Origin of the sequence: Gilliamella sp. ESL0250, assembly GCF_013345045.1 — a bacterium.
Lineage (GTDB): Bacteria > Pseudomonadota > Gammaproteobacteria > Enterobacterales > Orbaceae > Gilliamella > Gilliamella apicola_H.
This window is the reverse complement of sequence record NZ_JAAEDV010000008.1, coordinates 1-115,343: the sequence shown is the minus strand read 5'-3', so window position 1 is coordinate 115,343 and position 115,343 is coordinate 1. Positions and strand designations below refer to the sequence as shown.

General features: G+C 36.0%; 88 protein-coding genes, 1 tRNA gene, 3 pseudogenes, 1 CRISPR repeat array, 1 riboswitch and 1 other annotated feature (1 of these 95 running past the window's edge). Of the genes and pseudogenes, 51 read left to right on the top strand and 41 right to left on the bottom strand.

Features of this window, described 5'->3' with window-relative positions:
* The 8 genes in view from hisIE to hisG are tightly spaced (at most 17 nt apart) and all read right to left on the bottom strand, a layout consistent with a single transcriptional unit that may run on beyond the window.
* Positions 1–301, bottom strand: the start of a protein-coding gene (gene hisIE / locus GYY69_RS07885; RefSeq protein ID WP_174797179.1) for a bifunctional phosphoribosyl-AMP cyclohydrolase/phosphoribosyl-ATP diphosphatase HisIE. 326 nt of this gene lie to the left of the window's left edge; only the first 301 of its 627 coding nucleotides appear in the window; the start codon lies at positions 299–301; the stop codon falls past the left edge of the window.
* Positions 295–1,071, bottom strand: coding sequence for an imidazole glycerol phosphate synthase subunit HisF (hisF, locus tag GYY69_RS07880; RefSeq protein WP_174797178.1), 777 nt, complete (start codon positions 1,069–1,071; stop codon positions 295–297). Before hisF ends, hisIE begins: the two co-directional genes overlap by 7 nt.
* The gene (gene hisA, locus GYY69_RS07875; protein WP_174797195.1) at positions 1,053–1,790 is read right to left on the bottom strand and encodes a 1-(5-phosphoribosyl)-5-[(5-phosphoribosylamino)methylideneamino]imidazole-4-carboxamide isomerase; all 738 of its coding nucleotides are present in this window, start codon (positions 1,788–1,790) and stop codon (positions 1,053–1,055) included. The genes hisF and hisA overlap by 19 nt, the downstream gene beginning before the upstream one ends.
* A gap of 17 nt (positions 1,791–1,807) precedes the next feature.
* Positions 1,808–2,395, bottom strand: coding sequence for an imidazole glycerol phosphate synthase subunit HisH (gene hisH, locus GYY69_RS07870; protein ID WP_065639092.1), 588 nt, complete (start codon positions 2,393–2,395; stop codon positions 1,808–1,810).
* Entirely contained in the window at positions 2,396–3,463 is a 1,068-nt protein-coding gene (gene hisB / locus GYY69_RS07865) for a bifunctional histidinol-phosphatase/imidazoleglycerol-phosphate dehydratase HisB (RefSeq protein ID WP_174797177.1), read from the bottom strand.
* Between the two features lie 8 nt (positions 3,464–3,471).
* Complete coding sequence (hisC, locus tag GYY69_RS07860; protein WP_174797176.1) at positions 3,472–4,530, bottom strand: histidinol-phosphate transaminase; 1,059 nt, start codon at positions 4,528–4,530, stop codon at positions 3,472–3,474.
* 15 nt (positions 4,531–4,545) lie between these two features.
* Positions 4,546–5,841 (bottom strand): histidinol dehydrogenase, encoded by a 1,296-nt coding sequence (gene hisD, locus GYY69_RS07855; protein ID WP_174797175.1) that lies wholly within the window; start codon positions 5,839–5,841, stop codon positions 4,546–4,548.
* 4 nt (positions 5,842–5,845) lie between these two features.
* On the bottom strand, positions 5,846–6,745 hold the full coding sequence (gene hisG / locus GYY69_RS07850) for an ATP phosphoribosyltransferase (protein WP_174797174.1): 900 nt from the start codon (positions 6,743–6,745) through the stop codon (positions 5,846–5,848).
* A gap of 38 nt (positions 6,746–6,783) precedes the next feature.
* Positions 6,784–6,908, bottom strand: a sequence feature (His leader region).
* 383 nt (positions 6,909–7,291) lie between these two features.
* Between hisG and GYY69_RS07845 the strand changes: the two genes are divergently transcribed.
* Positions 7,292–8,364 (top strand): IS3 family transposase gene (locus tag GYY69_RS07845; protein WP_446718891.1). Its coding sequence is split into 2 segments (ribosomal slippage): positions 7,292–7,532 and positions 7,532–8,364, totalling 1,074 coding nucleotides; the frame shifts between segments, so codons are not numbered across the junction.
* Between the two features lie 1,230 nt (positions 8,365–9,594).
* Here the strand turns inward: GYY69_RS07845 and fabB are convergent.
* Positions 9,595–10,806 carry a beta-ketoacyl-ACP synthase I gene (gene fabB, locus GYY69_RS07840; RefSeq protein ID WP_174797173.1) on the bottom strand — a complete coding sequence of 404 codons (1,212 nt, stop codon included), beginning with the start codon at positions 10,804–10,806 and terminating at the stop codon, positions 9,595–9,597.
* A 281-nt stretch (positions 10,807–11,087) separates the two neighbouring features.
* On the opposite strand from fabB, the gene GYY69_RS07835 reads away from it, so the two are divergent.
* Both GYY69_RS07835 and GYY69_RS07830 read left to right on the top strand, forming a co-directional pair.
* The gene (locus GYY69_RS07835; protein WP_174797172.1) at positions 11,088–12,353 is read left to right on the top strand and encodes a putative DNA modification/repair radical SAM protein; all 1,266 of its coding nucleotides are present in this window, start codon (positions 11,088–11,090) and stop codon (positions 12,351–12,353) included.
* Between the two features lie 3 nt (positions 12,354–12,356).
* Positions 12,357–13,172 carry a TIGR03915 family putative DNA repair protein gene (locus tag GYY69_RS07830; RefSeq protein WP_174797171.1) on the top strand — a complete coding sequence of 272 codons (816 nt, stop codon included), beginning with the start codon at positions 12,357–12,359 and terminating at the stop codon, positions 13,170–13,172.
* A 119-nt stretch (positions 13,173–13,291) separates the two neighbouring features.
* On the opposite strand, the gene GYY69_RS07825 is transcribed toward GYY69_RS07830, so the two are convergent.
* Entirely contained in the window at positions 13,292–14,050 is a 759-nt protein-coding gene (locus tag GYY69_RS07825) for an MlaA family lipoprotein (protein WP_174797170.1), read from the bottom strand.
* Between the two features lie 126 nt (positions 14,051–14,176).
* On the opposite strand from GYY69_RS07825, the gene GYY69_RS07820 reads away from it, so the two are divergent.
* The 7 genes from GYY69_RS07820 to dinB all read left to right on the top strand — a co-directional run bounded on the left by GYY69_RS07820 (position 14,177) and on the right by dinB (position 20,701).
* A tRNA-Arg gene (locus tag GYY69_RS07820) sits at positions 14,177–14,248 on the top strand.
* 416 nt (positions 14,249–14,664) lie between these two features.
* Positions 14,665–15,168: a hypothetical protein gene (locus GYY69_RS07815; RefSeq protein ID WP_174797169.1), complete on the top strand. Its 504-nt coding sequence runs from the start codon at positions 14,665–14,667 to the stop codon at positions 15,166–15,168.
* Positions 15,169–15,234: 66 nt separating this feature from the next.
* A complete protein-coding gene (locus tag GYY69_RS07810; protein WP_174797168.1) occupies positions 15,235–15,441 on the top strand; it encodes a hypothetical protein in 207 nt (68 codons plus the stop codon).
* A gap of 193 nt (positions 15,442–15,634) precedes the next feature.
* A riboswitch (TPP riboswitch) is annotated at positions 15,635–15,743 on the top strand.
* Between the two features lie 39 nt (positions 15,744–15,782).
* Positions 15,783–16,778 (top strand): thiamine ABC transporter substrate binding subunit, encoded by a 996-nt coding sequence (thiB, locus tag GYY69_RS07805; protein ID WP_174797167.1) that lies wholly within the window; start codon positions 15,783–15,785, stop codon positions 16,776–16,778.
* Between the two features lie 14 nt (positions 16,779–16,792).
* Positions 16,793–18,370, top strand: a complete 1,578-nt coding sequence (thiP, locus tag GYY69_RS07800) for a thiamine/thiamine pyrophosphate ABC transporter permease (protein ID WP_174797166.1) — start codon at positions 16,793–16,795, stop codon at positions 18,368–18,370.
* On the top strand, positions 18,348–19,049 hold the full coding sequence (gene thiQ, locus GYY69_RS07795) for a thiamine ABC transporter ATP-binding protein ThiQ (protein ID WP_174797165.1): 702 nt from the start codon (positions 18,348–18,350) through the stop codon (positions 19,047–19,049). Before thiP ends, thiQ begins: the two co-directional genes overlap by 23 nt.
* Positions 19,050–19,645: 596 nt before the next feature.
* Entirely contained in the window at positions 19,646–20,701 is a 1,056-nt protein-coding gene (dinB, locus tag GYY69_RS07790; protein WP_174797164.1) for a DNA polymerase IV, read from the top strand.
* Between the two features lie 78 nt (positions 20,702–20,779).
* Here dinB and GYY69_RS07785 read toward each other — a convergent pair whose 3' ends face one another.
* Together GYY69_RS07785 and GYY69_RS07780 are read right to left on the bottom strand one after the other, a co-directional pair.
* Positions 20,780–22,219, bottom strand: a complete 1,440-nt coding sequence (locus GYY69_RS07785; protein ID WP_174797163.1) for a 6-phospho-beta-glucosidase — start codon at positions 22,217–22,219, stop codon at positions 20,780–20,782.
* A 13-nt stretch (positions 22,220–22,232) separates the two neighbouring features.
* On the bottom strand, positions 22,233–24,122 hold the full coding sequence (locus GYY69_RS07780; RefSeq protein WP_174797162.1) for a glucose PTS transporter subunit IIA: 1,890 nt from the start codon (positions 24,120–24,122) through the stop codon (positions 22,233–22,235).
* A gap of 176 nt (positions 24,123–24,298) precedes the next feature.
* Between GYY69_RS07780 and GYY69_RS07775 the strand changes: the two genes are divergently transcribed.
* Positions 24,299–25,003 carry a GntR family transcriptional regulator gene (locus tag GYY69_RS07775; RefSeq protein ID WP_174797161.1) on the top strand — a complete coding sequence of 235 codons (705 nt, stop codon included), beginning with the start codon at positions 24,299–24,301 and terminating at the stop codon, positions 25,001–25,003.
* Between the two features lie 85 nt (positions 25,004–25,088).
* Here the strand turns inward: GYY69_RS07775 and GYY69_RS07770 are convergent, their stop codons facing one another.
* The 7 genes from GYY69_RS07770 to rph form a co-directional block, all read right to left on the bottom strand.
* Positions 25,089–28,190: a type I restriction endonuclease subunit R gene (locus tag GYY69_RS07770; protein WP_174797160.1), complete on the bottom strand. Its 3,102-nt coding sequence runs from the start codon at positions 28,188–28,190 to the stop codon at positions 25,089–25,091.
* Positions 28,191–28,202: 12 nt separating this feature from the next.
* Positions 28,203–29,303 (bottom strand): anticodon nuclease, encoded by a 1,101-nt coding sequence (locus GYY69_RS07765; protein WP_174797159.1) that lies wholly within the window; start codon positions 29,301–29,303, stop codon positions 28,203–28,205.
* Between the two features lie 20 nt (positions 29,304–29,323).
* The gene (locus GYY69_RS07760) at positions 29,324–30,466 is read right to left on the bottom strand and encodes a restriction endonuclease subunit S (RefSeq protein ID WP_174797158.1); all 1,143 of its coding nucleotides are present in this window, start codon (positions 30,464–30,466) and stop codon (positions 29,324–29,326) included.
* A complete protein-coding gene (locus tag GYY69_RS07755) occupies positions 30,463–32,004 on the bottom strand; it encodes a type I restriction-modification system subunit M (protein WP_174797194.1) in 1,542 nt (513 codons plus the stop codon). The genes GYY69_RS07760 and GYY69_RS07755 overlap by 4 nt, the downstream gene beginning before the upstream one ends.
* 1,245 nt (positions 32,005–33,249) lie before the next feature.
* A complete protein-coding gene (locus GYY69_RS07750; RefSeq protein WP_174797157.1) occupies positions 33,250–34,347 on the bottom strand; it encodes a lactate oxidase in 1,098 nt (365 codons plus the stop codon).
* A gap of 312 nt (positions 34,348–34,659) precedes the next feature.
* On the bottom strand, positions 34,660–35,307 hold the full coding sequence (gene pyrE, locus GYY69_RS07745; protein ID WP_174797156.1) for an orotate phosphoribosyltransferase: 648 nt from the start codon (positions 35,305–35,307) through the stop codon (positions 34,660–34,662).
* A 13-nt stretch (positions 35,308–35,320) separates the two neighbouring features.
* A complete protein-coding gene (rph, locus tag GYY69_RS07740; RefSeq protein WP_174797155.1) occupies positions 35,321–36,037 on the bottom strand; it encodes a ribonuclease PH in 717 nt (238 codons plus the stop codon).
* 159 nt (positions 36,038–36,196) lie between these two features.
* Between rph and GYY69_RS07735 the strand changes: the two genes are divergently transcribed.
* The 5 genes from GYY69_RS07735 (at position 36,197) to GYY69_RS07710 (ending at position 39,375) form a co-directional block, all read left to right on the top strand.
* Positions 36,197–37,063 carry a YicC/YloC family endoribonuclease gene (locus GYY69_RS07735; protein WP_174797154.1) on the top strand — a complete coding sequence of 289 codons (867 nt, stop codon included), beginning with the start codon at positions 36,197–36,199 and terminating at the stop codon, positions 37,061–37,063.
* 11 nt (positions 37,064–37,074) lie between these two features.
* Positions 37,075–37,956, top strand: coding sequence for a DMT family transporter (locus GYY69_RS07730; RefSeq protein WP_174797153.1), 882 nt, complete (start codon positions 37,075–37,077; stop codon positions 37,954–37,956).
* 172 nt (positions 37,957–38,128) lie between these two features.
* Positions 38,129–38,272, top strand: a complete 144-nt coding sequence (locus tag GYY69_RS07725) for a hypothetical protein (protein WP_174797152.1) — start codon at positions 38,129–38,131, stop codon at positions 38,270–38,272.
* A complete protein-coding gene (locus tag GYY69_RS13115) occupies positions 38,269–38,490 on the top strand; it encodes a tetratricopeptide repeat protein (protein WP_446718893.1) in 222 nt (73 codons plus the stop codon). The genes GYY69_RS07725 and GYY69_RS13115 overlap by 4 nt, the downstream gene beginning before the upstream one ends.
* 192 nt (positions 38,491–38,682) lie before the next feature.
* Positions 38,683–39,375 (top strand): tetratricopeptide repeat protein, encoded by a 693-nt coding sequence (locus tag GYY69_RS07710; protein WP_174797150.1) that lies wholly within the window; start codon positions 38,683–38,685, stop codon positions 39,373–39,375.
* 110 nt (positions 39,376–39,485) lie between these two features.
* Here the strand turns inward: GYY69_RS07710 and GYY69_RS07705 are convergent, their stop codons facing one another.
* Positions 39,486–40,871 (bottom strand): MATE family efflux transporter, encoded by a 1,386-nt coding sequence (locus tag GYY69_RS07705; RefSeq protein ID WP_174797149.1) that lies wholly within the window; start codon positions 40,869–40,871, stop codon positions 39,486–39,488.
* A gap of 393 nt (positions 40,872–41,264) precedes the next feature.
* Between GYY69_RS07705 and yejK the strand changes: the two genes are divergently transcribed.
* From yejK to GYY69_RS07660, 9 genes are all read left to right on the top strand, one after another.
* Positions 41,265–42,269, top strand: coding sequence for a nucleoid-associated protein YejK (yejK, locus tag GYY69_RS07700; RefSeq protein WP_174797148.1), 1,005 nt, complete (start codon positions 41,265–41,267; stop codon positions 42,267–42,269).
* Positions 42,270–42,300: 31 nt separating this feature from the next.
* The gene (gene nfo, locus GYY69_RS07695) at positions 42,301–43,143 is read left to right on the top strand and encodes a deoxyribonuclease IV (protein ID WP_174797147.1); all 843 of its coding nucleotides are present in this window, start codon (positions 42,301–42,303) and stop codon (positions 43,141–43,143) included.
* Positions 43,144–43,275: 132 nt separating this feature from the next.
* Positions 43,276–43,656 (top strand): hypothetical protein, encoded by a 381-nt coding sequence (locus tag GYY69_RS07690; RefSeq protein WP_174797146.1) that lies wholly within the window; start codon positions 43,276–43,278, stop codon positions 43,654–43,656.
* Positions 43,653–47,357, top strand: coding sequence for a DUF4132 domain-containing protein (locus GYY69_RS07685; RefSeq protein ID WP_174797145.1), 3,705 nt, complete (start codon positions 43,653–43,655; stop codon positions 47,355–47,357). The genes GYY69_RS07690 and GYY69_RS07685 overlap by 4 nt, the downstream gene beginning before the upstream one ends.
* Positions 47,351–51,094: a DUF4132 domain-containing protein gene (locus tag GYY69_RS07680; protein WP_174797144.1), complete on the top strand. Its 3,744-nt coding sequence runs from the start codon at positions 47,351–47,353 to the stop codon at positions 51,092–51,094. Before GYY69_RS07685 ends, GYY69_RS07680 begins: the two co-directional genes overlap by 7 nt.
* Positions 51,088–52,185 carry an ATP-binding protein gene (locus GYY69_RS07675; protein ID WP_174797143.1) on the top strand — a complete coding sequence of 366 codons (1,098 nt, stop codon included), beginning with the start codon at positions 51,088–51,090 and terminating at the stop codon, positions 52,183–52,185. Before GYY69_RS07680 ends, GYY69_RS07675 begins: the two co-directional genes overlap by 7 nt.
* A 16-nt stretch (positions 52,186–52,201) precedes the next feature.
* Positions 52,202–54,757, top strand: coding sequence for a DUF5682 family protein (locus GYY69_RS07670; RefSeq protein WP_174797142.1), 2,556 nt, complete (start codon positions 52,202–52,204; stop codon positions 54,755–54,757).
* 9 nt (positions 54,758–54,766) lie between these two features.
* Positions 54,767–55,951: a VWA domain-containing protein gene (locus GYY69_RS07665; protein WP_174797141.1), complete on the top strand. Its 1,185-nt coding sequence runs from the start codon at positions 54,767–54,769 to the stop codon at positions 55,949–55,951.
* Positions 55,948–58,119, top strand: a complete 2,172-nt coding sequence (locus GYY69_RS07660; RefSeq protein WP_174797140.1) for a hypothetical protein — start codon at positions 55,948–55,950, stop codon at positions 58,117–58,119. Before GYY69_RS07665 ends, GYY69_RS07660 begins: the two co-directional genes overlap by 4 nt.
* A gap of 549 nt (positions 58,120–58,668) precedes the next feature.
* Here GYY69_RS07660 and GYY69_RS07655 read toward each other — a convergent pair.
* The 3 genes from GYY69_RS07655 to GYY69_RS07645 form a co-directional block, all read right to left on the bottom strand.
* Positions 58,669–59,874, bottom strand: coding sequence for a phospholipase D family protein (locus GYY69_RS07655; RefSeq protein WP_174797139.1), 1,206 nt, complete (start codon positions 59,872–59,874; stop codon positions 58,669–58,671).
* 186 nt (positions 59,875–60,060) lie between these two features.
* Positions 60,061–62,205, bottom strand: coding sequence for a YccS family putative transporter (yccS, locus tag GYY69_RS07650; RefSeq protein ID WP_174797138.1), 2,145 nt, complete (start codon positions 62,203–62,205; stop codon positions 60,061–60,063).
* A 401-nt stretch (positions 62,206–62,606) separates the two neighbouring features.
* A CRISPR array of direct repeats spans positions 62,607–63,114; the repeat unit is 28 nt; unit sequence CTTTAACGCCGTATAGGCGGTTTAGAAA.
* 658 nt (positions 63,115–63,772) lie between these two features.
* On the bottom strand, positions 63,773–63,967 hold the full coding sequence (locus tag GYY69_RS07645; RefSeq protein ID WP_174797137.1) for a hypothetical protein: 195 nt from the start codon (positions 63,965–63,967) through the stop codon (positions 63,773–63,775).
* A gap of 100 nt (positions 63,968–64,067) precedes the next feature.
* Here GYY69_RS07645 and GYY69_RS07640 point away from each other — a divergent pair, with 100 nt between their 5' ends.
* Complete coding sequence (locus GYY69_RS07640) at positions 64,068–64,850, top strand: hypothetical protein (protein ID WP_174797136.1); 783 nt, start codon at positions 64,068–64,070, stop codon at positions 64,848–64,850.
* Between the two features lie 501 nt (positions 64,851–65,351).
* On the opposite strand, the gene GYY69_RS07635 is transcribed toward GYY69_RS07640, so the two are convergent.
* Complete coding sequence (locus GYY69_RS07635; protein ID WP_174797135.1) at positions 65,352–65,732, bottom strand: hypothetical protein; 381 nt, start codon at positions 65,730–65,732, stop codon at positions 65,352–65,354.
* 93 nt (positions 65,733–65,825) lie between these two features.
* Positions 65,826–66,452 carry a transcriptional repressor LexA gene (lexA, locus tag GYY69_RS07630; RefSeq protein WP_174797134.1) on the bottom strand — a complete coding sequence of 209 codons (627 nt, stop codon included), beginning with the start codon at positions 66,450–66,452 and terminating at the stop codon, positions 65,826–65,828.
* A 249-nt stretch (positions 66,453–66,701) separates the two neighbouring features.
* Here lexA and coaE point away from each other — a divergent pair, with 249 nt between their 5' ends.
* From coaE to tsaD, 4 genes are read left to right on the top strand one after another with little or no spacing between them, the layout of a single operon-like run.
* Positions 66,702–67,307 carry a dephospho-CoA kinase gene (gene coaE / locus GYY69_RS07625; RefSeq protein WP_174797133.1) on the top strand — a complete coding sequence of 202 codons (606 nt, stop codon included), beginning with the start codon at positions 66,702–66,704 and terminating at the stop codon, positions 67,305–67,307.
* A gap of 4 nt (positions 67,308–67,311) precedes the next feature.
* Positions 67,312–68,049 carry a cell division protein ZapD gene (gene zapD, locus GYY69_RS07620; protein ID WP_174797132.1) on the top strand — a complete coding sequence of 246 codons (738 nt, stop codon included), beginning with the start codon at positions 67,312–67,314 and terminating at the stop codon, positions 68,047–68,049.
* Between the two features lie 37 nt (positions 68,050–68,086).
* On the top strand, positions 68,087–68,305 hold the full coding sequence (gene yacG / locus GYY69_RS07615; protein ID WP_065638697.1) for a DNA gyrase inhibitor YacG: 219 nt from the start codon (positions 68,087–68,089) through the stop codon (positions 68,303–68,305).
* Positions 68,305–69,330, top strand: a complete 1,026-nt coding sequence (tsaD, locus tag GYY69_RS07610; protein WP_174797131.1) for a tRNA (adenosine(37)-N6)-threonylcarbamoyltransferase complex transferase subunit TsaD — start codon at positions 68,305–68,307, stop codon at positions 69,328–69,330. The genes yacG and tsaD overlap by 1 nt, the downstream gene beginning before the upstream one ends.
* Positions 69,331–69,428: 98 nt before the next feature.
* Here tsaD and GYY69_RS07605 read toward each other — a convergent pair whose 3' ends face one another.
* Positions 69,429–69,785, bottom strand: coding sequence for a DUF4282 domain-containing protein (locus GYY69_RS07605; RefSeq protein ID WP_194240620.1), 357 nt, complete (start codon positions 69,783–69,785; stop codon positions 69,429–69,431).
* A gap of 127 nt (positions 69,786–69,912) precedes the next feature.
* Between GYY69_RS07605 and ycaO the strand changes: the two genes are divergently transcribed.
* Complete coding sequence (ycaO, locus tag GYY69_RS07600) at positions 69,913–71,676, top strand: 30S ribosomal protein S12 methylthiotransferase accessory factor YcaO (RefSeq protein ID WP_174797130.1); 1,764 nt, start codon at positions 69,913–69,915, stop codon at positions 71,674–71,676.
* A 53-nt stretch (positions 71,677–71,729) separates the two neighbouring features.
* On the opposite strand, the gene GYY69_RS07595 is transcribed toward ycaO, so the two are convergent.
* A complete protein-coding gene (locus tag GYY69_RS07595; RefSeq protein ID WP_174797129.1) occupies positions 71,730–72,560 on the bottom strand; it encodes a shikimate 5-dehydrogenase in 831 nt (276 codons plus the stop codon).
* Between the two features lie 71 nt (positions 72,561–72,631).
* Here GYY69_RS07595 and GYY69_RS07590 point away from each other — a divergent pair, with 71 nt between their 5' ends.
* The 3 genes from GYY69_RS07590 (at position 72,632) to mltG (ending at position 75,286) form a co-directional block, all read left to right on the top strand.
* Positions 72,632–72,961, top strand: a complete 330-nt coding sequence (locus GYY69_RS07590; RefSeq protein WP_174797128.1) for a nitrous oxide-stimulated promoter family protein — start codon at positions 72,632–72,634, stop codon at positions 72,959–72,961.
* Between the two features lie 209 nt (positions 72,962–73,170).
* A complete protein-coding gene (alr, locus tag GYY69_RS07585; RefSeq protein ID WP_174797127.1) occupies positions 73,171–74,256 on the top strand; it encodes an alanine racemase in 1,086 nt (361 codons plus the stop codon).
* A gap of 7 nt (positions 74,257–74,263) precedes the next feature.
* Positions 74,264–75,286, top strand: coding sequence for an endolytic transglycosylase MltG (gene mltG, locus GYY69_RS07580; protein ID WP_174797126.1), 1,023 nt, complete (start codon positions 74,264–74,266; stop codon positions 75,284–75,286).
* Positions 75,287–75,350: 64 nt separating this feature from the next.
* Here mltG and GYY69_RS13110 read toward each other — a convergent pair whose 3' ends face one another.
* Both GYY69_RS13110 and ampD read right to left on the bottom strand, forming a co-directional pair.
* The gene (locus tag GYY69_RS13110; protein ID WP_446718892.1) at positions 75,351–75,674 is read right to left on the bottom strand and encodes a YqcC family protein; all 324 of its coding nucleotides are present in this window, start codon (positions 75,672–75,674) and stop codon (positions 75,351–75,353) included.
* Positions 75,657–76,202, bottom strand: a pseudogene (gene ampD / locus GYY69_RS13105) (1,6-anhydro-N-acetylmuramyl-L-alanine amidase AmpD); the annotation flags it as partial. The pseudogene ampD and the gene GYY69_RS13110, both read right to left, overlap by 18 nt.
* Positions 76,203–76,403: 201 nt before the next feature.
* Here ampD and ppdD point away from each other — a divergent pair.
* The 5 genes from ppdD (at position 76,404) to GYY69_RS07550 (ending at position 81,913) form a co-directional block, all read left to right on the top strand.
* Complete coding sequence (gene ppdD / locus GYY69_RS07570; protein ID WP_065638689.1) at positions 76,404–76,835, top strand: prepilin peptidase-dependent pilin; 432 nt, start codon at positions 76,404–76,406, stop codon at positions 76,833–76,835.
* Positions 76,836–76,875: 40 nt separating this feature from the next.
* A complete protein-coding gene (locus tag GYY69_RS07565) occupies positions 76,876–77,985 on the top strand; it encodes an ATPase, T2SS/T4P/T4SS family (RefSeq protein WP_174797124.1) in 1,110 nt (369 codons plus the stop codon).
* Positions 77,982–79,157: a protein transport protein HofC gene (gene hofC / locus GYY69_RS07560; RefSeq protein ID WP_174797123.1), complete on the top strand. Its 1,176-nt coding sequence runs from the start codon at positions 77,982–77,984 to the stop codon at positions 79,155–79,157. Before GYY69_RS07565 ends, hofC begins: the two co-directional genes overlap by 4 nt.
* Positions 79,157–79,906: a prepilin peptidase gene (locus tag GYY69_RS07555; RefSeq protein WP_174797122.1), complete on the top strand. Its 750-nt coding sequence runs from the start codon at positions 79,157–79,159 to the stop codon at positions 79,904–79,906. Before hofC ends, GYY69_RS07555 begins: the two co-directional genes overlap by 1 nt.
* An 849-nt stretch (positions 79,907–80,755) precedes the next feature.
* Complete coding sequence (locus tag GYY69_RS07550) at positions 80,756–81,913, top strand: M20 aminoacylase family protein (RefSeq protein ID WP_174797121.1); 1,158 nt, start codon at positions 80,756–80,758, stop codon at positions 81,911–81,913.
* Between the two features lie 68 nt (positions 81,914–81,981).
* On the opposite strand, the gene ygfZ is transcribed toward GYY69_RS07550, so the two are convergent.
* Positions 81,982–82,857, bottom strand: coding sequence for a tRNA-modifying protein YgfZ (gene ygfZ, locus GYY69_RS07545; RefSeq protein WP_174797120.1), 876 nt, complete (start codon positions 82,855–82,857; stop codon positions 81,982–81,984).
* A 283-nt stretch (positions 82,858–83,140) separates the two neighbouring features.
* Here ygfZ and ilvI point away from each other — a divergent pair, with 283 nt between their 5' ends.
* The gene (gene ilvI, locus GYY69_RS07540; RefSeq protein ID WP_174797119.1) at positions 83,141–84,859 is read left to right on the top strand and encodes an acetolactate synthase 3 large subunit; all 1,719 of its coding nucleotides are present in this window, start codon (positions 83,141–83,143) and stop codon (positions 84,857–84,859) included.
* Positions 84,859–85,353, top strand: coding sequence for an acetolactate synthase small subunit (ilvN, locus tag GYY69_RS07535; protein WP_174797118.1), 495 nt, complete (start codon positions 84,859–84,861; stop codon positions 85,351–85,353). The genes ilvI and ilvN overlap by 1 nt, the downstream gene beginning before the upstream one ends.
* Before the next feature lie 90 nt (positions 85,354–85,443).
* Here the strand turns inward: ilvN and GYY69_RS07530 are convergent, their stop codons facing one another.
* Positions 85,444–86,205, bottom strand: a complete 762-nt coding sequence (locus tag GYY69_RS07530; protein WP_174797117.1) for an IS5 family transposase — start codon at positions 86,203–86,205, stop codon at positions 85,444–85,446.
* Between the two features lie 1,176 nt (positions 86,206–87,381).
* Here GYY69_RS07530 and deoD point away from each other — a divergent pair.
* The 7 genes and pseudogenes from deoD (at position 87,382) to GYY69_RS07495 (ending at position 96,538) form a co-directional block, all read left to right on the top strand.
* A pseudogene (gene deoD / locus GYY69_RS07525) lies at positions 87,382–88,034 on the top strand (purine-nucleoside phosphorylase).
* An 88-nt stretch (positions 88,035–88,122) separates the two neighbouring features.
* Positions 88,123–88,284 (top strand): annotated as a pseudogene (locus GYY69_RS07520) (MFS transporter TsgA); the annotation flags it as partial.
* A gap of 323 nt (positions 88,285–88,607) precedes the next feature.
* Positions 88,608–90,725 (top strand): TonB-dependent receptor, encoded by a 2,118-nt coding sequence (locus tag GYY69_RS07515; protein WP_174797116.1) that lies wholly within the window; start codon positions 88,608–88,610, stop codon positions 90,723–90,725.
* A gap of 667 nt (positions 90,726–91,392) precedes the next feature.
* Entirely contained in the window at positions 91,393–93,030 is a 1,638-nt protein-coding gene (pyrG, locus tag GYY69_RS07510) for a glutamine hydrolyzing CTP synthase (protein ID WP_174797115.1), read from the top strand.
* 47 nt (positions 93,031–93,077) lie between these two features.
* Positions 93,078–94,379: a phosphopyruvate hydratase gene (gene eno, locus GYY69_RS07505; RefSeq protein ID WP_065637674.1), complete on the top strand. Its 1,302-nt coding sequence runs from the start codon at positions 93,078–93,080 to the stop codon at positions 94,377–94,379.
* Between the two features lie 228 nt (positions 94,380–94,607).
* Positions 94,608–95,549: a VirK/YbjX family protein gene (locus GYY69_RS07500; protein ID WP_174797114.1), complete on the top strand. Its 942-nt coding sequence runs from the start codon at positions 94,608–94,610 to the stop codon at positions 95,547–95,549.
* A gap of 80 nt (positions 95,550–95,629) precedes the next feature.
* A complete protein-coding gene (locus tag GYY69_RS07495; RefSeq protein WP_174797113.1) occupies positions 95,630–96,538 on the top strand; it encodes a lysine exporter LysO family protein in 909 nt (302 codons plus the stop codon).
* A gap of 765 nt (positions 96,539–97,303) precedes the next feature.
* On the opposite strand, the gene GYY69_RS07490 is transcribed toward GYY69_RS07495, so the two are convergent.
* The 10 genes from GYY69_RS07490 to GYY69_RS07445 form a co-directional block, all read right to left on the bottom strand.
* A complete protein-coding gene (locus tag GYY69_RS07490) occupies positions 97,304–98,392 on the bottom strand; it encodes a hypothetical protein (protein WP_174797112.1) in 1,089 nt (362 codons plus the stop codon).
* Between the two features lie 324 nt (positions 98,393–98,716).
* Complete coding sequence (locus GYY69_RS07485) at positions 98,717–99,256, bottom strand: methylated-DNA--[protein]-cysteine S-methyltransferase (protein WP_174797111.1); 540 nt, start codon at positions 99,254–99,256, stop codon at positions 98,717–98,719.
* A gap of 133 nt (positions 99,257–99,389) precedes the next feature.
* Positions 99,390–100,154, bottom strand: a complete 765-nt coding sequence (locus tag GYY69_RS07480; RefSeq protein ID WP_174797110.1) for a histidine phosphatase family protein — start codon at positions 100,152–100,154, stop codon at positions 99,390–99,392.
* A gap of 14 nt (positions 100,155–100,168) precedes the next feature.
* Complete coding sequence (locus GYY69_RS07475; RefSeq protein WP_174797109.1) at positions 100,169–101,497, bottom strand: OprD family outer membrane porin; 1,329 nt, start codon at positions 101,495–101,497, stop codon at positions 100,169–100,171.
* A gap of 162 nt (positions 101,498–101,659) precedes the next feature.
* On the bottom strand, positions 101,660–102,490 hold the full coding sequence (locus tag GYY69_RS07470; RefSeq protein WP_174797108.1) for a histidine phosphatase family protein: 831 nt from the start codon (positions 102,488–102,490) through the stop codon (positions 101,660–101,662).
* A 57-nt stretch (positions 102,491–102,547) separates the two neighbouring features.
* Entirely contained in the window at positions 102,548–103,942 is a 1,395-nt protein-coding gene (locus GYY69_RS07465; protein ID WP_174797107.1) for a glycoside hydrolase family 1 protein, read from the bottom strand.
* Positions 103,943–103,945: 3 nt separating this feature from the next.
* Positions 103,946–105,841, bottom strand: coding sequence for a beta-glucoside-specific PTS transporter subunit IIABC (locus GYY69_RS07460; RefSeq protein WP_174797106.1), 1,896 nt, complete (start codon positions 105,839–105,841; stop codon positions 103,946–103,948).
* Positions 105,842–106,036: 195 nt separating this feature from the next.
* Complete coding sequence (gene licT, locus GYY69_RS07455; RefSeq protein WP_174797105.1) at positions 106,037–106,873, bottom strand: BglG family transcription antiterminator LicT; 837 nt, start codon at positions 106,871–106,873, stop codon at positions 106,037–106,039.
* A gap of 184 nt (positions 106,874–107,057) precedes the next feature.
* Entirely contained in the window at positions 107,058–108,932 is a 1,875-nt protein-coding gene (htpG, locus tag GYY69_RS07450; protein WP_174797104.1) for a molecular chaperone HtpG, read from the bottom strand.
* 307 nt (positions 108,933–109,239) lie between these two features.
* Complete coding sequence (locus tag GYY69_RS07445; RefSeq protein WP_202984970.1) at positions 109,240–110,601, bottom strand: sodium-dependent transporter; 1,362 nt, start codon at positions 110,599–110,601, stop codon at positions 109,240–109,242.
* A gap of 306 nt (positions 110,602–110,907) precedes the next feature.
* Between GYY69_RS07445 and ubiG the strand changes: the two genes are divergently transcribed.
* The 3 genes from ubiG (at position 110,908) to guaB (ending at position 114,731) form a co-directional block, all read left to right on the top strand.
* Entirely contained in the window at positions 110,908–111,612 is a 705-nt protein-coding gene (gene ubiG / locus GYY69_RS07440) for a bifunctional 2-polyprenyl-6-hydroxyphenol methylase/3-demethylubiquinol 3-O-methyltransferase UbiG (RefSeq protein WP_174797103.1), read from the top strand.
* A 100-nt stretch (positions 111,613–111,712) separates the two neighbouring features.
* Positions 111,713–113,053 carry a gluconate transporter gene (gene gntT / locus GYY69_RS07435; protein ID WP_342354070.1) on the top strand — a complete coding sequence of 447 codons (1,341 nt, stop codon included), beginning with the start codon at positions 111,713–111,715 and terminating at the stop codon, positions 113,051–113,053.
* A gap of 211 nt (positions 113,054–113,264) precedes the next feature.
* Positions 113,265–114,731, top strand: a complete 1,467-nt coding sequence (guaB, locus tag GYY69_RS07430) for an IMP dehydrogenase (RefSeq protein ID WP_174797101.1) — start codon at positions 113,265–113,267, stop codon at positions 114,729–114,731.
* The last annotated feature ends 612 nt before the right edge of the window (positions 114,732–115,343 follow it).

Genomic DNA, 115,343 nt, shown 5'->3' with positions numbered 1-115,343 from the left:
TTGGACCAACTGGATTCACTAAAATCAGTAATGTATCATTATCGCAATCAGCCGAAATACTCATGACATTTAAAACGTTACCAGAAGTTTCACCTTTGGTCCAAAGGCGCTGTTTGGTGCGTGAATAAAAAGTGACTTTACCACTACTTTGTGTTTGTATTAACGCTTCTTGATTCATATAACCAAGCATTAATACATCACCAGATACATAATGCTGAATAATGGCCGGCATTAAATTATCTACTTTTTGCCAATCAAGTTGTTGTAAATCTAATTGGGTATTGCAATTTTGAGTTAACATAATCGAATATCTACTCCATGTTGTGCCAAATATTGTTTAAGTTCACCAATATTAATGATTTGCTTATGAAAAACGGAGGCTGCCAATGCACCGTCAATTTCAGCTTGGTCAAATGCCTGTAAAAAATGCGCCATATTTCCCGCACCACCTGAAGCAATCAGCGGTACCTTGCAAATACCGCGAACCGCTTTCAGTTGCTCAAGATCATACCCATTACGAACGCCGTCTTGGTTCATCATATTTAGAACAATTTCGCCCGCACCATGTTTTTGCACCGCTTGTACCCAATCAAGCGTATTCCATTTTGTGGCAACGGTGCGTTTTTCGTCACCTGTAAATTGATAAACATGATAATTGTTTGATTCTTTGTCATACCAAGTATCAATACCAACCACAATACACTGCACACCATAACGATCTGCAAGCCTTGTAATTAAAGTGGGATCGGCAAGCGCAGGGGAATTGATCGAAATTTTATCGGCACCAAAGCTTAATATTTGCCCAGCATCTTCAACAGTTTTAATTCCGCCAGCAACACAAAAGGGGATATCAATAACTTCGGCCACTTTTGCAACCCAACTTTTATCAACCACTCTCCCATCTGACGAGGCGGTAATATCATAAAAGACCAATTCATCAGCCCCTTCTTGCGCATAGCGCTTTGCTAAAGGCACAATATCACCAATAACTTCGTGATTTCGAAATTGCACACCTTTAACCACTTGACCATCGCGAACATCTAAACAAGGAATTATTCTTTTTGCCAACATGAAATTGCCTCCTGAACAGTAAATTTACCTTCGAGTAAAGCTCGCCCTACAATTACGCCTGCAACGCGGCTATTGGCAAGTGCTTTAACATCGTCTAATTGACCTATACCGCCAGATGCTTGAAAAGCAATTTGTGGGTATTTTTGACTAATTTCTTGGTACAACTTAACATTCGAACCGCTGAGAGTGCCATCTTTCGAAATATCAGTACAAAGCACATGTTTCAATCCATAAGGTAGATAATCCTCAATCACTTGTTCTAAAGTCTGTTTTGAGTCTTCTTGCCAACCATGAATCGCCACATATTTATTGCCCTTAGTATCAATGCGCACATCCAGTGCTAATACCAATTTTTCAGCGCCGTATTTTTTAAACCACTGTTTAACTATTTCTGGTTGCTTGATGGCGGTTGACCCAATTACCACGCGAGCAGCACCAGCTGATAATAATGATTGTATGTCTTTCTCAGTGCGAATTCCGCCTCCAACTTGGATAGGAACTTGTACGCCATTAATCAACGTTTGTATTAACGAAATTTGACGAGCATTAGGATCTTTTGCGCCGGTTAAATCCACTAAGTGCAATAGTTTAGCACCTTGCTTTTCATAATCTTGTAGGCGCAAAAGTGGATGATTGCCGTAATCGCGTTTTTGCTCATAATCGCCTTGGTGCAATCGCACCACGCTACCCTCAATTAAATCAAGCGCAGGGATAATCATTGGATAAACTGCCATTGTTACATCTCCAAAAAGTTTTTGAGCAATTTTGCACCGGCTGAGCCAGAACGCTCTGGATGAAATTGCACGCCGTAGAAGTTTTCTTTTTGTACGGCAGCGGTAAAGCTTTCGCCGTAATTGGTTTCTGCTATTGTTGCTGAGCATAGTGGCATCGCGTATCCATGTACAAAGTAAAAATAAGCGTCATCAGGAATATCTCGAAAAAGATGATGGCCGGCTTTTGGGTAGACTTGATTCCACCCCATGTGTGGCAAAGGTAGACCATAATCAGGAATTTCAACAACGTTTTCAGGGATGATTCCTAAAGTATGCACATGCCCTTCATTGCTGTAATTTGCTAAAAGTTGCATACCAAGGCAGATCCCTAATACTGGTTGTGTACAAACTTTGATAAGCTCTATTAAATTGCGTTCTTTTAGTTTTTGCATAGCTGAACTTGCTGAGCCTACGCCTGGTAGAAACAGTTTGTCTGAACTTAGCACGACATCAGGATCAAGGCTAATTATTGGATCATAACCTAACCGTTGCACAGCATATTTGACCGATGAAAGATTAGCGCAGCCAGTATCAAGAATGACAATCTTCATTTATAGCACTCCTTTTGAACTTGGCAATCGATCACTTTCAATTTTGATTGCTTGCTTTAATGTACGCGCAAAGGCTTTAAACAAACTTTCAACTTTGTGATGATCATTATTGCCTTCGGTTTCAATATGTAACGTGATAGCCATAGCATAACTCAGTGAGTAGAAGAAATGCTCAACCATTTGTGTGCTCATATCGCCTACTTTTTGGTGAGTAAACTCGGCTTTAAATTTAAGATAAGGGCGCCCTGAAATATCAATTGCACACTTGGCTAAACACTCATCCATTGGAATAACAGATGCGTAACGCGTAATGCCACGTTTATCGCCGAGTGCTATTTTAAGTGCCTCGCCTAACGCCAGTCCAGTATCCTCTATGGTGTGGTGATCATCAATATGCAAATCACCCACTACTTGGATATTGAGCTTAATACCGCCGTGTGTAGCAATTTGATCGAGCATATGATCAAAAAAACCAATTCCCGTATTAATTTGACTACCACCTTGGCGATCTAGCCATACTTCGACTAATATTTTCGTTTCTTTAGTATTGCGTTCAACTTTAGCATAGCGATCAGCGGAGGTTAATCGTTGCGCAATTTCGTGCCAATTTAAATTTTCAGGATGATATCGTAACCCTTTGATTTGCATATTTTCAGCCAACTGAATATCAGTGACCCTGTCACCAATAACGTAGCTATTTTGTTTGTCCAATTTACCACTAGTAAGATAAGGTAATACTAATTGGATTTTAGGTTTACGACATTCGCAGTTATCCTCTAGAAAGTGAGGGCAAATTAGCACATCTTCAAAATTAATGCCTTGTGATTTAAAAATCTGCAGCATTAGATTATGCGGTCCATCAAAATCTGCTTGTGGATAGCGGTTAGTACCCAGCCCATCTTGGTTGGTGACCATCACTAATTTGTATCCTACTGCTTGTAGTTTAAGCAGAGCAGGGATTACGTGAGGTTCAAATGCTAATTTTTCAAACCGATCAACCTGAAAATCAATCGGCGGTTCGGTAATTAATGTGCCATCTCGATCAATGAATAAGTATTTTTGTAACATTTTTGCTCCTATTTTATTGCCTTGAGCGCAGAAATTACTGCTTCACACTCAGCTTGGGTGCCAATGGTGATTCGAATCATATTATTTTGGCCAATCGACTTGCTTTGATCGCGTAAGATAATCCCTTTATTCCATAAAGCATTAAAAACTTCCTTATTATCTTGGAACTTTACGCATAAATAGTTGGATGAACTTGGATAGACTTTTTCAACAACAGGTAATTGAGCGAGTAAGCCGGCAAATTTTTCTTTTTGTCTATTCAAATTGATCACATGCAACTTCATGGCATTAATGCCATCTTTACTCAGCGCTTGTGCCGCAATATCGGCCACGGGGGTAGCGAGTGGATAGGGGGCAATGACTTTTTGTAATGCATCAATCACCGGTTTATTCGCAATCGTAAAACCACAACGTAATCCCGCTAAAGCAAATGCCTTTGATAGTGTACGTAACACCACTAAATTAGAGTAGTTAGCAAGCCAACTCACCACCGTTGAGTTAGGGGAAAACTCAATATAAGCTTCATCAATCACCACTAAAGCACGATTGTTAGTAATATTGAGCAACGCCTTAATATCCTCAGGATCAATTAAGTTACCCGTTGGATTATTTGGTGAACAGACATAAATCAGTTTAACGCCATCAAGATGCTGCTCGATACCCTCAAGATCAAGCTGCCAATCGGCTTTGGTTGGGACTGTTTTGGTTTTTATGCCTAACGTTTCAGCACTCACTTGATACATGCCATAAGTTGGTGGGCAGTACAAAATGCTGTCTTTTTCAGGCTCGCAAAATGCACGCATTAATAATTCAATAGCTTCATCAGCGCCGCGGCTAACAATTAACTGATCGGGTTGTACACCTGCATATTGAGCATAACGCTGAATCACTTTTTCTGGTTGTGGCTCTGGGTAACGGTTTAAGGTTTGTTCGGTTAATTCAAAATGTGGGGCAACAGGGTATTCGTTGGCATTGAGCCACACATCACCATTACCACCAATCCGACGGGCGGATTGATAAGGCGTTAGTTTCTGAATATTTTTTCTGACTAATTTATTGATATCCATGTTATCCACCTATTTTTAACCCATTGAATTTAATGCCGCTAGGCGTAAAGTTACCGCGTGTTTATGGGCGGTGAGTTGTTCGGCTTCGGCCATAAGTTCGACAGCGTTTCCGATTGCTTTTAAGCCCTCTGGCGATAATTTTTGTACTGTCATTCTTTTTTGAAAATCAGCCAGCCCAAGGCTAGAATATGTTGCGGTATAGCCATATGTTGGCAGTACATGATTAGTCCCAGAAGCATAATCACCGACTGATTCAGGCGACCAATTGCCTAAAAATATTGAACCAGCACTGGTGATTTGTTCAACTAATTCATCCTCATTGGCTGTTTGAATAATTAAGTGTTCGGGACCATAACGATTGCTGATGTTAATGCACTGAGTTAAATCTTTCGTTACAATTAAGCGACTCTCTTTCAAGGCTTTTTCCGCAATCTCTTTGCGCGATAGTTGGGCAAGTTGCTTATCGACGGCGATTGATACCGCTTGCGCAATGACCTCGTCAGGGGTAAGCAGAATCACTTGCGAATCAGGGCCATGTTCGGCTTGTGATAATAGATCGGCAGCAATAAAATCAGGGTTTGCCGAACTATCAGCAATAACCAGCACCTCAGAAGGACCCGCAGGCATATCAATGGCGGCACCGTCAAGACGTTGACTTACTTGGCGTTTGGCTTCGGTAACGTAAGCATTGCCTGGACCAAAAATTTTAGCCACTTTAGGCACCGATTCAGTACCAAATGCCATAGCAGCAATCGCTTGAGCTCCACCAAGTTGATAAATCTCGGTAACGCCACAAAGTTCAGCTGCATATAATATTTCATCCGCAATCGGTGGCGGCGAACATAAAATCACTTTACGACAACCCGCAATTTTAGCTGGTATTGCCAGCATTAACACGGTTGATAATAAAGGGGCCGAACCACCCGGAATATACAGACCAACAGAATCGATTGGGCGAGTCACTTGCTGACATTTTATACCCGGCATTGTTTCAACTATAATGGCTTGTTTTACTTGTGCTTGGTGGAATTTTTCGATATTAGAAACAGCAAGTTGCATAGCTTGTTTCAATTCAGGATTAACTCGGCAAGTTGCAGCTTTAATTTGATCTTGAGTTAATTTAATTTGCGTGATCTGGACTTTATCGAACTTGTTACTAAGCGCTTTTAATGCTTCATCGCCATTTTGTTTAACTTGAGCCAAAATATCTGTTACTGATTTGCTAATCGAATCAGAGGCCGTGATAGCAGGGCGTGTTAATAGCGCTATTTGTTGTTCATTTGTACATTGTTGCCAATAAGAGAGTTTCATATTATTACTCCATCATTTTTTCAATTGGTAAGACCAGAATTGAGCTGGCGCCTAATGCTTTTAGTTTTTCCATAGTTTCCCAAAAGAGTGATTCACTGCTCACCATATGTAGCGCCACACGATTTTGTTCACCGGTTAAAGGTAAAATAGTTGGATTTTCTGCCCCTGGAAGCAGGGCAACTACATCTTCTAAAACGGCGGTTGGGGCGTGTAGCATAATATATTTGGATCCACGTGCTTGAATGACACCTTGAATTCGAGTCATGATTTTATCAATCAGCTCTTGTTTTACTGGTGGCATTTCGCCTTGGCGCTGGATTAAACAGGCTTTTGATTTATAGATAACTTCGATCTCTTTAAGACCGTTTGCTTCAAGTGTTGCGCCACTTGAAACCAAATCACAAATCACATCGGCAAGTCCTGCGCGCGGTGCAACTTCGACCGAACCATTAAGCAAACAGGTTTTAAAGGTAACATTATATTGTGCAAGATAACGGCGTAGCAGGTGAGGATAAGTGGTGGCAATACGCAAATCATTTAAACATTCTGGTCCTGTATACTCAAAATCACGAGGTGCTGCGATCGATAAACGACAACCACCAAAATCTAAACTGCGTAATTTTTTGAATTGTGGATCTTCGCCTTCGGCTTGCCGGTCTAATACTTCTTCTTCTAATACATTCTCGCCGACAATCCCAATATCGACAACGCCATCAATCACCAGACCGGGAATGTCATCATCTCGAACTCGCAAGATATCGATGGGCATATTTTCGGCAAAAGCAATTAACCGTTGTTCTTGTAGATTAATCTTAATGCCACATTGTGCCAGTAATTTTTTTGACTCATCACTTAAACGACCTGATTTTTGCATCGCAATGCGTAAACGCGAATTATCCAACATATCTTTCTCCAAAGTTATCTAAAAATTTATAAACCACAAACAAAAAACCCTCGGAAGTTTGATCTTCCGAGGGTTCTCTGCTTGCTTTTGCGATATCACCGGAAGATCAACGTCTTCCAGCACCAATCGCCCGAAGACTATTCAGGAATGATGGTGATGATGATGTTTAGTCACAAAAACGCAAAAACAAATCATAAAATAAAAACCTTTAACTGAGTTAATAATTAAATCTATTGAACAAAATATAACAGAAATTGCCTACTCGCAACTTTTTTTTTCGATTTTAAATAATTATTTAATAACCAGTAGATGCGATTTATGTCAATTAGACAATTTGTTTTAATTGATGATTAACTTTATGACGACAATAAAACTCAATTTTTTTAGAAACAGATTTAAGTGAGGTTCATTAAAGTAACTTTTTATAAAGTAACAATCATAGCCTGTAATTTTATAAAACTCGATAACTACAGTGTAACTATCCCCTAAAATAGTACAGCAAAAAAGTAGAAAATTCTCTATGATAAAAGTAAAGGGGATTTAATTATGAAAAAAATGACTGAACATCAGATCGTCGCTTTTTTAAAAGAAGCTGAAGCGGGTATTCCTGTCAAGGAGCTCTGTCGTAAATATGGCATGGGTAATTCAACTTTCTATAAATGGCGGGAAAAATACGGCGGAATGGAAACTTCGGACATCAAACGCTTAAAGGAGCTGGAGGCTGAAAACCGTAAGCTTAAACAGATGTTTGCCGAACTGAGCTTAAAATCCCAGCTTCAGGAAGAAATTATAAAAAAGCTTTAGTGCCCACAAAGGCACGTAAAACGTGGGCACAGCAACTACAACAAAATCATTCAGTTACTATTGCTATGAGTTGTGCCATTGTTGGCTTAAGCCGTTGTGCTTATTATTATCAAGCTAAGTTACTGGATGATTCGGTGATTGTTTCGGTGTTGAATGCTATCACAGACCGGCATTTACGCTGGGGCTTTCCTAAATGCTTTAATCGCATCAGAAAGCTCGGCTATAAATGGAATCATAAACGGGTGTATTGTGAATTAAAGCTTAATCTGAGGGTAAAGCGTAAACAACGCATTCCTCCACGATGCCCGGAAAGGTTATTAGTACCCAATAAACAAGGTGAATGTTGGTCAATGGATTTTATGAGTGATAGTAGTGGTAATCAACGTCGCTTTAGGACATTCAATGTCATCGATGACTTTAATCGTGAGGCGCTAGGCATTGATATTGCAGTAAGCTTACCGGCAGGGAGAGTTACCCGTTACTTAGATAAACTGGCTGAATATCATGGCTATCCATTAAAAATACGAGTCGATAATGGACCAGAATTTACAGGAAAAACCTTTATAAACTGGGCTAAATCCCATGATATAACCATTGATTATATCCAGCCCGGTAGCCCTTATCAAAATGGCTATATTGAACGATTTAATCGTACCTATCGTACTGAAGTACTCGATTTATATCTTTTTAACAACTTAGCACAAGCAAGGAGAATAACCGAAGAATGGTTAACGATTTATAATACCGAAAGACCGCATGAGGCGTTAAATAACATGACACCGATTGAGTATAAAACACTAAAACAAGCAGCATGATTTTCTACGTGAGTTGTGTACTAGGTTTGGGGTATTTACACAAGCTTGTTGTAATTTTCGGTTTTTATCAGTATTCGCTTTTGATGGCTTCAAATGTTGTTTGCGTCAATGTATTATCATACTAACCTCATTTTTACTCATCGGAGTTAAATGCCTTGATATTCCTAAGTAGTGATATATAGCATAACTAAACTATAACGATAATATTCAATATATCAAATTTTATCCTAGTGCCAATTTTTTTGCTAAAGAAGCTAAAGAAAGAGTTTGCACCGAAATTTATTCAAGTCTATTGTCAATATAAATAATTGGCACGAATATGAGAATTATTTAATTTTAATAATTGCTTGATATTCATTTTTTGTGCGTTCATAGTATAGCTCCTGTCCTTTTCATTAGTATCGGACTTCGTTTCATGAAATCTTGTCAAGTTAAACTTAACATTCGATAAAGGTTTAATATTGAAATTAAATTTTTTCACACATGGAACAAATTCATACAATGTTGTTTTTTGTTGTAAGCTGATAAATCAAAAATACCCCGATAAAAGTAACAATAAAATCAATATGATACCTAACTAGTTTTTGATGATTTTTCTGGAATCTCTAAAGGCTAAGTTTTGTCGAGAGAGTTAATTGACATAGACATTTGCAGGAACATAATGAGCCTTGGACGTACAGGGATGTGCGTTCCAAGGTGATTCGTTAAATGCCAATTAGTAAAGGATAGGAATCACGCAGTGATCAAAATTCCTGTGATGAAAGAGGTTTTTAGTGGATTTTGAACTGCCCACCAAAAGTTAAACATTCGAACCCTAAACGTTCCCAAATTATTTCTATAAAATAAAAAATATTGAATAATTTCAATATTTCCCTAAAGCTTAATTTACCGCAATATTTACATTTTTTACCAAAAATCCCCCTAAAAAACTAGCCAAGCTTTAATGATTTTATTGAAAAGGTATCTCAATTTTGACAATCCCCAAGAGTCAATACTGTTATTAATCTGGCATCAAAATGTGCCGACAACTGATCAGGGAGGGTATAACAGTTATAACGATTAATAATTGCTTAAGTAGTTAAAATAGTGATAATGGCTTTCACTGTTTTAAGTTTTTGATTCAGTAACTAAGCAAGCTCTTGCAAGATTGTTTAACATCTGACTACGTTAATAAAAAACCGTTCTCAATGGAACGGTTTTTTATTGATTGGTATCAATTAAATTTACTTATTAACCCTTGTATTTTTTCATGACAATTGAGGCATTTGTACCACCAAAACCAAAGCTATTTGACATGACTGTGGTAAGTTCACGCTCGGTTGGTTCGGTAATAATGTTCATGCCAATTGCTGCATCATCAAGTTCATCAATGTTAATGCTTGGTGTAATAAAACCATGTTCTAACATTAATAATGAATAAATAAGCTCTTGTGCACCAGTTGCACTTAATGAGTGACCTGTCATTGATTTGGTTGATGAAATCGCTGGAATGTTATCACCAAATACTTGTTTGATTGCCCATAACTCTTTGACATCACCCACTGGGGTTGATGTGCCGTGGGTGTTGATGTAATCAACCGGAACATCTAAATCTTGAATAGCAAGTTGCATACAACGCATTGCACCTTCGCCTGATGGGGCAACCATATCATGCCCATCTGATGTTGCACCATAGCCAACAAGTTCACCATAAATATGAGCACCGCGCGCAAGGGCATGTTCTAATTCTTCAACAACAACCATGCCCGCACCACCTGCAATAACAAAACCATCACGATTTTTATCATAAGCGCGTGATGCTTTTTCTGGGTTGTCGTTATATTTGGTTGATAAAGCACCCATGGCGTCGAATTCGCATGACATTTCCCAGCACAGTTCTTCACCACCACCGGCAAAAACGATATCTTGCTTGCCAAGTTGAATCAGTTCTGCAGCGTGACCAATACAGTGAACTGATGTTGCACAAGCAGATGTCATTGAATAGCTAATCCCTTTGATTTTAAATGGGGTTGCTAAACAAGCCGAAATCGCCGATGACATTGATTTGGTTACAGCATAAGGACCAACACCACGTAGGCCTTTTTCTTTCATGCCAGCAACGACATTGTATTGTGTTTTGGTTGAGCCACCATAACCAGCAATTAAACCAGTGCGAGGGTTAGAGACTTGTTCTGGAGTCAATTTTGCGTCTTCAATGGCTTGTTGTAAAGCTAGATAACCATAAATAGAAGCGTCATTCATGAAGCGAACAACTTTGCGATCAATCAGTCCTGTCGTGTCGAGCTTGACATTCCCGCATACATGGCTACGCATTCCGCTATCTTTCATTTCTTGGGAAAAGGTAATACCGCTACGACCGATTTTTAGTGATTCTAAAACTTCTTTAGTATTATTCCCAATACTTGAAAGAATTCCTAACCCTGTAATAACAACACGTTTCATTTACTATTTAGCTCCTAAGTTATCTGGCTTCATACAAAAAAGTGCGTTGATTATAGCGTACACTTGTAAGCTGAACAATACCTTGCCGTGTTTTTTATTTTGATCTTCTGATATTGATTTGATTATTTATATAAATAAAGCAATTAAATCAATTATAACCTCATAAAAAGTTGCTAAAAGCGGTATCGATGATGGTTGTTTTAGTCTGTAATATTTGCTTGCAAAGCTTTATATGATTGCTGTAAACTGTATAAATAAACAGTGTTTTTGGTGAGTTAAATATGTCCGAAAAAATGATAACCAAACTTGAGATATTAGCCGAATCAGCAAAATATGATATTTCTTGTTCGTCAAGTGGTGCATCACGAAGTAATAAAGCTAAAGGTATCGGTAATGCACATAAATCTGGTATTTGCCATACCTTTACTGCCGATGGAAGATGTGTTTCGTTACTTAAAATTATGCTGACAAATTATTGCATGTTTGATTGCGCTTATTGTATTAACCGACAAAGTAATGATATTCCAAGAGCAGGCTTTACCCCGCGCGAGCTGGCCAATTTGACCATTGAATTTTATCGCCGTAATTATATCGAAGGCTTATTTATCAGTTCGGGGATTGTTCGAAGCCCAGATCACACCATGGAAAGAATGATTAGAGTGGTAAAGATTTTACGTGATGAGCATGGCTTTAATGGCTATATACATATGAAAGCGATCCCTGGTGCGAGTAATGATCTAATTAATCAAGCTGGCTTATTAGTTGATAGGATGAGTGTCAATTTAGAAATTCCAACCGAAGAAAACCTTAAATTACTTGCGCCTGATAAAGATCATCAAAGTATCTATCAACCTATGCGCCAAATTCATCAAAATGTGTTAGAAAATATTGAAGATCGCAAAAAATTTCGATCCACACCCAAATTTGTACCTGCTGGGCAAAGTACTCAAGTTATTATTGGTGCGACAGATGAGTCGGATAAGCAAATTTTGCAATTAACCGCCAAACTTTATAAACGACCAACTATGAAGCGAGTTTATTATTCGGGATTTATTCCGGTAAATGGCTACGATAGACGGCTGCCTGTTGTGCAAGAAGTACCAAGAGTGCGCGAAAACCGTTTATATCAAGCCGATTGGTTATTGCGTTTTTATGATTTTAATGTCGATGAAATAGTTAACGATCAATATCCAGATCTGGATTTAACGGTCGATCCCAAATTGGCTTGGGCAATCCGCAATCCGCAGTTTTTTCCGGTTGATGTTAATCGTGATAGTTATCAAAAAATATTACGAGTGCCAGGCATTGGAGTTAAGTCTGCCAAGTTAATTGTGATGGCAAGGCGTCATCGAAAGCTTACTCTTGACGCGCTTAAACGCATTGGCGTTGTTTTAAAACGTGCACAATTTTTTGTTGTTTGTCATGAGATGAAAAAATTCAAATTACTCAATTCATCGGCCGAATATATCCGACTTACGTTGCAAGATCCGCCTTTGCTAGAAGATAAACAGACAAATATTCCACAGCAATTAGTGATGGGTTGGTAAAACATGTTAGCGTTTTATTATGATAAGAGCTTTGAAAGCTTGCTTTGTGCTGTGTTTGATGCTTTTAAATTCAAAAAAATGCCTGAATGCTTATTAACCACAGGGCAGGTCGAACCGTTGTTAGTGTCTGATAGGCATCATGTCGAATTTTGCGATGTAAAATATGAACGAGTACGCGTAGCATTAATTAACAAGATTAGCAAAGTTGCGCTTCGTCATTTGATGTATGTTTGGCTATCGGAATTGCCTGAAAGTGATTTAATCGTTTTTCGTTACATTTGTAAGGTATTTAAATCCTCTAAATCAATCGAAACTGATTTTGCCGATCAAGATGTGTTAACTGTGCATGATATTGCTAAAAAAGTGAGCCGAGAACGGCATCGTGTGATGCAATTTGTACGCTTTAATGCTATTAATAATCCTGTTAAAGGTGTTGTTGAGCGTAACGATAGGGATGATAAAATTTATTTTTCGATTATTGCACCTATTTATAATGTTTTGCCGTTGGTGCTTAAATTTTTTAAAGAGCGCTTTGCCGATCAAAAATGGGCAATATATGACGAAAAGCGTGAATATGGTTATATTTATAATTTACACAGTATTGAACCAGTTTCGCTTATTAATAAAGATGATTTGATTATCAACAGCCAAGTTAATCAACATTATCTAACCGAAGACGAAGCATTATTTCAAACCATGTGGTTACGCTATTGCAATGCGTTAACCATCAAAGAACGCATCAATCCTAAATTACAACGGCAACAAATGCCAAGCCGATTTTGGCATTATCTGCCAGAAATGAAACCAATATTGAAATAGATAGGCAAATAAAAGTGACTAATTAGCGTCATCATAAATAAAAGACCATAAATAAACCGCCAATTAATGGCGGTTTATTTATTAGCTCGATTTAACACAACAGCATAATTTAATTAAAGCTATTGTGAATCGATATCATTAATAACATCATTAATCGATTCTTCACGTTGCTTTTGCTTGCTTTCGTCCACTTTACCACCCGATGCTACAAAGTCATTACGTTGGAAGTAAGCGTTACGCATAAAGTTATAAGGGTCATCGCTATTTTTAATTAAATCTTCATACTCAATCGCCACTGCACGCGCTTCAATACCGTCAAATGCACCACGCACTAACGCCCACTGCCAATCTAACCAAACAAGCGGTGGATAAAGAGAGTCAACTACGCTACCACCTTCGTTTCTTAACGTTGCTGAACCATAAAACGGTAGCACAACATAAGGACCATAAGGCACTTCGTAATGACCTAAAACATCACCAAAACTCCGTTTGCCACCTTTTTGTAATTGAGGATCTGACATGCTAGCAACATCCATCAAACCCGCAAAACCGAAAACGGTATTTAAAAAGAATCGTGCTAAATGCGTGCCAGCTTTATGAACATCGCCTTGTAATAAGTTGTTCACCATTGAAGCGGGTTCAGAAAGGTTAGAGGAAAAGTTAACCACACCTGTACGAACAGGGGAAGGGACGTAATCTTTCCAAGCGACTGCCGTAGGACGCAAAATATAAGGATCAAGCGCATAGTAGTTAACATTAAACATGGTTTTGTTAAAGCCAGATAACGGATCACTATAGGAATTGTTTTCGGACTGATAAGAGGCGCAACCTGTGAGCGCCATTACCGAAAACATCATACCAACTATTCGTTTTTTCATAGTATCTTTGATTAAAAGTAATAAGGTTAAAGATGATGCGATTGTATCATGATTACTAAAAATAGAAAATTTTTCGTTATTTAAATGGCATTATCTTTTCAAATTTATTAGAATAAGTACTCCAATGACCTCATAGTTAAATGGATATAACAAGCCCCTCCTAAGGGCTAGTTGCAGGTTCGATTCCTGCTGGGGTCAAGATTAGTTAGAAGTGCACAATTAATTTTTATATATTGGTTTATAATGAGTTTTGATAAGTTGGATTAAAAACAATAAAGTCAAAATTCTACTCAACTATTTCTTAGTGGTTAAATTTACGCATTACTAAAAAATCTAAAATCCAGCTAACCCTTTTTTTATCAATAAATAAAAATAAATAAAAACAATAAATTAAAAGCAACCTATAAAAAAGGGTTTTGTAAAACAAAAATCCTATTTGCCTTTTGCGAAATGGGATTATAGTATATTGGCTTCACCTCCGTGTAGGCGGTTTAAGACCAGTTTTTACACTTTACTCGTTTATATCCTCGAAGTTATCCCTCAAATTATTATTGAAATCATTCTCAAAAATCCTATTGGCGTTGATTCTGTTATTATTGCCGTATTAATGGAATTTGCAGGCATTAACCAGTAAAAATGTCCGAGTGGTTAATCGTAGTGATGCAATAATATTACCACCATCACCTATTATCAAATTTGTCAGACCTAACCTGAATTACGGCAAAAATACACAAGTTGGACCTGCTGACATATGGCATCCAAACAAAGGATTTTTTACGCAATCAGTCAACCCTGAATCATACGCCCTCAATTTTCCGACCACGGGAGCTAATGGATTATATTTTGATTTAGACATAGAGGGGATTGATCCAATTGAATTGACATGGGAGCTAGTTACGCATGAGGGGATCACCGCTACTGTGACAAGGAAAACAACCAGTAGTTATTGGGATAGTTGGCTTGATGGTTCAGAAGATGTGGCGCGAGTTACCTTAACTGGTCCTAAACCAAACGACGATGACTATGACGTTCGGCACAGCCACCATCTAACTTATTCAGATCTAATTTATAAGCCAAATTTACCACAGACATTCGAGTTAGTGGGTAGAGATAGATAGGGTAATGAAGTCGTAACATATGGATTTGTATTACAGAAGTGGTTCTTGATCCGTAGCACCTCGGTAATGGTAGGAGTTGATGGGACTCCTACCCATACCGATTGGTATGATGATTTAGACTATCGACTTCCGCAAGTAAAAGACCTCACCAATGGGGTTTGTCGTAATAAAGCTCTAGATGAAGATGATTGTAATGGTGTCGTCGGGGCTACGCCGTCATCAAGGGTAATCATTACCAGAGCCGATAACAGGCAATTGAGCTCAAATTATTGATAGATTTAGAAGCAAATTTATACTGGTTTGTTTTTAAGCATTTAGAATGGTAAGGTGATTGGTTGTTTGAGAACAAAAAAATAATATAAAATCAATAAACTAATGGATGGTTTTTTTTAGGCTATTACCGATCTTTATCATTTTCGTTATTTACAGTTGTTTACAATCCTTATTCCAACCACTACACTAGCCCATGTTCTCAACGGGGTGCCCAGTAGGGCTGAGAATGTTAGATAGACTAACGTAACCCGTCGAACCTGAACTGGATCATGCCAGCGGAGGGATTTGAGTTATTGTACTTGCTCAAACCTTTTGTCTTTTTTGGCTATTTTGGAGGCAAAATGTTTTGTAAAAAATTGTTATTATTTTTGGTCTTTTCTATTCCTTTCATGGCAAATGCTGCTGATGTAAAGCCTACCTTAACGGTTTATAGTTATAACTCTTTTATTTCAGAGTGGGGGCCTGGGCAAGAGATTGAAAAGGGGTTTGAAGCGCAGTGCGATTGCCAACTTGAAATTGTTGCATTAGGCGATGGCGTAGCGGTTTTAAATCGAATTCGCCTTGAGGGTGATAGAACCAATGCCGATGTGATCTTAGGGTTAGACAATAACCTTTTAGATCAAGCCAAACAGGCGGGTATTGTTATTCCTCATCAAATTAGTAAGCCCAATAATTTAAATACCGATTGGTGGGATAGTGATTTTATGCCTTATGATTTTGGTTATTTTGCATTTATTTATAATCAACAAAAAATCAATCATCCACCACGGAGTATGCATGAGCTAGTTGATAATCAAGCCAACTGGAATATTATTTATGAAGATCCAAGAACCAGCACCCCAGGGTTAGGTTTATTATTTTGGGTGAAGAAGATATACGGTAATGATGCAGCATCTGCTTGGCAAAAAATAGCTAACAATACTGTGACTGTGACCAAAGGTTGGAGCGAATCTTATGGTTTATTTTTGAAAGGTGAGGCCGATTTTGTGCTTAGTTATAGCACTTCACCTGTTGCGCATATTATGAATGATAATGATCATCGTTATGCTGCGGCTATTTTTGATGAAGGCCATTACCGCCAAGTCGAAGTTGCGGGCATCACTAAGTACAGTCAGCAACCGGAGCTTGCACGTTCATTTTTGCGATATTTATTAACCCCTGAGGTACAGCGCCAATTTGCTGAAAAAAATTTCATGTATCCGATTATTAACATTCCATTACCCGAAGCTTTTCAGCAAATTAAGCCAGTCAATAAAGCACTTGAGTTTGATGCCAAGCAAGTTGAACAGAATCAAAAAGCGTGGGTACGTGAATGGAAATCCACCATTAGTAAGTAGTTTTATTTAGCCTAATGTTGAAATTAAGAACATTACTTCCTGGTTTTAGCGCTGCAAGCTTCATCTTAATTGTATTAGGCACAGCGCTATGTGCACTTTTCTTGGTCGCTATCCAGTCAAATAATTTAACTGTCTATTTTGATAGTTATTTAATGCATTTGATTTGGATAACAGTATTTCAAGCAACACTATCGACATTATTATCTATTTTATCGGCAATAGTAATGGCGAAAGCTTTATCAATGGTCAATTTTTGGGGTAAACGGTTATTGTTACGCATAATGCTTATTACCTTTATTTTACCCACACTCGTTGTTGTGACGGGGTTATTGTCTGTTTATGGGAAACATGGCTTATTGGCTGAGGTTTTCGATTATTTGGGATTGCCATTTATTACCTCTATTTATGGCTTGAAAGGTATATTACTTGCGCATGTGTTTCTTAATTTTCCGTATGCTTGTTGTTTATTTTACCAAACGTTAAATAACGTACCTGTCGCACACAAACAGTTAGCGACGCAGTTAAATTTTTCGAGTTTTACTTATTTTAAATTGGTTGAATGGCCACTACTACGTCGGCAATTGTTCCCGATGGCATCGCTTATTTTTATGCTTTGTTTTTCAAGTTTTGCCATAGTATTAACGCTTGGAGGTGGACCAAAATATTCCACAATTGAAGTGGCTATTTATCAATCTATTCGTGAGTTTGATTTGATGCAAGCTGTATTTTTAGCCTGTTTGCAGTTAGTTTGTTGCGTTAGTTTTATGCGGTTGATGCAAAAAACAAATTATAATAAAAGACTTAGTGTGAACTACGTTAGGCAAAATTATTGTGTGCCAGTTTCGTTTCACTTAGTGTTGTTGAGTATGGTGATTATTATTATTGGTGGGCTATTTATTGTTTTACCCATCATTACGATACTTATTGAAGGGATTTATTTTTTTAAATGGTCATTTTTAACGGCCACTTTTCAACATGCTGTTATGTTTTCGGTATTAATTGCTTTGGGATCGGCAATGATTGCTATGCTACTTGCTTTATTATTACTTTATACCAACAGCCGCCTATTGATTAATCAGCAAACACAGTGGAGCAATCGATTAATGTTGGTTGGATCGCTGATTTTAATTATTCCTAGTATGGCACTAGCGTCAGGTATGTTTTTAATGTTATTTCCGTACGCGTATAGTTCTGTGCTTGTGTGTGGCTTAATTATGTTGTGTAATGGTTTTATGGCATTGCCCTTTTTATTAAAAAATCTTGCAGCGCCAATGTATGATGTGACATCACGTTACTGGCAATTAAGTCAATCACTAAATATTGATGGTTTGTTGCATTTTTATTTGATCGAATACAAAGCGCTAAAAAAATTAATCATTCAGAGCTTTGCTTTTTCAGCCATATTATCGTTAGGTGATTTTGGTATTATTGCGTTATTTGGTGGGCAGTCAGTCATTACGTTACCCTACTATTTATATGAGCAAATATCGCATTATTATTATCAAGAAAGTACCGTAACTGCTGCATTATTGTTAATATTATCTTTTAGTTTGTTGGTTGTGATAGATTATGATCGAACTGAATCACATTAATTATCAATATGATAATTTTAAAGTACATTTTGATATTGAGATAGCAGCAAAAGAACGCGTCGTTATTGTTGGGCCTAGTGGTGCAGGTAAAAGTACTTTATTAAATTTAATTGCTGGATTTATTCATCCAAAATCGGGCGATATCATTCTTAATAAACAATACGCAAATAACTTACTTCCTGGCAAACGCCCTGTATCAATGTTGTTTCAAGATAACAATTTATTTAGTCACTTAACCGTTGAACAAAACATCGCTTTAGGGCTTAAACCATCATTAAAGTTAACGGTAACTGAGCAACAGACTATTTGTGACATTTTAATTCAAGTGGGACTGGATGGATTTGGCAAACGATATCCAGAACAGTTATCAGGTGGGCAACGGCAGCGAGTGGCACTTGCGCGTTGTTTAATTCAACATCGGCCTATTTTATTATTGGATGAGCCTTTTTCAGCGCTTGATCAAGCTCTACGTTATGAAATGTTAGCATTAGTTAATCAAATTTGTGATAAATTTAGTTTAACCTTAATGATGGTATCGCATTATCTTGATGATTCGCTCAGTTATTTTTCGCGTTGTTTGGTCGTGGATAATGGGCAGATTGTTTTTAACGGGATGCCAACAGAGTTAAAACAACCAGAAAATAATCGCATTGCGAAAATATTGGGTTTTAATTTTTAATAAAAAGTGAGATTTAAACACTAAATAAAGCGCTTTGTCTATTCGTCTGTAATGCTTTAAAAAACACCGATTAATCGAAGAAATCATGATTTAATTTGCAGACATGTTTATTAATACTGAGTTATTAATAGTTTTGATCTTTAAATTAAAAAGCTTAAAGTATAAGATTTTATTACCCTCTTAAACGTATATGATTTGCAATTGCCAATAATAACAGCGATTAATATTTACACAAAATATAAAGTACCATTTAAAACGATATATATGATGCCATTTATGCTTTGCAATCACCAATATGGAAGGCAACGCATCCGAATCATTATCAACATTATGTGGATCGCAAATTTAGTACGCAAGATTTGATTCACACATGGTCTGATTTAGCAGGGTTAAGCGATAACTTATATTTTTCTGAAAAAGCATTGTTAATCCTAATTATCATCAATCAACGCGCTCGATTGGTGACCCTTATGATAAAAATGGTTTAATTGATTTCGATAAATTGGCTAAGTAACCGCAAAGATTATTTACACAACAGTTTAAGTTATGGTATTGTATATTTATACAGTTGTATTTTAAGTGTTGTAAAACCGTTTATGCGAAAAATTATTCATGTGGATATGGATTGTTTTTATGCCGCCGTTGAAATGAGAGACAATCCCCGTTATCGCAATCTGCCTATTGCGGTGGGGGGCGATCCGCGTAAACGCGGTGTGGTTGCTACTGCCAATTATTTAGCTCGTCAATATGGTATACACAGTGCTATGTCAATGGCACAAGCTATTAAACTGTGCCCTAATCTTAAAATTATACCCGGTAGGCATGCGGTATATAAAGAAGTGTCAAAACAGATCCACCAAATTTTTAGGCGCTATACTGAATCTATCGAGGCACTATCGCTCGACGAGGCTTACCTTGATGTGACTGATTGCAAGCTCTGCTATGGATCTGCTACCTTAATTGCTCAAGATATCCGTCACGCTATTTACAACGAACTTGAATTAACGGCATCAGCGGGTGTTGCTCCCCTTAAGTTTCTTGCCAAAATAGCTTCAGATATGAACAAACCTAATGGTCAATATGTGATAACACCCGATGAAGTCGATAGCTTTATTGAGCGGCTTCCCCTAAAAAAAATTCCGGGAGTGGGTAAAGTCACTGAAAAAAAACTCGCCCAATTAGGGCTGTTTACATGTAACGATGTCGTTAATTATGATGTGACTAAATTGCTTAACCAATTTGGGAAATTTGGGCGAATATTGCATGAACGATGTCAAGGTATTGATGATCGCGAAGTGTGTAACGACAGGCAACGTAAGTCGGTTGGGGTCGAGCGCACCTTAACAGATGATATTCATAGTTGGGATGAATGTTTATTGCAGTTTGAACCATTATTTGAAGAAATGGAAAAACGATTAAGTAAAGTGCGTGCTGACCTGTCGATTGCTCGGCAAGGTGTCAAATTTAAATTTGACGATTTTCAGCTGACAACACAAGAGCATGTATGGTCTAAATTAGATAAAGCCGATTTGATTGAACAAGCACATAAAGTTTGGTTAGAACGGCGTAATGGTCGCGGTGTTCGGTTAATTGGTTTTCATGTAACGTTAATTGATCCACAAGTTGAAAAACAGTTAATTTTTCCGTTTTAGGTCTTTTTCGTCATAAAAAATGAGGATGCAGGCAAAACCTAAACGCATCCTCTTAATAAAATTTCTGTTAACTGATAATTATGATTTTAAACTTGCACCGTTGGTGCTAATCACTTGTTTATACCATTCAAAAGAATCTTTTTTATAACGCTTCATGCTACCGTTACCAGCATTGTCACGGTCAACATAAATCACGCCATAACGTTTTTTCATTTCGCCAGTGGTGAATGATACGACATCAATAATTCCCCATGCGGTATAGCCAATCACATCAACGCCATCATAATCCATGGCGGTTTGCATGGCTTTAATGTGTGCACCTAGATATTCAATACGTGGTTTGTCGTGCACTTGATTGCCGTTTTCAAGTTCATCAATTGCTCCAAAACCATTTTCCACAATAAATAGTGGTAATTGATAACGATCATACAAACGATTGAGTGTATAACGTAAACCTTCAGGGTCAATTGGCCAGCCCCAATCACTGCTTTTGATATAAGGATTTTCAACCGCATTAGGTAGTGCACCGTTAACGATGTTATCGCGATTGTCATTTTTGGCATCCGCTTTCACAACGGTTGACATATAGTAGCTAAAACCAATGTAATCAACCGTACCTTTTTTCAAATAAACTAAATCTTCTTCGGTGATATCTAGCTTATAGCCTTCACGCTCAAACTCTTTCAAAGCATAAGCAGGGTAATAACCACGAACGTGAACATCAGGGAAGAAGAAGCGTTGATGCATAGCAATTTCTGATGCCATCATATCTTCAGGGTTACAAGAATATGGATAAATTGGCACATGTGACACCATACAACCAATTTGAAAATCTGGATTGATTTTTTTACCAGCAATCACAGCCTTAGCACTGGCTAATAGTTCATAGTGAGCAACTTGATACAGGACTTCTTGCGGATTTTCACCCGGCTTAACTTGTACGCCCGAGTTCGTCCAAAAGAAGATAGGGTTACTGGTGTCCATTTGATTATTGATTTCGTTAAATGTCATCCAGTATTTGACTTTATTTTTATAACGCTCAAAACACGCAGTGGCAAAACGTTCAAAAAATTCAACTGTTTTACGGTTTCTGAAACCACCATACTGGCGAGCAATATGTAACGGCATTTCAAAATGCGATAAGGTGATAACAGGTTCAATACCGTGAGCAATTAACTCATCAAAAACGTTATCATAAAAGCGAAGTCCTTCTTCGTTTGGTTCAAGCTCATCACCTTTTGGAAAAATTCGAGTCCAGGCGATTGAGGTGCGTAAACATTTAAGACCTAATTCGGCAAAAAGTTTGATATCGTCTTTATAATGATGATAGAAATCAATCGCGGTATGATTTGGATAAAATTTACCCGCTTCGATATCTTGGGTGATTTGTCTTGCAACGCCATGAGCGCCTGCGGTCATAACATCAACCACGCTTGGTCCTTTACCGCCTTCGTTCCAGCCACCTTCAAATTGGTGAGCGGCTAAAGCACCGCCCCATAAAAATGGTTTTTTAGTCATTTTTGATTCCTTGTTATTGCTTAATTTTAAATATGATATCATCAACGGTCACTTCTGTTTTATCAGTTAATGAAATGAATTGGTATTGATCGGTATTAACAATAATAATTGGAGTGATTAACGGGTAACCCGCTTGCTTAATTGCCTCAGGATTGAAGCTGATGAGTAAATCACCTTTTTTCACTTTTTGGTGTAATTCAACGTGATATGCAAACTCGTTATTAGTCAAATTAACCGTATCAATCCCCACATGAATTAGTAACTCAACGCCGTTATCTAATGTTAACCCAATGGCATGTTTAGAATTTTCAAATACCGCAGTTACCTCGGCATCAAAAGGTGCATAAACGTGATTATCAGTAGGTTCAATTGCAATCCCTTCGCCCATCAGTTTTTGTGAAAAAGCAGGATCGGGCACTTCACTTAGTGGTAAAGCATGTCCTGTCATTGGACTGGTAATATCAACTTCATCAAGAAGAATTTTAGGATTATCATCTTGGTTATTGATAATCTCTTGGTTATTAACTGTATCTTGTATGGTTTCGCCAGTGCCCAAAATTTGGATCAAAACTACAGGTCCAAAAAAAGCAATAAGCGCACCAATTAAGACACCAGTAAATGAATCTGGATTATTAGGGCTAATCGCATTGACGATAGTTAAAGGGCCTGGCAAACCAGCGTAAGCAACATAGTGAGGTGCAACAAATCCAGCCACAATACCACCACAAGCAGCCGAGATACAACCATAAATAAATGGCTTTTTAAAACGTAAGTTAACGCCATAAATAGCAGGTTCGGTTATACCAAATAAGCCAGTGATAAAAGCGGATAACGAAATGCCTTTCATCTCTTGTGTTTTGGTTTTTAAATAAAAACCAAATGCTGCCCCGACTTGACCAATAACGGCAATGGTTTGAAACGCTTGGAAAGAGTCTTGACCATACTGTTTAAAGTTTTCAACGATAACAGGTGTGATCCCCCAATGCACGCCAAAAATAACAAAGACTTGCCAAACGGCTCCGATAATCCCACCAGCTATTGAAGGTGCTAGACTGACAAACCAATTATAGCCATTGGCAATGTATTGTGCACCATTTGCGGTTAATGGACCAACAACAAGTAATGTTAAAGGTACCATAATGACAAGACTAAATAATGGCAATAGAACCGGTTTTATAATGCTGTGCAGGCGAGGTTCTAAGAAGCGTTCTAAATAAGAGAGTAGCCAAACTAAAAATAGCGGTGGTAAAACAGTTGAGGCATAGGTGGTTTTCGATAGCGCAATGCCAAATAGATCAATTTCTTGCCCCTCGCTTATTAGTTTTGCAAACTCAGTCCATGTCGGCGATAACAGCGCTGCACAGCAAGCAACTGCGATATAAAGGTTGCAACGGAAATGCTGTGAAGCGGTAATGGCAATAAAGATAGGTAAAAAGACAAAAGGGGCCCAAGAGATGAAATTGAATACCTCAAAGGTGCCAGTTTTTTCTAATTCAGGGCATGCCAATTTAAGTAAAATCAAGATGCCTTGCAAAATCCCAGATGCCGCTAAAATATAAACAAAAGGGGCAAATACGGCAGACATGGTTGCAATGATGCGATTTAATATATTGCTATCATTTCCGGCTTCAATTTTGTTATCAATATTAACTAGTTGAGTAAAAGCGTTATAAACTTTATCAACATGCGTACCAATAACCACTTGGATTTGTCCACCTTTTTCAACAACGGTAATCACGCCCGGCAATTTAGCAATGTTTTCTTTTGCGTGATCTGGTGTATGTTGGGTAACAAGGCGAAGACGCGTTGCACAGCGAGAAACGGTGACAATATTCTTTTCACCGCCTAACTCATTTAAAATATCAACGGCTAGTTTGTTATAATCTCTAATTTTTGATGACATCCATAATACTCCTAAAAGCAATTTAGTAAGGTTATCTTATAGACAATTTCAAAATTGTTAATGACCAATTATATTGTTTGTGATCTAGATCGACTTTTTATATCATTTAATTTAAAAGTTAACCTAATCTGTATAAAATAATAGTTAAATTACTTACTCAATAAAAAGATATATAAATGATTAAATATCAAGATGTTGCCAAAAAAATTAAACAGACGATCTATCAGCAGCAATTAGCTAAAGGCACTCAACTTGCCAATATTGAAGGATTGATTAATCAGTATCAGGTAAGTCGTAGCACAATTATTAAAGCGCTCAATTGTCTGGAACGACAAGGCGTTATTTATCAAGTGCAAGGCAGTGGCATTTTTGTTCGTGAACGCAAAAAAAGAGGTTACCTCAATTTTTTACAAAGTCATGGTTTTACCGTTGATTTAGAAGATGTTTATGGTTCATCGACAGTTTTTAATGTCGATATTATCAAGCCCTGTTCCAAAGTGAAAGAGAATCTACAATGTGATGATCAGGAAGAAGTTTATTTTATTAAACGACTACGTTACGTTGAAGGTAAATTATATGGCTTAGAGCAATCGTATTATCGCAAAAAGTTAATTTGTTATTTAAATAAAGAGATCGTTGAAAATTCAATTTTCAATTATATTCAAGAAAATTATAATATTAATATTGGTTTTTCTGATAAATATATGCAAGTGATAAAGCTTGATGCTGAAATGGCGCAATATTTAGGACTGCAAGCGGGAGAGCCAGCACTTTGTGTTGAAGAAATATTTTATACCTCGTCTGGTGAACCTTTTGATTTTTCAAAAATCATTTATCATTATGAACATGCAAGATTTTGTATACAAAATCACTCAAAGTAAGTTTGAGTGATGAGTTATTAGGAAGATGAATAGGAAGTCGATCATTCATCTTCCTTTAATTATTAGCGAATTTAACTGTTAACAATTAAATTTTACCACCAACGCCCTTAAATTTTTCAACCAATGCGGCGATTTTTTCAAAAACACGGCTCTTTTTAATTAAATATTGAGGATTAAGTGGACTCATTTTAGGTAGAATCTCGTTCAGCTCTGTGCCATTTTCAGTTGCATACTCTCGCTTTAACGACGAGGCAATATAGCGTTTTGTGGCTGCTTCGTTTAAATTTTCTTCTTCAATTAAGGTATTTAGTTCTACCTGTAACTCTTGCTGTGCATATAAGAAAAACACATCAATAATCGAGGCTTTATCTGGAATAGCATCAAGATCGGTTTGTTTTATAAATTCGACAACTAGCTCCTCTTTAGCGCGATTTTCTAAACTCGATCGAATTAATCGTTGAGCATCTTCGACAATGTCTTGTTTGGTTTTTTCTTGCTTATTTTGTTCATAAATTAACTCAAGAATATAATCCAGATTGATCTCTTGCGATTTTAATAGATCAATTTCGAAAACCACATCATCCCAGTCAAATCTTTGCTGATCTTGTTGATTGGCTTCTTTTTCTCGGCGTAGCCAATCACGAATATCATTATAAGTTGAACGATAATTTTGAATTGCGCGGTCAGTTGGTAGTTTAACTGCTTGCATTTTTTGCAGATCTTCATCAGTCACATAATGCTTGTTTTTAAACGCTAAAACCGCTTGCTCATCAGTCATATCTAATTGTTGGAAATCTTTTAATGCAACAAATTCATCATAATTTTGCAACACATTGTCAGCACGCAAGTATTCGCCAAATAATTTAACAAACGCTTTTTTATCTTTGTCGGTAATAATTTCGTCAGGACGTGGGAATTTGTCTTGCAATTCGGCAACGATAGCTAAATAGCCATGGTGTAATTCACCTGAACTTTTATCAGTAAAACCTTCCATGTATTCCTTAAAGCTTTTTTCTAACACCACTTCACGAGTATTACTTTTACCAAATGTTTTTATCGCATCAATGGTGGCTTGTTCTAAATCACGGAACGCCACAATATTGCCAAAGGTTTTAGTGGCATTATAGATACGATTGGTGCGTGAAAAGGCTTGAATTAATCCATGGTATCGCAGGTTTTTATCGACAAATAACGTATTGAGCGTTGGCGCATCAAAGCCAGTTAAGAACATGCCAACGACAATTAATAGATCGACTTCTTGATTTTTTACTTTTAAAGACAGATCACGATAATAGTTTTGAAATTGATCGCAACTAACATCAAAGTTAGTTTTAAACATCTGATTATAATCTGCTATCGCAGCAGCTAAAAACTCTTTGGCACTTTGATTTAAGGCATCGGTTTCAAAACTTTCATCGGCAAAATTACCCTGTGCATCTTGCTCTTCATTGGCAGAATAAGAAAATATCGTGGCTATTTTTAATGGCTGATTGGCATTTTTTTGTAATTTTTTGAATGATTCATAATAGAGTTTAGCCGCATCGACACTACTTACTGCAAACATGGCATTAAACCCTTTACCTTTGCCCATTAAGCGGTGGGTTTTTTGTTTAAAATTATTCAAAATATATTGTGTGATTTGCTCAATACGGTTTGGGTGGAGTAGTGCTTTTTTATTTTCAGCAGCGCTAAGTTTTTCAAGATTTTGTTCTTGCTCTATCGATTTAAAATTAGGGCGCACATCATTATAGTCAACTTTAAATTTTAGTACCTTTTCGTCACGAATTGCATCGGTTAATACATAAGCGTGCAGTTCACGACCAAAAACATCTGCCGTGGTTTGTGTTCCTTGCGCGTTATCAAACATAATCGGCGTGCCAGTAAAACCAAATTGGTAATACTTTTTAAATTTACGCTTTAAGTTTTTTTGCGCTTCGCCAAACTGAGAGCGGTGCGCTTCGTCAAAAATAAATACCACATGTTTATCATAGATTGCCAAACTATCGTCGCTTTTCATTAAATTATTAAGCTTTTGAATCGTTGTGACAATAATTTTATTATCGGTTTTCTCAATATTGCGTTTAAGCCCAGCGGTACTATTTGAGCCATTGACACTATCTTTTGAAAATTTTTGATACTCTTTCATGGTTTGATAATCCAGATCTTTACGATCCACCACAAAAAAGACTTTATCAATAAATTCCAGTTCGGTGGCTAACCGCGCCGTTTTAAAACTGGTTAATGTTTTGCCTGATCCTGTTGTGTGCCAAATAAAACCGCCACTTTGTAAGCTACTCCACTTTTTGGCATGATAAGCGCTAATGATTTGCCACAATATTCGCTCGGTGGCGGCAATTTGGTAAGGGCGCATAATTAACAATGTGTCATTCACATCAAGCACCGAATAAGTCAGTAACACATTTAACAGCGTTCGGCTGGCAAAAAAGGTAGCAGTAAAGTCTTTTAGATCTTTTATCGGTTCATTTTTAACATTTGCCCAATTCATTGTAAAATCAAAGCTGTTTTTATCGCGCTTAGTGGTGTTAGCAAAATAGCGGGTGTCGGTGCCATTTGAGATAACAAACAGTTGTAAATATTTAAACAGTGAATTGTCTTGATTAAAACTCTCTTTACTGTAACGATGCACTTGGTTAAAGGCTTCACGAATGGCAATACCCCGCTTTTTTAATTCAACTTGCACAAGGGGCAAGCCATTCACTAAAATCGTCACATCATAACGATTTGCATAATTGCCAGTTTGCTGAAATTGACGGATAACTTGTAATTTATTATTGGTGACATCTTTTTTATCTAACAGCTTGATATTTTGAATATGACCATCATCAAAAACAAAATCATAAATATGATCGTGGTGGATTTTGCGACTTTTATCGATCATCGATTCATTGGGTTTATCTAAATACTCTAATACAAAACGTCGCCATTCATCATCAGTAAATTGCATTTTGTTCAGTGTTTGCAACTGCTCGCGAATATTGGCTAATAACTTTGCATGCGTGTTTAAATTAGGTAAATATTCATAGCCTTGTCGATTTAAATCATGAATAAATTCGTTTTCTAAATCCGTTTCAGTCTGATAAACAGCTGCCGTCTCTTCAAGCTTGTTGTAGTTATCTAAAATAATGTAGCTATTGGTTTCGGCAATTGGTTTTGTATAAGTCGTCATATTCTATTCCAGCTATTTAAAATTATAATTTTCGAGTAAATGATTAAGTAAAAAGGCAACAATCTGCTTTTCAGGCTCGGAAGGTTCAGGAATCATTTCATTGGATAATTTTGAATGACTCGTAAAATTGATAATTCGTGTTAAATAAACTTGTTTATCGTCAGGCAATAATTCTGACCATTGCGGATAGCCTAAAAAACCGGCGGTTTTTTCATATAAGTTACGTAATAGGGTAAAATGATATTTTTCAATTTTTTGTTCGCGAATGGCTTGTTGTAAAATATCTTTTAAATAAAGATGATAAGAAAAACAGTGATTTGAATCGCCTTTTTTATCTTCTAATGCAAATTTACCGTCCTCAAATCGTCTTAAAATATAACCATTTTTTAAACCTAATTCATTATAAAGCACATTATAAAACAGCGGGTTATGGGTCGTAATAATAAATTTAATATCAGATTCACAAGATTTGATTAATTGGGCAATATCTACTGCCAATTGGATAAGATGATTTTCGTCTAATGAACTGACGGGATCATCAATAAAAATATAGCGTAAATGGTCAAATTCATTAGTCGAGCGTTCGCTTTTGTCAGTAATATTGCGTTCTGCAATAACTAAGTTAATCAGCGTGAAAAAAAGACTCCAAATTAAATTGTTTTCTTCGCCTTTAGAGATTTTAATATTATCAATACGCTGATTATTATCCCCTGCTAGCGAAAAAGTAATAGCAGAAAAATCCTCATTGAAATGCGGCAGTAATCTTTGATGAGTATAAGATTGAAAGTAACGAACAATATTTTGGTCTTGTCCTTGGTCTTTTAAAATCCAGTCAGTAAATGAGTTAGGTTGTATGATTAATTGATGTTCACCCTCTTGGTGTTTATCATTATTCCAAGCAAATAAATCCTCAGTAAAAGCATTATAGTACAGGATATTGTGCCTTGTTAAGGCTGCATTATTCTCTTTATCATCTTTACGTTGCGATATAATTAAATTCTTAAAGGTTTGAGATAAACGTGTTTTACCAGTGCCGTTAAAGGCATAGATTAATTGGACTTTTCTATTGTTTTTATCCAGCTTTTCAGCAATATTCCTTAATGTGGCATTCATTTTTTTATAACTCTATCTTATTATTCTTGCACTTTCGGAAAGTCTAATAATAAATTCCGATAATATTCATATTGTTTTTGGCGTAATGCAATCTCACGCGGTAAACCCTCAGTGATTGAATTGGTAAGCGCATCGAATTTATCTAAGATTTCGACAATTCTGTTTTGAATACTGAGCGATGGAATTGGTATAATAAATTTATCCGTATCTGGCGTAGCTATTTGTGGCATTTGCATTTTGCTGCCAATGTTTTGAAAATGTAACTCTTTAGTTTTCAAAAAATAGTAAACATATTTGATATTAATATTCCCATCTTTAGAATGGTATGACCACATTTCGTTTTTATGTGAAAATGGTTTATCGTAATATTCAAATTCAATGATACCGCGAGATTTTACAATAACAGATGGTTCTCGATTGATATCTTTTTCAGGTATATCGTCAAAATTGACTAAAGCAAATGTTTTACCACCAGCAAAAATCTTTAATGGTGCATTATTTTTATGAATTTCTTTCATTTTAGATGCAGTAATTTTTGTGCCTTTAGTTCGATGAAGAATTTCACCTAAAGATTTCCACTCAACCTCATCTTCTTTAAAGGTCAACAATTTATCCCGATAATAGTTGTATTGTTTTTTGCGTGTGGTGAGCTCTGCTGTGAGCTCTGCTGTGAGGGCTGTAAATGTGTCTAAAATACCGACGATTTCGGTTTGAATCGAAAATGGAGGTACTGGAATCTTTTTATTAGCATAATTACTAATCCATTGTCTTTTATGATCATTATCTATATTTTCATTTGGAAGTGTATTCATCCAATAATAAATATATTTTAAATGATATTTTTCTTCATCAGCTGAACTGATGATTTTCATTGCTGACGACTTAATTTTGAAATCAAAATTAACCCATTTATTTGCGGTTGTAAAATCATCAAAAATGATAACTGGATTATTTTTTCCTGCATAAATTCCAGCTATCTCATTCGTATAACCTAAAATGAAAGTTTTACCTGCCGTCAAAACAGGTGTTTTGTATTCATCATTGTAATTTGTTGATGTGACAAGATATTTGGTAGGTTGTTCATAATTTGTTACTTCATCCAAATTCTTCCACTCAACCTCAACACCTTTCAGCAACTCAGTTATATTGCAACTCTTAATCATCCCTCAATCTCCGCCACAATTGCATCAATTTGGCAACGTAAGCTATCAATTTTAGCTACTGTATCTTTTATTTCGGCATTAAGCTGGGTGATATCAATCACTTCACGGGTATCTTCGGCTTCAATATACGAACTGACTGATAGATTATAGTCATTTTGCGCAATGGTTTGATTATCAACTGATTTGGCAAAATATTCGATATCTTGCTTGCTATCAAATACTTGCATAATTTCTTGAATATGTTCATCAGTGAGCACATTATTATTGGTCTCTTTTTTAAACAGTTTGCTGGCATCAATAAATTGTGTCGTTTTGATGGTTTTATTTTTAGCCAGCACCAAAATATTAACCGCAATTGATGTTCCATAAAATAAATTTGGTGCCAGCGAAATTACGGTTTCAACAAAATCATTATCGACCAAATATTTGCGAATTTTTTGTTCCGCACCACCACGATAAAATATCCCCGGAAAGGTAACAATCGCGGCTCGCCCACACTCGGACAGGTAACTTAATGCATGCATAATAAAGGCAAAATCGGCTTTCGATTTTGGTGCTAGTACGCCAGCAGGTGCGTATCGGTCATCATTAATTAAGGTTGGATCATCACTACCAATCCACTTAATTGAATAGGGTGGATTAGAAACGATTGCATCAAATGGTTTTTCGTCGCCAAACTTTGGATTAAGTAACGTGTCGCCTAAAGCAATTTCGAATTTATCATAGTTGATATTGTGTAAAAACATATTCATTCGAGCAAGGTTATAGGTGGTGTGATTAATCTCTTGACCAAAGAATCCATCCTCAATAATATGCTCATCAAACTGTTTTTTCGCTTGTAACAATAAAGAGCCCGAACCTGCGGCTGGGTCATAGATTTTATTGACCTTCGTTTGCTTGTGTAAGGCTAATTGTGAGATCAATTTCGATACATTCGGTGGCGTAAAAAATTCACCACCAGATTTACCAGCATTAGAGGCATAATTAGAGATCAAAAACTCATAAGCATCGCCAAACAGATCGATTTGATTGTCTGCAAAATCACCAAAATCCAGTTCGGCAACACCATTAAGTACCGCCGCTAACCGTTTGTTTTTATCGGCAACAGTATTACCTAATCGGTTACTGGTGGTATCAAAATCGGCAAATAATCCTTTAATATCGCTTTCTGACGGGTAACCATTAGCTGAGCTTTCAATCGCATTAAAAATATTGGCCAAATCAGTATTTAAACTTGAATTGGTATTGGCTTGAGCTACAATTTTACAAAATAATTGGCTAGGATAAATAAAATAGCCTTTGGTTTTTATTGCGTCTTTTTTAACTTCATCGGTAATGACATCATCGGATAATGTGCTGTAATCGATATCTTCTTCACCACCTTCAATATAATTAGCAAAATTTTCACTAATAAATCGGTAAAATAATGAACCTAAAACATATTGCTTAAAATCCCAACCATCGACAGCACCACGAACCTCGTCGGCAATTTTCCATATTTGGCGTTGTAGTTGATCGCGTTGTTGCGTTCCGGACATTGATTGGGTGTTATTAGAAGTCATATTTTCAAAATTCCTAAATAAAAAATAGGTATTGCCTAATAAGAAAGTAACCGATTTTTACTTTCTTATTAGGCATTTTATCGCTAACTGTTATAGGTGTTATATCATAGCTGATTTGTTGTTAATTTTCTATCTGCGAGCTTTTATTTGCTTTATTAAGGATGATAAATCCAACCCTAATTATTTTCTGATTTTTCATCTATCCCAAAAATTGAGCTGGTCGCGCTTCTTCATTCTATTGTTGCTTGAAAGTTGTTGATGAACATCATTCAATATCTTTTAAGAAAGATAGAAGAGAAGTTAATTGATATAGGCTATTTTTCTATTTATAGATAGATCAAATCTGAATCCGAAAACGCTTAACGCTATTTTTAGGGCTTTTATTAAAAAACTAAGCAAATTGTTTTTTTTTGGGGGGATTAGGTTTGGGTAGTACTAAGTCATGACACAGTCAAAAACTAAAAAACAGAACCCTTTTTTTTGCCATATTTTAAAAATAAATAAAATCAAATAATTAAAAACTAACCTCAAAAAAGGGTTTTTAAAACATAAATAGTTGTTTGCCTTTTTACATACAATATTGATAGTATATTAACTTCTAGTTCAATGCCGAGTAGGCAGTTTAGAAATCAATGACCCAAGTACAAATACATACGCAGGAGTTCAATGCCGAGTAGGCAGTTTAGAAAACGGCTACTAATTTAAAATTTTTAGATCTATCGTTCAATGCCGAGTAGGCAGTTTAGAAAATTAGAATGGATGAACGGCGCATTTAATCGTGGTTCAATGCCGTGTAGGCAGTTTAGAAACAATCAATTTAACCTTCTTTTCAGCTTTTAATGTTCACTGCCGTGTAGGCAGTTTTAACTCATCACGAAACGGTATAGACTCCTGAATATTTTTTACAAAAATATAGCTTAAAACGTAACAGTTGTGTAAATACTTCATAATGAGTATACAACTTAGTAAAAAATTACGCTGCTTGTTTTTTGTGTTGTATATGCAATGGGAATCATGTTAGTTGATGTTTTATGAGGTCTTTGGGCGTTAATCAATGGCTGGATAGCAACGGTTCATAATACGTTTAGCCAAATCAATGACGGTTATTTTTTTATATCATCGCCATAACACTTGTTGGTGATATGGCGTTAGTTTTGTTTTATATATATTCATTACAGTCGCTTTTGTTACTACTGTAACCGAAGCAAGTAATTTCTACCATTAAATTAATAGGGTATTTTTAATATCTTCGATCGTTTTTGTGCCAGCTAATTGCATGGTAATAGACAGTTCTTTGTTAAGATGATCAAAGACTGATTTTACTCCCTCAGCTCCACCTAAATTCAGACCATAAAGAATAGGGCGTCCAATAGCAACAAGATCAGCGCCACTTGCCAATGCTTTAAATACATGTTCGCCACGTCGTACACCGCTGTCAAAAATGATTGGAACACGTTTGGCAACAGTAGCTGCAATACTAGGCAATACCTCAAATGAAGCGGGAGCGCCATCTAATTGTCGCCCACCATGATTTGATATCCAAATCGCATCAGCTCCGGCTGCTATTGCAATTGATGCATCTTCAGGTGATTGAATTCCTTTTACAATAACAGGTAAATTTGCCATATCTTTAATTTTTTGAATATCAGAAGGAACGATACCTTGTTTTGCTGCGGCATAAATTTCACTAATGCCTTTACCTGAACCATCACCATTGCCGTTTGATTGACTGTAAGCACTGAGATTTTTCATAGGGAGTGGAAATTGAAATTTATTAACAATATCCTCTTCGCGATAACCGCCTAACGTTGAATCAACTGTTAGAATGATTGCTTTTGCGCCTGCTTTAACGGCTTTATCGATAATAAAACGATTAAAATTATCATCTTTACTCATATAGAGTTGAAAAAAATACGGTACATTGGGCGCGGCATTTGCGGCATCTTCAATAGATGTATTGGCATAAGTGCTAATACAGAAAATAGAACCAGCCGCAGCGACGCCTTTAGCGGTGTCTTTTTCGCCTTGCTCATGAGCCAATCCTTGGGCAGCTGATGGTGCTTGAATAATGGGTGTTTTTAAGGGGATATCCCAAAATTTTGTTGATAAATCTGCGTGATCAATACCTTGTAATACTCGAGGAATAATTTTTTTTCGATTAAACGATAAGGTATTTTCTCGCATTGTCCATTCATCTTCGGCACCACCGCGGATATAACCGAAAGCCCCAGCCTCCATTCTTGCTTTAACTAATGCTTCTAAGGAAGCAATATTAACGATCTCTATAGCGTGTTCTTCATTACTTGTATGGTATGACATGATTCGCTCCTAATTATGATAGTTAATACAACAGTACGGTTATATCACAGCTATTTTTTATTTAAAATTAAATAAAAATCATTTTTGACAAAATAGCACTTTTTTATATTCATCTTTGTAGAAGCTTTTTTAAGTACAGATCATAGCCTGAAATATAAAGAAAATAGCAATGCAGTTATTTGGATTTTTTAGTTTGCTGTAAAGGGATGCAATAAAAAGCTTATTTTTTGTTAAACAAAAAAATAAACCTCGATATTATTCGAGGTTTTTCAATAATTATATATTGCCATTGTATATTCAAATACTGATAGCTTATTTTATCCCATATTCAGCCCGATAAGCCTCAACTTGTACTACTTGATCTTTTCGAGCTGGATCTTTGTAGAGGTATTGGATCAAATCATCAAGCGTAATAATTGAAATAACATTACAATGATAGGTTTGTTTTATTTCTTGAATTGCGGATAGTTCACCACGACCTTTTTCTTGACGGTCTAGGCAGATGAGCACACCAGCCAGTTTTGATTGGTTATCTTCTAATATTCTCATCGATTCCCGAATTGCGGTACCGGCGGTAATAACATCATCAACCAGCATAACGCGTTGCTGATAGATCGAACTACCTACTAAGTTACCACCTTCACCATGGTCTTTGGCTTCTTTGCGGTTAAAGCAATAAGGCACATCGATATTATGATGTTCAGAGAGTGCAACAACGGTTGATGAAACAATAGGAATACCTTTATAAGCTGGGCCAAAAATAACATCGTATTCTAAGTTGGCATCCATGAGTGCAGCTGCGTAAAAACGACCTAATAAAGCTAGATCTTTACCGGTATTAAACAATCCTGCATTAAAAAAATAGGGACTTTTGCGTCCTGATTTTAAGGTGAATTCACCAAATTTTAATGCTTGCCTATTTAAAGCAAATTCAATAAATTCACTTTTATATGATTTCATCGATTTTCTCCAATTAATCGTTTAAGGCCTGTTTTTGAGCATCAATAATTGTTGCGATGCCATTTTTTGCTAGCGCTAACAGTTTTAATAATTCGTCATGACTAAATGGTTCGCCTTCGGCAGTACCTTGCACTTCAATCATACGTCCATCGTCAGTCATCACAACATTCATATCGGTTTGTGCATTTGAATCTTCTATGTATTCTAAATCACAGACCGCTTGACCATCGACAATGCCGACAGAAACAGCAGCAACCAATGATTTAATTGGATTTTTCTTTATTTTACCTTCTGCAACCATTTTGTTGATTGCATCATTAAGCGCCACACAAGCACCAGTAATTGATGCCGTTCGAGTGCCACCATCGGCTTGAATGACATCGCAATCTAACGTGATGGTGTATTCGCCTAATAATTTAAGGTCAATCATGGCACGTAGTGAACGGGCAATAAGGCGTTGAATTTCCATAGTGCGACCAGTTTGTTTACCTTTAGCCGCTTCGCGCTGGGTTCGTGAATGAGTTGCACGCGGTAGCATGCCATATTCAGCTGTTACCCAACCTTGATTTTGACCTTTTAAAAAACGTGGCACACTTTCATCAACAGTGGCATTACACAGTACTTTAGTTTCACCAAACTCAACTAATACAGAACCTTCTGCATGCTTAGTATAATGACGGGTTATTTTGATTGGGCGGACTTGTTCCGCAGATCGACCAGACGGGCGCATGCAATTCTCCAGCTGTTACAATTAAAAATATCTTTTTGAAATAATTATTTAGGAGGACATCAACAAGATAAGGTTGATGTTTAGCCTAAGCTAAGAGCGTATTATACAGAATATGTGGTACAATGCCCAGTAAGTTTTTTACAAATTTAGGAAGCTATTATGATTTCCAGCATGACTGCCTATTCACGAAAAGAGATAAATCAACCGTGGGGAACTGCCTCGTGGGAACTGCGTTCTGTTAACCAACGCTATTTAGAAACCTATATTCGCCTGCCAGAGCAGTTTCGCTCACTTGAACCAATGATACGTGAACGACTGCGTAAGCGTTTAACTCGCGGTAAAATTGAATGTAATTTACGCTTCGAGTTAGATCCTGCAGCGCAGAATCAAGAATTGTCGTTAAATAAAGAGCTTGCCAAGCAAATTTTAAATGCTGCTAACTGGATTCAAACAACGCATCAATCAGGTCAAATCAACCCTATTGATGTGCTGCGTTGGCCGGGTGTACTATCAGCCAAAGAACAAAATCTTGACAGCATATCACAAGAAATCCTAACCCTGCTTGATTCAGCTATCGATGAGTTTATAGCGGTCCGTGAGCGTGAAGGTAAAGCACTTAGTGATTTAATTGTTAAACGTTTAGAAGCCATTACCGTCGAAGTCGATAAAATTCGCAATTGTATGCCTCAAATACTTGAATGGCAAAAAGATCGCTTAAGTAGCAAATTGGCTGAAGCTAATATTGAACTTGATCATTCCCGCCTAGAACAAGAAATAGTGATGGTTGCACAGCGAATTGATGTTGCCGAAGAGCTTGATCGTTTAATGACGCATGTTAAAGAAACTTACTCAATCTTAAAGAAAAACGAAGCTATAGGTCGTAGGTTGGATTTTATGATGCAAGAATTTAATCGGGAGTCGAATACTATAGCCTCTAAATCAATTAATTCGGATGTGACAGCGAGTGCAATCGAACTTAAAGTACTCATTGAACAAATTAGAGAGCAAGTACAAAACATTGAATAATGACTTGATTAATGAGTAGATATCTTGGTAGTCTAGCGGTTGTATTAGCTTCTATTTTGTGGGGGACAACCGGCACTGTAGCCACGTTTGCTCCCTCACTTTCTTCATTGTTTATTGGAGCCGTTGCAATGGGGATTGGTGGGATTTTGCAGTGTGTTTTAGCTGTCCCTAAAATCATCAAAGAGCGTGATTTGTTAATCCAGTATAGCTATTTTCTTATTGTCGGTGCCATTGCCGTAATGATTTATCCTTTAGCTTTTTATTCCTCAATGCGATTATCGGGCGTGACAATTGGTACGGTTGTATCTATTGGATCGGCGCCGATTCTCTCGGCTATAATTGAATATGTGAACGGTGACTTTCGCTTAACTAAACGCTGGCTAATTGGCGCAACGTTTGGCATTTTAGGAATGATACTACTGTCGTTTTCAGAAAATAATTCAATAACCGTTCAAAATAATCACATCATCATTGGTGTTTTACTTGGTTTAATTGCTGGATTTACTTATGCTTTATACTCTTGGTCAGCGCGTCAGTTAATGTTGAAAGGAATATCAACTAAGTCAGCCATGGGAGCAACTTTTGGATGTGGAGGCGTATTATTAATACCCATCATGGTGCTCACTGGTTTTGGTGTATTTGATTCATTAACGAATATTTCAGTTTGTATATACATGGCATTAGTTCCTATGTTTGTAGGATACCTTTGTTATGGATTTGGCTTATCAAAAATATCTGCTAGTACCGCAACAACTATCACTCTGCTTGAGCCTGTAATAGCGGCAGTTTTAGCAATTTTGGTAGTAGGCGAAACATTGCCTTTAATGGGGTGTATCGGTATTTTATTTATTCTTATTTGTCTTGCTTTAATAACGATTGATATAAACAAGTAAGTTATCAAAAAACAAGGATACGCAAGCTAGGCATTACACTTCTCATTTTTTATTACTCATCGTTAAAAAATATTCTCTACTTATTTTTAAATTAAACGGGTATTGATAAAATTTAAACTAAAAAACACAATGGTAATATCAATATGCCAATATTATGATAAAAGATAAAAGTTTGAAAAAATTATTAATCAACGGGTTACTAATTCTTTTTTTAGCTGGTTTTGCCAATGCTGACACCAATAATACCTCACTAAAAAACTTACCAATTGATGATGCCATTAAATTGGCTACAGACTCCAATGATGCAAAAGCCTGATACGATTTGGGCATTCGCTATTATTATGGTGTAGGTGTCAAAAAAATTATATCAAAGCAAGAAAATGGTTTGAAAAAGCTACAATACAGGGTTTAGCTCAAGCTCAATTTTATTTGGGATACATGTATAGATATGGTGATGGTATGGTAAAAGATCATCAAAAAGCCGAAGAATGGATTGTTAAAGCTTACCAAAGTGAGGAAATAATTGGCGAGTAAAAACTAAATCCACCCCCAGCCAGTAAGCCCAATAAAATTTGGTTAAATGTAATTAAGCTTATGAAGTCTTAATTTTGTCTTACGCATCAATAAAAACAGATATTTTTGATATTTGTTAAATTATAATTATTTTGATAAATTAAAACATTAACCACAACAATATAATAAATATTACAATAAGAGGAAAAAATAATGAAAAAGCTATTAACTACAGGCTTACTATTTCTACTTTTAGCTGGCTTTGCTAATGCTGATACCGATAAAACTTCGCTAAAAGACTTACCATTTGATGAAGTGATGAAAATGGCAACCGAAAAAAAAGATGCAAAAGCGCAGTATGATTTGGGTGTTCGATATGATCGCGGCGAAGGAGTCGAACAAGACTATGCTAAAGCAAGGGAATGGTATGAAAAATCAGCTGCTCAAGGTTATGCGAGTGCTCAATCTAATTTAGGTGTTTATTACGATTATGGTACTGGTGTTGAGCAAGATTATGTAAAAGCGAAAGAGTGGTACGAAAAGGCAGCCGCTCAAGATGATGATCACGCTCAATATAATTTAGGTATCTTATACAGTGAAGGGCGAGGAGTAGAAAAAGATGTGTCTAAAGCCAGAGAACTATTTGAAAAATCTGCGAAACAAGGTCTTGCCAATGCGCAATATAATTTAGCTATTATGTATTTACAAGGCGAGGGTGTAAAAAAAGATATAGTTACAGCAAAAGAATGGCTCGAAAAAGCCGCTATACAAGGTGTGCCACAAGCACAATTTAATTTGGGTGTCATGTATGAAAATGGTCAAGTTGTAAAAAAAGATCATAAAAAAGCCATGGAATGGATCGAAAAAGCTTGTAAAAACGGAGTTAATCATCCACTTTGTAACTAAAGCATAAACTTTTAACCTAAAATATCAATAAATACCAATAAAACTCGATTAAACGCAAAGGGGGAAAATAAACTACACCCCCCTTTTTTTAATGTTATATTAAAATAATTCTAATTAGTTGCTGTGTGGATTCTTGTTCTGATTGATTTAAAATACCAAATAAGTACAGTCAAAGCGATTCCAGCAGATAATAAATCCGCGATTGGTGATGAAGCCCAAACGCCATTAAGCCCAAAGAATAATGGTAAAATATAGAGTGTTGGCAATAAAATAAGGATCTGTCTAGAAAGGCTGAGTAATATCGATACTTTTGCCATACCAATGCATTGGAAAAAGCTGGTGGTCACCATTTGAAAACCAATAAAAGCAAAAGAAAGCGTGGTATAGCGTAGTGCAATGGCTGATATTGAAATTAAATCCTCGTCAGCACTAAATGCGCGGACTAAAATATCCGGAATAAAAAATCCAAGAATAAAGCCAATACTTGTGATCACGGTGGCTACCTTAACGGCATAGAAAAAAGTGGTTTTGACACGCGAATAGTTTTTTGCCCCATAATTATAACCAATAATAGGTTGCATACCTTGATTGATGCCAATCACAATCATAATTACTAATGTGATCAATCGGTTGGCATTGGAATAGCCCGCAATAGCATCATCACTTGACACGTTAGACAGTGGTGCATAATGTACTAATTGCCAGTTGATAAAAACAACCACAATAGAGGCCGCAACTTGCATGGCAAATGGCGACATACCGATTGATATAATCGATTTAATATAGGTCAAGTTAAGGGTGAAATTGCGCCGATATAGCTTAATATTACTGTTTTTGCTGATAAAGTGTTGCATAACAAATAAGAAGCTAATAAACATGGATAACGTGGTTGCAAAAGCCGCACCACGCATGCCCCAGCCTAAACCAATAATAAAAATCGGTGCCAAAATAATATTGGCAATTACACTAATAAACATGGTGACCATTGCTTTAAATGGATAACCACTGGCGCGCATCATATTGTTATAATTAAACGTTAACGTAATAAAAATACTACCAGGTAAATAAACTTCTAAAAATTCTCGGGCGTATATATGATTAGTCGCGCTCGATCCGACAAAATGTAAAACGGGATCGACAAAATAGAGCAATAACGCCAAAGTTAAGCCACTTAAAACGGCAGTTAACATAAACGATGTGCCAGCGACTTTTTCGGCTTTGTCGTTCTCGCCACGACCTAAAAAAATCGAAATTCGACTAGCAGAGCCGATGCCTACCAGCATACCAATGCCTGCCGTTAGATTCATAACTGGCAAAATAATACCAGCACCGCTCAATGCTTCACGACCAATCCAATGGCCAATAAATATACCATCAATAATGTTATACAATGTATTTACAATTGTGCCAATTACGGCTGGTAGCGCATATTGCCAAAATAATGAACTGATTTTTTTATTTTTAAAATCGTTATAAACATCAAGAGAGTGAGCCATTGCTTTTATTTTTCCGCTGTTAAATATTGTAAAGAAGTTTCAGGTAACTACACGTTTTAGTATAAAAAGAGCATAATCACTATTCAAATTAACCATAATATGCTCATGTCTGCTGTTTGGTATATTATCAAAATAATAAACGCTGTTTGCGATTTTTACTTATTTCTTAATTTTGAATAATTATAACTTATAGCGGTTACCCAAACTTGTCTATCATCATTGCGAGATATTCAATCTTGTCAAAAAGTTTCAGGTAACTATACGTTTCAGTATAAATTTAAGGCAATTTAACTGCGCTAGTTTAGCAGACTTGTAAATTGTTAATAGCACTTTTTTAGCGCTTTGATAAAATAACGCCCTTAAAGATTATTGCGATCCAATAGGAACCTCACAATGAGCGTACAAATAGAAAAGATCATACTGCATAAATTAATTCGAAAAAGCGACACCGAAATCGAATTACAACTTCGTGAATCAATGTTAGGCAACGAGCAAGCAGTTGTTAATTTAATCGAAGATATTAATCGCATCTACAACAACAAAAGCAAAGCCTATGGACTGTTTAATAGTGACAGCTTATTTGAACAATCACTAAAAGAACTACGCCTTGGCAATCAAGACTTCTTACATTTTAGCCAAGAATCCACCAAACAACTGCGTAACGAGTTGGCTAAATACCCTTTTGCGGAAGGGGGAACGGTAGTATTTTGCCAGTACCGTTATTTGGCGGTTGAATACTTGATTATTGCGGTTTTAAATAGTTGTTTAAGTATGCTAGTTAATGAAGACTTAGATATTAGCGAAACGCAATACCTAGATATTGATCATGCCGATATTATTGCCCGTATAGATATCACCGAATGGGAAACCCAAGCCGACTCAAAGCGATATTTGACCTTTTTAAAAGGACGAGTAGGGCGAAAAGTATCTGACTTTTTTATGGACTATTTAGGTGCAAGTGAGGGATTAGATGCAAAAGCGCAAAACAAAACGCTTGTTAAAGCGGTTGATGATTACTGTCAAGAAATGCAATTTGACAAGCAAGACAAAACCAGCGCGCGCGAAAACGTTTATAACTACTGCCAAGCCCAATTACAAGCAGGCGAAGAAATTGAACTGAAAAATTTGGCCAACGAACTACCTGCCAGTGTTGACAATAACTTTATTGAATTTATTAAAAACAGTGAATATGATTTAGAAGAAACGTTTCCCGTTGATCGTAGTGCACTGCGTCAGCTTAAAAAATTCTCAGGTAGTGGTGGGGGATTAACATTAAGCTTCGATTCGAATTTATTAGGTGAGCGCATTAAGTGGGATCCGCAAACTGACTCTCTAGTGATTAAAGGGATTCCACCTAATTTACGTGATCAGCTACAACGCAATAGCGGTTCCAACTAATTATCAACCAACAACGTTATTAGGACACAACATGAAATACATTGGTGCACATGTAAGTGCAGCAGGTGGGGTAGACAATGCCCCAATTAACGCCTATCAAATTGGCGCAACCGCATTTGCGCTATTTACCAAAAATCAACGACAATGGCACGCCAAACCGCTTGAACCCACAATCATCGACAGCTTCAAAAAGCGTTGCGAAAGGTATGGCTTTACTAGCAAACAGATCTTACCGCACGATAGTTACTTAATTAATTTAGGCCATCCAGATCGAGAACAGCTCGAAAAATCTCGCACCGCCTTTTTAGACGAAATGCAACGGTGCGAACAGCTAGGACTGACATTACTTAATTTTCACCCAGGTAGTGACTTAAAACAGATTTCGGTTGATGAATGTTTATCTCGCATTGCCGAATCGATTAATATAACGCTTGATAAAACACAAAATGTCGTTGCTGTTATTGAAAATACTGCGGGGCAAGGCTCTAACTTAGGCTATAAATTTGAACATCTTGCCCAGATCATTGACCAAGTTGAAGATAAAAGCCGAGTTGGCGTTTGTATTGACACTTGCCACGCCTTTGCTGCTGGCTATGACTTGCGTACTGAAAAAGCCTGCCAAGAAACCTTTGCCGAATTTGAAAAAATTGTAGGTTTTCAATACTTGCGAGGCATGCACTTAAACGATGCCAAAAGCGAATTTGCCAGCCATGTTGATCGTCATCATAGCTTAGGCAAAGGCAATATTGGCGAAGTAGCCTTTAAATATATTATGCAAGATCCAAGAATTGATGAAATTCCCCTTATTTTAGAAACCATTGATCCCGATATCTGGGCGCAAGAAATAAGCTGGTTAAAGGAGCAATGCCAATAGCTATTAAAGCTTTACAAGGATGTATAAGAAAGCTTATTTTACAATAATAAACAAAAAGCTAACCTAGAGCTAAAATAATATATTGCAACACTTTTAGTGTATTTAATCGTAATACCTTTTGTTATCGGTGATGTGAATACAATTAAAAATAACACAATTGATGACCGTAAAGGCTGGTTAACTGATAGCTTTACTCTACGTAGTATTTTGACCAAAGTCGGTTACCAAAGAAACAATATCGAAGATGGGGCATGCTTTTATAGTTATTATAAATACTTTAGCGATAATCAATTTTATATTAATATTGAGTTTAGCGGCAGCTATGTGCCCGAAAAAAACATTCCTGTGGTGCTTTACCATGTTAGTTTCAGCCAAAAGCAGGATTGGCACTATCATACTATAGAACTTAGCAAAGTTCCGCGTGTATTACTTGCTGAAGGTTATGCTGATTATATGGCTGTTGCTAAGGTATGTAGCGGATTTGATCCAGAATGGGAGAAGAAAGGAATATGAAAAAAATAAATGAATTATCATCACAACAATTAATTACCGCTATATTTGACCCAGTAAAAGAACTGGATAAAACCATGCCAGCGCGCATTACTCAATATATCTTACAGGGTGATGAAATAAATGTATTAGTTGATTTAAATCAATTGAGTCAGTCTTCAAACACAGCTAATAAACTTTATGAGTTACTTCGAAGACCTTGTGATTTTTATTGGACAGATATTTATGACAAACTCAATTCATCCGAAAAGGCAAGAATGGCTTTTTATCAGCGGTGGACTGATGATTATACTTTTGAACAGATAATCCGTTTTGCACGAGTTTTAACGGCGTTATGTAGTAATTTACGTTTTATTAAACTAATTACTCCAGAGTTACCCTCTTGGTTTCTATACCTGTTATATGATGGATTGATTACTACGTTACCGATTTGTTGTAACAATGAAGATCGGATTGATGAACGAAAAAATTGGTCAATTAAACAATTGTATGAGTTGTTAGAGATTGAGGAATCAGGATTAGGTAAAAAGTTATTATTTGCTATTTTTGACCGCCAAAATATTACATATAGCAGCTGTTTTCAATATTTCTTTATGATTAATGGTCTGTTGCCTTATATTATTGAGCATATTGAATTATTCAAACAGTTACCGAATCAAGGTATTGCGATATTAGGGCAAGTCGAACAATTAAAATATATTCGAAAACATCCTGAACTGAAAATACCGCTGATTGATTTTATTGCTGTGCAGTCATTAAATAGCTCCAAACAAATTAGTCAGCTAGCAACTGAAATGTTACTTAGTTCCCCTGTCGAAATAGTAAAGCCCCATTTACAACGTTTGTTAACTGCTGGCACAGTTAAGCAGCGTAGTCATGCTGCCGCATTACAGGCTAGAATATCCTCTGATCCGACAATTTTGCAACAAGCTTTGACTAACGAAACCAACAAAACGGTCATAGCTGCTATCGAGAGTGCTTTATCACGACTTGAAAGTGCAAATACAGCCGAACAACAAGCAACTTTGATAATTCCTGATTTTGAGCCAATCGATGATGTTGATTTACCCATTATTGCTCGTGATATTTTGCAGCAAAATTATGAAGAACATTTAATAGAAAGTGAAAAAGCGGCACAAAAAGAAGTTGAAGATAACAAAAAATATAACCTTCCATACAATTGGGCAAGAAAATACTATAAAACGTTAAAAACGATTACCTCACAGGATTTAGATGATGTCTATCACTATTTAAATGGTAAGATTGAATATTCGGCGTTACTCAAAAAAATCAATAAAAATATCGATATTACATTTTTATTAGCCAAAAAAAGGTTACAGAATCTACCTGAATTTACGCTTTTTCATCTATTACGAGCGACTCAATTAGCTGATAAAGATATAGGCGTTTATTATTTCGAAAGATTATATGAAAAAAATGAATTTATAAAAAAATTAGATCTTAGACAAATTGCTGATGTATTAGTAAAAATCAATTATTCTCAGCATGTGCCCTATGTCGTTGCTGTGCCATTTTTAACCAAAGATACCTATCACGATGTCTATGAAAATGAACCACACAAATTATGGCCATTTTTTGCTGAAAACGAATTTTTGCTTGATGAGGCCTTAGGTTTTGCTGCCAAACAAGAAGCCTGGTCTTATCTTAATGTTGATGTAGAAAGTACCATTAAAATATTACAAACTTTCCCAAATATTCCAACTAAATATGTTGCTTATCTATTTGAATTAGCTTTGGGCGAAAGTAAACAAGTACGCTATGCCGCACAAAACGCTTTAAGTGTGATTACTAATATTCATTGCCAAGTTGAACAAGCTTTAACATCAGCAAAGCAAGAGGTGCGAATTGCCGCCGCTAATTGGTTAGCAGAGTTAGGAAAAAAATCTTCAATTAAAGCATTAAATAATGCCTTAAAAAAAGAAAAACGCGAAACTGTACAAGCTGTTTTATTAGTCGCTTTAGAAAAATTAGGCGAAGATATTAGTCAACATCTAACCGTTAAAAAACTATTAACCGATGCGCAAAAAGGCTTAAAAGGTAAAAAACCTGCTGATTTTGACTGGTTTGATAAAAATCTAATTCCGCCATTAACATGGAAAAATGGTGATGCAGTTGATCCTCAAATTATTGAATGGTGGGCGTGGTTAGCGGTCAAATTAAAAGATCCAGCTAATCCATTGTTAATTATTTATAGTCGCTTATTAAGTCAGCAAAGCCAACAGCAATTAGGCGAATTTATTTTACAAAGCTTTATTAAGCAAGATACGCGAATGCCAACGGTAGAAGATGCCGAAGCAAAAGCCAATTCATTAGCCGATAAGCGATTGCAGCGATATATTGGCTACTACCAGCAACACCCTCAATACTACCCTAGTTATGCCAATATTACTTTTGAACAAGTATTTGAAGAGATAAAAAAAGAGGCTTTGGCAGTCTATCTTGGTTCAGCCATTAAAGCGAAAGGATTATTAGCATTAACTAGTGGTATTAAAGGTCATATTGCAGTTTCGTTATTACGTAGTTTTATGAAAGATCATCAACAACGACGAGCGCAAATTGAGGCGATGCTTGAACCGCTTGCTCAAAGTGATGATCCGTTGATCACGCAACTCTTGCTATCGCTTGCCCGCCGTTATCGTGCTGCATCTGTACAAGAAAAAGCCCGCTTATTGGTAGAAAGTATTGCAGAACGCAATGGCTGGACTACTGATGAACTAGCTGATCGCACCATATCTACCGCAGGGCTAGATGATAATGGTGTGTTAACCCTTGATTATGGTGAACGCACATTTACAGCTACTTTTGATGATAAGTTTAAATGGCATTTAAAAAATGCAGATGGTGACGAAATTAAATCCTTACCAGAAGCCCGAAAAAGCGAAGATCAAGCCTTAGTGAAAGAGGCAAAAAAACAGTTTTCCAACAGTAAAAAAGAACTAACGCAATTGCTCAATATGCAAATTACCCGCTTTTATGAAGCTATGTGTACACAGCGTCAATGGCGAGTAGAGGATTGGCAAAAATACCTACAGCCACATCCTATCGTAGGACGGCTTATTCAACGTTTAATCTGGCTTGAATTAGATGAAAATGGACAGGTGATAAGCAGCTTTAGACCAACGGAGGATGGTAGCTTAATTACAACTGAAGATGACGAAATAGAACTAAATGAAGGAAATCGCATTGCCCTTGCCCATTCGGCAATGTTGCCAAGTGATATCACCGTAAAATGGCAAGATCATCTTAAAGATTATAAAGTCACCGAGCTATTTGATCAATTGACTCATTCATTACCAGATATGAGTAAAATTAAAGATGACATTATTGATGAACGTTTAGGTTGGTTAACTGACAGTTTCACGATACGAGGTATCTTAACCAAATTGGATTATAAGCGTGACAATGTTGAAGATGCAGGTTGTTTTTATGGTTATTATAAGTATTTTGCTAGTCTTAACCTGTATATTAATATTGAATTTAGTGGCAGCATGGTACCAGAAGAAAATATCCCTGTTGCTCTTTTTGACCTCTATTTTAGTAAAAAGCCAGGTTTAAAAGATAGAGCAATAGCACTCAATAAATTGCCGCCAGTGTTACTCGCTGAAGGTTATGCTAACTATATGGCGGTTGCAGATGCGTGTAGTGGCTTTGATCCTGATTGGGAGGATAAGTTACTATGGTAAAGGATAGCGCTAACAGCAATGAATGCAATTTATTAGCATGTTTTGAGATTTTGCGGGGATTAGATAAATTGATTCCTGAGCGAATTTGTAAATATATTTTACAAGGTCAAGATCCTCAAGTTTTAGAGGATCTAAATCAATTATCGCAAATGTATAATAATGAGAAGCGAGTTTATGGGCGTCTAGGCTTTCCTGGTGCGACTAATATCATTTATTATTTCACTGAGAAAAAGCAACCAATAAAAGCGAGAGCACTATTTTATCGACAATGGACGGATAACTATACGCCAGAACAGATTATCCGTTTTGGTAAGGTATTGGCTGCAACCTATATTGAAAATATGCAGCAAAGTCGCGTTTATTCAGAACAAAAAAATATTGATGTCATCACGCCAAATTTACCTTTATGGTTTTTATATCTATTTTTAGATGGATTGGTTTCAACTTTGTTTAGCTATAATCAAAATGCTGAACAAATTATTCTTGAACGTCAAAATTGGTCTGTTCAACAATTACATCAATTGCTCGAAATAGAACAAAAAGGGCTAGGGAAACAGCTATTATTTGCTATTTTTGACCGCCAACAAACACCAGAATCTTATTTAAAGTGTTTTCATTATGTGTTTATGATTAATGGTTTATTGCCCTATATTTATGATCATCTTGAATGGTTTAAAACCTTGCCTGAACAGGGTCTTTCTAGAGTCGGTCAATTACAGCAATTACAATATATTGCCAACCAAGTCGAACTTAAACAAGATGTGATTGATTTGCTTGTAAAACAATCAACAAGTAACATAAAAGCAATCAGTGAGTTGGCAACAACCTTATTACTAAGTTTACCAATTGACATAGTGCAAACTGAGTTACAAGCTTTATTAGACCAAGGAACGCCTAAGCAACGTTGCCATGCGGTAAACTTATTGGCTAGATTATCCGTTGATCGCCAGATTTTAGAAGAAGTATTAACTCGGCAGACCAATAAAACCGTGATTAAAACTATTGAAGGTGCACTATCACGATTAAGTGGCAATGAGGATGCTAAACAGCAAGAAATCGAATTAATTATTCCTCCTTTTGAATCGGTCGTTGAAGTTGATTTACCTTCTAAAGCACGAGATATTTTACAACAAAACTACCAAGAAGTATTAGTTCAACAGCAAAAGAAAGCAGAACAGGAAATTCAATATAACCAAGAGTATGGTTACAAAATAACATCTGAGCAACAGCGTTATGCGCAATTAAAAATAATTACTGTTAGTGATTTAGATGCGATTTTTGATTGTTTAAATGGTAAAGGTGATATCGATCAGACGGATATAAAAAACAAATTAATTTATGAAGTTATTTTGAATAAAGGGCGTTTGCCATCGTTGCCCGAATTTAATCTTTACCACTTATTACGTGCGGAAAAAATTTGTCATCGTAAGCCTAATTCCTTTCATTTAGGTTTGAGTTTTTCTCATCATGAAATCTTGTTACGTACTGACTTACGCCAGTTAGTTGAAGTAATGAATAAAATAGATTATGTGCCAGATGCGAAACGTACCATCGCTGCCGCATTTTTAATGAATTATTATTATGAAACCACAACTGAGGTCGATCCTAATTTAGTTTGGCCATTTTTTGCCGAAAATTCCGTTTATCTTGATGAAGCATTGGGACTATTGCCAAGTCAGGAAGTGCAAAACAGTGATTATTTTTTTGAGAAAGAACGAGGGATAAAAATATTAACCTTTTTCCCGAAGTTACCCGCTAAATATGTGACTTATCTGCTTGAACTGGCATTAGGTGAAATTCAATCATTACGTTTATTAGCGCAAAAAGCATTAAGTGTGTTGCCTGATATTCATTGCCGAGTGGAAGAGGCGTTGATGTCAACTAAACAATCGCAGCGTATTTTAGCTGCCAAGTGGCTAGTAAAATTAGGACAGAAATCATCAATAAAAGCACTAAATAATGCGCTAAACAAAGAGAAATCTGAATCGGTGCAAGCAACGTTATTAGCTGCACTTGAAAGTTTAGGTGAAAATATAAACCAGTATTTAACGCCAGCTAAATTACTTGATGATGCACAAAAAGGCTTAACGAGCAAAAAACCAGCAGATGCTAAATGGTTTGATGAAAGTTTAATCCCAGTATTAACTTGGCAAAGTGGTAAGGTGGTCGAACCTCAAATTATTACTTGGTGGATTTGGCTTGCGATAAAATTAAAAGAGCCTGCTAATCCATTATTAATCATTTATACCCGCCTTTTAAGCCTCAAAAGTCAACACGAATTAGGGGTATTTATTTTACACGCTTTTATTAAGCAAGACACGTTAACGCCAACACTTGAAGAAGCCGAAATGGAGGCCAATTTAAAAGCAAAACAGCGTTGGAAAGATTATTTAGATTATGCAAAGCGTTATCCCGAATATTATGGTCAATATGAAAATATGACTTTAAACGAAGCTTTCGAAATGATAAAGCAAGAAGTACTTTCTCGCTTAGTGGGTTCAGCCATTAAATCAAAAGGTGTATTATCACTAATTGGTGGCATACAAGGTAATGTCGCTGTATCGATAGTAAAAAACTATATTAAAAATTACCAAATCAGGCGTGGTCAAATTGAAGCTATGCTGGAATCAATAGCTGTTAGTGACGATCCGCTGATTATTCAATTTTTATTATCAATTGCACGTCGTTATCGAACGCCGTCCGTGCAAAAAAAGGCAAAATTATTGATTAACCAAATTGCTGAGCAAAAACAGTGGACGGCTGATGAACTGGCTGATCGCACCATTCCAACCGTAGGTTTAGATGAATCCGGCGTGTTGAGCCTTGATTATGGTGAGCGAATTTTTACAGTCACATTAGATGATAAATTCAAATTTGTATTGAAAAACGACGAAGGTAAAGAAATTAAAACACTGCCCGAAGCGCGTAAATCTGAAGATGAAACATTAGTCAAAGAAGCCAAAAAACAATTTAGTAATAGCAAAAAAGCACTGAAGCAATTGCTTGAATTACAAACAGCTCGCCTATACGAAGCCATGTGTTTGCAACGACGTTGGTCTGTTTTAGCATGGCAAGAATATCTCTATAGCCATCCTATTATGCGTCTATTAATTCAACGTTTAGTGTGGCTTGAAGTGAATGAAGCGGGGGTAATTATCAAGAGTTTTCGCCCAACCGAAGATGGCAGTTTAATTGATTTAAATGATGACGAGATTAAGCTTAGTAAGGAAAACCATATTACTTTTGCGCATAGTGCATTGTTAACTAACGATATGGTCAAAACGTGGCAAAAACATCTTACAGATTACAAAGTTTCGCTACTATTTGCACAGTTTAACCATTCGTTGCCTGATGTTAGCCATATTACAGAAAATATTATTGATGATCGTAAAGGCTGGCTAACAGATAGTTTTACTATACGAAATATATTGATTAAACAAGGATACAAACGAGACAATATTGAAGACGGTGCTTGTTTTTACGGCTATTATAAATATTTTAGTGAGCTTGAGCTTTATATCAATATTGAATTTAGTGGTAGCTATGTGCCAGAAGAGAATATTCCTGCTGTACTTTACAATCTATATTTTAGTAAAAAGCAGGGTGGAAACTGCAATGCAATTGATATCAACGATGTGCCGCCAGTATTACTAGCAGAAGCTTATGCTGATTATATGGCTGTGGCTAATGCCTCAAGCGGTTTTGACCCAGAGTGGGAGAAGAAAGGATTATGGTAAAACACACACAAGCCATTCGCTTAAGCGCAGAACAACGTTATGCTAACGAGTTAAATAAGTTGCTGAAATTGGATAGTCATAACAATAAACCTAAAGGTTGGCAGTTATCACCAAAATCGGTGCGAACGTTTATTTTGGGCAATGAGGAGATTGGCATCAGCCGTAAATTTTTTGGCGACGATCCCCTTGTTGATCGAGCGATTGTCTCTTTGCTTGGTAAACAAGGTTTAATGTTAGTTGGCGAACCTGGTACGGCTAAATCGATGTTATCTGAACTGTTAGCTGCAGCAATCAGCGGTGATTCAAACCTAACTATTCAAGGCACGGCAGGGACAAGTGAAGATCATATCAGATACTCTTGGAATTATGCTTTATTATTAGCCGAAGGCCCAACTGAACGGGCATTGGTTGGCTCGCCGATTTACCACGGTATGCAGCAAGGTAAAATTGTGCGTTTTGAAGAGATCACACGTTGTCCACCCGAAATTCAAGACGTGCTTGTGTCTTTGATGTCTGAAAAGCAAATGATGATTCCCGAAATGGGGCAGAATGCCAAAATTAGTGCAAAACCAGGATTTAATCTTATTGGCACAGCAAACTTACAAGATCGTGGTGTGCATGAGATGTCAGCCGCATTAAAACGTCGTTTCAATTTTGAAACCGTTAATCCAATTACCGATAAAAACTTTGAAATAGAATTAATTCAAATGCAACTTAATCAGGAATTAGGCGAACTAAAATCGCAAATAATCATTCCAGTCGATGTCATTGAACTATTAGTAACAACGTTTCAAGAGTTAAGACAAGGACAAACGCAAGCAGGCACCAAGCTGAAAACACCAGATGCGGTGATGTCAACAGCAGAAGCTGTCAATATTGTGTATGCCTCAGCATTAGATGCCTATTATTTTGATGAGGGTACCTTAGAGGGTAGGCATATTGCTAAACAGCTTATTGGCGTTGTTTTAAAAGATAATGCTGATGATATTAAACGGATTCAATTTTATATGGATAATGTGGTGCGTGAACGAGCCAAAAATTCACCTGTATGGCATTCATTCTATCAGGTGTCTAAAAAATTCTGGAAATAATAAATAGATAATCATTATGGCTCGATCACCATTACCACAACGCCTACAAAATGCTTTAACATGTCGAGATGCATTACAACAAGTGCAGATCTATTTTGCTCCTGTGCGCCATCATAGTCCTGCATGTAGTTATGCTTTGCGGCAGTTGATCACGCAAATTAAGCCGACTCATGTGTTGATTGAAGCACCTGATAGCTTTTCAGCAATACTTGAGGAATTACTAAATAATAAGACACAGCCGCCCATTGCTATACTTTGTCAAACAGATCTTCAATTAGATCAAATCGTTCTTGAGACGAATGATGAATATGAAGAAGATGATACGGCGAACATGCCAGCGCATCAAATTACTCGCTCTGCATTTTATCCATTTTGTAGTTACTCCCCAGAGTGGCAAGCAATACAATTGGCAAAACAATACAATGCAAAGATTCAATTTATTGATCTGCCTTGGGCAGAACAAGTGACTCAAGAATTCACACCACAGCAGAGCAAATCATTACTTTCTGAGACCTATTTAAAACATAGTCAATACATTACTCAATTAGCTAAAAAATTACATTGCCGCGATCATGACGAAGTTTGGGAACATTTATTTGAATTAAGAAATTTTACCGATCTTGCTGATTGGCAAACATTTTTTGAAGATACCTTTATTTGGTGTGCAATGGCGAGGCTTGATTACGATTCATCATCACTCGAAGCAGAAGGCTCTAGCCAGCGAGAGCAGCATATGTTAACTGCCATTGGGCGATTAAAAAAATCAACACCCGATGCGAAAATTGTGGTAGTTACAGGTGGATTTCATACGCTAGCATTATTTGAAGGATTATGGCAAAACAAGCTTGTTTTACCGAAAAAATCCGATATTACCCGATTTAATCGACAGCAAAAAAATGGCGATCGGGATCGAACTTGGCTTATTCGTTATAGTTTTGATCGTCTTGATGCATTAAATGGTTATACAGCAGGGATGAACTCTCCTGCTTATTATCAAGAATCTTGGCTATCGATGTTGGCTTATGAACAAAACCCTAACCAGTCACAAACAACCCAAGGTTATCGCCAAGCGCAAGCTCTCGAGTTTTTGTCAGCTATCGCTGATAAACTGCGAAAAAAGCAAAGCGATAGTGATGCTATTGGCTTTATCCCCTTAAAGTCAGCGATTGAACAAGCCTGCTTATTAGCCGAACTTCGAGGCCATTACGGCCCTGGGCGTTATGATTTGCTTGATGGTATGCAATCGGCTTTTATCAAAGGGAGCATTCACGATGTACGCAGTGATTTTTGGCAAATAGTTTATCGTAGTTTATCGGGGAATCAATTAGGGCAAATTCCTGACAACATAGCATCCCCGCCACTTGTCAATCAAGTTTATGCAACACTTAAACAATACCGTTTTAAGTTGGACGATACATTACCTAAAATCACGCATATTGATATTTACCGTAAACCAGAGCATCGGCAACGAAGCCGGTTTTTACATCTGCTTGCCTTTTTAGACGTTGGATTTGCTAATCGTCTTGATGGACCCAATTATCAGTATGGTACGCGATTAACTATTATGTTCGAAGATTGGCAATATCTATGGACACCGATGGTTGAAGCTAGGCTAATTGAACTGTCAGAGCAAGGCACCCAACTTGAACAGATTGCTTTACAAAAATTACAACAGTCGATGGAACAATTAACTGAAGAAGGCACAGCACACTCTTGTCAGAGTGCGGTAAAAGGGGTGATACAAGCCGCTTTAATGGGATTACAATCCTACTTTACCCAATTATTGGCTAAGTTATCAACTTATCTAGACGTCGATAATAATTTATTGTCAGTAGTAAATTGTGGGCATCGTTTACTGTATTTATGGCAAGGTCGGGACTTTTTAGCGCTTAATGCTAGCTCAACTTTGCTAGCGTTGCTAGCTAAATTGCCACAACAAGCTTTTTTCTTGCTTGATGCATTAAAGCAACCTAATACAGAGCAACAGCAAGAAAATTTAAAAACATTATTATTATTTAGAAATCTAATCAATAATCTACCAGAGCAACTGGATGTAAAAAAGTTGAAACAGGATTTTTACCTAAATTTGTATCGTTTACAACCGCGATTAAACAAAGCGCCATTGATTTGTGGAGCCATTGATAGTATTGCTTATTTGGACTGTCAAATCAGTCAATCAGAACTCGATCATAAAATAAAAGTGGCTTTTGATTCAGGTGCCCAATATGAACAGGCAAGTTGCTATTTTATGGGGATAATGCAATGTGCGCCTGAATTAATTATCCACTCCTCACAATTATTAACAAGCCTTGATGAGTTATTAGCGCATTGGGAACAAGAGCAATTTATTAAAATACTTCCTGATTTACGGCTTGCATTTACACAACTCACACCTAAACAAAATGCAATGATTGCCGAAAAAATTTCTAAAAAATATAACGCCCAAAAAGAAAAACTGAGTTTTCAGCAATATAAATTTAGTGACGAAGACTTACAAAAATCACTTTCTTTGGAATTATCTGTCTGCCAACATATAGAGCAACAACAGCTACAAGATTGGTTTAAACAGTAAGGATTTAGCATGAGTGACAATAAAAAAATCATTGATACCAATAATGTTAATCATGTTAAGCGCTGGCGGTTAATATTAGGAAAATATGCTGATGAACATCTTAATCAGGCAACATTTAACCAACATGATCATAACTTAGAACAATCATTAAATTATCTTTATCAGAATGAATACCGTAAGCGAGGTCTGAAAATAGGTAGTGAGGATAATGGGAATAGTGTTCGAAAAAAGATTTCACCTGGTGGCAATGAAAATTCGGTATTTAATACCGTAAATTGGCTTAATAAAACGCGAAAATTGTTTCCAAAAAGCACATTTGAACGCCTGCAACAGCAGGCTATTGCCCGTTATCAGTTGCAAGGAATTTTAGATGATCCTAATGTTATTCACGCGTTAGAAGCGAATATGAATTCAGTTCGTTTATTAATGAATTTGCGAGGACAATTAAAAAGCGAAGTCTACTTAGCGGTTAAAGAACTGATTCAAAAAGTTGTTGATGAGATTTTACAAAAAATCAAATCCAATTTTGTTAATGCTTTGGCTGGCAAAAAAAATCGCTTTCGTCGTTCTAAAATATGTTGTAACCAAAATTTCGATTGGCGAGCAACAATTAAGGCCAATTTGAAACATTTTGATCAGCAAAAACAGCAAATGATTATTGAAAATGCGATTTTTAATTCTCGCGCCAATAAGCACTTACCATGGGATATTATTTTATGTGTTGATCAAAGCGCCTCAATGGATAGTTCAATTATCTATTCTGCTGTTTGTGCCAGTATTATGGCTAAATTACCTTCTGTTAATTTACATCTATTGGTTTTTGACACTCAAATTGTTGATCTGTCTCACTTAGCCCATGATCCTGTTGAAGTTTTAATGACTGTCCAGTTAGGTGGCGGCACTGATATTGCCAAAGCATTTAATTATGCTGAACAAAAAATTAAAAATCCACAACGAACTATTGTGGTATTAATTAGTGATTTTTGTGAAGGCGGGGCATTAATTCACCTTTATACAACCGTTTCAAGAATGAACAGTAATCGAGTCAAAATGTTAGGTTTAGCGGCGTTAGATGATAATGCTGATCCTGTTTATGATTTGCAAATTTCACAGCAGTTAGCTAATCGGGGTATGCAAATTGCCGCATTAACACCAGAACATTTTGCTGCTTGGTTAGCGGAGGTCATGCAATGAGTTGGCAACATATTTATTTAAATTATGATCAAGAGGCATTGGCACTTTATGCCAATATTGGTTTAGTTCGCCGTGCGCGTAAAGATATCGAGGCTAATAAAGTTACATTAGTTGAAAAAAATAATGAAGATTATTTAGAATTCGAAGCGGATGGTCAGCAAGTCAGGTTATCAGCTCAAGGTATTCAGGCCGCCAGTTGCAATTGCCCCGCTCTCGGACATTGTAAGCACATTATATCGGCTGTTTTATGGCTACAATCAAATGCTTCATTGTTAGATCCTATTACCGATAGCAATAACATCGATGATGACGATCAAATTAAGCTGTTAGATCAATCCAATGATTCGCATAATTCTGATAATAAAATAAGTACAAAACAGCTTGAAACAATAAGACCTTTAGCTAACGTGTTAACAGAATTGTTGTCATTAGATGCCAGCAAACTCTTAAAAAAAGCTAGCAAAACCAATATGTTTACCGCTTACCAATTGGTTTGTGACTGGCAAAAAAATCCCTTAGTGACAATTGAATATCAAGATTCACAAATACGAATTATTGTACCAGAGAGTGATACTCCCATTATTTATATGGCAGGCACTGGCTTTGATGGGATGATTTCAGCATTCCCCACAAAACAAAAAATGGCAGTACATTTAGCAGTTATTGCTTATCTATTTGAAAAAAATAATAAAATATGGACGTGGCCAATAGAATGTCGACAAAGCATAACACACGAGGTTGATCAGCTTTCTGCTGATGAAATTACGCTCATTAAACAGATTCAACAGCATATTTATACACTTATTAAGCAAGGTTTGTCTCATGTGAGCCATAGCCAAGCTGAACAGCTACAATTACTCAATATGTCGGCAAGATCGCAAGGGTTACCTCGTTTGGCTGCAATGCTTCGGCATCTTTGCCAATTAGTTGAATTACTTGCCAAACGTCACTTTACTGTCGAAGAGCAAGATATACTCCTTTTTTTGGGGCAGGTAAAAGCCTATACCGAAATGTTATTACATCATCAGGGTGAGCAACTATTCAAATTACGAGGTCGAATAAAACGCCAATATAAAACAGAATTACAAGCACTTGATCTCTTGCCATTAGGTGGGCGTTGGTGGCAAAGTAAAACAGGGGCGATTGGTGCAACTTTCTACTTTTGGGATAGTGAAAAACAACAATATCAAGAAACCACATTAGCCAGATCCTATAAAAACGATATCAATTTTAATCGCTTAATGGTTTGGAATAGTATGTCAATATGGCAAACATCTCCCTATATGTTAATGCAAAAAGCAATAAAGCTTCATCAACCTCGTGTATCAGATAGCGGCGAGTTATCGAGTCATGGATCGACTGGTACTTTACAAGAAACAGCATGGAGTGATGAAAATTACCATGATTTTAGATCAAAAGCAGGCTTTCAAAATTGGTCAATATTGAGCGACTATTTACAAGATAATAGTTTAGATGATTCTCCTTTTAATGAGATGTTAATTCTTCATATAGCCAACTCAAATAAACCTTATATAGACGAAATTAGACAAAATTTAGTTTGGAAAGTGCTTGATAATGATGGAAATAGCCTGTTTTTATGCATCTTTTGGGATGAATATGAAAAATTGCGTATTGATGTTCTAACAAGTTTTTTAGAAACTAACAATCAACCCTTAACCGTGTTTGCTAACTGTGTAAAAAATGATAACTTCTTAGATTTAGAACCTTTTGCATTGCTTTACAAAGATCAACTAACAGGAGAGATCAAAACATTAAGCCTGGATTTTGAAGATTTCTGGTATAAAAACAAAAAATCCATCTTTAAACAAAAATTTATCACAAATACTTATTTAGCACATAAACAGCAGCTAGGTGAAAATCATTATATGAAAGATGCGTTTACAACCTCAATTATTCAACCGCTTTTAACGATACTTGAGAGTGTGACAAGTTCTGGACGACTTGAATTATTGATAGAGCAAAAACAACAACTAGCCACGCTTCAATATGATTGCGATACCTTAGGATTAAACACATTAAGTACCGCTTTAAGCAAAATTCTCAGTCACCCACAAATAGCCATAACTCATATCTTACAAGCGGTTTACTTATGTTATCTCTTAAAAAAGACAAACTATCAATTGCCAATACGGCTTAGTGATTTATGATATAAAATACCTTATCGTTATTACCTAACTCTGATAGAAAATAATATTGTTTATTTTAGCGTTTAATATTCAATATGGTTCAATATTATTTTATGCTTGATGGGGTTTTTGAATGTTATCAATCTAACACATCAGTTTGATACCTAAAGTTAAATCGTTTAATACTGTAAATAATACAAAATTAGAATTATTTTAAAGAGTAACAAGTACTAATAAGACTTGTTAACAGGTCTTTAGGGTGTTATATTCAACATGCATAACAAAACAGAGCGGTGTGACTATGTCTAATATTATTTTGAGTAATATCATCGTAAATATCAGTGAATGAATAAAATCCAATGGCAACGGTGGATGCAGGATAAGGTTTACCAATTGCAATATTAAATAGAAATCAACTATCATTTTTAACTTACAAATACACAAAATTTAGAATGGGGTCTTATTTCTTTAGGATATAGACGCCATATCTCTTGTCGATGATAAGGCGTTAATTTTGTTGTTTATGTATATTTATTACAGCTTTTCCTTTTTATTTCAGTAAAAAATGAGTTACTCCTTGTGCTGATAGAAGATAGCATCAATCATGGCAACGCGACCATTCCAAGCTTGTTTTTCTTCTTTTCTTGAATCCTCAGGATAGCTAGATGACCACCATACTGAATCAATGATTCGTGCTATAATTTGTTCCCAATATGTTTCAAAGTCGATTTTTTGAGGTATACCAAAATCTTTGCATAATGCTGAGCGATTTTTCCCATCTAAACACACAAAGTAATCAGGGCGTTTCATTGCTAATAACCTACTTGCAATGCCAATCCCACATTTACCAGTAGGAAATGCCTGCTTGAATGTTTTAATAAATTGATTGTAGTGAGCTTCATTTACAGGACCTGTCAATGGTATACAATTAAGGGCATTTGATATGTTAGGATCATTATTATTTATTTTGCTATGAAATACTCCTGCACCAACCATGCTACCAAACCATTTCCACTTAATTTCTGAACCATCATCTATTAAGCCAGCCACTTGCTTTCGTTGTAATTTAGTAAAACTAGAGAAGATTTGTTTTTCTGTGAAGTAATTATTAATCTTTTGCAGAACCTTAATGCGTTCAGAAAATGAATCATCTTGTTTATCTATTGTACTACGTATTTTTTCATAATATTCATCCCATTGTAGTGAAAGAATATTTGACTTTATCATACTTTTTTTGCTTGTATATCCACCATAAACATTTCTTAGACTATCTAGTTTATTTTTATTTTTCTTCCATAAATTCGTATATTCAGTTATTTTTTCAGTCATTTCTTCTGCATATTCCCAATAACTATCAATGGTTTTCAATATGTCAGTAAATATCTTTTCAGAGCCTTGATCATTACTTGTGATATGAATCATTATTTCATCATTTTTTGTTAATGCTGCCTGTGTAAAATTAGCACTACCAATTAGACATTCCCAATTGCCATTTTCATCTGAAAATAAATACACTTTAGGGTGAAAAATTTTATCAGTTTTTAATATGAATTTTACATTACTATGGCTCGCAAAGTTTTTAATGAAATTTGGGTGAGTTTGATAAAAAAGGGTTCCAACTACCATTTTATTTATGTATTTTTCATTGTCTAATAATTTAGATGCAGCGTTTGAATTCATTGATGCCCAAGCAGTCGCTATATAATAGTTGGTATATTTTTCCATTAATTCAACTAATTTATTATCAATATAAGCTGGTTTGGTAATAATTTTCATTCACTTTTCTCCAATTTAGCAAAATGAACTATGAGGTTTAATGTATCTAAGTAGCTAATAAATCATGTAGAGTTTTATTTTCTGCCTTTTGAATTATCTGATATTTGCCTGTTATATCTTCTTTTGATTAAAGTACACATCAATTTATTGTTTTACAGTTCGCTTTCAGACAGTTTGTTAAAACACTTATTGTTCTAGCTGAGCTACAATCTTAATAATTTCCGGCAAAATATCCAAAATCAAAGCCAATTGTTGCATCACTAACAGATCGTTATTGGCTTTTTCATCATCAGTCGAAAGCACCGAAATTGTCTCAATATAATCAGCAATGGACTGTTTAATAGATTGGTATTTGCTATCTATCTTTTTATCGTTTAACAGATTAATAATATAAACCGACAAATCATCAAATAGATCGAGCGTCTGTTTTGAAATACACTTATCACGGTGGGCACCTAAAGTCGAAAGATAACTAATCAATGTATGATTCAGCGTTAATAAACGAAATCCCTGATCAATAACTGCTGGATTCATATGCGGCTCTTTAGTCATCAAACTAATTAAGGAGGATAAATCCGCATTACTATCATGCGCTGCACGTCTTGCTAATCGATATTGCGGGTCATTAGTTTTGCCAGACATATACTGACGACCAATTAACGCCAAGTATTGGCTATCGTCATGACAAACACGATCGATAAGTTTAGGTAGATTTCTAAACTGCCAATCAGGCCAAATAAAGCTCACGGCAAACCAAGCAATAAAACAACCGATCAACGTCGCAATAATGCGTGAAATAGCAACCGCAATGCTACTTTCGCCAATCAAACTAAAACTAAAAAACACCAGTAACGTAATAAATGCCGTAGCATAAGCATATTGCGAATTCTTAAATAGAAAAAACAGCCAACCGGTAATTATAATTAGCACTAACTGTTCGGGTACGCTTGGAAATAAAAACGTTAACGGAATACCTACTATGATCCCTAAAATAGTGCCTATTACACGCAATTTTAACCGATGTTTTGTGGTGGAATAGTTAGGCTGGCATACAAATAAGCTGGTTAAAATAATCCAATAACCATGTGGCAAGTCACAAAAATAAATGACCATATAACCTACAAAAAACACCACACACATACGAATCGCATGACGAAACAGAGCAGATTTAATCGTCAAATTGCCTTTAATTTTGGCAAAAATATCATGAAAACGAGTTAACTCTTCATCAATTAACTGATTATCTTCTTGATCTTTTGATAGATGCTGTTCAGTATCAATATTGGCAAGTAATAGATCGATCGAGAGCAAATTTTGATGCAAACTTTTCAGCGCCTTAATCATTAGCAGATTTGCCATATTACTGGCATGATACTGGTTAATTGCCTCTTCAAGATACGAAAAATAACGTGAAAATAGCGGATCATGCTGATAAGTCTGATTTAATTTAATGGCTATTGCCAGTTGGGCACAAGCTTTGGCTTGCAAATTTAAAATACGTGCAAACCGGAATAAAATATCACTATGCTTAAAATGCACACTTAGTGCTTGATAATGGCCATGCGCTGAACTGGCGCGTTCATGAATATCTTGCGCCACAAAATAATAGCTAAGCATCTTTCTAATATAAACTTGTCCGCGATAGCTTTTTAAACGATTAAATAACGAACGCTTAGTGTGATTAAAAGCACTAATCAACTGATTATTGCTATTGTTTAGCTGCAAAGTTTGTTTTTTAAAACCGTCAGACTCATCTGGATCAAACATAGCCGCCTTGGCGTCAAGATATTGAGCTAATTGAATAAAACATATCGATAATGATTGTTGGGTTGTGCGAATGGGTTGGATGGTGGATTCAATTAACGAAACAACATTATACCAAAGTGCACCGAGCAACAGAAAACAAGGCAAAGTATAATTATCGGTATATAAATTATGCCCAAGCATGGTATAGGCAGCTATTAAAAGTGAGCCAAAGGCAATTACTCCATAACGTTGTCCAAGTGAACCAAGCATAATAAAAATAAAAGTCGAAGATACTAAACCAATAATAAACAACACAGGATAATTAAATAGCAACTCGACCGAAAAGGTCGCAATAGCAAAACAGATCAATGTAAGGATTAGATTAATACAGCGACTTAATAAACGCGTATCGATCTCGGTCAAACCCGCTGCCACCACACCAAGCGTAAGCGGGATAACGAGTGAAGTTTGTCCAAAATACCACGGAACTAACGTCGAACCCGTTAAACTAATTAACATTCGTAGACTAAAAAGAAGATTACTGCTGTAAAAGACTTTACGTAAAGTCAAAATGAATGTTTGCACGGCGTATTGGGCTTTGATTGAGTTGAAATGATAGCCAGTAGGATACTATATTGTAGAGCTTTGGGAAAGCGTTGTTTATTTTTTGAGTATAAAAGAGCTTTAAAAAGCAAATAAAATCAATTAATTAAAAGTATGCCTTTGGGTGGTAGCCTGTGTTTTTTATTTTAAGCACTTTTTTCATTAAAAAACAATCTAAGCGCTACTCAAAAATAGGTTAGTAAAGATATTGATTTTATTTTAACGGGTTTGTTTTGATTTCAAGACCCTTAGAACCCTTTTTTTACCGTTAATTTAAAATAAAATAAAATCAATAAGTTGAAAAAAGGTCAAAAAAAAGGGTTTTCAAAACTGAAATTGTTGTTTATCTTTATACAGCGAGATTTATGGAATATTAATTTCTACTTTAACGCCGTATAGGCGGTTTAGAAAATCACATGCAAAACATTACGTCGACCTGTTTTCTTTAACGCCGTATAGGCGGTTTAGAAAGCCATCTTTCCACAAGGTTTCGCGCTAATCTTCTTTAACGCCGTATAGGCGGTTTAGAAATAGCCCACAAAAGTGGTAATGTACCTAGTGTGCTTTAACGCCGTATAGGCGGTTTAGAAAAAGAGAATTAAGATCCTAACCATCTTTTTTCTCTTTAACGCCGTATAGGCGGTTTAAAAAATATATTCACGGTGCATTCTGTACAAGAACAACTTTAACGCCGTATAGGCGGTTTAGAAACGACGGTTTGCCGATTCTTAGCGAGGCAGACCCTTTAACGCCGTATAGGCGGTTTAGAAACGAAAATAAAGATAAAGTTTGTGACATTATGTCTTTAACGCCGTATAGGCGGTTTAGAAATTTAAAGAGCGATTAAAGCTCCTTATTGGTAACTTTAACGCCGTATAGGTGGTTAATGCATATAAAATTAACTCGACAACTATAAAACCATAATAAGAGATTATTTTATTTGTCTTATTCCGGCGTCAGAATGCGCCGACAAAAGAGTGAGGTGAGCATGCCAAACAGAAAAGTTTAGCGAGGCTATGCTTTGTCAGGAACACATTTGAACATCTCAGTAAAGCAAAGATGGTATTGAAAAGATAAGTATTATGGATGATACAAATAATATTGGGGAATTTTACACAAAATCCCCTTATTCAGACGTTATCACAGTAGCAATTTTTTACACCAAATGAATAAAACGTCCGAAAACACTGCCCCAATCCACTCCAGCCACCAAAAAAACTCAATATTAGGCAAAAAACTGTTATATAACATATTGATTTTATTTGTTTTTTGTTTTATTGTTTTTTATGGAAAAACAATAAATTTCAATACCTTAAAGCTTTCCATAAAACTTAATCGAAGTCACATCTAAATAATTTTTACCAAAAAATCCCCAAAAAAAGCTAGCCAAACTTTTTTTTAATGGTTATACTTTCATCAATTTTAAAATAGCTTATTTAACAAGCAAATAAACACATAAAAGATAAATAAAACAATAAGTTACTTGACAGGTAAACCGTAATGCATTATCATTTTAGACACCAGACACCAGACACCAGCACTGGCAAACCTATGTTTTAAATTTATCAAATAGACGCATCAGACGAATTTTTACTCTCGCTTCGTTGATATCCTCGAAGTTATCCCTAAAATTATTATCAAAACTATCCCGAAAAATCCCGTTGGCGTTGGCGGTATTATTATTGTTGTTTTCATGGCATTCGCTGGCATTAAATAGTCGAAGTGTTAATCGCAGTGATGCCATAATATTACCTTGGACACAATGGGGCGTCGTCAAATTCGCTACTCCAGTGCTGACTGGATATGGGTTCGCTGATGTCTTTCACGACGACTATGGATTCATCGTGAAAGACATCAATCCCGCATCATATGCGTTTAATTTTCCAACTACAGGGGCTGATGGATTGTATTTTGATTTAATCATATATGGAGATATAGATGAAGATGAATTGACATGGTCGCCAGTCATGCATGAAGGAATTACCGCTACAGTGAAAAAGATAGCAGCAAGGGATAGTTGGGCTTGGGTACTAGGGAATATGACTCCAGATGAGGAAGAATTTTTCAATTCACATATATTTATGCGCGTTACGCTAACAGGTCCAGAGGCAAGGACACAATGGTACAATTCTTATCCGAGTTTAATTGCTAAACCAAGGTTACCACAGACTTTTGAGTTAGTGGGTAAAGATAGAAAGGGTAATGAGGTAGTAAAATATGGATTTGTGTTGCAGAAGTGGTTTGTGACCCGAGGGGATGGACGGAAAAGCCAACCCGAGCAAATATCTTGGTGTAGTCGTTTAGGTTACCGCCTGTCACAGGCTAGGGACTTGACTAATTCGGTGTGTTCTCCAAGAGACGTCATACACAATAACTGTCAAGGAATCGTCACCTCCACGCCATCGTCAGATCTTAATGGGTACAAGTTTAATATAGGAGCATTTTTAACGGAGTGGGGTTACACGCCGCTTTATACCGGTGCGGGCTTTTACTCCGACGTCTGGGTAAGCGATGAATTAGATAACAGAAGGTTCATTATGCTCATCGATACTGGTGGAATCCATGGAGCCAGAAAAAGCGAAACTTTTTACGAAGACGATAGAAATGCTATTTGCACCATACCTTAGCTTTTAGTCTTTAAGTCGCGGTCGAACTTATGGTACAAATAAAGAACAAGCAATTAAAGAAGCAAGCGAAATCATAAAAAATCACTAATTAAGCGTAACAATAGAAATTGAGTAGAAATTAGCATTAAGTGAAAATCCGATTATATTTTTAAGAGAGATTTTTTAAAAGCCTATAATCATTCATTTTATGTTATGAATCAATTGTTAGGATTTAATTTAAAACCCATAACCAAACACGTTAACAAACTTGACCAAATCATTGTGTCTGGCTAGTGTGATCAATAAACGTGTAAGTTTTACGTTGATTTTTGGTTTTAAAAAGTTAAAACAGCGTTGTTTTTTCGGATGGTTAATGGGCAAAGTAATTAATTAATTAATCTGCTGATTTACACATTCTTCTATCTATTCAATATATTATTTTTCAATCGCTCAAAATAAAAAATCCAGCAATTGCGGTAACATTTGCTGGATTTTTAGTAGTTCTATTGATTTGCTAATGTGCTAATTAACAGGATAGAACTCGCTTGTTGAGCCGCTGTCGTTATCGCTATCATAGTGACTTGGGCATGATAACGCTCTAGCTAGTTCAATAGAAACATAACTGCCACTAGGTGTTTCAACTTGGCATTCGCCTAAAAATATTGAATATTTGGTGTTTGCATGCATGCTTTTACCTATAAAATAGCAGTGAGAAGCATTGTATAAATCCCCTCGGCAAAGCAATGCAATAGCTAACCAAACAATGAGTACGGCTAAAGTGACCCATTTTAAATACTTCCAAATAAAGGACCAAAAACCTATCCCTCTAAAACGGCAGTATCCATAAATGAGCACTATAACTGCAATAAGCCCTAAACATTCGTATAACCAAAATAGCCACATAGTCATCTCCCACACAGTTAGTTAACTGTTATTTTATACTAACTTTGCCTATACATCTATATGCTTGCAATCCTGTATATTTACACCATAAATTTATATCCAAGAACTGTTACGAATAACACCAACAGCGAGTCCTTCAATGGCAAAATTTTGTTGTTCTAAATCAACTTCGATAGGTGAGAACTCTTTGTTTTCGGCAATTAGGTGAACATGCTTGCCTTTGCGTGACAGTCGTTTAACGGTAACTTCGTCATCAATGCGAGCCACCACAACTTGACCGTTTTTAACATCTTGGGTTTTATGTACAGCCAATAAATCACCATCTAATATGCCGATGTCTTTCATTGACATACCGTGTACTCTTAATAAAAAGTCAGCATGGGGTTTAAATAGCGATGGATCGACTTGGTAATGACTTTCGATATGCTCTTGCGCTAATATTGGCGAACCCGCTGCGACTTGCCCAATAAGCGGTAATCCCTCTAGTTCATTTTGCTCAACAGGGCTTTCAAGTAAAAGGCGAATTCCGCGCGATGAGCCTGCGATCATTTCGATCGCGCCTTTTTTGGCAAGCGCTTTAAGATGTTCTTCAGCTGCGTTAGCGGAACGAAATCCTAATTTTTGAGCAATTTCGGCTCGAGTGGGTGGCATGCCGGTGGTTTGGATGTTGTCTTTTATTAAATTATAAATTTGTTGTTGACGTTCGGTTAACGGTCTCATTACTTATTCCTGTTTTTATATACAGATATATGTAATTATATACAGCTAATGATATAAAACAACTATTTTATTTAATTTATTTTTGATTTGGCGGTAAATTTTTGCATTGTGGTTATTATGGGTTAATCAGGTGAGTAATTTCCCCCACTTGATGCTAATAACTAAACTACTGCCAGTATTTTGCATTATTTAATCAACATACTTATATGCTATAATAACCTAATTTTTTATTAGATTGGAATTTGCCTTATGCCTTATGTTGTTGCGCTCAGTGGCGGGATTGCCAGCGGTAAAAGCACCATTGCCGATTTGTTTGCTCAATTAGGTGTGCCAATTATTGATGCCGACCTTATTGCAAGGCAAGTTGTGCAAGTTGGTAGTGATGCGTTTAATCAAATTGTTAAGCATTTTAGTCAAGAAATTTTGCTCGCTAATGGTGAACTTGATCGCAGTCAGCTACGTGAAATTATATTTAATAATGACCATGAACGACTTTGGCTTAATCATTTGTTGCATCCTATTATTCAACAAGAAACTCAAAAACAAATTGCTATGCAAAGCACTACCTATGTGATTTGGGTTGTGCCGTTATTGATTGAAAACAATTTGCATACTTTGGCCGATCGAGTGCTGATCATCGATGCTCCAGAGTCGCTACAATTGGCGCGATTAGTAAAAAGAGATAATATTAGTGAATCATTAGCGAAAAAGATGATATTGTCGCAAGTGTCTTTAAAAAAACGTTTATCTTATGCGGATGATATTATTGTCAATGATGACAATTTGGTATCGCTAACTGCACAAGTTAATTTATTGCATCAACAATATTTAGATAACTTTAATGGTAAGATTTAGATAGATGAGTAATATTATTTTTGAACATCCATTAAACGAAAAAATGCGCACTTGGCTTCGTATTGAATTTTTATTAAATCAATTAAATACGCATTGCCATTTAGATCAGAATAATGCGTTGATTTTTTTTCATGCACTGTCCGAGTTGTTAGAAATTATTGAACGTAACGATGTTAAAAGCGATCTGATGAAAGAGCTTGAATCACAAAAACAAAAGTTAACCTTATGGTTAACGTTTAATGGTGTTGACTATGATTTGCTTAACAGTTTGATCCACCAGTTTGATGAGTTTTTAGCTCAATTTTATGTGACAACACGCTTAGGACAGCCATTGAAAGAGGACCGTTTTATCACTGCTATTCGTCAACGTTTAACGATCCCAGGTGGGTGTTGTAGTTTTGATTTGCCTTCGTTCCATTTATGGCTCAAAATCCCGCAAGAAAGACGCAATATTCAAGTTAAAAATTGGTTACAACACCTGTCAATTCTTGATAAATCTCTAACATGTTATATGCAGTTAATTAGACAAATGGGTGAGTTTAAGCCATTTATTTGTTCTAATAACTTTTTTCAAGAAACGAGTGGTGATGTTAATTTGATTCGTATTCGGGTTTCGTTAGATAAAAATGTCTATCCCCAAGTGTCTGGTTATATGTCGCGCTATAGTATTCGGTTTTTACCGCTTGATGCTAGTGATAACGTTAATAACGATGGCATTGAATTTGAGTTAGCTTGTTGCTAATGACGTGAAATGCTAATTTTTGAAAAAAAGAGTTGAAATGAATAAAAATACAGTCACATTTGTTAATTGTCCAACTTGTCAAAAAAAAGTTGAATGGAGCAAAGAGAGTCCTTATCGTCCATTTTGCAGCAAACGTTGCCAGCTTATTGATTTAGGTGATTGGGCAACCGAAGAACATCGCATTGCCGATAAAGACATCACCGAACAAGATCTTTGGAGTGAAGAAGATCTTACCGATTTTGCAGGTAAACATTAATGAAGATTTTAGGTATTGAAACCTCGTGCGACGAAACTGGTATTGCCATTTATGATGATACCAATGGTTTGCTTGCAAACCAGCTTTATTCGCAAATTAAGTTACATGCTGATTATGGTGGTGTAGTGCCTGAGCTTGCATCACGCGATCATATTCGTAAAACCGTACCCTTAATTCAAGCAGCATTAAAAGAAGCAAATTTGCTGCCAGCAGATATTGATGGTGTGGCTTATACAGCAGGTCCAGGCTTAATTGGTGCTTTAATGGTTGGTGCATCGATTGGGCGTTCGCTGGCTTATGCTTGGGATGTTCCCGCAGTTGCAGTCCATCATATGGAGGGGCATTTGTTAGCTCCTATGCTTGAAGATAATCCTCCCGAATTTCCCTTTGTGGCATTATTAGTTTCGGGCGGACATACACAGCTTATTAGTGTAATGGGTATTGGTCAATATGAACTTATTGGTGAATCCATTGACGATGCAGCAGGAGAAGCTTTTGATAAAACAGCAAAATTGCTTGGTTTAGATTATCCCGGAGGGGCTAAATTGTCGAAATTAGCTGAGCACGGTAATGGGAATCGGTTCCATTTTCCTCGACCAATGACCGATCGATCTGGGCTGGATTTTAGTTTTTCAGGTCTTAAAACAGCCGCTGCCAATATCATTCATCAACATAGTGATAATCATATGATTGATACGCAGACTCAAGCCGATATTGCTAGAGCTTTTGAAGATGCTTTGGTTGATACGTTAGTGATTAAATCGCGACGAGCTCTTGATCAAACTGGATTTAAAAATTTAGTGATAGCTGGTGGAGTAAGCGCCAATCAAACACTGCGTAATAGGTTAACTGAGCTGATGCGTCAGCGTAAAGGACAAGTTTATTATCCACGACTCGAATTTTGTACCGATAATGGGGCCATGATTGCCTATGCGGGTATGATTCATTTAAAAGCGAGGCAGTATTCAGATTTAGCAATTAATGTTAGGCCAAGATGGCCACTTAGCGAGCTTAATGCTGGTTAACCGATTATTTTGATTTAAAAACATGTTGATTAAAACAAAAGCAAAAAAAGCGGGGATCAGTTCCCGCTTTTTTTGCCTATATAGTTCAATCAATGATATTAATTAACAGTATTGGAGCTAGACGATTCTTCTTGTTTTTCGGAATCCGTGTTTTCGTTAGCTAATTTTTGAATATTGTGATTAATATTAAATAGTACACAAATCAATTCAAAACCAATACGAGTTGAAATAAAGCCTACAATCAAGGTAATAATGCCAGTAAAAAAAGCAACTAAACCCATAGTGAAACTATAAGCAAACGCAGCAAAACTACCTAATATCATAGTGAGCGCACTAATGCCAATAAGAACTAATGCGATCCAATACACGATAGTGATAAAAGAAGGTGTTAACATTTTATTAAAGAAGAAAAAATCTTTAATGGTAAGATCTTTAAAATCTATTTTTTTGTTCATTTTATTTCCTTATTTAGGTGGATTAATTTTATTACTTCTATTTTTTTATATTTGCGTATAAAGTGATAAATTCTTGAAAGCGGTAAAGCGCAACAATTATAACATAAAATTATTTTGAGATTAACTTATGAAAACTTATATTCCAGGCAAAGATGCTGCCCTTGAAGATTCCATTAACTATTTTCAGCAACAATTAGCAAAATATGATTTAGAAGTGAAAGAAGCTTCTTGGCTCAATCCTGTGCCCAATGTATGGTCAGTACATATTCAAAATACAAAGTGCCCACTGTGTTTTGCTAATGGTAAAGGTGCAAGTAAAAAAGCAGCGTTAGCATCGGCCTTGGGAGAGTATTTTGAGCGATTATCAACCAATTACTTTTTTTCAGATTTTTATTTGGGTAAAAAGGCTGCAAATGCTGATTTTGTGCATTATCCGTCCGAAAAATGGTTTTCTATTCCTGAAGATAATTCCCTCCCTAAAGGGTTATTATCTCAAAAACTCCTTAAGTTTTATGATCCCGATCATGAGTTAAGGGCAACTGATTTAATTGATCTACAATCAAGTAATGGCGAGCGTGGCATTTGTGCATTACCGTTTGAGCAACAGTCTGACAAGCAAACGGTTTATGTGCCTGTTAATTTAATTGCTAATTTATATGCATCTAATGGTATGTCAGCAGGAAATACCCGTAATGAAGCGCGAGTACAAGGGTTATCGGAAATTTTTGAACGTTATACCAAAAATAAAATTATTGCCGAGGCTATTAGCTTACCGATTATTCCAACCGAGGTTATTCATCGCTATCCAGCGGTTTTGGCAGCCATTAATGCGCTTGAAAGCGAAGGCTTTCCACTTTATTGTTTTGATGCTTCATTAGGCGGTGAGTTTCCGGTTATTTGTGTGGTGTTGTTTAATCCGCAAAATGGAACATGTTATGCATCGTTTGGTGCACATCCAAATTTTGGCGTTGCACTTGAACGAACTGTGACTGAGCTATTACAAGGGCGCAGTTTAAAAGATCTGGATGTGTTTTCACCACCAAGTTTTGATAATGATGATATTGCTGATCTTAGCAATTTAGAAACGCATTTTATTGATTCAAGCGGTTTGATTTCATGGGATCTGTTTAATGAGCAAGCTGATTATGAATTTGTCGATTGGAATTTTTCGGGCACGACTGAGCAAGAATTTGCTAATTTAATGGCTATTTTTACACGCCACAATACTGAAGTGTTAATTATGGACTATGAGCATCTTGGTGTTTATGCTTGCCGAATTTTGGCTGTTGGCATGTCTGAAATTTATCCCCCTGAAGATCTTTTAATTGCCAATAGCAATATGGCAATTGGTCTGCGTGATCTTATTTTGTCGTTACCTTATCAAAAACGCACTGCTAAACAATACCTAGCCATTATTGAACAACTTGATGACGAAGGTCTTGATGATTATGCACGCGTTCGTGAACTGCTTGGCATTGCAACCGGTAACGATAATGCTTGGTTTACATTGCGCGTTGGTGAATTAAAAGCAATGTTGGCATTGGCAGGTAAAGACTTAGTGCAAGCACAACAATGGATTGATTGGACGGTTGAAATGAATGAGTCTATATTTACCCCAGCACGTAATCACGCTTATCGTTGCTTGCAAACGTTGGTTAATTTTATTTTGCAACGTGACAAAAAACAGTTTAACAACTATCAAATAGCATTTAATAAAATGTATGGTCAAGCTTGTGTTGACGATATGTGGCAATATGCTAATGGCGAAAAAACATTTTTTGGCTTGGCAGATTCTGCTACGGCCGATAAAACGACTAATGATAATTTAGAACAATTTGCTATGCATCAGAAATTATTAGCTGTGTATAACAAATTACATCAGGTGATGTGATAATCTATTTGTTTAAATTCCACCGATATACTCGGTGGAATGAATAATAATATTTAGCCTTGCCTTGCAAATTCACCTGCTTGTTTTACCAATTCTTTACTGGGGATTACGCCAGTATATAACACAAATTGTTCAAGAGCCTGAATCACCGCGACATCGGCACCTGAAATAATCGTTTTGTTTAGCTTTTGGGCATATTTTATCATTGGTGTTTCAACGGGTAATGCAACCACATCAAACACAATATCAGCATTTTCTATCATGGTTGAGGGGAATGCGAGCTCTTTTGCTTCAATGCCTCCATGCATACCAATTGGGGTCACATTAATAATTAGTTTGGCTTGCTTTGGCAATATGTCTTGTTCATCTTTGACCCATTTATAACCGTAGCGTTTGGCTAACGCTTCGCCTTTTGCTTGGTTACGTGCGATAATCATGCCATTTTTAAATCCTGCATCATAAAAAGCACCAATCACCGCATTAGCCATACCGCCACTGCCTTTTAACACAAATGGCGTTGTATTATCGATTTTATTTTCTGTAATGAGCTTAGCAACTGCAATATAATCAGTATTATAGGCTTTTAAATGATGATTGGTGTTAACAATAGTATTGACTGATTGAATAGATTTTACCGAATCGTCTAATTCATCAATAAACTCAATGCAAGCTTCTTTATAAGGCATTGAAATGGCGCAACCTCGAATCGCTAAGGCTTTAATGCCATAAATTGCATCTTTTAAATTATTGGTAGTAAAGGCTTTATATAAGTAATTAAGATCGAGTTTTTCATACAAATAATTATGAAAGCGAGTACCGAAATTGCTTGGTCTGGCTGAAAGGGACATGCAAACAGTCGTATCTTTATTGATAATTCTTGCCATTACAATAAATCCTTGTAATCATAGTTTGATGATTTTATTTTACCACTTTCTTCATTAATGTGTATGTCATTATGGTTGCAAACAATACCGGTCCTAAAATTCAGCAAGAAAAATCGACAGTGAGCGCAATGATTTTTTTATATTGTCATCAAAAGCATCATACCTCACGCCACCAGTTATGTAATGAATGTAATGATCTATTGCAATATGCTATGCAACGTTTAACAATGTGTCGTTTTGGTGAAGCCAAAACAACGTGTGAGCGTTGTCCTAAACATTGTTATCGCAAAGATTATAAACAAAAAATCAAACAAGTTATGCGTTATGCTGGTCCTAGAATGATGATTTACCACCCCATTATGGCCTTTAGGCATATTTATAAGAATTTGGTGAACAAATAACTTATTGTTCACGATTTTTATGTGGTAAAACACAAAATGTATGGTCAATTATCATTAAGTTGATATTAGAATTTAGTCAATTTATTTAATTAAAAATACTCATGCTTAAAATTGCATCGAATTTCAACCGATTTGTATACTAAGAAAAATTTGTTATTATTGAAAACAAAATTTACAATAGCCATTTGATAAAAGTTTGGATCCAAGAAATGTCTATCGCAGTTGTTGAAGTCAATCGTCAAGCAGTTATTCATAATCTTGAATACCTCAAAAAAATAGCCCCTGATAGTCAGCTAGTTGCAATTATTAAAGCCAACGCTTACTCGCATGGTATCGAGGGAATTGCGCAGTTGTTAAGTGATAAAGTAGATTATTTTGGTGTGTCGCGACTATCCGAGGCAATATTGGTACGGAATAAGGGTATTAATACCCCAATTATAGCTTTGGAAGGATTTTTTCTGCATGATAATATAGATAATTTGATTGATTTTAATATTCAGCCCGCCATTCACAGCAAATGGCAAATTGATGCATTGCTATCATTCCCCTTTGAAAATCAAATTACTACATGGTTTAAACTTGATACCGGTATGCATCGGCTCGGCTTTTGTCTTGATGAAGCCAAAGATGAATTTTATCGCTTAGCCAGTTGCTCTGCGGTTCGAAAGCCCATCAATATTATGAGTCATTTTAGTTCGGCTGATGATCTTACTTCTGCTCAAACGCTAAAGCAACTTGAATTGTTTGATCAGTTTATTGCGTCAATTGATGACAAGTCACTCATTGGCAAATGTTCAATTGCCGCATCGGGTGGTACATTGGCATGGCCAAATACTCAGCGTGATGTTGTGCGTCAAGGCATTGCTTTATATGGCGTTTCTCCTTTTGCTTCACCAATTGCCGAGCTACAGCCTGCCATGACATTTAAATCCGAATTAATCGCAGTTCGAAAGCATAAACAAGGCGAATCGGTTGGTTATGGTCAGACTTGGTGTAGTTTGCAAGAGACTCAATTAGGTGTCGTTGCGATGGGCTATGGTGACGGCTATCCACGCAACATTCCGCAAAATACCCCCGTTTTGATTAATGGCCGTAAAGTGCCCATTGTTGGCCGAGTTTCAATGGATATGATTGTGGTTGATTTGGGTATAAACAGCCTTGAAAAACCCGGTGACGAAGTCATATTTTGGGGACCCGAACTCCCCGTTGAAGAAATCGCTAAGCACACGGGTATTAGTGCTTATGAATTAATCACGCGCTTAACTTCACGCGCAAAAATCCACTATAGTAGATAAATAAATTATGATTAAAAAAATATTTTTATACACTTTACTTACCCTGATATTAATTGTGGGTGGTTCGATCAGTATTGGTTATTATTTTTTACAACAGTTTTCGAAACAGCAAATGCAAGTCACCACCGAAAACCAGATGTTTGTTTTGAAAAAAGGGACATCCATGTACCAGTTAGTTGCGCAAATTAAAGAAAGTCAATTAATGCAAAGAGCTTATTTGCTTCCTTATTTGTGTAAGTTAAATCCATCATTAAGATCCATCAAAGCAGGAACTTACCAATTACACCCGCATATGACAGTTGAAGAATTTTTGCAATTGTTGGTGTCCGGTAAAGAGAGCAATTTTTCAATTCAATTTGTTGAAGGTAAGCGTGCTAAAGATTGGTTGAAGGTGATTGAAAATACACCCTATATTCAGCAAACTTTATTAGGCAAAACAGACGAAGAAATTGCTAAGTTATTAGGTATTGAAGGATCGATTGAAGGGTGGTTATCGCCAGATACTTACCTTTATACCGCAGACACTTTAGATATTAATATCTTAAAGCGTGCACATATGACGATGAAAAGTAATCTACAAAAAATTTGGGATAATCGCGATAGTAATCTCCCTTATCAATCACCTTATGAATTACTAATTATTGCATCAATCATTGAAAAAGAAACTGGAGTTAGTTCTGAGCGTGCTAATGTAGCTTCGGTATTTGTTAATCGCTTAAATGCCAAAATGAAGTTGCAAACTGATCCAACAATTATTTATGGTTTAGGTGATAACTATAAAGGCACGATTAGACGCGTTGATTTAACCGATACTGAAAATCCCTATAATACCTATGTTATTGATGGATTACCGCCAACACCAATTGCAATGCCTAGCCTTGCTTCATTAGAGGCGGCAGCACACCCAGCTAAAACCAATTATCTGTTTTTTGTCGCGAATGGCACGGGTGGACACACATTCTCGAGCACTTATGGCAACCATCAGCAAGCAGTAAGTGAGTATCGACGAATAACCAGCAATGGAAATTAGGTTTAAAAAATAAATTAAAATCAACAATTACCGCATAGTTATGCGGTAATTTTTTGTGATTAAATTATGCTAATTCATCAAGTTGCTTAATAAGATGTAGTAGATGATTAACATCTTGCTCTTGCTCTTTTAGCGCTTCCTCAAAATAAGGATGCAGAGCAAATTTGGGGCGCTTACCTTTGGCATCAATGAGTGCTTGCATTCGAGGAATAAAAATCCATTGCAACCATTCATGTGCTTGCATGGTATCAAGCGCAAAAGGTTGTTGACTTAAAAAAGCATCAGGTTTTGGCGGTGTGATTTGCCATAAATTGATTTTTTGTAACTCTGCAATAATTTGCTCAATTTGATTGAGTAGCTTTTGTTCTTGTGATTTTTGCGCTAACAAACTTCGATAATATTGCCAATCAAAACAGGGGCCAGGATCTGTTTTACGATCTGGGGCAATATCGCTGTGGCCAGTGATGTTTTGGATCGCATAAGTTTGTTGTAATAATAACGTCACATTCGCTAATTGCTGATATTGTTGTTCGGTAAAGTTGTCACTATCGCATCCTTCCATTTCAATACCAATTGAAAAATCGTTACAATTATCTTGTCCTGCAAATACGGATTTCCCCGCATGCCAAGCGCGTTTATCAAATGGTACAAATTGAATGATTTCGCCATCACGTCGAATAAACAGATGGCTTGAGACTTCAAGTTGATAAATTGAAGCAAAGTACGGATGCTTGTTAGGATTGAGTTGACCTGTAAATAATTGTTCAACATAAGGTCCCCCATATTGATTGGGCGGTAAGCTTATATTATGGATAACAAGTAACGAAATCGGTTTATTGGCTGGCCGTTCATTATAAAAAGGTGAAACGACTTGTTTTATACCTTGTAACCAACCGTTAACAATTCTTAGGGACATATTGACTCCAACTTATCTAATAAACCGATGTATGGATTTGTTTGTTTTGCGATCTGCTTCGCGAAAATTGAGCATACAACGTAATAATGAATTGCGTAATGGATTTTTATTTCCAAATTTACCACTTCGCTATTATTCCATTTTTTTGTTTTGCTATAAAGCTCTTGTGTTAAATCATTGACAGAAACTATCGAGGTATTTATGTCTAATCAATCGGGCTTTACGTTATTTGAACTTATGATTGCCATTATTGTGATTGCTATCTTAACGGCTATTGGTGTGCCTGCATATCAAGGATATGTTAAAAAAGCTGCACTGACTGATATGCTGCAAACCATGACAACGTATAAAACGGCTGTCGAAATTTGTGCTGTTGAGCAAGGTAGTTTAGCCAATTGTAGCAATGGTAATAATGGAGTACCAGCAAGCCGAACATCTAACTATGTCACATCAATTACGGTCAATAACGGCGTGATTACCTTAGTTGGAACCAGTGCTTTAGCAGGGTTAACCACCACACTGACACCAACAATTAATGCCACGCATGGTAATTTAGATTGGAATCGCGTTTGCACCACATCGCCAGTCGATGCCAGTTTAACCAGTGCTTGTGAAGATATTTTCAAATTTTAGACTTCATCATTTAATCGTTAATGAATAAGGAAGCGTTATTATGCAAGAAGAACAGTTAATTGAAAGTATTGATAAATTGCTGCTTGAAGCATTAGATAAGCGCGCTTCAGATATTCATTTTGAACCTTATCAACACAGTTACCGTATTCGCATGCGCATTGATGGAGTTTTGCATGATATGTTATCGCCACCGCTTGCACTAGCCAAACAGATAACTGCCCGATTAAAAATTATGTCCAAGTTAAATATTGCTGAGCATCGATTGCCACAAGATGGGCAATTGGTTATTGACCGTTACACAATGCGTATGGCAACTTTACCCGTAATGAGTGGTGAAAAAATTGTCTTAAGAGTAATGGATAATCATGAATCTGAACTAACGATAAATGATTTGGGTTTAACTGACGCTGACCTTTTAACATTCAAGCAAATTTTGGACTACCCACAAGGATTGATTTTAGTTACCGGACCCACCGGCAGTGGTAAGACAGTTACATTATATAGCGGATTAAAACGGTTAAATAAAACTGAGCGTAATATTTGTAGTGTTGAAGACCCTATTGAAATTCCCCTTGAGGGCATTAATCAAACCGCTATCAACCTTAAGGCTGGTTTGACATTTGCTGTTGTATTACGAGCCTTATTACGACAAGATCCCGATGTGATGATGATAGGTGAAATTCGTGATCGTGAAACTGCCGAAATTGCTATTCAAGCTGCGCAGACAGGGCATTTAGTTCTATCAACTTTGCATACTAATTCGAGTGTCGAGGCAATAACTCGCTTAAATCAAATGGGTATTGAAAATTATCTACTTTCATCAAGTTTAAAATTAGTCATCGCCCAGCGGCTAGTACGAAAATTGTGTTCTCACTGCAAGGTGGTGGCAAGTGAACAGATTAAGTTAGACAACGAACAAGTGCCACATTATGTAGCTTCGGGCTGTCTAAAGTGTATTGGTGGATATAAAGGACGGGTTGGATTATACGAACTTTTAGTTATTACGCCTGACATGCAAAAACAAATATTAGCTAATCAAGTTGTTTTTCCGGCGAATATGACTTCGTTAAAAACGGCTGGGCAAAAATTAGTTAAACAAGGCATGACAACACTAGCTGAATTAAACCGTGTATTAGGTGATACGCAATGAAAAGGCTTTATTATTGGTATGATTTAGATTTTAACCAGCACAAAATCATTGCTAAATCTTCACAAGCTGTTAAACGGCAGTTATTGTCGCAAGGTAAAATCGCCATTAAAATTAAAGCAGGCAATATTATTACCGCACACAGTTTTAATCGTGCCGATCTGTTGATCATTACTAAACAATTAGCGACCATGTTAAAGGCTGGGTTATCCATCATTGATACATTACAGTTGCTTGCTCAAGAACAGACTAAACCGCACTGGCAATATCTGCTACTTGATATTAAACAGCAAATTGCTAAAGGTGAATTTTTATCTCAAGTATTACAGCAACATCACTCGGTGTTTTCTGTGCTGTATTGCGAGATTATTGCAACCGGAGAGCTAACAGGACAACTTGATGAAAGTTTTGCCCAGTTAGCATTATTACTTGAAAAATCAATTAACTTACAAAAAAGTCTAAAAAAAGCGATGCGTTATCCGCTGTTTTTATTATCTGTAGCGATGATCGTCAGTTTGGTGATGTTGTTATTTGTTTTGCCAAAATTTTCGGATATTTATCAGGATTTTGATGCCGAGTTGCCCGCTTTCACACAATCGGTTATCGATTTTTCTAATTATTTACAACAAAGTTGGTTAATTTGGTGCACAGTATTTTTTATCGGCTATTTTGGCTATCAACGCTATTTTAAAGTGCGCTATCGTCGTGAAATTGAAGCGATAGTAATCAAATGTCCCTTAATGGGGAAAGTGATTCAAACCAGTTGTTTAACCCAAATTTTTCAAACTATTGCAATTACCCAAAAGGCAGGCATACCGTTATTAACAGGTTTAGCCGCGGCAGGTAATACTACTTATTACAGTCTTTATCGTGATAGTATTTCGCAAATCATTGCTGGTATTGAGCAAGGCCATTCATTTAGTCATGTATTGCATCAACAATTACACTTTCCTAATTTATGTTCACAATTAATTCATGTGGGTGAACAGTCGGGCACGTTAGATTTAATGCTTGATAAGCTAGCAACCTATTATCAAGAGCAAAATCAGACCTTAACTGATAATTTATCGCAAGCTTTTGAACCATTGTTAATGCTTATATTAGCTTTGATTATTGGCTGTTTAATTGTAGCGATGTATTTGCCTATTTTTCAAATGGGTGAGGTGATTCACTAATGCTAATGTTTATGAACATCTGTTTGGGTCTTTGCATGGGGAGTTTTGTTTATGTTGCTTATTGCCGTTATTTGCCATCAATGTCCACATTTCAATATTTATACTGTATTAGCGTTCAGCGATCCGTTTGTCCACATTGTCATAATAAACTTAAGTTTTGGCAATTGTTGCCAGTTGTTTCTTGGTTTATCTTAAAAAGTCGTTGTTATAACTGTAATGCCAAGATTTCGTTACACTATGTTAGCGTTGAATTATTTGTCGCTGGTTTATTTACTATAATCTATGTCGATAAAGGTATGCATTTTCAAAGTTACATCTTAATGCTTCTTGGCTGCTATTTTTTATTGCTGGCGTTCATTGATTTTAAGTATTATTTATTACCTGATATGTTTACACAACCGTTGATGTGGGTAGGTGTTATGCTTGCCTATTTTAACATAATAAACCTTGAACTAGCAGATGCTTTACTGGGCATTTTTTTTGGGTATTTATTATTAAAAATACCTGCCACATTATTTTATTTAATCTCTAAAAAAGAGGGATTAGGCGGTGGGGATATCAAACTACTTGCGGCATTGGGAGCTTGGCTACCTTATACATTATTACCCCTATTGTTACTTTTCGCTTCGTTATTGGGGATTGTGTATTATCTTTTTTTGCGATATGCGCTCAATCAAAATCTTACAAAGATTATTCCATTTGGTCCTTTTTTATTAATATCGGGTTATGTGATCTATTATTATTTGTAGGGAAACGATGGCTGGTTTACATTTTATGATTAAAGTAACCTACTAAAAACTTATAAGGCGCTTTGTCGAAAATCGCTTAATCTTTTGTGTTTTGTGTTTTGTCTTTTGACTCGCTAACTATGTGCTAATTATGCTATATCGCCATTAAAGTACATATCACGCTTTCAGATTAGCCATTTATTTGAGAGTTGGCAGTTTTCGTGAATTTTTGATTGATACAATGGCCATCATACGTTATTCAACAAATAAACGTAGTGGAGTCTCAATTAATCACCAAACGGTATAGAATCCTGAATATTTTTTACAAAAGATAGAGCCTAAAATGTGAACAGATGTGTAAATACCCCATAGTGAGCACACTACTCATGTAGAAAAATACGCAGTCTGTTTTCGCGCTTTATATGCAATGGCATCAGCCATATTTAATGTCTATGAGGTCTTTTAGCGTTATAAATGGATGACCAATATAAAACAGTTAGCCCAATTGGGAACGGTGATTTTACTTTATACTATAAGGACTAGATCTTTCGTCTGAGAGTCGGTGTGATGCCTATTTATTACAACCGTTTCTTGAATTACTGTAAATAACACAAGTAATTCATGCATATGATTGTTACTTGAAATTGTTGTTAAAAAGTTTCAGGAAACCTTACGTTTCAGTCAATTTTTATTAATCAATATTGTGTTAAAAGTGCATAAAGTTATTATTTTGTTCAATCTATGCAACATATAACTAAAATTGATATCCATAGTAAAATTAGTTATTTTTATAAAAGTGGAAATCGCGTTATAGTACTAGCTAAATCAGTATGTTATGCTGTAAATCAGTCACTAATTAAGGAATCATTCATGATATCAAATAGTATTAATCAACTAAAAAGCGACATGATCGCGTGGCGCCATCATATTCATGCTCATCCCGAAACCGCTTTCGAAGAAGTTAACACCACCAAATTTATTATCGACAAACTGCAATCGTTTGGTATTACTGAATTATATACTGATTTTGCACCCACGGGCGTTGTTGGCATTATTAAAGGTAATCAAAAGGGGCGATGGATTGCGCTTCGGGCTGATATTGATGCATTAGATATTATTGAAGAAAATACTATCGATTATTGCTCAACCATGCATGGCAAAATGCATGCATGTGGTCATGATGGGCATACTGCTATGTTGCTCGGCACGGCTAAGTATCTGAGTGAACATCGTGATTTTGCGGGTACTGTTGTGGTTGTTTTTCAACCTGCTGAAGAAAACGAGGGCGGGGCACGCGTTATGGTTGAAAATGGTTTATTTGAACGATTTCCAATTGAAGCGGTGTATGGCATTCATAATCAGCCTAATATGGAATTAAATCACTTTTATATTAACCATGGCCCTATGATGGCTTCGTATGATGTTTTTGAAATCAAAATAACTGGTGTTGGTGCTCATGCAGCAGCTCCTCATTTGGGCAAAGATACTATACTAACTGTCACACAAATCGTTAATGGTTTACAAAGTATTGTCAGCCGTAATGCCGATCCTTTAAGTTCGTTAGTCGTTAGCGTAACGCAAATTCACAGCGGTGATACTTGGAATGTGTTACCGCAAGAAGCGGTAATTCGAGGCACGGTTAGAACATTTAGCGCCCAAGTGCAAGATATGGCTGAAAGTCGCATTAAACAAATAGCAACAGGTATTGCCACAACATTTGAAGCCAAGGCTGAAGTTGATTATCAACGCCGTTATCCAGCGACGATTAATTATGCTAAACAAGCCGATATTGCTATCACTGCAGCTAAAAAAATCGTCGGGCAAGATAACGTAATAATTGATCCTCTTCCTTCAATGGGGTCAGAAGATTTTGCTTTTATGCTGCAAAAAATACCGGGTGTGTACGTTTGGCTAGGCGCAGGTAAAGGAGCTAACTTACATAATCCAGCCTTTAACTTCAATGATGAAGTGTTAACAACTGGCGTAAGCTATTTTATTGAAATTGTTAACCAAGAACTTGCTAACTAAGTTAAAACGATAGGCAAAGACGGCTGGAATAAATGTGATGTTATTCCAGCTTGTTGGTCAAAAAATAATTAAAACGTCATCCGACTGTTGTCGTTTCCACAAACTCTAAATGGCGTATTTAAATCAATTCCATTATTCAATACGACTTGAACACAAACGCCATCTTTGTCATCAAGTTTTGCTGCGGCTAATACCAGTCCACCTTCTCGCCAACCACCAGTAAGTTTATATTCGAGTGTACTGCCAATTTTAGGAAGAACGTCACTAGTGCCTTTTATTACATACATTCCACGAGTGTTAGCACCGCGAAACTGTGCTCTAGCTACCATTTCTTGACCACAGTAGCAGCCTTTTTCAAAGCTAATTGCATCATAAGATTGTAAGTTACAGGCTTGCGGTAATAAAATTGCCATATTATTATCATCAATAATAGGATAACCCGCTTGCAAATCAAGTTTTAACCACTCACTGCATGGATTTAAATCACCCGCAATAGGTTCTGGCGTGACCATAATAACCCGCATTTCTGGTAAAGGTACTTTGATATAGGTGATGTTATTTTCAGTTAAACAGCTTATATCACTTAATTTTTCAGCGATTGCTGTGGGAATTGCATCACCGACCAAACCGATCATATTTAAATCTTGGACTGGTTCGATAGTCACTTTAGAAAAAACAGCATATTTTGCAAGTTCGGCAACTTGTTTTTTTACAACGCTTTTACGCTCAATATAGTAAATATCGTTACCGCGTTGAAATAACAGTAAAGTACTCCACATTTTGCCTTTATTGTCGCAATGAGCGGCATAGAGCGTTGATTGTTCTGAAAGTCGGTTAATGTCATTGGTTATTTGCCCTTGCAGAAAAATACGGTTATCCTCGCCAGTAACTTTAACTAATTGCCAGTCCGCAAGTGAGGTTGGTTTAGATGAAATATTGCTCATATTGGTACCTTTGGGTAATGAAGAATTCTAGTACTGTTATGACTAGAAATACTTAGGTGCTGAGTGTATATAAAAAATAAAAAAATAACAATAAAATCAATCAGCAATATTTAAATAAAATTGATAGGTTATGGATATCATTCATAATATTTCAAAAATTAATATTGTGAGTGTTCAATATTATTTGTAATGAACTTAGCTAATTGACTTTATTGATTTTGCTTACAAGTTGATGCAAAATGATTCACAAAATGACAAATCAGTTACATTGGAGGCAACAACCATGGCAAAACTGTCAGGCGCAGAGATGGTTATTCAATCTTTGATTGACCAAGGAGTAAAACAGATATTTGGTTATCCCGGTGGTAGTGTTCTTGATATTTATGATGCTATTCATACGATAGGTGGCATTGAACATATTTTAGTTCGTCATGAACAAGCTGCCGTGCATATGGCTGATGGTTATGCCAGAGCAACAGGCGATGTTGGCGTTGTTTTGGTGACATCAGGCCCAGGGGCAACTAACACCATTACTGGTATTGCAACAGCTTATATGGATTCTGTACCGCTGGTTATATTGTCTGGACAAGTTGCCAGTAATCTCATTGGTAACGATGCATTCCAAGAATGTGACATGATAGGCATTTCTCGCCCAATTGTTAAACACAGTTTTTTAGTTAAAGACAGTAAAGATATTCCAGAAACCATCAAAAAAGCGTTTTATATCGCCTCGACAGGTAGACCAGGGCCAGTAGTGATTGATTTACCAAAAGATATTGTCAATCCTGCTAACAAATATAATTATCACTACCCAAAATCTGTTTTAATGCGATCATATAATCCAACTATTCAAGGCCATAAAAAGCAGATCAAAAAAGCCCTAACCACATTATTAGTTGCTAAAAAGCCAGTATTGTTTATTGGTGGTGGTGTAATTGCTGCCGACGCAAGTAGCGAAATTAAAGCACTTGCAGAAAAACTCAATCTACCTGTTGCTTCAACATTAATGGGCATTAGCGCCTTTCCGGGGACCGACAAACATTACCTTGGCATGATTGGTATGCATGGGGTTTATGAAGCCAATATGGCTATGCATAATGCTGATGTGATTTTTGCAATCGGTGCGCGCTTTGATGATCGAACCACCAACAATGTTGAAAAATATTGTCCAAAAGCCAAAATTATTCATGTTGATATTGATCCAACTTCAATTTCTAAAACCATTTTATCTTCAATTCCGGTAGTGGGTGATGCCAAGGTGGTTCTTGAAACTATGTTGTCAATGTTAGATGAGTCCTTAGCCGAACGAGATCTCGATGCGTTGATCGATTGGTGGAAGCAGATCGAACATTGGCGAGCTCGTCACTGTTTGGCTTATCGTCATGACGGTGAAAGCATCAAACCGCAAGAAGCCATTGAAGTATTATACAAATTGACCAAAGGAGATGCCTTTGTGGCAACCGATGTGGGGCAACATCAAATGTTCACGGCACTTTATTACCCATTTGACAAACCACGTCACTTTATTACATCGGGTGGACTTGGCACCATGGGATTTGGCTTGCCAGCAGCGCTTGGAGTTAAATTAGCATTCCCTAAAAAAACCGTTGTGTGCGTAACAGGTGATGGCAGTATTCAAATGAATATTCAAGAGCTATCAACCGCATTGCAATATGGCTTGCCCGTACTGGTGTTAAATTTAAACAACCGTTTTTTAGGCATGGTTAAGCAGTGGCAAGATATGATTTATGCAGGCCGGCATTCCAGCTCTTATATGGAATCTTTACCCGATTTTGCCAAAATAGCAGAAGCTTATGGCCATGTTGGAATGGTTATAACCAAGCGTGAAGAACTTGAACCAAAACTAAAACAAGCATTAGCCATTAAAAATCGTTTGGTTTTTGTCGATGTTATGACCGATGCTACTGAACATGTGTACCCAATGCAAGTACGAGGTGGCGCAATGAACGAAATGTGGCTTAGTAAAACGGAGAGAACCTAATGCGTTATATATTATCAATTTTAACCGAAAACGAACCCGGCGCATTATCAAGAATAATTGGCTTATTTTCACAACGTGGTTTTAATATTGAAACAATTACCACTGCGCAAACTGAAGACCCAACTATGCATCGTATGACAATACAAACGACGGGTGATGAGCATGTGCTTGAACAGATCCAAAAACAGTTGCATAAATTGGTTAATGTTTATCGCGTGCATGATTTAACTGAAGGGCCACATGTAGAGCGTGAAATCATGCTAGTAAAAGTTGCCGCAAAAGGTTCTGATGCGCGTGATGAAGTAAAACGTTGTGCCGATATTTTTAGGGGATCGATTGTCGATGTGACTGCAACACATTACATCGTACAATTATCGGGTACGAGTGAAAAACTAGATTCATTTTTAGCTTCAATTCGCGAAACTTGTAATATTATCGAAACTGTACGCTCTGGGATTATTGGTTTATCACGTAGTGAAAAAACAGTTAAATAGCGATATTCATTATTAGCATTTTTAATAACATTAAGGCGCACAATGCGCCTTAATGTTAGGGGCTGTTGATCTTTTCTGTACATAAATTACTCAACAATACATTGGCAGCCACATTAACATAAATGCCAGTGATACCATACTGGCATAATTCCTTTCTAACTTATCGTATCTAGTTGATATTGAACGATATTGCTTGATTCTAGCAAAGGCATTCTCGACTAAATGACGATAGCGATAAAGGCACCTATCCATACTGCTTTTATCTATATCCTTACCATAATTACGTTTAGCAATCACCGTTCGTCCGCCTTTTTGACGAACAAAGCACCGAAAAGGCTCGCTGTCATAACCTTTATCGGCTATCACTGTATTCACTTCATCGAGCTTTTCAACTAGGTTTTCTGCATAAGTGATATCATGTCGTTGTCCTTCAGAAAGCTCAAAACAAATAGGCAAACCACCACTATCAACCGCAAGATGAATTTTAGTTGAATGACCACCACAGCTCTGACCTATTTGCTCGGAATGCTCCGTTGCAGCGCCTGTACTATGTTGATGAGCCCTGATAATCGAGCCATCTAGGAACACCCATTCAAAATCCGCTAGTTGTGATAAATGTTTGAAAATATCAACTAATATTCCTTTTTTAGACCACAAATTAAATCGCCTATAGACGGTGCTCCATCCACCAAACTCTTCTGGCAAATCTCGCCAAGGAATACCGGTTCTCATTCGGAAAAGGCTCCCTTCAAACGTCATCCGATGCTCGGATTTATTATAAACTCGGCCGGTATTTTTCATTATTTGTAGTAGCTTTTCCCACCGTTTATCTGTTAGCATTGTTCTTGGCATGATGAATCGAGTTATGATTGTTTTTTGCAGAATTATTATAACTCACATCATGCCGTCTAAAAAATAACCACTAGAGATCAACACGCCCTATTAAAAATAGTAGAAAAAAATAATATAAGGAAAAATAGTAAAATGGAGTTTTATTGGTTAATTAAGATTTTTTTGATAGGCCTTGCTATATTTTCTTGGGTTAGTTATAGCTCAAAAAGACATACAAATAAGAAAAATTTAAAGGATGTCATTAATGATCGCATATCAATAAGAAAATTAACCGAAAACGAATTTGATCTTTTAAAACCTTATCTGAATAATAAATGGTTAGTATTTCCGTATAAATATCAATCATCATTAATTGATTTAGAGGTATCAAAGATAGCAGGAAACTGTGTCTGCCATAGTTTATATACGAATACTGAAGAAACCTCTTTTTATTATGAGATTGATGGGATTGAACTCTTTTCCCTTATAACATGTACCTCCATATTTCAGATTTTAACGTTGCAGAAGTCGTTTTTACCGAGAAATATGCATTTGTGGTTAAAATCAATGATTATGATCTAAAAACTGCCGCTCCATTCGTATCACCAATTTTTGTTAGTCTTGCTGTTGTTATGATTATGGCTTTAGTCTCGATTTTAAATGGCGTTGCAATTTGTTACAAATTGTTGGCTAATCATCGACGCAAGAATAAAATTTTAGGTATATATAAAAATCGAATAATATGATGACTATTTGTAACTTATTTACAGCAAAACGAAGGCTTTATCGAAGAATGATAACTAAACCATTTGTATAGGATTGATTTAGGCTATGTTATTTGATAAAGCCGTAAGAATTTCGGTTTTATATGCTATTTATTGCTTTTAGTGCATAAGCAATTAGGTTATAGAAACAAATTCACATCCAAAAACAGTCAGAAAGATTATTGATTTTATTTTATTTTTTTTATTTACTAAAAACACACCAATTTGTTTAAGGTAACTGTAGCTATATTATCACCAAAGTAAAAACGTCCAAAAATCACCACACCTAGTTTAATTCATCCAACGATTTAGCCATCAAACAATTTTATAAAAATGTGGCATAGAACATGAGCTTCGGATTTATGTGTCATAGTAAAAAGAGAAAAATCATTACTATAATTATGGTCAATTCTTCAATTGCTTAGGAAATATTATGACAGCATATATTAATGCAAAGAAAAATGATTTTGCACAAACCGTTATTATGCCAGGTGATCCTTTGCGAACAAATTTATTTCCGAAACTTATTTAACAGATGCAAAGCAAATTTGTAATGTACGTAACATGTTAGGTTATACTGGAATATATAACGGTATTCCAGTTTCAGTCATGGGGCACGGAATGGGGATTCCGTCAATTACGCTTTATGAGCATCAATTAATCAATGACTTTAATGTAAAGCGTATTATTCGTATCGGTGGTTTAGGTGCAACACAGCACAGCGTAAAAATGCGTGATGTTATTTTAGCGGTTGCTGCTGGTACTGATTCAATGACTAATCAAAAAAGAGCAAATGGTTATAACATTGCTACTCCTGCTAGTTTTTCTTTATTACACAATGATTATGAAACTGCCAAAATTATGAATATTCCTGTTAAAGATGGCAATGTCTTTAATGATGAGCTTAATTATGATCCTGATGAATCGTTAATTAGCAATTTAGAAAGATCAGGTGTTTTAGGCATCGATATAGAGGTGGCTGGTTTATATGGTATTGCTCAACAATTCAATATTGAGTCTTTAGCCATTTTAACTGTTTCTAACCACTGCCTAACTGGTAAAGAAACCTCTGCTGAAGAGAGATAACTAACATTTAACAATATGATTAAACTAGCCTTACAGGTTGCCATAAAATCATAAAATATCATGCTAAATCATTTTTCAGGATAATATTATGAAAAATAAGCTATCACTCACATTAATTAGCTTTCTGGCTAATTTTATTATAGCTGGTTTTACCAGCCAATTTGGTATGTTAATAAAACCGATTGCACAATGTTTTAATGCTGATGTCAATAAAGTTGCATTTATCTTTTCTTTACTTAATGGTGGTGCTACTGATTAAGGCGGGGCAATCTGACTTCTTTAGCTTGTTATGCATGGTCAGACGACTGACCACAAAACGTGTAGCCAACTTGGTGAGAGTATTTTTTCTTTATGATTTAGGGTTATTTCTCTTGCCAGTGATAAAGTATTAGTTTTTTTATCCCTATCTATTACTGTTGTTGCTTAATTTACTGTAAATGCTGCGAGTTTTTCGCGCAATATGGTCAAAAAATATAATATAGGTTGATTATGTAAATGATAATCATTATCATTATGTTGTTATTTTTGTTTTAATTAATAAAGTAAAATAATAAACGATAGGGTGAACAAATAATGAAATTAGTGAATCAATTAGCTATATTAGGGGTATTGAGCACAACATCGGCTATTGTTGGTGCACAAGAAAAATTTAATGAGGATACTAATATCGAGACGATGAAAGTTTTTGCTAACATTAAGGATAATAATGATCAGCGGATAAAAAAATCATCAACAGCAACAAAAATGCCTTTTGATATAAAAGATATTCCTCAAACGATTAATTCTGTTAACCTTGAGCAACAAAAAATTTACGGGCAAAATGATCTCAATGTGATAGTCAATAAATTGCCAGGCGTTGATACAACTTATGACATGCGAGATGAGGGTATAAAACTCCGTGGTTTTTCAGCAAGTTCTGGTGATATTTATCGTGATGGTGCCCGTGCAAGTGGGCAAGTTAGGCAAAGTACCGCAAACATAGAGCGGATTGAAGTGTTAAAAGGCCCTGCATCTGTGCTTTATGGACGTGGATCGGGTGGTGGAATCATTAATATGATTAGTAAACAAGCTAATTTTGATTCGCCTTCGATTTTAAGCTTACGTAGCGGTTCGTGGGATAAGTATGGTGGTATGGTGGATATCAATCAGGTTTTACATGATAAACTTGCGATGCGAATGACTGTTGATCATCAATCAGATAGAAGTTTTCGTAAAGGCATTAAACAAAGGGATACAATGGTCTCACCAAGTATACTTTATGATAATTTAGATGGATTTAATTGGTTAGTTCAATATACTCATGATAATTTGTGGCGTAAGCCTGATAGAGCACCGGCTTATTATGATTTACCTAAAGGCGTATCGATTAAAACGGCCTATGCTCATCCTGATGATTATGTGAAAGATAATTATCGTTCATTACGTTCTGTAATGGGATATGAATTCAACCATGACTGGTCTATCAAATTAACCAATCAATACCGTCAAGCGTCTCAAAATTTTGATCATATTTATGCAGGTAATTATTGTCATTTAAATGGCAAACTGAATAATGGTAAAGATTGTCATCATCAAGGTAAATTACAATTTCGCCGAGCTTGGCAAGAAACTGCTAATAAGACATATAGTAACACAGCTGATTTAATGGGTAAATTTAATACTGCAAGTATTGTTCATGATATGCTTATTGGTATTGAATATAACATTGAAAAGCGCCAACCAAGATTAGCCTTAACTAGCGTTTATCCAGAAGTGGTTGATCCGTTTTATCCGCATTGGCATTCCAAAAAGCCTCATTATAGTAAATTGAATACTAAAACTAATCATAAAGCCACATCAAAAGGATTTTATTGGCAAGACTTAATTAGTTTTACAGCACAATGGAAATTATTAGCAGGATTACGTTACGATAATTATAATTTTGCATCAAATGACAAATTAAAACATCAAAACCGTTCATATGATGGGCACTCGTTAAGTCCTCGAGTTGGTTTAATTTGGCAACCTGTGGAATCGCAGCGCTTTTATGCTTCTTATAGTAAAAATTTTGCACCTTATGGAGGACGAGGCCTTATTACAATTTCGACTGACTCAAAAACAGTTTATGATGATAAACCGCAATATTCGCGTCAATATGAAGTTGGAATTAAAAGTGATTGGCTAGATGATAAGCTTTCCTCTCAAATCGCCCTTTATGATCTTGAACTATACAATGTTCGTTACCAGCCGGATGCAGTTAATGATCCTTATAATTGGCAGGTAAAAGGGAGTGATCGTAGCCAAGGCATTGAGTTAAGCGCTATTGGTCAGCTGGCATCAAAATGGTACATTAATAGTGGTATTGGTTATCAACAAGCCAAAGTCCATAAAGATAAAAAAACGCCGGCCAATCAGGACAAATATTTACCTAATACAGCTAAGCATAGTGGTTATTTAAGCGTTCGTTATTTACCTTACGATAATTGGTTTACTGAAGTGGAACTTAATTATAAAGGATCGATGTATAACGATGATAAGAACCAAATTAAACGCCCAGGTTATACTGTATGGAATGCTGCGGTTGGTTATCAATCTCGCTATTTTGATGTAACTTTAGCATTTACTAATTTACTAGGTAAAGAGTATTGGCGTTCAAGTAGTATGCCGGGTACACCTAGAGCCTTTTTGTTGACCGCTAGTTATAAACTGTAAGGTGATATAAAGACAAATGCTGAATGAATTAAGGGTAAGTCATGATTGGCAAGCTAATCTAGCTTATTTATTCAGCATTTTGTTAATAAATTCAGGTGTTTTAATCTTAAAAAATAAGTTTATAGAGTTTTTTTATATTAGTTGAGAGACTGAAAATTTAATATCGAATGTTGACGATGATAATCAAGCAGTTAAATTGCTATGTAAGAGATTTGAGTGAATTCAACATCGTATTTGATGCTAATTTTATTTTTGCTGCTTTTAATGCTGTTTTAGTAATAAAACTTATTTAATTATTTAATATTAAAGCAATCGGTCTTTTAAGATGACATAAAATACAAAAAAAGCAAAGGCAGATGTAGAATTTAACTCAAAAGTTTAACAAGTTGTCACCGATATAATAAGTAAGATTGATTAAAAAGAATAAGTCGATTTAGATGGATATAACAAAATTCTACGTGCCTTATTAAAAAGTCACGTTTTAAAAAATAAGAATAAATTTGGTGACATTCTTTTAAAAGAATTAGTTAAAGCTAATTATTCAATTGTGAGACAAGGCAGATTCTGCTATACTACATTCCCGTCTGATTCTTGTATGTTGTATTGGTTTTTATGCTTGAAAATCGGTGCAATATTGTTCTAATAAATTAATAATGGTCTGGTATTAATGGTCACGAATTATATTTTTGTTACAGGCGGTGTCGTTTCTTCTCTTGGTAAAGGCATTGCCGCAGCATCTCTTGCTGCAATTTTAGAAGCCCGCAATTTAAAAGTCACCATGCTCAAGCTTGATCCCTACATTAATGTCGATCCGGGCACAATGAGTCCTATTCAACATGGTGAAGTGTTTGTGACTGAAGATGGTGCTGAAACCGATCTTGATTTGGGTCATTATGAACGTTTCATTCGCACAAAAATGACGCGAAAAAATAATTTCACTACAGGTCGCATCTATTCTGATGTGTTACGCAAAGAACGCCGTGGCGATTATTTAGGGGCAACGGTTCAAGTTATTCCTCATATCACTAATGCAATTAAATCACGCGTGATTGATGGGGCAAAAGGTTTTGATGTTGCCATTGTTGAAATTGGTGGTACAGTAGGTGATATTGAATCTCTTCCATTTTTAGAAGCGATCCGTCAATTAGCCGTGGATGTGGGTCGTGAGCACACGTTATTTATGCATTTAACGCTAGTACCTTATTTAGCGTCTGCTGGTGAAGTGAAAACAAAACCAACACAGCATTCAGTAAAAGAGTTACTGTCAATTGGTATTCAACCTGATGTCTTAATCTGCCGTTCTGATCGCATTATTCCTGCTCATGAACGTGCCAAAATTGCGCTATTTTGTAATGTGCCTGAGCGTGCAGTTATTTCGCTTAAAGATGTCGATTCTATTTACAAAATACCTGCGTTATTAAAATCGCAAAACTTAGATACCTTCGTTTGCAAACGATTTAATCTTGAATGTAAAGAAGCCGATTTATCGCAATGGGAACAAGTGATTTATGAAGAAGCCAACCCAGTGGGTGAAGTAACCATTGGTATGGTGGGTAAATATATTGCTTTACCCGATGCTTATAAATCGGTGAATGAAGCGTTAAAACACGGGGGATTAAAAAATCGTTTAACAGTGCACATTCGTTATATTGATTCAGAAGATCTTGAATCGCGTGGCACAGAATTACTTCAAGGCTTAGATGCGATCTTAATTCCAGGTGGATTTGGTTATCGTGGTGTTGAAGGTAAAATTATGGCAGCTCGCTATGCGCGCGAAAACAAAATCCCATATTTAGGTATTTGCCTTGGCTTACAAGTAGCTATGATTGAATATGCGCGTAATGTTGCAGGTATTAAAGATGCTAACTCAACCGAATTTGTTAAAGACTGTGCCAGCCCAATCATTGCTTTAATCACAGAATGGAGTGATGAATCCGGCAATGTGGTACAACGTAATGAAAATAGTGATTTAGGTGGCACAATGCGTTTAGGTTCGCAAGTTTGCCATTTAGAACCAAATTCATTAGTATACGGTATGTATAAAAATGAATCGATTACTGAGCGTCATCGGCATCGTTACGAAGTAAACAACAATTTATTACCTGAAGTGGTTAAAGCTGGGTTAAAAGTGACAGGTCTTTCAACGGATAGAAAGCTGGTCGAAATTATCGAAATTCCAGATCACCCATGGTTTGTTGCGTGTCAGTTCCATCCGGAATTCACATCAACACCGCGTGATGGGCACCCACTATTTAGTAGTTTTATTAAAGCTGCCAAAGATTATCAAGAGCAGCAACAAAAATAGTTTTGAATTAACATTTGTAATATATCTGTCATATAGAGGAAAATAACATGGCAAAAATCGTTAAAGTACATGGTCGTGAAGTCATCGACTCTCGTGGTAATCCAACTGTTGAAGCCGAAGTTCATTTAGAAGGTGGTTTTGTTGGCCTTGCAATCGTTCCATCAGGGGCATCAACGGGTTCACGTGAAGCGTTAGAACTTCGTGATGGTGACAAATCTCGCTTTTTAGGTAAAGGCGTATTAAAAGCGGTAGAAAACGTAAATGGACCAATCGCTAAAGCTGTTGTTGGTAAAGATGCATTAGATCAAGCTGCTATCGACCAAATCATGCTTGACTTAGATGGCACTGATTTCAAATCTAACTTAGGTGCAAACTCAATTCTTGCTGTATCTTTAGCAACCGCTAAAGCAGCAGCTGCTGCTAAAGGTGTTCCACTTTATCAACATATTGCAGATCTTAACGGTACTCCAGGTCAATACTCAATGCCATTACCAATGATGAACATCATCAACGGTGGTGAACATGCGGATAACAACATCGACTTACAAGAATTTATGATTCAACCAGTTGGTGCTAAAACAGTACGCGAAGCAATTCGCATGGGTTCTGAAGTATTCCACAACTTAGCTAAAGTATTACATGCTAAAGGTATGAATACAGCAGTGGGTGATGAAGGTGGTTTTGCGCCTAACTTAGGTTCAAATGCTGAGGCATTAGCTTGCATTAAAGAAGCTGTTGAAAAAGCAGGTTATGTATTAGGTAAAGATATTACTTTAGCGATGGACTGTGCCGCTTCTGAGTTCTATAACAAAGAAACAGGTAAATATGTATTAAAAGGTGAAGGAAATAAAGAATTCACTGCGCAAGAATTTACTCATTATTTAGAAGGTTTAACAGAACAATATCCAATCGTATCAATCGAAGATGGTTTAGATGAAAGCGATTGGGAAGGTTGGGCATACCAAACTAAAGCATTAGGTCACAAAATTCAATTAGTGGGCGACGATCTATTTGTAACCAATACAAAAATCTTCAAACAAGGTATTGAAAAAGGTATTGCTAACTCTATTTTAATTAAAGTAAACCAAATCGGTACATTAACTGAATCTATCGCTGCAGTTAAAATGGCAAAAGATGCTGGTTATACTGCTGTTATTTCTCACCGTAGTGGTGAAACCGAAGATTCAACAATCGCTGATTTAGCAGTTGGTTTAGCTGCTGGTCAAATCAAAACTGGTTCAATGAGCCGTTCTGATCGTGTTGCTAAATATAACCAATTAATCCGTATTGAAGAAGCATTAGGTTCAAAAGCACCATTCAATGGTTTAAAAGAAGTTAAAGGTCAATAATTAGTTTTTTATAGACTAAATTATCACTTAAAAAAACGGTGACTAGTTCACCGTTTTTTATTTTCATATAATTTAAACCTACTTTATGTAGGAATAGTTGCACCGACTAAAGTTGTGTTGTACTCTTATTGTTTGATTTTTTTATGACTTATTAATAACTAATGCGTATTGATTAATTTAGTCACCCTATAATTGTTAAAATAACTAACTCGATTTAAAGTTCTACTTATGAATAATATTACGAATATGTCTCAGCCAAAAAGCAAATGGCAACTCTTTAACTGGCTCTATACCGGTAAATTACCGCTAAACGAATTATGGCTTAACCCGACCTATCGTTATAAGTTTTTTTTAAGGACATTGTTCTTAAGCCCAATTACTTTAAAATGGCTTGATAAATTAAGACAGTATCCACTACTGGGCTATTATTTTTCATGCCAAACTAATTTACCCTGTAAATTACAACGACCTTATTTGGCATCTTGCTTAAGCCAAAAAGCACGCTATGACGCTTTAGCCTATCATTATGACTTTTTAGCAAAACAACCCGATAGCGTAACTAAAGCCTTTTATAATCCAGTTTCGCCTTTTGTCTTGGCGAATGTTATTGCTAAAAATGAAACGAATATCCAAATTGCCGTTCAAGCTCGTAACAAATTTGCCAGAGAAGGTGAGGTAAGTCTTTATTTTTATGATAGTGATGGGATTGATTTAACCACATTAACGTTTTCAATTGTTGAATATCAAGGCAAACCAACACTCTTTATTGCTGGATTACAAGGCACAGGACACGATGACGCACGTACTCGTGTACAAAAAGCAACTAAAGCCTGCTATGGGCTATTTCCTAAACGTGTTGCAGTTGAAGCCGCATTAACCGTTGCGCGTTACTATCAATTAACGCAAATTGTCGCTGTTGGTAACAAAACTCATATCTATAACAATTGGCGCTATAACAGCCGTCAAGAACGCATTTTGTCTGATTATGACGATTTTTGGTTTACCCTTGATGGAAAACAAGATACTAATGGTTTATTTATACTACCAAATCAAATTAATCGAAAATCAATTGAAGAAATTGCCAGTAAAAAACGCTCAGAATATCGTAATCGTTATGCGTTATTGGATCAGCTTCAACTTAATATTGAGCAAACTTTAGCATCATTATAATGATAAGTGGTAATATATTAAAACATATAATTGACCCCATAATTTAACAATAAAAGCAAGGAATAGTTAAGGAATAAAATATGTATTTTGGTATTCTTATTGCGCTAGTACCGTTGGGTTTAGGCTATTTAATTAAAATTAAAAACAACTGCTGGATGTCCAAAATTAATCTAACTTTGAGTTGGATGATTTACCTTATTTTGTTCATTATGGGAGCTGAACTGGCACATTTAGATAATTTAGCCACTAATTTGCAAGTTATTTTATATTATGCAATTGTTCTTTTTATTTGCACGTTTGGCGGGAATTTTGTTGTTTTAATGATGCTGGATTTTTTTTCTACCTCCAAAAATGATAATGTAAATCAAATTTATACGTCACATTTTAAGATGATCCTTGAATCATTACGTGTGTGTATTGCATTAATTGTTGGGTTTATTTGTGGGTTATTGCCATTATTTATTTGGCAATATGCTGAAAATGTTACTCAAATTGTACTGGTTTTTTTATTATTTTTAGTCGGAATTCAATTACGCAGTAATAATATTTCTATTAAACAAATTTTACTCAATAAAGTTGGGATGACCACATCCATATTGGTTGTGATGAGCGTTTTATTGGGCGGGATTGTTGCCTCGTTTATTTTAAACTTGCCTGTTCGCGTTGGTCTTGCCATGTCATCTGGCTTTGGATGGTATTCATTATCGGGTATTTTAATGACAGAAGCGCATGGACCTGTTATTGGTAGTGCTACGTTTTTAAATGATATATTACGAGAATTGTGTGCGATTATTTTAATTCCTACATTGATTAAGCGTTATCAATTAACAACATTAGGACTATGTGGTGCAACATCAATGGATTTTACGCTACCGATGCTACAAAAAGGTGGGGGGATAGCCATTGTGCCGGCAGCTATTGCTCAAGGCTTTTTATTGACACTGATTATGCCGATAATTATCACGTTATTTAATTATGGTGGTTTCTAGCTTAATGTACAGAAAAACATCGGGTTGTTTACACTTTATAATTAAAATAATCTTCTAAAAAACTCATAAGGCGATTGGTTGTAAATCGCTCAAGCTTTTGTTTTTATCTTTTAAATTGTTACTATTTGCTGATTATGTTCTTTCTCTATTAAAGTACGAATCACGCTTTCGGATCACCCATTCATTTGTGGGCGGCTGGTTTAGTGAAATTTTAGTTCATACAATGGTGTGCACACATTTTAATAAATGAAAGTCGGCGAAGTCTTAATTAATTACCAAACGGTATAGAATCCTGAATATTTTTTACAAAATATAATCTAAATTGGGTAAATGCTCATATTGAGCACTCACCTCACAAAAAATTATGCTGTTTGTTTCGTGTTTTATATACAATGGTAGTCATGCTATTTAGCCTCATGAGATCATTTAGTATTATATCTGGTTGGACGGCTAACTATAAAACATTTAGTCAAATCAGTGACGGTTATTTTTCATTATGAATGGGCACCATATCTCTTGTCTGGGATACGGCGTTATGTATATTCATTACAGTGCCATTTCTTGAATTATTGTAAATAACGAGAGTAATTCCTATAACGGTTAAACCGAATAAAGCGATTTCTAGTAAAAGGCTTTATGAGTTTTTAGAGGATTATTTTAATCATGAAATGTAAATAACCTGCTGTTTTCTTACACTTAACTAACTATATTATTATACTAAATAACGATTATATAAGACTATCGCTAGCTAAAACCGCATCATAATTATTCATCATCTACAACGCCATCAATGAATTTACCTTTGTACCATACCATATTTTTATACAATATATTATCTTCACCAATCACATGCGGGTTTTCTCGAATAATATTATTTCGGTTTAACAAACAAGCGTTATATTCATTGTCATTACATTTTCTGTATTCTTGAGTATCCATGTTTTTAAACTGACAACTATTTTTTATATTGATATATTTGTATTTTTGGTAATGATAAATGCTTTGTATTGTAGTCAAGACTCTTTGCTGTTTTTCATTATAATCATAACAATTTTTTTGACCTGTGGCCGATTTGTCTTTTGGGTTAAAATAGATATCGCTCCCCCACAAGTTTGTGGCAATAAATTTTCCTTTGTCATTGATATAGTAGTCATAATTTGCTCCTATTCTGGCACTTGAAGCATATTTCTTAATGGCTAAATCAAGTTTTCCGTCAAAATTGATATCTTCTAGATAAATACTGTTAAATTGGTTGTAGCTATAATTCAAATTCTGTATTTTTTGCAATAATTGGTGGTTACTTTTGGCATAAACATTAATACCAACCAGTTTAACTTTTTCTTTTTTCTGTTTTGATAATACCGCAGTAAAGTAGAGTTTATCTAATGAATCTGCCTGTAATAATTCAAGGCGATCAAATTCATCATCAGCTTCATCACTTATTTCAAATTGTTTTTGCAATTTTACTGGGTATTGTTGATTTTTTTTACCATCAAACCAATAACCAATTAATGTCTGATTAAATAGTGTTTGCCCACTATGATTAAATTTGAAATAACTAATTGAGTTTTTCATTTTTGGGCGATTATCATTGTTATCAAAATAAATATCTTTATCATCATAAAGTTTTAAACTGGTTTGCTGGCTAACTTCATCGCATGAGTCCATTAGCAGACAATCATAGGATAAAACATGTTGTATTTGTTTGTGATCATCTTTATCGACCCAAAAAGCTTTTACTGTGCTCAAATATAACGTTATTTCTTTATCCTCAATATGACCTTTGTAAGCGTAAGTAAAACTCAGTACAGGAAAGGAGAGTATTAGAAGCAAAGCAAATAGTATTGTTTTCATTGTTTTAAATTTCTTATTTGAATGTGATGTTGTAACTTATTTTATATAGATTGAAAAGGGGTAAAAAACTTAAGCCTAGCATATTAATTGTAATATTCTAGTATAAAAACAAGCAATTGTTAATGCACAATAATTCATTGTTTATAGATAATGATTAAAGCTTTATCTGGAAAATAGCCCAATCCTACCTCCTAATAGTTGCTTTACCCAAGATTAGAATCAATAAACAAAAAAATTTAAAAAATATTTAAACCTAAAATTTCTGTTTGTCTTTTATAGCTTGTTTAGCATTAATGCATAGCTGTGTATCAAGCCTTTTGCATTCTAAAGTGCTGTTCCTTTGGTTGGAATCATAAATTGAGACGTATCTATACCTTCAAGTTTGAGCAAGGCAATCTTTTTATCTATTCCACCCGCATAACCAGTTAAATTACCCTTTGTGCCAATAACACGGTGGCAAGGAATAATGATTGATATGGGATTATGTCCAACCGCACCGCCTACAGCTTGACTAGACATGCTGGCTTTGTTTGTTTTAAGCGCGATCTGTTTCGCGATATCGCCATAAGTTGTGACCTTGCCATATGGAATCTCACATAAAATTTCCCATACTAGGTGTCGAAAAGGTGTGCCATTTGGTGCAAGTTCGAGTTGAGATAGATCCGGTTTCTTTCCTAAAAAATAATCATCAAGCCATTTTTTTGTTGAGTTAAAAATGGGTAAATTAGGTTTTTCTTCGGTTTGTGTGTTGAGTATATGACCAAAATATTTTTCTCCTTCAATCCAAGCTCCGACTAACTTATTTTGCTGGCTGGCTAGGGTAATTAATCCTATTTGAGACGAATAATTGCATAAATAAAACATGTTGACCTTTTAGTTATGTTTAATAAAAATGATGTCAAATTATGCTTGTTTAGGGTGATAAATACTACAAATTTATTGATTAATATTATCCTTAAATGGCAAATGGCTCATTAGCGAGCCATATATTTCAAGGTTATTTAGCTTGATTTTTGCCTTTTTCAACGTAGCTCATATCGCCAAGGCTTTCGACAATAAATTTACCATCGTCGGTATAGCGAATTTTAGTGACACTGGCATTGCCTAATCCTGTTGTGATTGGTGTATCTAGCCATTCTTCAACCATAGCCATAATTGCCATGCCATGAGATACCACTAAAACATTACCTCCACCTTGCGCTTTGGCTGATTCCGCAATGGTTTTTAATGATGCTTGCATACGCGTTTTTACTTTATTGTAGTCTTCGGCTTCGCCTGATTTTTCAACTGCGGCAATAGCATTCATCATTTTTTTTAGGGTAACTTTACCTTTAGCCATGTCATCCATTAGATCTTTATCAGATTCATAACCTAAATATTTTGCAGCAGGATTCCACATATTAGGATCAAGATCACCTTCATAATCACCAAAACAGGTTTCACGCAATCCTTCCATTTCATTAATTTGAACTTTGTCACCTTTAGTTTCTAAAACAATGCGGGCAGTTTGTCGTGCTCGACCTAAATCACTAGAATAAGCCGAAATAAATTTAACATCTTTTAGACCGCGTCCTAGCTGCTCGGCTACTTCAACCCCTGGTTTGGTTAGTGGCGTATCAGACCAGCCTTGAGCACGATGTACGTTATTAAACATGGTTTTGCCATGTCGAGTCACATATAGGTAAGTATCATCAGCAAAAGCTTGTGATATGCTTAATATTAAAATAGTTAATGCACTGATTAATATAGTTATTTTTTTCATTTTGTTGTCCTCATTTATAATAAATTAAATCGATAATCTATAATGGTTTCTGCCGAAAGTGTAGGTGAGCGTTGGTATTTTCCGTGTCTAAGTTTTGGAGTAAGATCTGAAGCACTTACTGTTTTATAAGACCAGCCATAACCAACTTTTGATAAAATAGAGAGATTTTTAAACACACCGCTAGTTGGTTTCCATATATCAAAAAGGTTTATTTCGCCATTTTTTAATTTATTGTGTTTGTAGTTAAATTGGCCATAATTCATATAGAGACCTGTACTATTATCTTTAACAAAATCATAGCTCATTACTGTGGTTAGCACCAGCTCGCCATCTCGTAAATAGTCTGCACCCGCAGCAGCTAAACCATTAAAACGAGCACGGGTATTTTTACCTAAATGTCGATTATAATACCCGATAGCGTTGTGTTTGTTGGCATCCGTGTAAGCTAAACCAACTTTAACACTCCAGTCATCTTCTTTCCATTCGACATCAGTTGCATAATGCCAGGCATGATCTTCAAACTCTTTTTTGTTTTGTTTCATGGCATTATAATTATCAAGCGCATAACTACCATAAAATTGTCCGCCTAAAATTAATTTTTGCATTGGTTTATATGATAATTCAATCACATGGCGTCTTAAATAATCTTTTGCAACCCCATAAGAATAATCCACCGTAAGCTCTTTATCTTTATAAGCGATTTCAGCAGTTGAAATATTATCAATGACTTTTTTACGATCGGCTGTTAAAAAATGTAATTTTTTAGCAGATTCTCGAGGGAGAGTACTATCGATATAGGCTAATGAAAAGTAGACATTATCATATTTTAGAATACCACTATAACCCAAATAACTATTTCGCGTAAGATGTTTTGATGAACTTATTACACCAAAATCTTTCAAACTATGCCAACCCGCTTTACCATTGAAATTAATGACATCATTACCTAATTTAATTTTTGCATAACGTTGAGTAATTTTATTAAAGCCATGCGCATGATGTTTGTTGTAGCTTTTACCATCATTGTAAAGTAAATTACGTGTTGCAAAATAATCACTAGCGCCTAATTTTATGACATTGTCGTAGGTGATATCAAAGCCAATAGTGTTGAATAAATAGCCTGACTTTAAATCAAAAGTAAAGACTTGTCCCCATGCACTGTGTACTTCTTTGGGCTGGGATGCATTTTCTTTTAAATACTTCCAATGATTACGAGTAGAAAATTCAAACTTAGAATTTTTAAAAAATAGGTCATCTAAGACTGAATTATTGGTTATTTCATTTGCCGATGCCAAAGAGCTTGATATCCCCAGCAGCATCATTGCGAGATATTTTATTTTCATTGTTATTTTTCCTAATCGTTTTTTATATTAAAAAAAAACCTAAATACTAAATCAGAGAACAACTCTCTAATTAACATTTAGGTTTTGCCTGTAACAAACAGTAACAATCCAATAATTTAAAGTTAAGTTTTTATTAAGTTAATGCCATTATGAAATTAATAATTATTCGGTTAGTTTCATTTTTTGCTGATTTAGTGCCGCTTTACCTTTATTAACATATTCCATATTGCCAATTTCACTTACAGTATATTGACCATTTTTATAAATAATTTTGATGACAGTTGCATTTGCTAGTGGTTTATTTTTATCTTTATTGTCAGTTAAATCTGAAATCATAGCCTGCATTGACATTCCTGAAGAAATAGCAAGAATTGTTTTTTCATGGTTGTTATGTGCGTTTTGTACTATAGTTTGTAACGCTGCTTGTGTTCTTGTTTTAACCTGTTGGTAATTTTCGGCTTGGTGTCTTGGATCTGTTTTTGCAATTGAATCTATCATCACATCTATAGGAAGATTGCCGGCTTGATACCCTTTATAAAAGGCATCAACAGAGTTGTATCCAGATAGTTTCATACTTGAATAGACCATTTTAGTATTTGGTCTACCTTCAAAACCACCAAAAAAAACTTCACGTAAACCTTTAAGTTCACGAATTTTATAATCTTTAACTCCTTTTTGTTCAAGAAGCATTTGCATTGTTTCACGTTGTCGTCCTGCATCACTTGTATAATAAGCATCAAATTGTATGTTTTTAAATCCTTCACCAAGGTAGCGAGCAAGTTTAATGCCTTGATCCGTCAATGGTGTGTCGGCCCAGCCTTGTACTAAATCATAAGTATTAAATAGAGTTTTTCCATGACGGGCAAAATAGATTGTGACGTCATCATCAATATTATTATCTGTTGCTATAGATGGATGTTGTGCGCAACTTGTCAGTAAAGTTACAATAATAAAACTGTTGGTTAATAAAAGTTTTGTTGTTGGTTTTTTCATGCGCTATCCTTTGGATAAATAATAGGGGATTAATCACGATAATCCCCTTAAATCATTTTATTCTTTTAAATTTTCACCTTTCGATGAAATCACGGACTGATACCAATAAAAACTTTTCTTTTTATACCGATTTAACGTACCTGTGCCATCTTGATTTAAATCAACATAGATAAAGCCATAACGTTTAGTCACTTCGGCTTTTGATGCGCTAATAAGGTCTATTGGCCCCCAACTGGTATAGCCCATGACTTCAACTCCATCGTTAATGGCTTCACGAATTTGCACTAAATGATCATTCATATAATTAATTCGATAATCATCATTGATAGTGTTGTCTGCTTCTAATTTATCTTTGGCACCCAAGCCATTTTCGACAATAAATAGTGGTTTTTGATAACGTTCATAAAGTAAATTAAGGAGATAACGAATCCCTGTTGGATCGATCTGCCACCCCCATTCGGATGCTTTAAGATAAGGATTAGGCACCATATCTAAAATATTACCTTTGGTTTTTTTAGACACATCGGATGTTGCACAACAGCTCATGTAATAACTAAATGAAACAAAATCGACGGTTTCTTTTAGATCTTGTTTATCTTGTTCGGTGATCTCAAGTTTAATATTATTTTCTTTAAAAAAGCGATTCATATAAGTTGGATAATGACCACGAACTTGCACATCACCAAAAAATAACCAACCATGATTTTCTTGATGAGTTGCCCAAACATCTTCGGGTTTTGGGGTAAGCGGGTAAGCCACTGCACCTAATAGCATATTGCCAATTTTGGCATCAGGGATCATTTGATGACAAAGTTTAACCGCTCGGCTACTGGCAACTAATTGATGATGGATAGCTTGGTAAATTTGTTGTTTGGTGCTGTTTCTATCCAAGCCTACACCCGTAAACGGTTCATGCAATGACATATTGATTTCATTGAAAGTTAACCAATATTTAACTTTATCTTTATAACGTGCAAAAACGGTTTTAGCATAACGAGTAAAACATTCGATCACTTTGCGATTGCCCCAACCGCCATATTGAGTAACAAGATAATAGGGCATCTCATAATGCGATAAAGTGACTAATGGTGTGATGTTGTGTGTTGCCATTTCGTCAAATAATTTGTCATAAAAGGCTAGCCCAGCTTCATTAGGTTGTTCTTCATCTCCATTTGGGAATATACGTGTCCAAGCAATTGATGTACGTAAACAGGTAAAACCCATTTCAGCAAATAGAGCTATATCTTCTGGATAGCGATGGTAAAAATCAATGGCATTGTCTTTTATGCTTGTAATATTGCTTTCATTTCGATCAATGATGTCACCAAATAAACCATTTGGTGTGCAATCTGATGTGGATAAACCTTTACCATCTGTACGGTAAGCACCTTCAACTTGATTGGCAGCAATGGCACCGCCCCAAAGAAAATCATTAGGAAATTTTGTTGACATGTTTTACTCCTTATTTTGGGATAACGCTAATAAAGCCTCTCCACTTTGAATATTATTATCTTCAACGAGACATTGTATATCTTGATAACTATCACTGTTAGTAATGATAATTGGAGTGGTCACTTCAAAACCAGCTTGCTTAATAGCGTCAATGTCAAAGCTAACTAATAGATCGCCTTTTTTTACTTTGCTACCAGCTTCGATATGAGCCTCGAAATATTGACCGTCTAGTTTAACGGTATCAATGCCTATGTGGATCAATATTTCAGCACCGCCATCAGTTTGAAAACCGATAGCATGCTTGGTTCTAAATAGTGACACGACCTCACCATTATCAGGCGCTACAGCTTGCCCAACTGTTGGGATGATTGCGATACCTTTACCCATTAACTCACTAGCAAATGTTGGGTCTTTAACCTCACTTAACGCAATGACTTTTCCTGACATTGGGCTGTAAATCGTAGTATTATTCGGGTTATCAATGTTTTCATTAGTAATATTATTCGATGATGAAGTATCGCTTTCATTAGTTTGAGATTTATCTTTAGGCATACCAAAAAAGTAAGTAGCTAATGTCGCAATGGTAAATGAAAGAATTGAAGCAACGACAACAGCATAAAATCTTGCATCTATCCCTTCTGGTGGGATTAATTGTAAAAATGCAAATATACTAATAAAGCCAAATGAATAGGTTACGGTGTGATAATAACCGACAATAGCACCGCCAATAGCAGCAGATAAACAACCAATCACAAATGGTCTTTTTAATGGTAAATTAACCCCGTAGATTGCAGGCTCAGTTACGCCAAAAATGCCAGACAATACCGAAGAACTAGCTAAACCTTTAAATTGTTTATCTTTAGATCGTAACATCACAGCTAATGCAGCACCAGTTTGAGCAAAGACAGCAGGGAACAGAATTGGCAACATAAAATCTTCTTGATAAAGCGCTATGTTATTCATGGCAAATGGCACTAATCCCCAATGAACACCAAAGATCACCATGATTTGCCAAACAGCGGCTAAAATCATTGAAGCAATAACGGAATTAAGTTGATAGATATAGATAATGCCCGAGGCAACTCCATCACTTAAAATAGATACAATAGGACCAATAACCGCAAAAGTTAAAGGTACTGTAATTAAGACCCCAAGCAATGGAGAAATAAATTTTTTAAACGAATCATGCAATATTTTATTAAAGTTTCGTTCTAATACTGAATAGAACCAGCTCGCCAAAATAATCGGGAATACTGATGAAGCATAGGGAATAAGATTAATTGGAATAGAGAAAAATTCGGTTTGTAATTCTAGAGTTCCTTTCATCATACCGACTATATTGGGGTGAACTAAAGCACCACCCAGTGCCATACCTACATAAGGATTGCCACCAAATTTTTTCACGGCAGAAAAACCCAAGATGATAGGGAGGTAATAAAAAGGTGCATCAGCAATGGCAAATAGGAAGTTATAAGTTGATGTTTCAGGAGCAATAATATCAAGTATTTGTAACAAAGATACCAAGCCTTTTAAAATTCCCCCTGCAACAAGAATAGCTAGAGCAGGAATAAAAATACCAGAAACTAAATCAATCAATTTAGATAGAACACCTAATTTTTTGTCCGATTTAGACTCCAAGCTAGCATTTTCATTAAGGTTGGTTAATTGCATAATATCACTAAATACGTCTGCAACATTATTACCGATAACGACCTGAAATTGTCCTCCACTTTGTACAACAGTAATCACACCAACTTGTTTTTTTAATGTATCTGCATCAGCTTTGCTATCATCTTTTAATACAAATCTTAAGCGAGTAGCACAATGCACTAAGCTGATAACATTGTCCTTTCCTCCAACATGCTGAATGATTGATTCGGCAAGCTCTTTGTTTTTCATACTTTATCCTTATTTTTATAACAAAAAACCTAGATCCCAAGATGTTTTTGGGATCTAGGTTTTGCTTGCAAAGTAAGCCGTGTTAACTTTGCAATAACAATCCAATTAATGATTAGTTTAGACTAACACAAATTTTAAAACTAGTTAAGATTTATACAATAATAATGGCTAAAGTGTGATTTACTTCACATTATGCTATTTAAGTTCAGTGCGTAGTTTTTGAATATGAATCGTTAAATATAGGCTTTCGTCATCAGAAAGGGGATGTTGATATTGTTGTATTAAATGTAAATCTATCTGTTTAGTACAAAGATAGGCGAGTTCATATTTTTGCCGAACTAATTCATACAAGGAGTTATCTTGTTGTGTTTGTTTGCTGTGACTTAGAATACGGTGAGCAAAAAATTTTAAATGAGTAACAAAACGCTGATAAGACAGGCTGTTTTCGTCATATTCAAAGTTAAAATAATATTTCACAATATTGAGAATTTCACGCATAATTTTAGTCATATTGACGATATTGGGCATCGTGTCATTTAATTGTGCATTGACGATATGAAAAGTAATAAAACCGGCTTCGTCTTCAGGTAATTCAATGGATAATCGCTCTTTTATTATGGTTAAAGCATATAAACCGATCTGAAACTCTTTAAGGTAAAATTTTTTGATCTCCCACAAAAATCCATTTGGAATGTCAAACCCTTGTTTATGACGCTCAATGGCAAAATGGATATGATCAGTCAGTGAAATATAAATGCTGTCTTGTAATTTACCATCTATACATTGTTTGGCATGATTAATAATAACTTCGGATGTGGTTAATACTTCAAAGGGAATCTTTGAAAGCAATTCTTCAAATTTTGGGTATGTTTCTTTATTATCCAAAGAAAACTGCTTTTCTATAAGACTCGTATCGATTAAATCACCCTTATGCTTTTTAAAGCCAATTCCACGACCGGTGACAATTAATTCATCGCCTTTCGCATCAAGGGTAACAATAACATTGTTATTTAATATTTTATAAATTTTCATTGAGTTTGATCAATTCTTTATATCTACCCATTATGAATCGCTAGAAAAAAATCGGAAGCAAAAAAATAAAAAAATGTGATAAACATCATACTATTTGAAAAAATATAGTTGACCTTTTTTGTTAGTATAAAAAAGCCCCGATAGTATTAACCTATCAGGGCTGTGGTTAGTGGATATTATTTTACTATTGCGCTAATAATTTATTCATGGTTTGAATAAATTTACTTGGATCGCTAAGCGAACCTTTTTCAGCAAGCAAAGCCTGATCAAGCAATAGTTCAACCCAATCGTTAAATGCGCTTTCATCTTGCGTATCGGCAATACGTTTAACCAGTTTATGATCTGGATTGATTTCAAACGTGTATTTGATTTCCGGCGCTTTCTGACCTGCTGCTGCAAACAATTTAGCCATTTGTGTACTCATTTCATCAGCGGCTGTGGTGACAATTGCTGGTGTATCAGTTAACCGATGAGTTAATTTAACGTCTTTCACCTTATCGCCCAAAGCGGTTTTGACTCGTTCAATAAATGGTTCAAGTTCTTTTTCAACTTGTTTTTGCTCTTCACTGTTTTGATCGGCAAGCTTTTCGATTGATTCGTCTGATTTGCTAATAGATTGGAACTGTTTGCCATCAAACTCAGTTAAGTTGCTCATCATCCACTCATCAATACGATCGGACAACAATAATACTTCAATGCCTTTCTTACGGAATAGCTCAAGATGAGGACTATTTTTAGCTGCACCATAGCTATCAGCGGTAATATAGTAGATCTTTTCTTGACCTTCTTGCATACGGCTAATGTAATCATCTAACGAAACAGTTTGTGCATCACTATCGGTGTGAGTTGACGCAAAACGAAGTAATTTAGCAATTGCTTCACGGTTGGCAAAGTCTTCGCCAGTACCTTCTTTTAGTACTAAACCAAACTCACTCCAGAATTGTTGATACTGTTCTTTATCGTCTTTGGCAAGTTTTTCAAGCATTTGTAACACACGCTTAGTACATGCATTACGCAAGTTTTGGGTGATTTTGTTATCTTGTAAAATTTCGCGCGATACATTTAATGGTAGATCATTGGAATCAATTAAACCTTTAACAAAACGTAAATAGTTTGGCATAAATTGTTCTGCATCATCCATAATAAATACACGTTGTACATACAATTTTAAACCATGTTTATTATCGCGATTCCACATATCCCAAGGCGCTTTTGATGGGATATAAAGTAAACTAGTATATTCTTGTTTACCTTCGACACGGTTGTGGCTCCAACTTAATGGATCGGCAAAGTCGTGCGAAATATGCTTATAAAATTCTTTATATTCATCGTTGGTCACTTCAGATTTACTACGCGTCCATAGTGCTTGGGCTTTGTTGACTTTTTCCCATTTAACTTCTTTGCTTTCTTCGTCAGTGGTTTGCACTTCAACAGGGAGTGAAATGTGATCAGAATATTTGCTAATAATAGAACGCAAACGCCAATCGTCTAAAAACTCTTTTTCGTCTTCTTTTAAGTGTAAAGTGATTTCGGTACCACGAGTTTCTTTATTATCGTCAGATATTGTATATTCACCTTCACCTGCTGATTCCCACATAACCGCTTCGTCAGCTTTTGCTGTGGCTGCGCGTGTTCTAACAGTAACTTTATCGGCAACAATAAAAGCAGAATAAAAACCTACGCCAAACTGACCAATTAATTGACTATCTTTAGCCTGATCACTACCAATAGACTCTAAAAACGCTTTAGTGCCGGATTTAGCAATAGTACCTAAGTTTTCAATCACTTCATCACGAGTCATACCAATACCATTATCAGCAATCGTTAAAGTACCAGCTTCTTTATTGGTTGAAATACGCACACCAAGTTCACCATCGCCAGCATATAGATCTGGATTTTCAAGTGCTTTAAAACGAAGTTTATCGGCCGCATCAGATGCGTTAGAAATAAGCTCTCTTAAAAAAATCTCTTTATTTGAATATAAAGAGTGAATCATTAAATGCAGAATTTGTTTAACTTCGGATTGAAATCCACGAGTTTCAGTGCCTTGCTTACTCATTGACTAGTTCCTCTATTATATTTAGTCATTTCAATTAATCCTAACTGTAAAATGAATTTGTTATTAACAAACTCTTAGCATTTTGCTCATCAAATAATGGAGCATTGCCTGTTAGCATTAACTGAATAAAATTAACTTAATGGTTTGATTTATTGATGTATTGCTATATGGGATTAAAAAAGCAGATTTCAATAGGAGTTAACAAATTTATTTATTGTTTGATTGTTTTTTGTTATATAACATTAAAAAAAGGATAAAGCCTTGATGGGTCAAGGCTTTTAACTGAACACTAAATTTGTAATGGCTTTTATAAAAATCCATAAATCAAAATTATGATAACCGCAACAGGAACAATGTAACGAGTTAGCACGCTCCAAACGCTAAACCAGAAATCATTTAAATTTAATTCTTCGCGGATGCGTTTTTGATTCATCATCCAAGCACCAAATACCACAGTGCCTAATCCTGTAAGTGGTAACATGATTTTACTGGTCAGGTAATCAAGTAAATCAAAAATATTTTTACCAAATAGTTTGACATCAGCCCATTCATTAAATGCTAATAAACAAGCAATACCTAAAGCCCAAATAACTAAACTACTTAAAATCGTTGCTGATTTTCTACCCAATGGCGTTTTTTCTTCTAATAACTCGACAGTTGGTTCAAGTAATGAAATTGAAGATGTCAACGCCGCAAAAGTTAGGAATATAAAGAATAAAACACCTAAAACAGTGCCACCAGCCATATTACCAAAGGCAATAGGTAAAGTAACAAAAATAAGACCAGGACCTTCACCAGGTTGTAAACCATTGGCGAACACAAGAGGAAATATAGCCATACCAGATAGCATTGCTACAATGACATCTAAGATGACCACAGTGCGCGCAGTAGATAGTAGATTAACATCTTTTCCAAGGTACGAACCATATGCCATCATAATACCCATACCTAAAGATAGACTAAAGAACGCATGACCTAACGCTGCTAACATAGCGGTACCATTAATGGCAGACCAGTCAGGTGTAAATAAAAAACTAAACGCTTTACCAAAAGATGGACCACTCACATAAGCTGCATATCCAACTAATACTAATAGCAATACCCCTAAACCTGGCATCATAATTTTGCAGGCTCGCTCTAAACCAGCGCCCACGCCCATTGCAACGATAGATGCAGTGGCAAACATAAATACGGTGTGCCAAGTTAATAAATGGTTTACGTTACCAAGAAAGTTATCAAAAATTTGACCTGTAACTTCACCATGAGCACCTTCGAAAGTACCTTGAGCGGATAAAACAATGTAATCTGTCGCCCAACCACCAATAACACTATAAAATGATAAGATTAAAAAAGAACCCACTACACCGATAATACCAACCCAATGCCATGATTTAGAACGACCTTCTGAAATAGCCACATCTTCCATTGTATGAATTGGATTTTTTTGCCCACGACGGCCAATTAACCATTCTAAAACTAAAATTGGTAGACCAATCACAAACATAAATAGCAAATAGGTAAGCACAAACGCTGAACCGCCCATTTCACCTGCCATATATGGGAATTTCCAAATGTTACCTAACCCAACAGCAGAACCAGCTGCGGCAAGCATAAACCCCATGCGCGAGCTCCACTGAGAGTGGCTTTTTTTCATAGTTCCTGTACTCATGAATATTTTTCCTTGACTCTTAATTGTTTAATTTTAGTGTAAGCAAATGCCTAAAATTTTTTATTAGATGAATAAAGCTCTAAATCATGCCATGAAATGCGTATGGAAACAAGGAATCATTAAAACTATAAATATAAATAGCAAGTTAGCTGTTAAATTTTATAATGTTTTGAATTAAATTTTTGACTACCTATTCATTATTTGTGTATAGATAAATTTATATTTTCCCCTTTTATTGATAGTGGTGATGGCTTAAAATGATTGCTTATCAATTTAGTTTACAATTTAGGTTATGGAAAAATCGCCATGTCGCAAAACATTGATTTTAATGAAATAAATAAATTTTCGCAATTAGCTGATCAGTGGTGGGATCCTAATGGAAAATGTAAACCTTTGCATATTATCAATCCATTGCGTGTGAATTATGTGCAACAACAGTGTGGGCTATTAGATCAAAAAGCGATATTAGATGTGGGATGCGGTGGTGGCATTTTATCAGAAAGTTTAACGAAGCTTGGTGCGAATGTGACAGCCATAGATCTTGCTGATGAATCATTAGCAGTGGCAAAACTCCATGCAGCGAAAAGTAATTTATCAATTAACTATAAAAAACAGACAGTTGAGCAACATGCCGAGCAAAATCCTGCGCAATATGATGTCATAACGTGTATGGAATTGTTAGAGCATGTGCCAGATCCATTTTCAATCATTCAAGCCTGCGAAAGATTACTTAAACCCGGCGGTAAACTGTTTTTATCAACCATCAATCGTAATCATAAAGCCAAGTTATTGTTGATTTATGGGGCAGAATATATTGCACGATTAGTGCCTAAAGGCACACACGACTTTAATCGCTTTATTCGCCCGTCAGAATTAATGAGCTGGATTGAACTTGCTCGATTGAATGTTAAAGACATTATTGGTATGGAATATCATTTATTTAAAAATGAATTCAAATTAGGAACCAATGTTGATGTTAATTATATCATCACGGCACAAAAAGCAGATTAGTTTTAAAAATGTGATCTAATTCTCAATTTGGATATTTTTCACTGTATTTTTTAAAAAATCCTCTATAATTTGACATGTTACCGATAACACGGATTATTTTATTTTAGAGGAACTATTTATGCCGTTAATAATAATTGCTATTGGTGTAGCGTTGCTACTTATTTTAATGTTACCCCTTCGAGTCAATGGCTTCATTGCTTTGATTCTAGTTGCACTCAGTGTGGGTGTAATGGAAGGTATGCCAGTAATGGATGTAGTCAAGTCAATTAAAAATGGGGTTGGTGGCACGCTTGGTAGTTTGGCCTTAATTATGGGGTTTGGGGCAATGTTAGGTAAACTACTGGCCGATTGTGGTGGGGCGCAACGCATCGCAACAACGCTAATTGAAACATTTGGTGATAAAAAAATTCAATGGGCAGTCACACTGACTGGTTTTATTGTTGGCTTTGCACTTTTTTATGAAGTTGGCTTTGTTCTTTTATTGCCATTAGTCTTAACCATTGCAGCCACGTTACGAATATCGCCATTATATATTGGTATTCCAATGGCAGCAGCTTTATCGGTGACCCATGGTTTTTTACCCCCGCATCCTGGTCCAACCGCAATTGCTGAAATTTTTCAAGCTGATATGGGGCGAACTTTACTCTACGGTACAATCATCGCTATTCCAACGGTGATTTTAGCTGGACCAGTATTAGCAAGACTACCGTTTATTCGTGTAATTAACCATCCAATTGAAGAGGGTTTATATAACTCTAAAAAATTCACTGATGATCAAATGCCAAGTTTTGCGGTGAGTGTCTTTACTGCCTTAATTCCTGTTATTTTAATGTCGATTCGTGCAGTTTGCGATATGACTTTAGATAAAGGACATGTAGTATTTCCTTATGTGGAATTTTTGGGTGATCCGGTCATTGCAACTTTAATTTCAGTGTTAGTTGCAGTATTTACCTTTGGGATTTTACGCGGTCGTTCCATGGCTGAAGTTAATTCAACTTTGGTTGATTCAATCAAAATTATTTCTATGATGCTATTAATTATTGGTGGTGGTGGAGCATTTAAGCAAGTGCTTGTCGATAGTGGTGTCAAGGTTTACATTGAACAGATGATGCATTCGTCGAATGTATCGCCGATTGTCATGGCGTGGTTAATTGCTGCATTATTGCGTTTAGCGCTTGGTTCTGCAACTGTTGCAGCATTGACAGCAGGTGGCATAGTGTTCCCTTTAATTGCTTCAACAGGTGTAAGCCCTGAACTTATGGTGATTGCAACAGGTGCTGGTAGTGTTGTGTTTTCACACGTTAATGATCCTGGCTTTTGGTTGTTTAAAGAATACTTCAACTTAAGTATTACTGAAACCATGAAATCATGGTCACTATTAGAAACAGTGATTTCAGTTTGTGGATTAGTAGGATGCTTAGCTATTAATATGTTTATCTAATAAAAATATAATAATTTACTACTTTGCCTCATCAGTGCTTATTCAATTGATGAGGTATTCTCAGCTTATCTTTATTTAATCCGAATTCATTTGATTTTTTACTTTCTTTTTATTCCAATAAAAAAGAAATTCCACTAGCCTTTTGAGTTAAAAGTAAGTAGAATTCCTCGGCAATATTTTATCAACAATCCAACCAGTGGTGAATATTGTCATGTCTCGTATAGTTAAAGAAGCTCTCACGTTTGACGACGTGTTATTAGTCCCAGCTCACTCAACTGTATTACCTAATACAGCTGATATTAGTACTCAACTTACTCAAACAATTAAATTGAATATTCCAATGTTGTCAGCCGCAATGGATACAGTGACCGAATCTGAATTAGCAATTGCACTAGCGCAAGAGGGGGGCATTGGTTTTATCCACAAAAATATGTCAATTGAAAACCAAGCCAATCATGTAAGGCGCGTTAAAAAACACGAAAGTGGTATAGTGCAAAATCCGGTATCAGTCTTACCAACCGCAACCATACAGCAAGTTACCGATCTAGCTAAAGAGTATGGCTTTGCTGGTTTTCCAGTTGTGACTGAAACTCAAGAACTAGTTGGTATTATTACCGCACGCGATGTCCGATTTGCAACCGACTTATCTTTACCTGTTACAGCTGTGATGACACCAAAAGAACGTTTAGTGACTGTAAATGAAGGCGAACAACGTGAAATCGTACTGCAAAAAATGCATGAACATCGTGTTGAAAAAGTCCTCGTCGTTGATGCTCGATTCCACCTAAAAGGCATGATCACGGTTAAAGATTACAATAAAGCGGAACAAAAGCCTAACGCTTGTAAAGACGATAAAGGACGCTTGCGCGTGGGTGCCGCTGTTGGCGCAGCAGCAGGGAACGAAGAACGCATTGCTGCATTAGTTGAAGCTGGTGTTGATGTATTATTAATTGATTCATCACACGGTCATTCAGAAGGTGTGCTTGAACGTATTCGCCAAGCAAGAAAGGCTTATCCTGATTTACAAATAATTGGCGGTAATGTAGCCACTAGTGAAGGTGCTAAAGCACTTATTGATGCAGGCGTTAGCGCTGTTAAAGTGGGGATTGGTCCTGGCTCAATTTGCACAACACGCATTGTTACTGGCGTTGGTGTACCGCAAATTAGTGCTATTATGAACGCTGTTGAAGTGGCACAAAAACACAATATCCCTGTTATTGCAGATGGTGGCATTCGCTATTCAGGCGATATTGCTAAAGCCATCTCAGCAGGTGCTTCTTGTGTGATGGTTGGATCAATGTTTGCCGGCACCGAAGAAGCCCCAGGCGAAATTGAACTATTCCAAGGTAGAGCGTATAAATCATATCGTGGAATGGGATCGCTTGGTGCAATGGCAAAAGGATCTTCTGATCGCTACTTCCAAACTGACAACGCTGCCGACAAGCTTGTGCCCGAAGGCATAGAAGGGCGCATTGCCTATAAAGGGCCATTGAAAGAGATAGTTCACCAACAAATGGGTGGATTAAGATCTTGTATGGGATTGACCGGCTGTGCAACAATTGATGAATTAAGAACTAAGTCCAAATTCTATCGTATTACAGGTGCAGGAATGAAGGAAAGCCATGTACATGATGTACTAATTACCAAAGAGCCACCTAATTATAGAGCTGGTGCATAAAAAAGGAGGGCTTCCTCCCTCTTTTTATTTTATATTTTTATAACTTGTGGTTCGGTTAGCTTTTAGATATTTTGAGCTTTTAGTGGAATAAATCACAACAATGACAACGCCCGAAACCCAACCACTCAAATTATAGCTAAACATCGCCACCCAGGCCCTAAATCATCAAAAATATTCAGATAGATCATTGATTTTATTTGTTTTTTAATAAAAATTAAATATTTCAATCTTTTAAATTTTTTCATAAAACTTAATCAAAGTCACGCCTAATTAATTTTACTAAAAATCCCCCCAAAAAACTAGCTAAGCTTTTTAAAACGGTTATACTTTCACCAGTTTCAAAAGCTAACTTATTTAATAAGTAAATGTATATAAAAATATAGATAAAACATAATGTTAATTGAAAGGTAAACCGTAATGCATTATCATTTTAGACACTAGCAATCCTATGTCTTAAATTTATCAAATAGACGCATCAGACGAGTTTTGTAACTATCCCCTAAAATAGTACAGCAAAAAAGTAGAAAATTCTCTATGATAAAAGTAAAGGGGATTTAATTATGAAAAAAATGACCGAACATCAGATTGTATCTATTTTAAAAGAAGCTGAAG

Excerpts from the sequence above, each read along its gene's own strand:
- GYY69_RS07785 (WP_174797163.1), bottom strand. The coding sequence starts at position 22,219 with ATGACTAAAAAACCATTTTTATGGGGCGGTGCTTTAGCCGCTCACCAA.
- GYY69_RS07770 (WP_174797160.1), bottom strand. The coding sequence starts at position 28,190 with ATGACGACTTATACAAAACCAATTGCCGAAACCAATAGCTACATTATT.
- lexA (WP_174797134.1), bottom strand. The coding sequence starts at position 66,452 with ATGAGACCGTTAACCGAACGTCAACAACAAATTTATAATTTAATAAAA.
- hofC (WP_174797123.1), top strand. The coding sequence starts at position 77,982 with ATGAAAAGGCTTTATTATTGGTATGATTTAGATTTTAACCAGCACAAA.
- GYY69_RS07465 (WP_174797107.1), bottom strand. The coding sequence starts at position 103,942 with ATGTCAACAAAATTTCCTAATGATTTTCTTTGGGGCGGTGCCATTGCT.
- hisH (WP_065639092.1), bottom strand. The coding sequence starts at position 2,395 with ATGAAGATTGTCATTCTTGATACTGGCTGCGCTAATCTTTCATCGGTC.
- GYY69_RS07760 (WP_174797158.1), bottom strand. The coding sequence starts at position 30,466 with ATGATTAAGAGTTGCAATATAACTGAGTTGCTGAAAGGTGTTGAGGTT.
- GYY69_RS07665 (WP_174797141.1), top strand. The coding sequence starts at position 54,767 with ATGAGTGACAATAAAAAAATCATTGATACCAATAATGTTAATCATGTT.
- GYY69_RS07515 (WP_174797116.1), top strand. The coding sequence starts at position 88,608 with ATGAAATTAGTGAATCAATTAGCTATATTAGGGGTATTGAGCACAACA.
- GYY69_RS07460 (WP_174797106.1), bottom strand. The coding sequence starts at position 105,841 with ATGAAAAACAAAGAGCTTGCCGAATCAATCATTCAGCATGTTGGAGGA.
- GYY69_RS07830 (WP_174797171.1), top strand. The coding sequence starts at position 12,357 with ATGTTAGCGTTTTATTATGATAAGAGCTTTGAAAGCTTGCTTTGTGCT.
- ilvI (WP_174797119.1), top strand. The coding sequence starts at position 83,141 with ATGGCAAAACTGTCAGGCGCAGAGATGGTTATTCAATCTTTGATTGAC.
- GYY69_RS07810 (WP_174797168.1), top strand. The coding sequence starts at position 15,235 with ATGGTAGGAGTTGATGGGACTCCTACCCATACCGATTGGTATGATGAT.
- GYY69_RS07675 (WP_174797143.1), top strand. The coding sequence starts at position 51,088 with ATGGTAAAACACACACAAGCCATTCGCTTAAGCGCAGAACAACGTTAT.
- GYY69_RS07655 (WP_174797139.1), bottom strand. The coding sequence starts at position 59,874 with ATGAAAATTATTACCAAACCAGCTTATATTGATAATAAATTAGTTGAA.
- hisF (WP_174797178.1), bottom strand. The coding sequence starts at position 1,071 with ATGTTGGCAAAAAGAATAATTCCTTGTTTAGATGTTCGCGATGGTCAA.
- thiP (WP_174797166.1), top strand. The coding sequence starts at position 16,793 with ATGTTGAAATTAAGAACATTACTTCCTGGTTTTAGCGCTGCAAGCTTC.
- GYY69_RS07500 (WP_174797114.1), top strand. The coding sequence starts at position 94,608 with ATGAATAATATTACGAATATGTCTCAGCCAAAAAGCAAATGGCAACTC.
- GYY69_RS07705 (WP_174797149.1), bottom strand. The coding sequence starts at position 40,871 with ATGGCTCACTCTCTTGATGTTTATAACGATTTTAAAAATAAAAAAATC.
- guaB (WP_174797101.1), top strand. The coding sequence starts at position 113,265 with ATGTCTCGTATAGTTAAAGAAGCTCTCACGTTTGACGACGTGTTATTA.
- GYY69_RS07660 (WP_174797140.1), top strand. The coding sequence starts at position 55,948 with ATGAGTTGGCAACATATTTATTTAAATTATGATCAAGAGGCATTGGCA.
- GYY69_RS07775 (WP_174797161.1), top strand. The coding sequence starts at position 24,299 with ATGATTAAATATCAAGATGTTGCCAAAAAAATTAAACAGACGATCTAT.
- GYY69_RS07710 (WP_174797150.1), top strand. The coding sequence starts at position 38,683 with ATGAAAAAGCTATTAACTACAGGCTTACTATTTCTACTTTTAGCTGGC.
- GYY69_RS07445 (WP_202984970.1), bottom strand. The coding sequence starts at position 110,601 with ATGAGTACAGGAACTATGAAAAAAAGCCACTCTCAGTGGAGCTCGCGC.
- alr (WP_174797127.1), top strand. The coding sequence starts at position 73,171 with ATGTCTATCGCAGTTGTTGAAGTCAATCGTCAAGCAGTTATTCATAAT.
- GYY69_RS07595 (WP_174797129.1), bottom strand. The coding sequence starts at position 72,560 with ATGGCAAGAATTATCAATAAAGATACGACTGTTTGCATGTCCCTTTCA.
- hisD (WP_174797175.1), bottom strand. The coding sequence starts at position 5,841 with ATGAAACTCTCTTATTGGCAACAATGTACAAATGAACAACAAATAGCG.
- GYY69_RS07470 (WP_174797108.1), bottom strand. The coding sequence starts at position 102,490 with ATGAAAAAACCAACAACAAAACTTTTATTAACCAACAGTTTTATTATT.
- thiQ (WP_174797165.1), top strand. The coding sequence starts at position 18,348 with ATGATCGAACTGAATCACATTAATTATCAATATGATAATTTTAAAGTA.
- GYY69_RS07495 (WP_174797113.1), top strand. The coding sequence starts at position 95,630 with ATGTATTTTGGTATTCTTATTGCGCTAGTACCGTTGGGTTTAGGCTAT.
- GYY69_RS07475 (WP_174797109.1), bottom strand. The coding sequence starts at position 101,497 with ATGAAAATAAAATATCTCGCAATGATGCTGCTGGGGATATCAAGCTCT.
- pyrG (WP_174797115.1), top strand. The coding sequence starts at position 91,393 with ATGGTCACGAATTATATTTTTGTTACAGGCGGTGTCGTTTCTTCTCTT.
- rph (WP_174797155.1), bottom strand. The coding sequence starts at position 36,037 with ATGCGCCCGTCTGGTCGATCTGCGGAACAAGTCCGCCCAATCAAAATA.
- GYY69_RS07605 (WP_194240620.1), bottom strand. The coding sequence starts at position 69,785 with ATGAACAAAAAAATAGATTTTAAAGATCTTACCATTAAAGATTTTTTC.
- ycaO (WP_174797130.1), top strand. The coding sequence starts at position 69,913 with ATGAAAACTTATATTCCAGGCAAAGATGCTGCCCTTGAAGATTCCATT.
- hisC (WP_174797176.1), bottom strand. The coding sequence starts at position 4,530 with ATGGATATCAATAAATTAGTCAGAAAAAATATTCAGAAACTAACGCCT.
- ppdD (WP_065638689.1), top strand. The coding sequence starts at position 76,404 with ATGTCTAATCAATCGGGCTTTACGTTATTTGAACTTATGATTGCCATT.
- yacG (WP_065638697.1), top strand. The coding sequence starts at position 68,087 with ATGAATAAAAATACAGTCACATTTGTTAATTGTCCAACTTGTCAAAAA.
- ilvN (WP_174797118.1), top strand. The coding sequence starts at position 84,859 with ATGCGTTATATATTATCAATTTTAACCGAAAACGAACCCGGCGCATTA.
- GYY69_RS07835 (WP_174797172.1), top strand. The coding sequence starts at position 11,088 with ATGTCCGAAAAAATGATAACCAAACTTGAGATATTAGCCGAATCAGCA.
- zapD (WP_174797132.1), top strand. The coding sequence starts at position 67,312 with ATGAGTAATATTATTTTTGAACATCCATTAAACGAAAAAATGCGCACT.
- dinB (WP_174797164.1), top strand. The coding sequence starts at position 19,646 with ATGCGAAAAATTATTCATGTGGATATGGATTGTTTTTATGCCGCCGTT.
- GYY69_RS07730 (WP_174797153.1), top strand. The coding sequence starts at position 37,075 with ATGAGTAGATATCTTGGTAGTCTAGCGGTTGTATTAGCTTCTATTTTG.
- GYY69_RS07670 (WP_174797142.1), top strand. The coding sequence starts at position 52,202 with ATGGCTCGATCACCATTACCACAACGCCTACAAAATGCTTTAACATGT.
- GYY69_RS07635 (WP_174797135.1), bottom strand. The coding sequence starts at position 65,732 with ATGTGGCTATTTTGGTTATACGAATGTTTAGGGCTTATTGCAGTTATA.
- coaE (WP_174797133.1), top strand. The coding sequence starts at position 66,702 with ATGCCTTATGTTGTTGCGCTCAGTGGCGGGATTGCCAGCGGTAAAAGC.
- pyrE (WP_174797156.1), bottom strand. The coding sequence starts at position 35,307 with ATGAAATCATATAAAAGTGAATTTATTGAATTTGCTTTAAATAGGCAA.
- GYY69_RS07685 (WP_174797145.1), top strand. The coding sequence starts at position 43,653 with ATGAAAAAAATAAATGAATTATCATCACAACAATTAATTACCGCTATA.
- GYY69_RS07490 (WP_174797112.1), bottom strand. The coding sequence starts at position 98,392 with ATGAAAACAATACTATTTGCTTTGCTTCTAATACTCTCCTTTCCTGTA.
- hisA (WP_174797195.1), bottom strand. The coding sequence starts at position 1,790 with ATGATTATCCCTGCGCTTGATTTAATTGAGGGTAGCGTGGTGCGATTG.
- GYY69_RS07680 (WP_174797144.1), top strand. The coding sequence starts at position 47,351 with ATGGTAAAGGATAGCGCTAACAGCAATGAATGCAATTTATTAGCATGT.
- ygfZ (WP_174797120.1), bottom strand. The coding sequence starts at position 82,857 with ATGAGCAATATTTCATCTAAACCAACCTCACTTGCGGACTGGCAATTA.
- hisG (WP_174797174.1), bottom strand. The coding sequence starts at position 6,745 with ATGTTGGATAATTCGCGTTTACGCATTGCGATGCAAAAATCAGGTCGT.
- GYY69_RS07645 (WP_174797137.1), bottom strand. The coding sequence starts at position 63,967 with ATGGCATCACTGCGATTAACACTTCGACTATTTAATGCCAGCGAATGC.
- htpG (WP_174797104.1), bottom strand. The coding sequence starts at position 108,932 with ATGAGTAAGCAAGGCACTGAAACTCGTGGATTTCAATCCGAAGTTAAA.
- GYY69_RS07480 (WP_174797110.1), bottom strand. The coding sequence starts at position 100,154 with ATGAAAAAAATAACTATATTAATCAGTGCATTAACTATTTTAATATTA.
- GYY69_RS07755 (WP_174797194.1), bottom strand. The coding sequence starts at position 32,004 with ATGTCCGGAACGCAACAACGCGATCAACTACAACGCCAAATATGGAAA.
- nfo (WP_174797147.1), top strand. The coding sequence starts at position 42,301 with ATGAAATACATTGGTGCACATGTAAGTGCAGCAGGTGGGGTAGACAAT.
- GYY69_RS07530 (WP_174797117.1), bottom strand. The coding sequence starts at position 86,205 with ATGCCAAGAACAATGCTAACAGATAAACGGTGGGAAAAGCTACTACAA.
- GYY69_RS07550 (WP_174797121.1), top strand. The coding sequence starts at position 80,756 with ATGATATCAAATAGTATTAATCAACTAAAAAGCGACATGATCGCGTGG.
- GYY69_RS07555 (WP_174797122.1), top strand. The coding sequence starts at position 79,157 with ATGCTAATGTTTATGAACATCTGTTTGGGTCTTTGCATGGGGAGTTTT.
- eno (WP_065637674.1), top strand. The coding sequence starts at position 93,078 with ATGGCAAAAATCGTTAAAGTACATGGTCGTGAAGTCATCGACTCTCGT.
- GYY69_RS07565 (WP_174797124.1), top strand. The coding sequence starts at position 76,876 with ATGCAAGAAGAACAGTTAATTGAAAGTATTGATAAATTGCTGCTTGAA.
- GYY69_RS07590 (WP_174797128.1), top strand. The coding sequence starts at position 72,632 with ATGGTTGCAAACAATACCGGTCCTAAAATTCAGCAAGAAAAATCGACA.
- GYY69_RS07825 (WP_174797170.1), bottom strand. The coding sequence starts at position 14,050 with ATGAAAAAACGAATAGTTGGTATGATGTTTTCGGTAATGGCGCTCACA.
- fabB (WP_174797173.1), bottom strand. The coding sequence starts at position 10,806 with ATGAAACGTGTTGTTATTACAGGGTTAGGAATTCTTTCAAGTATTGGG.
- GYY69_RS07485 (WP_174797111.1), bottom strand. The coding sequence starts at position 99,256 with ATGTTTTATTTATGCAATTATTCGTCTCAAATAGGATTAATTACCCTA.
- GYY69_RS07780 (WP_174797162.1), bottom strand. The coding sequence starts at position 24,122 with ATGTCATCAAAAATTAGAGATTATAACAAACTAGCCGTTGATATTTTA.
- GYY69_RS07735 (WP_174797154.1), top strand. The coding sequence starts at position 36,197 with ATGATTTCCAGCATGACTGCCTATTCACGAAAAGAGATAAATCAACCG.
- hisB (WP_174797177.1), bottom strand. The coding sequence starts at position 3,463 with ATGTTACAAAAATACTTATTCATTGATCGAGATGGCACATTAATTACC.
- thiB (WP_174797167.1), top strand. The coding sequence starts at position 15,783 with ATGTTTTGTAAAAAATTGTTATTATTTTTGGTCTTTTCTATTCCTTTC.
- GYY69_RS07750 (WP_174797157.1), bottom strand. The coding sequence starts at position 34,347 with ATGTCATACCATACAAGTAATGAAGAACACGCTATAGAGATCGTTAAT.
- mltG (WP_174797126.1), top strand. The coding sequence starts at position 74,264 with ATGATTAAAAAAATATTTTTATACACTTTACTTACCCTGATATTAATT.
- yejK (WP_174797148.1), top strand. The coding sequence starts at position 41,265 with ATGAGCGTACAAATAGAAAAGATCATACTGCATAAATTAATTCGAAAA.
- tsaD (WP_174797131.1), top strand. The coding sequence starts at position 68,305 with ATGAAGATTTTAGGTATTGAAACCTCGTGCGACGAAACTGGTATTGCC.
- licT (WP_174797105.1), bottom strand. The coding sequence starts at position 106,873 with ATGAAAATTTATAAAATATTAAATAACAATGTTATTGTTACCCTTGAT.
- ubiG (WP_174797103.1), top strand. The coding sequence starts at position 110,908 with ATGTCGCAAAACATTGATTTTAATGAAATAAATAAATTTTCGCAATTA.
- GYY69_RS07765 (WP_174797159.1), bottom strand. The coding sequence starts at position 29,303 with ATGAATGCCACATTAAGGAATATTGCTGAAAAGCTGGATAAAAACAAT.